This is a genomic window from Poritiphilus flavus (assembly GCF_009901585.1).
In the GTDB taxonomy this organism is placed as follows: Bacteria; Bacteroidota; Bacteroidia; order Flavobacteriales; family Flavobacteriaceae; genus Poritiphilus; species Poritiphilus flavus.
In genome coordinates this window covers 115,343-230,685 of record NZ_WXYO01000005.1, presented here as the reverse complement: position 1 = coordinate 230,685, position 115,343 = coordinate 115,343, and the positions used below count along the sequence as shown (strand labels likewise).

Sequence of the window (115,343 nt, the reverse complement as noted above, 5' to 3'; positions counted from 1 at the left end):
CGGCTAAAATTCAAAAAAGCCCTACCTTAAAGGCTAGCTAACTTTCCTAAAATGAGAAATCTTGTACTAACATGCCTGATCTTAGGCATCCTCTTCGCATGCAAAGAACACAAAACTGATCCGGCCGTTGAAGCAACCAGTCAATCCCAGTATTGGAGTTTTGAAAACCGGGATGACCAATATACCGGCGGCATAAAAATGATCCCGATAGAGACCGAACTGGGTACTTTCCGGGTGTGGACCAAACGCATGGGCAACAATCCGACAAAAAAAGTGCTCTTGCTTCACGGAGGGCCTGGAATGACCCATGAACTATACGAGTGTGTAGACGGCTATTTCCCCCAGGAAGAAATTGAGTATATCTATTACGACCAATTGGGATCGTACTACAGTGATAAACCGGACGATTTAAGCCTTTGGACCACCGAACGTTTTGTAGAGGAGGTAGAGCAGGTCCGCCAAGCCCTTGGTCTGAACAAGGATAACTTCTATCTTCTCGGTCAGTCCTGGGGCGGTATGCTGGCTATGGAATATGCCCTGAAATACCAGGAAAACCTCAAAGGGCTGGTGATCTCCAATATGATGAGTAGTATCCCGGAATACAATGACTACGCCCAAAATGTACTTGGACCCCAAATGGATCCCAAGGTTTATGTCGAGATCAAAGCCATGGAGGAAGCCGGGGATTTTGAAAACCCGAAATACGGGGAATTGCTATTTGAACATTATTATACCAAACATGTACTGCGCAAGCCTTTGGAGCAGTGGCCGGAGGCCATTATGCGTTGCCTGAACCATGCAAACAACCAGGTATATGTCCATATGCAGGGCTATAGCGAATTCGGGATAACAGGTGATGCGACACTGAAAGACTGGGATATTCGCGAAAGGCTGAAAGAATTAAGCGTCCCTACCCTTGTTATTGGCGCCAGGTACGATACTATGGATCCTGAACATATGGAGTGGATGTCCAAGGAGGTGCAGAACGGTCGCTACCTCTTCTGCCCAAACGGTAGTCATCTCTCCCAATATGACGATCAAAAGATCTACTTTAATGGAGTGATCAGTTTTATTGAGGATGTAGACAGCGGTGCCTTTTAGGGTGCCGGATTGGGTATTTCCTCATGGATACGCTCTATCCCCTGCAATACCTCATCATAGAGTTTTACGTCAATACTTCCAATATTCTCTTTGAGTTGTGTCATGGAAGTAGCACCTATGATATTGCTGGTGAGGAATGGCCTCGTACTGACGAATGCCAGAGCCATTTGAGCCAGTGACAATCCGTGCTCCTGGGCCAGGTCAAAATACTTTTGTGTGGCCCTTTGCGTATTCTCGCTGTTGTAACGGCTATAGTGAGGGAATAAAGTGATCCTGGCGTTGGCTGGTTTCATCCCACCAAGGTATTTTCCGCTCAATACCCCAAATCCAAGGGGAGAATAAGCCAGAAGGCCAATTTTGGATCGCATGGAGATCTCCGAAAGCCCTACTTCAAAAAGACGGTTCAACAAGCTGTAGGGATTCTGAATGCTGATCATTCTGGGCAGGCTGGCATGAACTTTTCCCTCCTCCAGGAAGCGCATAACTCCCCAGGGCGTTTCATTAGACAAGCCCACATACCTAATTTTGCCTTCATTGATCAGGTCCCGCAAGGTTTCCAGTACCTGGTGAATATTGTCCTGCCAATGATCTGAGATGTCGTGCTTATAACCTCTTTTACCAAAGAAGTTGGTATTGCGTTCAGGCCAATGTAATTGATAAAGGTCTATATAATCCGTCTGCAGCCTGGACAAACTCCCGTTTACCGCCTCTATAATGGATTCTCTTTTAAAACCAGTGGTCCTGATGAACTTGGTGAACTCCGCCTTTCCGGCAATTTTGGAAGCGAGGATGACCTTATCCCTGTTCCCGGTTTTTTTGAACCAGGTCCCGATTATTTTCTCGGTGTCCGCATATCGATCCGGATGCGGTGGTATAGGGTAGAGTTCAGCGGTATCAAAAAAGTTCACCCCCTGTCCGAAAGCGTAATCCATTTGTTCATGCCCTTCGGCTTCAGTATTCTGACGGCCCCAGGTCATCGTTCCCAAACAAATCTTACTTACCTCGAGATCGGTGTGCGGTAGTGTAGTATAAATCATAAAGTATTACCCTTCAATTGGATTTCAAAATTAACAATTCCGGTGCTTATCCTTGTTTCGATACGGATAAATTCACGCTTCAATTTCTAAAAGTATGGGGCAATGGTCACTGTGTTTAGCTTCAGACAGAATTACTGAGCGTTTCAGTCGCTCTTCAAGGGGTTTGCTTACCATCCCATAATCCAATCTCCAACCCTTATTGTTGGCCCGGGCATTGGCTCTGTAACTCCACCAGGTGTAGTTGTGGGGATCTTTGTTGAAGTGACGGAAGCTATCGATAAAACCACTGTCGATAAACTTCCCTATCCATTCCCGTTCAACAGGTAAAAAGCCGGAGACATTCTTGTTCCGGACCGGATCATGGATATCGATAGCCTGATGACATATGTTGTAATCCCCGCAAATGATGAGATTGGGATAGTCTTTTTTAAGGTTGTCAATGTACTTCTGGAAGTCTGCCATATACGTCAACTTGTGCTCAAGCCGATCAATATTAGTACCGGATGGCAGGTACAAACTCATAACCGAAACCCCGTTAAAATCTGCCCGAAGGTTCCTTCCTTCGTGATCCATATAATCTATTCCGGTACCAAACTCTATGTTATCCGGTTCATTTTTAGACAGTACAGCTACTCCACTATATCCTTTCTTCTGAGCGCTATACCAATAGTGATGGCCGAAGCCTGCATTTTCAAATACTGAAAGGTCTAATTGCTCTTTTTGTGCCTTGATCTCCTGGAGGCAAACCACGTCCGGGTCTACCGACCCCAGCCATTCAATAAACCCTTTATTCAGTGCGGCCCGGATGCCATTTACATTGTAAGATACTATTTTCAATTGCCCTAATTTTCCTCAAAAATAGGGAATGACATTTGGCATTAAAACTTTTTCAGCAGCTAATTGACATTAATTAAAAGTTAAACCGTGCCCATAGGGATATAGTGGGTTTTTGGAGTCATAGGGTACATCTTCAAGTTGGTTCTGAACCGCTTCGGGAGAGGAAGGTATCTCCAGAGGTAATTTTCCGGAAGGATTGAATTTTCCGTAGATCAACTCCAAAATGATCTCATCTTCACATTCAAAATCAGCGATCACTGCCTTGCTGGCTTTGTTGATCTCAGGGACTACGGGAGGCCTTTCAATACTCAGTACCGTGACTGTGGGTTTGGAATTGGTGAGCTCCAGAATTTCCTTGAGTTCTTCCTCTTCAAAGTCCAGTCTTCCCTGGCGAATAAAACGCTCCAGCATATCGTCTCCTTTCGGAGGAGAGAAAGGGGTCTGTAACTTCTGAACAATAATATCAGCATCCTCGGGGTCCGTAACGATCTGCGGGAATTTCCCCGACAGGCCTTCTGACATTCCGGAAAGGTAGATCTTTTTGTCTCCTGAAAGTGGCAGGAAGCCCTGTTCGTTCTTTAACAGGACCATAGATTTGCGCTGTGCTTCTTTTCCCTTTTCAACAAACTCCGGGTTACCCACTACGCCGAGTTTTTCGGTATCAACATATGCGTTTTCGAAGAGGCCAAGTCGGAATTTTTCACGAAGTATTCTCCTTACGGAAGTATTCAATCTTTCTTCGCTAATTTGCCCTTCCTCAACAAGAGCCACAACCAGTTCCGGCCTTGACTCACCGCCGAACATATCACAGCCTGCATCCAGGATCTTTTTCACCCGATCCTTTTCGCTTAGGTGTTCCACACCCCAGGCCGATGCGGTTTTAACGAACATATCGGTTACCAGGCCCCAGTCGGTACAAACAACACCGTCGTAGTTCAAAGAATCCCGCAACAGACCGGTAATGATATCCTTATTGAAGGCGAAAGCGACTTCTTCCGAAGTTTGTTCTTTTGGAATGCCGTAATAAGGCATGATCATGGCGGTATTCGCTTTAAGGGCTCCGTCGGTAAAAGGAATGAGATGGTAATCAAAATTATCCCCCGGATAGGCCTGGTTAACCCCGGATGCAAAATGAGCGTCCCAGCCGTCCTCCTGAGGGCCTCCGCCTGAAAAATGCTTGGTCATACAGGCCACACTGCTGGAACCAAGACTATCTCCCTGGAATCCTAAAACATAAGCTTCTGTAAGTTTTGCACTCAGGTGGGCGTCTTCGCCAAAGGTACCATTAACCCTTGCCCAGCGGGGTTCCGTAGCCAGGTCTGCCATAGGATGCAAGGCGAGCCGGAATCCAAGAGCCAGGTATTCCTGCCTGGCGATATCCCCAAATTCGCGTACCAGGGCTGAATCACGGGTAGCGCCTAAACCAAGAGGTGAAGGCCAACGCGAAATAAAACGGGTGCCAACAGTGGTACCCACATTGAAGCCCTTACCGTGTCTGGGATCTGTGGCGATGGTTACCGGGATCCCTAAGCGTGTACGTTCAGCGAGCTCCTGAAGGCTGTTGCCCCAGTTAGCCGTTGCCAGGGCAGAAGGGGATTCCATGAGATTGAAATGGTTCATATTCTTTCGATAGATCTGGGTAGAAGGACTTTCCAGCATCAGTGAAAAGGGATTGCCCAGGGTAGGGATCTCATTGAGCTCCCCGTCTTCACCCATTACCTGAATATGAATGAATAGCAAACCCGCCTTTTCCTCAAGGGTCATTTGGGAGAGCAGATCCTCTACCCGGGCAGGGATACTTTCCCTGAAATCCTCATAGATGTCCAGTTTCCCGTTTTTGTTCAGGTCCCGAAACTTCAGCCCCTGGATATTGAGTTCCGGAGCGAGTTCTCCGGCCAGTTCCATATTGGCACTTGAGGCTCTGTGCCACTTGATCTTAAATCCACCATAGACTAGCAGGGCGATCACAACCAGCCCTCCGATGATGTACAACAGTATTTTGAAAAACTTTTTCATTTTTATTTTGTAAAATTGACACAATAATACAAATTTATTCTTATTGTGTCAACCTGACACATTAAATTTAGCTGTTTATGGCCTTAAGATCGGAAGATCATGTTCACCAATTTGAAGCACATCTGAATGATGTAATCCCGGGACACTCTATTGACTGTGTGATACTGGGGTATCACGACAACGAGCTAAAAGTACTTCTGCTTCGAAGAAAGGGACAGGATCTATGGTCTCTACCGGGTGGATTTATCAGGAAATCGGAAGACCTGGACACGGCCGCTACCCGGATACTTGAGGAACGTACCGGACTGGGGTCTATCTTCCTGCAACAGTTTTACACCTTTGGCGGACAGGACAGGCGATCTGTAAGCAGTAAATCCGAGATCGCGATGCTTAATAATATGTTGAAGCAGTACCCTTTTAAAGAACCGGATAAGGTTTCAGCCTTCCTACGGGATCGCTTTATTACCACGGGCTATTTTGCCCTGGTTCAGCTCAACAAGGTAAGCCCGCAACCCGATTTTATGAGTAGTCAATGTGAATGGAAATCCTTAAAGGCCCTTCCGGAGTTGATATTGGACCATAGCCACATCCTTCAAAAAGCCATTGCCCATGTACAAACACAACTGAACTATTTGCCTATCGGTTTATCTTTATTGTCGAAAAAATTTACCATGCAAGACCTTCAAAACCTTTATGAAGTCTTGTTAAACCGTAGCCTGGACAGGGGAAATTTTCAAAGAAAAATGCTGGCGCTGAATATTCTCAAGAGGCATGAGAAACAACTTACGGGTAAAGCACACAAAGCCCCGTACCTGTACAGTTTTGACGTACCGAGGTACAATGAGAAACTCAAAAAGGGGATTGGCTTTTCGTTTTAGCATATCCTTTTGAGTAGTTCTTCATAAGCTATTTTCCATTTTTGGAACGTAAATTGTATATATCAGCCCGAGAAATTCAATTAGCATGAAAAAAATTCTTACTGGCTTACTAATACTATCCGCTTATTTGATGCAGGCCCAGGCTTATCCCACCTTAGCTAATGACCATGAACTAAAATTGAATATGGGTTTATTCCTGGTAAACACCACTGTTGAAGGGAGCTACGAGTATTACCTTAGTGAAGACACCAGTATAGGAGGTACGGTTTATTTTGATAACGATGCGGAAGACTATAACGGAAACTTCGGTATTGGACCAAATTTTCGGGCCTATTTTGGATACGGCCCTAGAAGCGGATTTTTCGCCGAGGCCTTCGGTTTGTATTACACGGGTGAGGAAAGCGACAATAACACCCAGCCGGGAGGGAGAAACCTGGATTATAGCTCTTTTGCTCTGGGGCTTGGGTTAGGCAATAAATGGGTTACACGCAGTCAAAAGTTTTCCCTGGAGATCCACGGAGGGATCGGGCGGAATATTAACCCCGAAGACTTTCAGGATAGTTTCATTTATCGTGCCGGGCTGTCTGTTGGATTTCGCTTTTAATCCTTACTTTTGGGCTTAGCATTTTTCAATGAGGCACTATTTTCCTTTCGCCGTATTGCTCAGTCTCACTTTTTTCTGCCATAGCCAGGAGGTAAAAAATGATTCCGTCACTTACCTGGATGAGGTGGTTATTGTAGATCCGGTTCAAAATAAAAAAGCAACTGGTATTACACCTTCCCAGGTGATCCGGGGTAAATTCCTGGAAGATCACAATCCCATAGACGTAGTATCTGCCATCAATCAGGTATCCGGGGTTTATGTACTCTCAGGTGCTTTGAATACCAACAGGATCACAATTCGTGGAGTAGGATCCAGGACGCTTTTTGGGACGGACAAGCTGCGCCTATACTACAATGATATTCCGGTCACCAACGGTACGGGTTTTTCCACTATTGAGGCTTTTGATCTTGAGAACCTTGAGGCGATCGAGATCATCAAAGGCCCCAAGGCGACCGCTTTCGGAACCAATCTCGGTGGTGCCATACTCCTCAATACGCCGCTCGGTGATGAAGACTTTACCCGATTGGAAAACCGTTTTTCTTTTGGCTCGTATGGGTTGATAAAAGACAACCTCAGCTTTACTCATGCAGATGGAGCATTTTCCATGAGCCTTCGCTACGGGCATGTAAGGACAGATGGTTACCGGGAGAACAATGAATTCGAAAGAGATGGTATTCTTTTAAATACCGCCTATAAGATCAGCAAAAAAAGCAGCATCTCCTTGCTGTTTAATTACATAGACTACACGGCCCAGATACCCAGCTCGATAAGCGGAACGGCTTTTAGGGAAAATCCGAGACAGGCCGCTTTCACCTGGCGTCAGGCCAGAGGTTTTGAGGCGAATAAATACACCCTGGTCGGTTTGTCCCACAGCTTTGACTTCAGCGAGAATTTCCGGAACAACAGCAGTGTATTTTACACCTATCTGGATCACTATGAACCCAGGCCTTTCAATATTCTGGATGAATTCACCAACGGTTTTGGTTTCAGGACAAGATTCAGTGGAAACTTTAATTTAGGTAACAGGTCAGCGGAGTACCTTTTTGGAGGAGAGTTTTATGTAGATGAATACCGCTGGGGCACTTTTGCTAACCTATACGAACAGAATAACGGTAACGGAAGTCTGCTCGGAGACCGTATCAGCGACAACAAAGAGTTCCGACGGCAGTTCAATGGATTCGGGTCTTTAACCCTCCCCCTCTCAGATAGCTTTCAGGCACAACTTGGTCTGAATGTTAACCATACGGCCTACGATTTTAGGGACCGCTTTTTTGTCGGGGCAGGGAACCGCAGCGCTGACCGCAGTTTCGATACGATCTTTTTGCCGAGCCTTAGCCTGGTATATACCCCGGATTATCGCTACCGGATCTATGCCAATCTGAGTCGGGGGTTTTCTAACCCGAGCCTGGAGGAGACCCTGACACCGGATGGGGTAATAAATCCGGATATCAAACAGGAAACCGGCACAAATTATGAACTTGGTACCCGGTTCATGTTCTGGCCTAAAACCAAGCTTTGGATAGATCTTACCCTCTACCGGATGGAAATCAAGAACCTGCTGGTAGCAGAACGGGTGGGGGAAGACCAGTTTATCGGTAGAAACGCGGGTGAAACCAGGCATCAGGGAATAGAATTGCAGGTTGACTATAAGCTGGATCTGAACAAGGATTTTTCCCTATCACCTTTCCTGGCTTACACCTTAAACGACCACAGTTTTATTGATTTTGTTGATGATGGCGAAGACTTCTCCGGTAATCCCTTAACGGGTGTTCCGAAACACCGTTTGAATATGGGATTCCGCCTGAGAGGGAAACACCTCTTCTGGAGCGCGCGATACAACTATGTGGGGAAGATCCCGCTTACTGATTCCAATTCACTTTCCAGTGAACCTTTTGGGATATTCAATAGCAGGATAGGGTACGATCAAGACCTGTTTGAAGACCTTTCAGTTGGCCTGCAATTAGGTGTGAACAATATCTTTGACGTTCGTTACGCAAGATCCGTATTGATAAATGCCCCCAGCTTTGGAGGCCGGGAACCTCGTTTTTTCTATCCGGGAAACAATCGAAACTACTACGCAGGTATTCGGCTTACTTATAACCTATGAGTCTATCTTTTTGAGCCAGGCACTCATATCAACTTCAGCGGCGATATGGTTCCTCAGAGAATCTATACTGACCCGCAGTTGTTCCATGGAGTCTCTGTGGCGTATGGTCACTGTATTATCCTCCAGGGTCTGATGGTCTACAGTGATACAGAAGGGAGTACCCGCGGCATCCTGCCTTCGGTATCTTCTTCCCACAGCATCCTTTTCGTCATAGATCACATTGAAATCCCATTTCAGATCGGCTATAATTTTATGCGCAATTTCCGGAAGGCCGTCTTTCTTTACCAATGGCAATACAGCTGCTTTGGTAGGTGCCAATACTGCCGGGATGCGCAAGACGGTCCTGGTACTGCCATTTTCCAGTTCCTCTTCCTGTAGGGCATGAGAAAATACGGCCAAAAACATACGATCCAGGCCTATTGAGGTTTCCACAACATAGGGAACGTAGCTCTCATTAAGCTCCGGATCAAAATACTGTAATTTTTTACCGGAATACTCTTCATGGCTTCTAAGATCGAAGTCTGTTCGGGAATGTATCCCTTCCAATTCTTTAAAACCAAACGGAAACTTGAATTCAATGTCGGCTGCCGCATCCGCGTAGTGCGCGAGCTTTTCGTGGTCGTGAAAACGGTAATTCTCCTCGCCCATTCCCAGGCTCAAATGCCATTTCATTCGGGTTTCTTTCCACTTTTCGTACCACTCCTTTTGAGATCCTGGTCTGATGAAAAACTGCATTTCCATCTGCTCAAATTCACGCATCCTGAAAATGAATTGCCTGGCGACGATCTCATTTCTAAACGCCTTTCCAATCTGGGCGATCCCGAATGGGATCTTTAATCGGCCTGACTTTTGGACATTGAGAAAATTCACAAAGATCCCCTGGGCGGTTTCGGGCCTTAGGTAGAGGTCCGTGGCCGTTTCCGCTGAAGCTCCTAATTTGGTGCCGAACATCAGGTTGAATTGCTTGACATCCGTCCAGTTCTTGGAACCGGAAACAGGGCATACAATGCCAAGCTCTTCTATAAGTTTTTTAACATCATCCAGATCCTCAGCTTCCAGAGATCTCCCCATACGTTGAAGGATGTCTGAAGCCTTTTTGCGGTATTCAACAACCCTGGTATTGGTGCTTAAGAACTGCTCCTTATCAAAAGCTTCCCCAAAACGTTTGGCGGCCTTGTTTACTTCTTTGTCGATCTTGGCTTCAATCTTGGCTACATGATCCTCGATCAATACATCTGCCCGATATCTTTTTTTGGAGTCCTTGTTGTCTATAAGTGGGTCGTTAAAGGCATCTACGTGCCCCGAGGCTTTCCAGGTGGTAGGATGCATAAATATAGCGGCGTCTATCCCCACGATATTTTCGTGCATCTGTACCATGGCTTTCCACCAATATTCGCGGATATTCTTTTTGAGTTCAGCGCCGTTCTGGGTATAGTCGTAAACCGCGCTCAGTCCGTCGTAGATCTCACTGGACTGTACCACATAGCCATACTCCTTGGCATGAGCTATTACCTTCTTAAAAATGTCTTCCTGATTTGCCATTGCGCAAAAATAGAATTTTATACTATTTTACACGATCCGGAGGCGCTTAAATCTGTCTTTTATTGGAATCAGGTTTTACTTCAATTGAAACTCGGATGTCGCCAGGAGTTTTTCGTCTTCAAAGACATTCAGGGTATAGGTACCTTCCTGCAGGGAACCTTCAGGTATTGAGATGAAATCACAGACGTTGATCTCTTCCCCCATAAAAATAAGTTCCACTCTTTTACTGTAGATATTTCCGTTTACCGAGATGGTATTGGCATTGTCTTCAATCACGTTCATATTAGGGCCGAGGAACTGAAAGTAGATCACTTTTTCCTCACTTCCCACATTCGGGTTACCCATGATAGTGACACATCCTCTTAGTTTTTGAATGGTAGAGGCTTTGTTTGTTTTGATAGGCCTACCGCTTCTTAGCCTAAAGCCGTTACCTTCGGAATTCTGAAGTTTCAGGTAGCTTTTTATACGTAGCTCATCGCTGAGTTCCCTGTTCTTTTTGCGAAGCAGGGCCTCCGCTTCTGCAAGAGAGCTACTTTTACCTCTTAATTCTTCGATCATCTTACGGGTCTCTTCGTACTTGTCCGCGAGAAGCATATTGTTATATTTCAGGAAGTTGTTTTTAAGCCTCAGGCTATCGTGCTTGGCCTCAAGCTGTCTCAACTCCTTTTTGTACTCCCGTAATTTGTCTATGGTAAAGTTCAGACGCCCTACAGAGTCCAACAATTGCTGTACCCGGTAGCGCGAAGTCTGTAATTCAATATCGTTAACCTCGTTGAGAGCAGAAAGACGATCCACCTCTGCTTTCATCAGGGTAAGATCCTTGACTAAAAGCCCTTTTTCCTCCTCCAGATAGCTGATTTGGGTCCTGGACTGGGCATAGCTGTAATAAAAGGCGATAAGTATGCCAATTATCACTGCAACCAGAGCGGCAAGGATGATTTTATAGTTGAATTTATTATCTTGAATATCCATGCAATAAGGGCTAAGTTATAAGTAGGTTCAATAGCAAAGACTGTGTATTCCAAGCTATCAAATATAGTAAATGATATCAACACGATCATGGTGCCACACCTGTGTTTTGGATGTAATGCTCGATTATATCGAGGAGAGAAAACCTTGTGTACTCTTTGTCGGAATCAATTACCACTCACCGGGTACGATTTTTTGGAAGAAAATTCGGTAGATCGCATATTTTATGGACGAGTGAAGGTTGCAAAGGCCGCCTCAATGCTGTTTTTTCACACCCATGGAATCACCAAAAACCTCATACATTACCTCAAATACCGGAACCAAAAACTGATCGGTATATTTTTGGGTGACTGGTTCGGAGAGCAGTTAAAAAACCAAGGGCAACTCAAGGGTATTGACATGGTGATCCCGGTTCCCTTACATCCTAAAAAATTGCGAAAACGCGGTTATAATCAAGTGGCGCTATTTGCAGAAAGACTGGCCTTTCATCTCAATGCGGAATACGAGGAAAACTTACTTCTGAAAACGGCGAATACCAAAACGCAGACGCAAAAAAGCAGATGGTATCGGTGGCAGGGAAAACAGGAGCTTTACCAGCTTACAGATCCCGAGATCCTTAAGGACAAAAGTGTGCTTCTTGTAGATGATGTTATCACCACCGGAGGTACCCTGGAAGCATGTGGCAAGGCATTGCACAAAGCCCCGGGACTAAAATTGTTCATCGCCACCATGGCTGTGGTACCTTAGGCCTGGTTTTCGCTTTCATCAGAACGTTCAAAAATGAATATCAAATTTTAAAAATTCTTTTGGATTCTCTCCGATTGAGATTCTGTAAATTAATTGTTTCTTTGCGACATAGTTTTATACAATGGCATTAATAAGACGCGTTCTTGCCCTTTTTTTCCTATCCTTAATTGTTCTGGCATTTCAGCAATGTGCCCGCCGTGGAACCCCTACAGGAGGACCAAAAGATGTAACTCCACCCGTTTTGCTAAGAGCTGAGCCTGAGAATCTTACTACGAATTTCGACGCGGATAAGATCCGCCTCTATTTTGATGAGTACATTCAACTACAGGATGTACAGAACCAATTGATCATTTCTCCCCCGCTTAAGTACGTTCCTCAGATCAGTCCACAGGGCGGAGCGAGCAAATACGTGGAGGTTATCCTGAAGGACACGCTTCGGGAAAATACCACCTACACTTTAAATTTTGGCCAGAGCATTGTAGACAATAACGAACGGAATCCCAATCCTTTCCTGACCTATGTTTTTTCCACGGGAGATTATATCGATTCCCTAAGCATATCAGGAGTAGTTAAAGACGCCCTGAACAAAGAAGCAGATCAGTTCATCAGCGTTATGCTGTATGAGATAGACACCGCCTATACGGATTCTACCATATACAAACAACCCCCGAATTACATGACCAATACGCTGGATAGCACTGTAATTTGGCAATTGAAGTACCTGAAAGAGGGAAATTATGCCATGATAGCCATAAAAGACGAGGGTAAAAACAACGTTTTTGATCAGGGGGTAGACAAAATTGCTTTCCTCAGGGACACACTAACACTCCCTACAGATTCTATCTTTTTGCTGACCCTTTTCAAGGAAATTCCGGATTACAGCCTGGCCCAGCCCAGTTACGCCGCGGCGAACAGAATAATTTTTGGCTACAACGGAGAGGATGAGGAACTCAAGATAGAGCCCTTAACCGTGCTCCCGGACACTATAAAAACACTCATCGCCAAAGATCCTGAAAAAGATACCCTGAACTTCTGGTTTACACCCTTTGAGGTTGATTCAATAGTTTTTAAGGTTTCTAATGACAAACGCGAATTGATTGACACTTTTACCATAAAAACCAGAAAATTAGCGGCGGATTCGCTTTTATTAAGTCTTAGTCATTCCCGGGCCATTAATTTTGAGGATGATATTTACCTGCGTTCCAACATTCCCATATCCAGCATAGATACATCTAAGGTGTCCATGATCGATCAGGACTCCACTTTATTGACCCTTGGCATGAACCTGGATACCGTCTTAAACCGAATTGCGCTTGATTTTGAAAAACTTCCGAATACCACCTACGCCATAAACCTCTTGCCTGGAGCTGTCACAGACTTTTTCGAAGCTACGAACGATACCACATCATACAGGCTTTCTACGGGCAGTTACGCGGATTACGGGAATCTAAGGTTGAATGTTACTGGCGCGGTCAGTTTCCCGATGCTGGTACAGCTCACCAGTGAACGCGGGGACGTTCTTCGGGAGGAGATTAGTGCTGAACCCGGGATTCTTGAATTTAATACCCTGGATCCAGGGAATTACCTTATCCGGGTTATTTTTGATCAGAATGCCAACGGGCGCTGGGATACCGGGAATTACCTCAGAAAAGTTCAGCCTGAACGGGTTGTTTACTATCCTCAAACCTTGGAAGTACGGGCCAACTGGGAATTGGAACAAACCTTTACAATTGCAGAGTAAAGGAGTCCCTATCTGCCAAAAATCTCAGTTTATCCCGTGTTGCCATCAGGCTTTCCTTTTCAAGTGAGGCATACAGAACCTGTTCTTTATCTGAAAATGCAAGTTGTTCTCCCAGGCAGTCGTAAACTGAAGAATGCCCTACATAGCTATTGCCGTTAGGGTCTTGCCCTACTCGGTTCACCCCTATGCAGTAGGCCATATTTTCAATGGCACGGGCTTTTAACAGTGCATCCCACGCGTTGACCCTGGGTTCAGGCCAGTTCGCAACATATAAGAGCAGGTCATAATCCTCAGTGTTTCTTGACCACACCGGGAACCGAAGGTCGTAGCATATCAGCGGGCAGATGCTGAAACCCTTATAGGTCTCTATCAATTTCTTTTGGCCGGCGGTATACACCTTATCTTCTCCCGCAAGGGTAAAGGTGTGTCTTTTATCATATGAAGCATGGCTTCCATCCGGTTTGCAGAACCAAAGCCTGTTATAGTGTTTACCCTCTTCGGTATGTACCATACTTCCGATGATAGCCAACTCATTAGCCGAGGCTAATTCCTTCATCCACGACAGTGTCCCGGGTCCTTCAGAAACGTGGACGTTTGTGGGAGACATTGTGAATCCGGTGGTAAACATCTCAGGTAGGATTACCAGATCGGTATCCTGGTCAAGATCGCTAATCCATTTGGAAAAACGGTTGCGGTTTTCCTGTGGATCTTCCCAGACGAGGGTAGTCTGGATCAGGGCCACCTTGAGTTTTTGCAATTCTCCCATAGGTTTACTGATTTAACTCCAAAAGATCTATCATCGCTGAAGCCCCCTGTATTTTTGCATGATCAAGTGCGGTATTTCCACGGGCATCTCTGGCGTTAATATCAGCCCCTTTGGAGAGCAATAAACGGGCTATCCCCTCTCTGTTAAAAGTGGCGGCGAATATCAGGCAGCTGGCCCCCATCCCATTATGAGCATTGACATCAGCTCCGGAATTTATCAGCAGATCGGCCACTTCCTCAAAACCTTTAAAGCAAACTCCCATCAAAGCAGTGTTTCCCGAAGCGTCTTTCTCATCAATTAGCGCACGGTTTTCCAGCAAAAGTTTTACCACCTTTAAATGGTTGTAGTAAGAGGCCAGGATAAGGGGGGTAGACCCCCTGGGATCTTTTGCATTCACCAGCGAATTATCTTCCTTTAACAGTGTTTCAACGGTTTGAGCATCCCCATCGCGAACTGCGGCAAAAAATCGATCCTTTTGTTTTTCCATAGAGTTTTAAATGTACGAAAATCTGCCCTGTGCATAAAAAGATATCCCTCTAAAACAACCATTATAATACCTGTTAAGGTACCGGGTTGGTATTTGAGAGCAGTTTTCAAAAAAAGTCGTCCTCTAACTATATAATTTTTAGGTATTTTCTTACGTTATAAAAAATATTGATCAAAATCCCCGATAAATTGGAAACCCTAAGCACAAATTTTTTGATAAAAGACTCACCGGCCGCGGTGTCTATTGTTGATACCAAAATGCGTTTTATCAGCCATTCGGAAGTATGGCTAAAGACCTTTAATATAAAGGATGATGACATTGAAGGGAAATCCTTCTACGACATCCTTCCCAACACCCCTCCGGAACTGAGGCAAATACATGCCAAAGCGCTCAAGGGCGAACCGGACAGCAGTAACGGAACGAAATTCGTTTCAGAAGAAGGTCACATTCGCTGGCTGAAATGGAAAATAAACCCATGGAAAAATGTCCATGGTTCCATCGGTGGTCTCATCATGGTGATGGAAGACATCACTGAAGAAAAACGCAAAGAAGAACTACTGATCAAAGCAAAAAGCGTAGCCAGGATCGGTGGCTGGGAATGCGACCTGGTAACCAACACCATTTACTGGACAGACATGACCAAGCAGATCCACGAAGTGGATATGGATTTTGTACCTACCCTGGAATCAGGCATCAATTTTTATAAGCCCGGGGAACATCGGGAAAAGATCACCCAATTGGTAAGCGAAGGGATCAGCGAGGGAAAACCCTGGGATGCTGAACTACAGATCATCACGGCCAAGGGACGCGAACTCTGGGTGCGTGCAAAAGGTGAAACAGAAATAGTAAACGGTAAATGTCTTCGTCTCTATGGCACCTTCCAGGATATTGATGAAAAGAAGAAAGTTGAACTAAAGTACCAGGAACTTTCCGATCGAATGGCCATAGCTACTAACGCCTCGGAGATCGGGATATGGGATTACGACCTAGTAAACAACAATTTGGTATGGGATGATCATATGTACCGGATCTACGGTGTTGATAAAACAGCTTTTACCGGAGTGGTAGAGGCCTGGGAGTCCTGCGTACACCCGGAAGACAAGGATCGCTGTAATGAAGAACTTGAAATGGCCTTGCGAGGTGATAAGGAATTTAAGACAGAGTTTCGGGTACTTTGGCCTGGTGAGGAAGTCCGCTATATCAGGGCAGAATCTGTGGTTAAGCGGGATGAGTATGGCAATCCGGTCCGAATGATCGGTACCAACTGGGACATCACCAAAGAAAAGCTAGCCGAGAAAAAACTGAAAGACCTGCTGGATATTAGCAGCGAACAAAATAAAAGTCTGCTGAACTTCGCCCATATTGTCTCGCACAATTTGCGATCGCATTCCAGTAATCTATCCATGCTTTCGGGATTTCTCTCTAAAGAACAAGACGAAGATGAGAAACACCACCTGCTCAGTATGCTTGAGGATGCCACTGAAAGCCTGAATGAAACGGTAAAACACCTCAACGAAGTAGTGAAACTAAAAACTGGTGCCAGTGAAAAACTTAAACCAGTCAATCTATACAATACGCTCAAAACGGTTGAGAAAAACCTGGGCCTTATGCTCAAGGACCAGGAAGCGAATTGTATTATAGATGTTGCCGAAGACATTTTTGTAAAAGCAATACCCGCCTATCTGGACAGTATTTTCCTGAACCTCTTTACAAATAGCCTGAAGTACCGCTCCGAGGAGCGTCCCCTGGTTTTGGAAATCCGTTCGAAAATGCAAGAGGAGCGTGTTGAAGTTAGCTTTAAAGACAACGGGCTGGGAATAGATCTGCAACGCCATGGAAACCAGATATTCGGCATGTATAAAACCTTTCACAAGCATCCGGACGCCAAGGGTATCGGACTATTCATTACCAAGAATCAGGTAGAATCCATGAACGGAAAGATCCGTGTGAGCAGCGAGGTAGGTGTGGGCACCACCTTTTTGCTGGAATTTGAATCAACCAAAACCAATCAAAATGAATACCATTGAAACTGTTTGCATCATAGATGACGATCCAATTTTTGTATATGGTGCCAAACGCATGATAAAAGAAGCGGGTTTTTGCGAGGAGATATCCGTATACGAAAACGGGAGTGATGCGCTACTTGGCCTAAAAGCATTAGATAAGAATGGGCAGGCCCTGCCATCTGTAATATTCCTCGATCTTAATATGCCCATCATGAACGGCTGGGATTTCCTGGCGGACTTTATCACCCTTCCCGCCTTTGATCCTGAAAAAACCCTGATCTATGTGATTAGCTCATCCGTAGATCCCAGGGACCTGATCCGCATAAAAGACACCAAGGTGATCAGTAACTATATTTTGAAACCACTGACGGCAGAAGACCTGGAGAATATCTTAAGCACAGAGGTCCAATAAGCCTATCGAATTCCAGGTGAAAAGTCTTCAGGAGCATTTTGGGGTAATTTAATGGTGCCCTCAGCCCCTGTATCATTGTAAACCGTCCACTCATCAAAGCTAAAGACTGAATTTCCCTTGTTAATCCCTGGCTTCCTAATGGCCCTGCCGTCTTCAAATTCATGCTGGGTCCCGGAACCGTCCTCCCCGATAAACCCGAAAATATCAATTCGGTTACCAAGTGGGTCTATCAATTCCATATTGTCATCGCCATTAGAATCCGCCGGGCTGTTCAAACCTGCCTCCATATCCGGCTCAAATCCGTAGATCTGCTTAAATTCAGCTGCGTCTGCCGCGATTACCAAGGCAGTTTCTGGGCCAATGATCATTCCGGAAAGCGAAGTTTCGGAGCTGATTCCCCTGTTGTCATTGGTATAACGACGGATTTTCCATCCTTGCAGATCCAGGGCTTCACTGTCCGAATTGTATAGTTCAATAAACCGGGCTTTAGCATTGTTGTTCGGATCTGCCAGTTCCGAAAAAAACAGCTGATCAGAGGAGAATTCATCCTTGCGATCTACACATCTTCTGTCTTCGAATTCAATATCTTTCAAATCCCTAATTACGAGCTGATAGGCTGTCCCGTCTTTTTTCAAAACACCGGTCACCGTACCGCTCCCATCAGGAATTGGTTCAGCCTGAAAATCCGCATATCCGCTGTTTAAAAGCGTGAGTGTATTCCCCCAACAATCTTTTAGTGTCCTTTTGGTTTCTTCTTGAGCCAAAGCGAAGGAGAGACCCAGCTCTTCTTCTAAGAACTCAACATCTGGCAGTTGCAAAAGAGTACCTATCATCGCATCATTGATATCCGGAATCTGCACATTATGAGGCTTTATTTCCAGTTTCTCATCGCAGTTGGGGACGATCTGTTGTGTTGCTTTTCTTGCTGGTAGTCTATTTACATAGAGGTTCCCGAAGGATGAGAAAACACCTCCAATCGCGTATTCGTCATCGGACTTGCCCAGGTAAAGGTCTTTTAACAGCACAGTTACTTTAGTCCCAGTGTCGTACAGAAGGTAGGTATCCCTGAGATCCATCACCAGTTTTATCCCATGCTCCGGATCGGTAGCTCGATCCTGAATATAAACTTCCCCAAAAAAATTACCTTCCCTGTCCGAAGATATTACGTACCCTTCTATAGCCAGTTCTTCCAGTATCTGGATGGTCTCTCCTTTATAATACTCTTTTAGCTCATTAAACCCTATGATTGTGTTGGATCGCCGTTCGCAATCCGGTACGGAAAAATCCGAATCTTCCAACTGAATACAGGAAAAGCATTGAATAAGTATAAGAAAGTACCAGCTCCTCATAGATCAGAAGTTTAGTGCCAGATTGAGGAAGTAGGTCCTCCCGAAACTGTACCAGTATTTGTTTCCAAACAAGGGGGTTCCGCTTAGATTGTCCTGTAACAATTGTCCGTAATTGCCATTTCTGCTTTGTTCAAAGCCTCCCGTTCTAAAGACAGTGTCAAAAAGATTATTAAGGCTTAGAAACAGGCTGATGTATTTCTGTTTGATCCGCCAGGATTTTCCCCCAACAAGGTTCAAAAAGTATGCATCTTCGAGCCTGGTTTGCTGTAGCAGGGCAGCCAGGGTCTCCTCCCGGATATTCTGAAAGGGTTCACCGGTATCGGGATTGAGGAAAAAGCTTTCAGTTCGATTTATTTTTGAGATGGCTGTGTAATTATGTCCCAAATAATTGGCGCTAATACCGACCCACCAAAACTTGGGATCCCTATATTCAAATCCAACGGAGTATGCCTGCTGAGGGCCGGCTGGGAGATTCAGGCCTTTAAGACGGGCTTCGCCCAAATCTACCTGATCGGCTCCCGGGAGAAGCGATTCCTCCGGGCTGCTGTTGTCAAAATTCAATGTCAGACCCGGGTTGCTGGCATATCGGTATTTGCCAATTGCTGCGACGAATGTAAGCTTCACGGAATTTGAGAAATTGTAGTTAGCCCCGAATTCCACACCCATATGGAGTCTATCGAGTCCGTTGCTAACTTCCTGTACGAAATCGGAACCCAGACCAGTATCCACATAAAAGAAATTGCGCTCCGTTCCTTCTTGAAAACGGGTATAAAATCCCGATATCCTCCCGGTTAATAATGGGGTACGGAACAGGTAATTCAATTCCATAGCGGTTTGCTTCTCGTTGTCTGCTCCTGATACCAATGCATTGCGTTCCCTTGGATCGAGGAAGACCTGACCTAAGGTTGGTGGTTCCCAACGGCGCAAAAAATTCATGCCAAAGCGATGCCTCCCATTGAAATCATGGCTTAGGCCTGCCTTAAATCCCAGGCCTGTAAAAGACAAGCCTTCGCTTCTTCCCAGAGATGCTTCCGGGTAACGCTCATTTTGAAAGTGGCCTGTGCGCTGAAAATCCCGTCGTTCGTATCCGCCGGCCAAAAAGGCCTCCCATTTCCTACTGTCCCATTTAAGTTGGGCAAAGGCCTTCTTTTGAACACTATTAAAATCATAGGAATACCCAAAGACGTCGTCCTGTAGTCTCTCCAGGTCTCCGTTTATATCATTTCTGGTATCGGAAAAAGGATCGACGTCTGTGTGGAATTTCGCCCCGAGCAGATCAGCAATCCTGGCAAAGTTGGCAGAGTTCGACTGTTTGTATACCCCGTTCATATCGGCACTCAGCTTGTTGGAGATCTTTATGTTTATCAGGCTGCTTATCGACAAGGTCTCGGTCTGAACCACATCATCCTGTAAGAGGTAAAAAGCCCGGCCAGCACTGTTTTCATTTTTATTTGCCTGATAGAGCATGGCCCAGTCTATTTGAGGATTCAATAAAAATGCTTCTGTAGCTTGTAGTGAGCTAAAGAAATTTGCTCCGAAGGAACTATTGATATAATAACTGGGCAGGTAACGGTAGTAGGCAGGATCCGGGTTGGGTGCATTGAAATAAGCCAAACGGCTTGAAGACCGGGTACCCTTTTGAAAAACAATACCGTTGGTGAAACTGAGCCACTTTCCCCTGTAGAAATGGTGGAAACTAAAAAATGGTTCTTCGACGGTGCGTACCCTCGAATTCCTCGCTGTCCCGGCCTGATCCCCCCAATAAGGGTTATAGCGATTTCCCAGCAGCTCAAAGACTTCAGCAGTTAGTGGTGCTGAGCGACCTCTGCGATTATTTGACAAAAAAGCGTTCAAAAGTACCGTGTTTTGTTTGTTTACGGCTAATTCCAGCCCGCCAAAAAATGAATAGGCATCGTAAAGGGTTCCGTTTACAAACCCTTCGTCCCCCCATCTACGGGATGAGGAAAAGGCAAATTTCAACGGACCGGCCGATTTGCTCGAGCTATAGCTGAACATCACTCTTCCGGTATAGGTCCTATTAGAGAATGAAGAACTCAAGCGTGCCCCAGGCCTTAAATTCGAGATACGGGTATCTGTATTAGTGATTCCGAGTAATCCTCCGAATCCGTATGCGGAAGGTCCAATGCCGTAAGACAGATCCTGGTTCCGGGTAACGTCGTTTAGCCCTCCCCAGTGGTTCCAGTCGGGCCTGCCATTGATCAACCTGTTCATAGGACTACCGTTAAACAACACTTCCGATTGTCGGGAATCATAACCCCTGATCCTAAAAAAGCCCTGTCTGAAATCAAAGGCCGCCCGGGTTAGGAATGCGTCCCTGGTAGCCCTGAGGATTTCCGGATTGGTCACGATATCATCTTCCTGTAACAACTGTATTTCGGAGAGTGCGATCATCTGGTCCGCCTGTGCCCTAACACCGTCCCTTGCCATGAAGACGGAACCCAGATCAATCAGGACCTCCCCTGAATTTAACGGGATGCGCAATGTTATAAACTCCTTAGATGAAACAAGCAGTATTTGGGTACCGTTCAGATCTGCTTCCAGTTTAAAGTGTCCCTGAGTGTTACTTTGTGCCATTGAATCCGTTCCCTCCACCTGGACTTGTGCTCCGACGATGACTGCCAAGGAGTGCTCCTCAAGTAACACCCCTTGAATTACGGTTTTTTGACCAAAGCCTGTGAATAGGTTGATCATGGCCATCAGCCAAAAGACCGCTTTACGGTATCTAAAGAATCTCATGCTTTGTAGGTTAAGCGAGGCTAAAAGTATTCCGGCTGGCTGAAAGTTCCTTGCAGCGGCAGCTTATATCTTAGGTTTGTACAAATCAAGCTGTTGTTATGACCTTTATGATACCATGTTCTCCTTACCCCTTATTGCTGTTCCTGTCAATTTTGCATCCCTCTTTTATCGAGGCGCAGTCAGACCAGCAATTTCACTTGCGTACCATCGCTTTTTACAATGTGGAAAATTTGTTCGACATCCATGACGATCCCCTAACCCATGACGATCATCGAACGGCGGAAGGAAAGGACCGATGGACCGCAGAACGGTTTAAGCGCAAAATTAATTCCGTGGCTAAAGTACTTTCGGAAATCGGAAGGGAAGTCAGCCAGAATCCAGCCGATCTGATCGGCCTATGCGAGGTAGAGAATTACCAGGTTTTGCTGGAACTCATCGGGCATCCGCTGCTGAAACCACATAATTACAATATCATTCACTTTGATTCCCCGGACGAACGCGGAATTGATGTGGCTTTGCTATACCGCCAGGATGCGTTTATCCCGGCTTCGTTCCAAAGTATTCGACTGTTACTTTCAGACCGGAAAGGCAGGCGGGATTATACCAGGGATCAGTTGGTTGTAAGCGGATGGTTAGACGATGAACATTTATACCTGATCGTTAATCATTGGCCCTCCAGAAGCGGAGGCGCCCTCCGTAGTCAACCCAACCGTGTAGCAGCGGCTAAATTGAACAAACACATTATAGATTCGTTACAGCAACTGGAACCCGAAGCGAAAATTATCAGTATGGGGGATTATAATGACAACCCTACGGACAGCAGTTTTAAAGATGTGCTCAGAACCAGTGCCATCAGGGTAAGTGATGAGGAAGATGGGTTGTACAATCCTATGGAAAAGCTTTACAGACAAGGCGATGGTTCCCTAGCGTACCGGGACGAATGGAGTTTGTTTGACCAGATCTTCTTTACCCGTTCCCTTTTGGATACGAGCTTTACCACCTATGCCTTCTGGCGAGCGCGGATCTTTAAACCGGATTATCTGGTAATTCAGGAGGGAAAATACAAGGGGTATCCTTTCAGGACCTACGCCGGTGGGGTCTATTCCGGAGGGTATAGCGACCATTTTCCGGTATATATTCAGCTGTTGAAGAGGGTGAATTAAGCCCCTATAGTTTCTTTAGATTGATGTTGCGCCATTTGACCTTAATACCACCTCCATCGTGTATCTGTAAGGCTATGGAGCCTTCGCCGGCGCCTATCTTTTCGTCTTCAATGGAAACCATTTCTTCGCCGTTGAGCCAGGAGGTGAGTTTGTTGCCCTTTACGCGGATCTTCATCTGGTTCCATTGGCCTTCCTTTAGCACTTTCTCCTTTTCCGCATCCGGTTTTATCAGCCAGCCTCTACCATAAGATTCGTATACCCCACCAGTGTGATGCCCTGGAGGGGCCACTTCTACCTGCCAGCCACTAACCTTAGTGCCTTCAATAGTGGAACGAATAAACACTCCACTATTACCATCCGCTTCCTGCAGGAACTCCAGGTTTACCTCAAAATCCTTATAGTGCTCCTCTGTGGCCAGGTAGCCATACTGGGCATCTGGGCCACTTTCAGAGATCAGCAAACCTTCTTCCACATACCATTTTTCAGTGCCGTAGGCCTTCCACCCCTGGAGGTCTTTCCCGTTGAACAAAGCGATTTCCTGGGCTCCCAGGAGAAAGGGACAAAGACAGAGAATGGGCAGAGCCGCCCTTAGTATTTTATTCATTTTTTAGGTGTTTATCAATTGAACCATTGTGCCCATGGGATCCTGCTCAGGATGAGGACCAATCCAATGCCATAGAAGAGCGCGATCCTTCCGAATTTCTTTTTGGAATTGTCCGTTTTTTTGTGACGAGACCAGCCTATTGTAATAAATACGACGGCCAGGACATTGGTGACAGGATGCTCCAGGGCCAATAATCGGGCAGCTGAATTCATCCCCCCCATACCAAGTTCCTGGATAGCCTTAAGACCATTTGTAGAAACAAAGTACAGGATAAGTCCCAGCAAAAGTTGTATATGAGACAGTATCAAGGCAAAAAGGCTGATACGGAAATCCTTTTCCAAAGCAAAATCTTTGTTGGAGGCGTATCCTATTAAGGCATTTACAAAGGCGATAATCAGTATAGCGAGAACTATATAGGCCAGGTAAGAATGAACATTTTGAAACAATTCCATGGTTTTATATTTAGCAAGCTAAATGTACTACTTTTTGGCAATAAAAAATCCCCTGACGCTGCCGTCAGGGGATTTTCTCATTTATAATGAAGTGGTTGGTCTAAAAAGTATAACGCGCGCTTACGTTAAAGGTCCTTCCAAATCCGAAGAATACCTTGTTGCTGGTGTCAATTCCTCTAAAGGTTCCATTACCTCCGTCAAAATTATTTGTCAAAGATTCAGCAATGTACTCCGTATCAAAAAGGTTATTTACGTTGGCCGCGATACTGATAGCCTGATCGTTTCCAAAGTTAAACGTATAGTAGGCCCCAACATCCATATAGCTGTAACTTGGAAGCCTGAGTGATCCCTCGTTATCCTCAAAATCAAAGTCTTCCGCAGCAATTTGCGCAAACAACCTGGAGGCTGTAAAAACGCTACCGCTTAGCTTAAGGTTTTCCATAGGCCGCACATTCATTTCCAGGAAGGAAGTGAACTGAGCCGCATCCCCAACTTTTACATTGTCAAGGAATAAGGTTACCTCCGGATCAACCAGGTTCCTTTCATCGTCAAAAGCAGCACCTGAGGCATTTCCTCCGTATTCCCAGTTACCGATGGAAAGCATTCCACGGAAACTGATCACCTGAGAAGCCCGGTAATCCGCTTCGATCTCCAATCCGGTATGGATCTGCTCAATGCCGTTGATGTTCGCAGTACCTTCGTCTCCGGCATCAGTAGTGATACTCAGATCCTGGAATCTGTCTTTCCAGGAAGTCCTGTAGATATTGACCTTTGCCCTAAAGTTCTCCAGGTTAAGACCGTATCCGGCCTCGAGGCCAAGGATCTTCTCATTGACAAGGTCCGGATTCAGCTGATTGTCGAAGTTAAGGTAAACCGCATCAAACAAGGGCTGCTTGGAATAGTATCCGGCATTGACAAATACGTTATTCGCCTCGTTAATATTGTAGTTAACACCACCTTTGATGTTTCCACCAAGGATGTTCTCCCAATCGGTTTCCTGAGCCGGATCAGAATCCAGGTAGTTAAAGTAGTCGATCCTTTTGAATCCCTGGGAAGACAATCCTCCCTGAAGGAAAGCCGAAACCGTTCCGTCTGAGTATTCTAACTGTCCGAAAACTCCTCCCCATCTTACCAGACCATCATTGTAGTAATCTATTTTCGGTTCAGCATCAATATCCTTGAATACATTCACGATAGAGGAAAAATCAGACTCAATTACACCATCCGCCCTGATAGTATTTTCCGGGTTGTTGATGTCGTCGTCATCAAAGTAACCGTCAGCGCCAAGAAGGTTGTCTACCCTTCTGTAGTGAATCCCTTTGTAAGATCTCAGGTCGACCCCAATATCCCAATTCCACTTTTCATTGATTTCCGTATGGAAGTTGGCGATAGCACCGAACCAGTTGTGTGAATTGATAGAAGCCCTTCTGATGATACCATCTCCAAAGCTTGTAATGATGGTCTCACCCTGTGCGTTTGGTGCGATCTGATATTGGTTGCCATCGTAGAAAGTAACTTCTTCCCCTGAATTGTACCTGGAGATAAGATCGTAATCTACCTGTCCGTTTGATGGGATCCTGTATCGGCTGCTGCTCGCGAAACCAAAGTTTGGTCCAACCCCAATATCGCCTGTTCCTCCACCTCGTCCGAAAGAAGCGTAAACGGAAGAAGAAAGGGTAGACTTATCATTTACCTTCCACTCCCAGTTGAAGGAAGCGATTGGCTTGTGATAGAAGTTCCTTCTCCATCCAAATTGCTCTCCGTTAAGGAAGCCGTGGTTGAAGTTGTAACGCGCCCCGTATTGCAGGTGATCTTCGATAGTAGCCACATTAAAGAAGCTGGAAGTTCTTTGGTTGTGTACCTGAGGAGCTCCTGTAAGGATGAACTGGAAGTTATGCCTGTCATTAGGCTCATATCCCAGACCGATAAAGTAGTTGTAACCTTCGAATCTTGTACCTTGAATGTATCCGTCTCCGGATGTTCTTCCCAAAAGAATGGAAGTGGCAAAACCTTTATCAGATTTTCCTGAGTTGTAAGAAACGTTGGTTTTTAAGTAACCGTTATTACCCCCGCTAAAGGTTACGGCCCCACCTTCTTCTTTTTCGGTAGATTTTGTGATGATGTTGATGGTACCTCCAACAGAAGAGATCGCCAGTTTTGAAGAACCCAGCCCGCGCTGTACCTGCATAGCGGTGGTTACATCGCTTAGGCCTGCCCAGTTACTCCAGAATACCCGGCCGTTTTCCATATCGTTTACCGGGATACCGTTGATCATGATCGCCGTGTTCTGGGAATCAAATCCGCGAATGTTGATACGACCGTCTCCGAATCCGCCCCCGGTTTTGGTAGCGTAAATGGAAGGGGTAGATCTCAGGATCTCAGGTAATTCCTGGGAGCCCAGTTTTTCCTGGATCTCTGTGGCCCTGATGGTAGAAACGGCTACCGGAGTTTCGCGGTCTTTTGCGATATCCAGTATTCCGGTTACCACAACGCCTTCCAGTTCTTCAGCGTCTGGTTGCAGTGCAACGGTACCTACGTCGCCCGGACCGGAGAATCCGACCCTTGCGCTTACAAAACCGATGTAAGAGATTACCAATGTTCCCGAGCTTTGAGATACTTCAATAGTGAAGTTCCCATCAAAATCTGTAGAAACCCCGTTGTCAGTTCCCTGAACGACTACATTCGCTCCGGGTAGCGGGCCTCCTAATTCTCCGTCTGTAACTTTTCCTGTAATTGTGCCTTGTGCGAAAGCCGATGAACTTACCAGAAAAGCCACGATTAAAGCGTAGAATTTTCTCATTTTCGTTGTATTTAGTTTATCATTTTTGTTCTGCAAAAGTGCTGTATTCAGACCACCTCCGCGTTAAGACAATGTTAAATTAGCTGCGTTAAATTTAACATAAAATTTTCATAAAATACATTGAAAAACAAGAAGTTATCCACCGCTCCAAAAACTGTTAGAAAAGGGGATTATTTCTTAAAATATTGCAAAAGTTGTAATGTAGAGGCGTCGTGATTACCTTTTTCGGAAGAAGTGATCTCTTTGAGGATATTTGAAGCCAGTTGTTTTCCCAATTCCACACCCCACTGGTCGTAGCTGAAGATGTTCCAGACCACCCCCTGAACGAAAATCTTGTGCTCATACAGGGCGATAAGGGTCCCCAGGCTTTTTGGAGTGAGTTTGTCTATAAGTAAGGTATTGGTGGGCTTATTTCCTTCAAAAACCTTGAAGGGTAAAAGACTATTCAACTGCTCTTCGGACATCCCTGCCGCCTTTAGCTCGCTCAAAACCTCATCTTCTGTCTTTCCGTTCATCAGGGCTTCGGTTTGGGCGAAGAAGTTGGCCATTAATTTGTTGTGGTGGTCTTCATCCCCGTGGAGGGATTCTTTGAAGCCAATAAAATCCGTCGGGATCAATTTGGTTCCCTGATGGATCAGCTGGAAAAAGGCGTGCTGGGAATTCGTTCCCGGCTCCCCCCATATTATGGTCCCGGTTTCGTAGGGGACCCGGTGGCCTGCCCGGTCTACGCTTTTGCCGTTGCTTTCCATGATACCTTGCTGCAGGTAAGCTGAAAAACGGCTGAGGTACTGGGTATAAGGTATAATTGCCTCGGTTTCCGCTCCGTGGAAATTGTTGTACCAGACACTGAGTAGCGCCAGGATTACCGGCATGTTCTGATCAAAGGAAGCGGATCTAAAGTGCATATCCATCCCGTTCGCTCCTTCCAGAAGGGAAGCAAAATTCTTATAACCTACCGCTAGTGCAATGGATAGTCCTACGGCACTCCAGAGTGAGAACCTGCCGCCTACCCAATCCCACATCGGAAATACATTCTGCTCGGCGATGCCGAATTCGGCTATTTTTTCAGTGTTTGTAGAAACCGCTGCAAAATGTGAGGCAATGTCAGCTTCTGAGGCGTGTTTTAGAAACCATTTCTTAATGGTTAAAGCATTGCTTAGGGTTTCCTGGGTGGTAAAGGTTTTGGAAACCACCACGAAAAGGGTTGTTTCAGGATGCAGTTCCTTTAGGATCTCGTGAACATGATCCCCATCCACATTACTTACAAAATGAGTACGTAAGTGGTTTTTGTAGAATTTCAGGGCTTCGGCAACCATGGCCGGCCCCAGGTCGGAGCCTCCAATCCCGATATTGACCACATCAGTAAAGGCTTTTCCGGTATACCCCTTTTTTTCGCCTGAGATAACCGAATCCGTGAAAACCCTGATCTTCTCCCTGACACTGTATACCTCGGGTATCACATTGATACCGTCAACAAGGATCTCATCGTCCTTACCAGCCCTTAAGGCGGTGTGCAGTACGGCTCTGCCCTCTGTCTGATTGATCGGATCTCCTTCAAAATAGCTTTTAATGGCTTGTTCCAGACCCGTTTGCTCTGCTAATTCCAAAAGCAGTTCAAACGTTTCTTCGGTGATCCGGTTCTTGGAGTAATCGAGGAAGAAGTCGTTCCAGCTCAGGCTAAACTTTTTGGCCCTGGCCTCATTACTGCTGAAAAGGGACTTTAAGTTCAGGTCCCTGTTCAGATCATAATGTGCTTTAAGTTTTTTCCAGGCTTCGGTAGTCGTTGGGTTAGTGTTCTCGAGAGGCATTTTATTCGTTGAGTGTTAAGAGATCTTCCACCGGCTCTTCTTCTTCCGGAAATTCTATGCAATCCAATTGAGCCTTTACCGGGTCAATATAAGCGTAATAGGCGGGCCTTAAGGGTTCCGGTAGCGGATCTGCCGCTGGCAATTCTTCGCGCAGAGGATCTACCTGCCTGCCGTTTTTCCAGAAGCGGTAACAAACATGAGGGCCGCCGGTATTTCCGGTCATCCCGATCCAGCCAATGACATCCCCTTGTTTTACATTATCCCCACGCTTTACATTCTGATTCCTCATATGCAGGTACTGGGTACTGTAAGTGCCGTTATGCCGGATCTTTACATACTTTCCATTCCCTCCTCTTCGGGTAGACTCCGTAACCACCCCATCTGCCGTGGCCATGATAGGAGTGCCAATTGGTGCGGCATAATCTGTTCCCTTATGAGGTCTAACCTTATAGCCATAATAGCGTATACGTCTTTTTAAGTTGTATCTCGAGGAGATCCGACTGAATTTTACTGGTGCCCTAAGGAAAGTCCGCCTGAGGTTATTGGCCTCATCATCAAAATACTCCATGATGTTTTTAAGGGAATCGTTCTCATAGGCAAAGGCGTATAGCGGCCTTCCGTTGTGCTCAAAGTATGCTGCTTCAATGGGAGATGACCCGGCGTAGATGGAATCATTGACATATTTTTCCTTGTAGATCACTTTGAATTTATCCCCTTTCTGGAGCCTGAAAAAATCTATGGTCCAGGCGTAGATCTCAGAAAGTTCATGCGTGATGTAATAGTCTATTCCCTGTTCCAGGATGGCATCGGAAAGACTGGTCTTGATTACCCCGGAGGCCTCTCTCTGAACGTATTTTACATCCTTCTTCTGCTTGTAAGCCACCACATCATCCTTTCTGAAGTCTACCACGGTATAGTTGACCACGTCGTTCTGATAAATGAAGATCTGGGCCGCTTCTGTGGTATCCTTGGATTTTAGAATGAGATAAGGTTTGCCAACTCTTATCTTGCGTACGTCAAAAGTATCTCGGAATGATTCTGAAACCTTGGCGATCTTGGGGTAGTCCACCTTGTTTTCGAGCATCAGCTCTCCAAAGCTATCCCCTCTGCGGACGGTGTCCTGAACAATGTTGAAGTCTTCAAGATTGAAACCAAATTCCTCCCGGGTTTCAGGTTCAGTGATTTGTGCAATCTCCTTTACCGGATCCTCCTTTGGTTTTGGTTTTTCTTCATTACAGGAAAACAGTATAGCTACTGTTAGTAGGGCGCCCCAGAATTTTTGCATTACTCGTTTTCTATTTTTTCGGGGTTAAAGATATGGTCTACCCATTGCTTTCCCCAATTATTTAACTCTGTATTTGTGTGTAAGCTCGGATAAAATACGACTTTTTGAAAACTTGGAGGCAGGTATTCTTTCCAATTTGTTCCTCCGGTTGCCTCTATTTCCTGGTCTTCTTTATTCAGGTATCTGTGAGCAGAGCCCATATGTACCAAAGGCCAGTTTACGTTCGCATTGACATCCATCTTTTTTAACGCATCTACGAGCGCTTTATTATGTTGACTCTCAAGAGGTAAATTAAGGTATTTGTGGTATATGGTATTCCCTTTCAACTGTTTTGCAGTCCGGATAAACCTGGGCGTATAGCGATACTCAAATTGCTTAAGTGTGAGGGTCTTCTCCCCTGTAGCCAGGTCTGTTGCTCCTTTTTTCCAATAAATGTGTTCGTAAAGCTCCTCAATACTGTTAGATTCTGAAAACCGGGGACGGTCTGTGTGGTGAACCAGATTCTCCAGGCCTGTGGCATAGATCTCTATCATACGGTATTGTGCAGACTGAAAACCACTAGCTGGTAAGAGGGCCATCCGATACTGCAGAAATTGCTCCCGCTCCATTCCACGGACCATGATACTAAATGAGGATATCAGGGCTTTATAGTAGTTGTTTATCCTGTTCAGCTTTTCCGTAAAGAAATCTGGGTTTTGCGATTTATCGTCCACGATCTGCTTTTGCTCGTGCAGGATGAGTTTGAAATAGAGTTCCGTGATCTGATGATACATAATGAAGATCTCTTCATCCGGAAAGTGGGTTCTGGGAACCTGCAGGCTCAATAGAGTGTCCAGGTGAATGTAATCCCAGTAGGTCAGGTAACGCTGATACAGTAACCCATCGAGATAAGAACTCATATCCTGGCCGGAATCCTTGTACTTTTCTTCCAGTTTTGAGATCTGGGCCTCAATGCGCTCCTTGTTTTTCATTGGATCCTTAGGTTTGCCCAAATTTAAGGCAAATAAACAAAAGTCTGAGCCTTAAAGATCATAAGGTTTACACAAGAAAAAAGGTGTTTGAAGGAGATTGGTTGCCCGGGAATTTAGCCGGGGCAATCCTTAGTCCATGATAATTTTGAACTGGTTCTTCAGGCCGTTATAACCGTCCAGGTCCGCTTTGATAGAACCAACGGCCAGATCCGCCTTAACCCGGATCGGAATCTTGTTCTTGTCGTTAGAGACCCATAATGACAAGCTCTCCTGCTCTTTAAAGACACGGCCGGATTGTACAAATGGTCTGAACTTCAGACACTCTACCTTACCGTATTTGGTCTTAAGTACCTCCTTACCGAGGTACCTGAGTCTGAACTTAAAAATGCCATCATCGTCATACAGCATTGCCAGCTCTATATCCTCCCCAATGACCAGGTCTTCTAATTTGTAGTTGTTACGCAGGTAATAAAAGGCGGAGATCAGATCCTGAATACTGTCTTTGAAAGTGAAGTTGAACTTTTTGTTGTTCTTCTTATCGTTGAGAATGGCCGTATCACTGTCGTGATCAAAATTGATCTCTATATCCTTGGTATAGCCACCCTCGTATATTTTACGGATGAATTTATAGGGTTTTCCATCTTCTTTGCCAAAATAACTCTCATAGGTGTCGTCTACCTTAAAGAACAAACTGGCAAAACCCGTGGTCTTGCCTTTTCCCACCACGTGATATACCGGAACACTATCTATTTTCGCCGAGTATACCTGAAGCGTAGCATAACTGGCATTCAAAATACCGTAGTGCAGCCGGAACTTCAGCCATTCGCCCGGCTTAAATGCTCTGATATTGTCCTGGGCCGTCAGGGATAGCGTCAGGAACGCGAAAAGTATCGTTAAATACCTTTTCATCATGGCAAAATTTTGGTTTAAAATTACTAAATGCTCTTCAACTTGTATTAGCTAAGTGTTATTTAAACAAATTTTATTCCAAAGTATTGTGCACAATGCCTTACAGTCGTTAAAAAGCTATAATAATAGTCGATTTTCGTATTGATCCTTACCCTGAATCTACTACTAACACCGCTACAATGGCCGTTTCACAAGAGATTGGTATAAAAAAAGCCCCGACGGGCGTCGGGGCTTTTCCTAAATAACCAACCAAACTTTAAATTATGAAAAACCAATACTTAAAGTAATAAGGGAACCACCCCTTATGTGTTACAAATTTAATACAAGAAAAGCTTTACAGAATCCGTTTTAACGTTCTTTAACTCTGATCTTAACAATACTTTATGCTTGCTAATTTAAATTTTGCAAATCCTTAAGAAAAGTGGCTTTATAAAGTCCCTCTGGAGGCCTGTTCGCGCTCAATAGCCTCGAATAACGCCTTGAAATTTCCCTTCCCGAAAGACTTAGCGCCTTTGCGTTGAATGATCTCAATAAACATCGTTGGTCTGTCCAGTATAGGCTTGGTAAAGATCTGTAGCAGGTAGCCCTCGTCATCCCGGTCTATCAAGATGCCCAAATCCCTCAGCGGGGCAAGATCTTCGTCTATCTCACCCACTCTATCCAGCACATCTTCGTAATAGGTGGCAGGAACGGTAAGAAATTCCACGCCACGATCCCTCAAAGCTGAAACCGTTTCTATAATGTTGTCCGTCGCGAGGGCCATATGCTGTACCCCGGCCCCATTGTAGAACTCAATGTACTCCTCAATCTGAGACTTCTTGCGGCCGTCTGCCGGCTCATTGATCGGAAACTTGATCCTACCGTTGCCGTTGCTCATCACCTTGCTCATCAATGCGGTATATTCAGTTGAAATGTCCTTGTCATCAAAGGAGACCAATTGGGCAAAGCCCATAACATGCGCATAGAACTCGCACCATTTGTTCATTTCGTTCCAACCGACATTTCCCACCATGTGGTCAATGTATTTCAAACCTACATCCGAAGGCCTGTAATGCGGTTCCCATTTGCGATAGCCCGGCATAAAGACCCCTGAATAGTTAGATCTTTCCACAAAAATGTGAACCGTTTCCCCATAAGTATGTATGCCAGAAAGCACAACTTCGCCCTGATCATCCTTAATGGTGGTAGGCTCCATATAGCTTTCGGCCCCTCTTTGGGTTGTTTCCTTATAGCTTTTGGTTGCATCGTCTACCCAGAGGGCAATGGCTTTTACGCCGTCACCGTGAGCATCTATATGCCTGTTAATATCCCCTCCCGATTTCAGGGGAGAAGTAAGTACAAGCCTGATCTTGTCCTGTTGAAGCACGTAGGATACCCTGTCTTTAAGCCCTGTTTCCAGGCCGGCATAAGCCAGTGGTTGAAACCCCCAGGCCGCCATATAGTAGTGAGCTGCCTGTTTGGCATTGCCCACATACAGTTCCACGTGATCTGTTCCCAGTAGTGGTAAAAAATCTTCCGCTTCCGGATTTTCTTTTGGTAGTTGTAATGAAGTTTTATCTAGTGTTGCCATGATATGTTTTCTTTAGAATTGATGTTGAATAACAGTATACCATGCGGACTTAAACCCGCTAAAGTTGGAGGGGTCTACCACATGGCCCTGAGGTGAGCCGTTATATCAATTCTCAGATTTAGCATTCGGAGTTCGCTATTGGACAAATATCGGAAAAAACCATCAAAAAATCCGTTAATAGAAGTAGGGAATAATTGGAATGTACAAGCCGTTAAAACCAGTACCCCACACTGAAAAAGAAATTTCCGTCCTGCACCTCTGGCGACCAGGAATACAGTACCTGTACCGGGCCAAAAAAGGACTCCCAGCCATAACCCACGCCATAACCTGAAAAATCAGGGGCCGTGAACCACTCCCCGGTCCTGAAAATATCATCGTCTACATTGGCAAAATTTGCGGCGAAGATCACATGATTTTTCGGGGCGAACTCCAAATCCAGCCTTCCATACGCTTTCACATAACTGTTCCCTGGAAGGCTTAAAAAGTCGTATCCCAGAAAAGGAACGAAGTTATTTATCAGGTTGTTCCCATATCCTCCAAGCACAAAATCCAGGGCGGTGACATTGGAGGTCCCCAGTTTGAAACCACCCTCTGTTTCAATATTGATGGAGAGATTCGGAAATATTGGGAAGGCAGTCCCCATCCTGGCTTTGGCGATAGAAAACTCTTTAAAGTTGTCGTTAAAATCCGAGGAAAAAAGATAGAAATGGAAATCCCCGTTAAAATACAGACCCCGGGTTGGAAAATACCGGTCATCGTAAGTGTCAAGGATCAACTTACCGTAGGTGCTGAAATAATTGCTCTTTTCGAAAAAAGTGCGAAAGTCCCCTTCCGGCTGGAAGGATTCCAATTCGTCTTCAGGTGGTTCGTTTAAGGTGGTTGTACTGTACTTCAGAAATTTGTGCTCCAAACCAATGCTAAAGGCGAATTCTTCCTGTAACACGGTTTGCAGGTATATCTGGTTGGTAAAGTCAGACACGTCCAGGTTCAATTTACTGATGTTCGGATCTTCGATCACATCAAAATTAGACTGGATCACACTGAAGTCTATCTCCCTGCTGAAGTCATTAAAGCGCGAATTGATACCAAAACTCCAGTAAAAACCTTTATCCACATAGTACTGCAGATTATAGCGTACATTGTCTCCGAGGATGAAATCAAAAGAGGCTACGTCGTCATCCAGCAGCACATTCTTTTTGGTCAGGTTGATAAGGGCACCACTTTTATACAGATCGTCGTAGTGGGCGCCGATCCTGATCAGGGTTTTGTTAGGATCTTCGCGCAATTTCAGGATAAGATCTTCCCCCAGACCATTAGAGACCAATTCGTATCTTATGGTCTTAAAGTTGCCTGTAGCGGCAAGGTTGCTTATCCCCTGTTGCAGCTTTTCAAAGGTAATGCGCTCCGCCAGGTTAAAACGCAGTTTTCCCTTTACATAACCGCGAGTGTAGTTGTTGTTACCTCGAAGTATTAGTCGGTTTATGATGATGGTATCTTTTGTGATTATAGGCTGGGGTTTCGGCTTTTTTTGCTGCTTTGCCGCCAGGGCCTGAAGGGCATCGGACTGGGTCATTGCCGCGGCTTCCCCATTCTGCATGATCTCCTCTTTACGGTCAAAATCTATAACGGAAAAGGACTCCATATCAGGCCTGATATAAATATCGGTCTGTCCGGACTTTTCCTGCATGTCCCGCACCGTCCGGAAATTGTTGATCTGGAGCAGTATCTCAGTTGCGGAGGAAAGGGACTCCCGGTCCCGCAACCCGTGTTGCACATCCACTCCTATGATGATATCCGCTCCCATATCCCGTACCTCCATCACCGGATAGTTGTTGAGAACACCCCCATCTATCAGCACTTTCCCATCCACCTCAGTAGGTTCAAAAAGGGAGGGAAAAGTACCGCTGGCCATGATGGCTTCCGGAAGGTATCCTTTGTCAAGCAAAACCTGTTCTCCTTTCTCAATATCCGTGGCAATACAGAAGAAAGGTATAGGAAGACTGTCGAATTCATCAATATCCTTTACGTGATACAGCAAACGGACCAGTTCGTTATAAATGTTCTGCCCTCCTGAGATAGCCTCCGGAAAGGAAATTTTGAAATTGTTGAACGGCAGGGTCAAGGCGTACCTTTCTGAATCCTCTTTTTCGTAAAAGGTCTTTGCGCTTCTCGGCAGATTGTCCTGTATAAGATTAGTAAAATCCGTATTTCTGAAAATGGAATCCAGCTCTTTCGCTGAATAGCCGGATGCATATAACGCCCCGACAATGGCGCCCATACTTGTTCCTCCTATATAATCGACCTGTACCCCAGCTTCTTCGATCACTTTTAAAGCCCCTATATGCGCGATGCCTTTGGCCCCTCCTCCACTTAAGACCAGCCCTACCTTAGGCTGCTGCTCCTGACCCATAAGCAGCGAAGCAAATAAAAGAGCCACAAGAAAGGACGCTATTTTTTTCATCTGCCTCATTCGCCTTTAGTGAAAGTTCTCATAGATTTTTTTCGCCTTCGCCATCCCGACCGTTTTTGAAAGATCTTCCATACTCGCTTCTTTGATCCTTTTTACAGACTTGAAGCGCTGCAAAAGCTCGTTGGCGGTTTTCTCTCCTATGCCCTCAATACTTTCCAGTTCAGAATTAATGGCCGCCTTGCTTCTCTTGTTCCTGTGAAAGCTTATTCCAAAACGGTGAGCTTCATTCCTCAACTGCTGTATGATCTTTAAAGATTCTGATTTTTTATCGAGGTATAGAGGGATGGGGTCTTCAGGAAAATAGATCTCTTCAAGCCTTTTGGCAATCCCAATGATGGCGATCTTTCCTCTGAGCCCAAGAATGTCCAGGCTTTTGAGTGCCGAAGACAACTGTCCTTTTCCACCGTCTATTACCACCAGCTGCGGTAGTGATTCTCCTTCGTTAAGCAAACGTCTGTACCTTCTGAAAACCACTTCTTCCATGGAGGCAAAATCATCCGGCCCCTCAACAGTTTTGATATTGAAATGGCGGTACTCTTTTTTGGCAGGTTTCCCGTTGCGGAAAACCACACAGGCCGCTACGGGGTGACTTCCCTGCATATTGGAATTGTCAAAACACTCAATATGCCTGGGTTCGGCAGACAATCTCAGGTCTTTTTGCATTTGCGCCATGATACGGTTGGTATGCCGGTCCGGATCGGTTATTTTCACCTGTTTGAAGCGTTCCTGCCTGAAAAACCTGGCGTTTCGTTCGGAAAGGTCCAATATCTTTTTCTTATCGCCAAGTTTGGGCAAGGTAAGCTTTATATCCTCTGAAACAGCTATGGGAAAAGGCACATACAATTCCCTGGATTGGGAGTCGAATCGTTGCCTGATCTCCACTACCGCCAGTTGCAAAAGCTCTTCGTCTGTTTCGTCCAGCTTCTTTTTGATTTCCATGGTATGGGAACGGATAATGGAACCATGGGAAAGCTGTAAAAAATTGACATAGGCAAATGCCTCATCGGAAATTATGCTGAATACATCCACATTGTTGATCTTCGGATTGACAATGGTGGACTTTACCTGGTAATTCTCCAGTACTTCTATTTTATCCTTGATCCGTTGTGCCTCCTCGAACTTCATTTCTGCGGCCAAGGACTTCATGCGCTTTCGGAAGTAGGCCAGGGAGGTTTTAAAATTTCCCTTGATGATCTCCCGAATATCCGCAATCTGATTGTGATATTCTTCAGCACTTTGCAGACCCTCACAAGGCCCCTTGCAATTCCCAAGGTGGTACTCCAGGCAAACCTTGTATTTGCCAGCCTTAATTTTCTCTTCGGAGAGATCGTAATTGCAGGTACGCAAAGGATAGACGCTCTTTATGAGATCCAGGAGGGTTTTAACGGTCGTCATCCTGGTGTAAGGGCCGAAGTATTCAGAACCGTCCCGGATCAATTTGCGCGTCGGGAATATTCTTGGAAAACGCTCATTCTTAATACAGATCCAGGGGTAAGATTTGTCGTCTTTCAACTGTACGTTGTAACGCGGCTGATACTTTTTGATCAGGTTATTCTCCAACAGTAGCGCATCTGATTCCGTAGGGACCACGATATGCTTGATCAGGCTGATCTTCTTAACCAGGACCCTGGTTTTGCCATATTCATGAGTTTTGGCAAAATAGGAGGAGACCCTTTTCTTAAGGTTCTTAGCCTTGCCTACGTAGAGTATTTTTCCCTCAGAGTCATAGAATTGGTAAACCCCGGGATTATCGGGAAGTGTACTTAGCTGTATTTCGATTGAAAGTTCAGGCATTCGCTCTATTCAAGTGTGTAGCGCTCTAACAAAGATAAATTTCCAGGGCATTCCAACGCACTAGCCCGGACGTTTTTAACGCGGATTCCATAAAATTCGACAAAATGCTCTTTATTCCTGGATTAAGATCGGAAATGACCGCTCTCTTATTAGCTGATTTAACGCGTTTTATCCATCCCCACCAGGCGAGTTTTGCAGGTCTCTATGTCCGCTGATCTGTGTATTTCAACAGGGTCGTTTGCCGGATGGCTAAAACCGGTTTTTGTAGTGTTTTTATTTAACTTTTTGATTATCAATGTCTTACATTTAAACCGCTTAAAATTTTAGTTACTTTTTGGTTAGCTGAATGTTAAAAAAATTCCAAATTTGTGCATTTCATCGATGAATAAGGGCATTTTATGGGGATTTATATATTTTTTTTATTTACATTTATAACATCAAAAACTAGCACAAATATGGACAACTATCTTATTACCTTGGGTATGTACCTTATTCTGATGCTGTTTATTAAGATTTATTTTGCGGTCACCGCAAAAGATTAAATTTGAAGTAAATAGTTCCCCACCCAGAGTTTAACAGACCCTGATGCTTAAAAAAGATCTTAGGTCGCAGTATGCTAAACTAAGAGAAAAACTTTCTTTACAGGCGCTTAACAGCGCCAGTTTAGTTTTAACTAACAAGCTATTAGACCTCCCTATCTGGGACCTTCATTTCTACCACATTTTTTTACAGATTGAAGAGAAGAAAGAAGTCAACACTTCTTTCCTGCTCTCTGTACTTCAGGGTAAGGACAAAAACATTGTGATCCCCAAAATCGAAGGCAGGTCTGAACTCCGGCATTTCCTTCTTACAGACAATACGGTATTGAAAAAGAACAGCTGGAACGTCCCGGAACCTGTGGCGGGCCTGGAAGTACCTGTTGAAAAAATAGATGTGGTCTTTATGCCGCTTTTGGCCTTTGATAAGTCTGGTAACAGACTGGGTTACGGGAAGGGGTTTTACGACAACTTTCTCCGGCAATGCAGACCGGATGTGATCAAGATTGGTCTTTCTTTGTTCGAAGCTGAGGAAGCCATTCCCGAATTACAGGAGTCGGACATCCCCATGAACTACTGTGTTACTCCTAAGGAAACTTATATATTCTGAGGCTCCTGCTGCTCTTGTTGTTCCTGCTGTTCTTCCTGGACGGATTGTTCTGAAATCACTTCCTTATCCTTTTCCTTCTTTCCAAAAGCCTTCTTATTAAAGACGATCAGTATGCCTACGCCGGTACTTATTGCGGTGTCTGCAATATTAAAAACGGGCTCAAAGAAGCGAAAGTCGTTTCCTCCGATGAACGGCATCCATTCCGGCCAGGTGGTATCTATCATCGGGAAGTATAACATATCTACCACCTTTCCGTAGAAAATACTGCCATAGGGTTCATCCGAAAACAAGGTTGCTACCTGATTGTAGCTATCGTCAAAGATCACCCCGTAAAAAACAGAATCGATAATATTTCCAAAGGCTCCGGCAAAGATCAGGGAGACCGAAATTATAAGCGTTTTGGATGCCTTTTTGGCCACAATATCATAAAGCCAGTACCCGATCCCTACTATGGCAAAAAGTCTGAAAATGGTGAGGATCAGTTTTCCGGCAGAGTCCGAAATGGGCAGGATATCACTCAATTTTGTGCCCCAGGCTGCTCCTTCGTTCTCAATAAAAAGTATTTTGAACCAGCTGAATACCTCCACCGGTTCCCCCAAAACAAAATGAGTTTTCACGTATATTTTGGTGATCTGGTCTATCAGCAGTACAAGTACAATAAGCAGCAGGGAATATCTTAGACGCATGAGCATAAAATGGATTGGGCAAAAATAGGGATTATTAGGCAATAGCCGTCAAGAATCTCATCATTCACAAATAACTTAGAGTTTGTCCGTTTTACTAATCGTTACATTACCTGAAGTGGTACGGAGCAAATACCGATTGTCCCCAGGCGGGATCCGCGTGTCCTTTACCGTACCGAACTTGGACAGGGCGTCTACAATACCGGCCTCACTGTAAACCAGAATATCCCCGCTTGCAGTGGTTACCGCGGTGTCGTAGCCCACATTGTTCAGTATGCACCTGCCATCATCAAGAGTTACTGAAAGCGCTTTGTAATTTCCGCTTACCGTGATGTTGCTGTTGGTCCCGTAGACCTTCACCTGCCTGAATTGTGGAATACGAACGATCAGGGCAATAGAAACCACCTTGTGAGCGCTTAGCTTGTCATTAGGGTTCCTGAAATTGGGTTGAAATCCCGCGCTGACCTTAAGGGTTGTGCCTTCTTCACTTATTTTAACCAAAAGGTCTTTGCTGTATTCGCCTTCAATGCTTGCCTCAACAGTCAATTCTTCGCTGGCCGAGTTCTGCAGTTCCACTTCGAAACAGTTGGCAGTATCTACCTGAACCGATCTTATCCCGGGGCTGATCAGCTTTTTCTCAATTAGCTTTTGCCCCAATAGTCCGTTGGAAAAGATCAGGAATAAAAGTACTATAGCTCCCCTTTTCATAAAAAAACGCCTCATGGAGGCGTTGTGCGGTTCTACTTTTGCATGTTTTTCGCCTCAATGCTGAGTGTGGCGTGGGGAACTAACTTCAGCCGTTCCTTATTGATGAGTTTTCCGGTTACCCGGCATATTCCGTATGTTTTGTTCTCAATTCGCAAAAGAGCGTTCTTGAGATCGCGTATAAACTTCTCCTGCCGAATAGCCAACTGAGTATTTGCCTCTTTACTCATGGTTTCAGACCCCTCTTCAAATGCTTTAAATGTCGGGGCGGTATCATCCGTACCGTTATTCCCGTCATTCATATAGGAGCTCTTCAATAATTCTAAATGGCTTTTGGCTTTTTCGATCTTTTCCTCTATGAGTACGCGGAATTCTTCTAACTCCTTATCCGAATATCTAACTTTTAAATCTTTTGCCATTGTTTTAGTGTTTTTGAATAAACAATTTCGTATTTACTTCATCAAAGGTAATCTCCGTACCTCTTTCCAGTCTTTCTTCAAAATCCAGTTCTGCAGTTAAGGTTTCGGTTTTGATGTAATCCATATTACTTGCCACCGCTTTTTCTACAGTTCCGTCTTTCAATATTTTGATATTGATTTTGTCCGTCACCTCAAAACCTGATTCTTTTCTCAGATTTTGAATCCGGTTAACCAGTTCCCTGGCAATGCCCTCTTTCCTCAGGTCTTCATCGATTGTGATATCCAGGGCTACAGTCAGCGGGCCTGAACTAGCCACCAGCCATCCTTCTATGTCCTGAGAAGATATTTCTACTTCCTCTAACTGTAATATAATACTTTTATTTTCTATCTCCAGCGTTATTTCGCCCTGCTGTTCAATTTTTTTGATGTCTTCCTGGTCCAGTTTAGCGATCGCCTGAGCCACTAATTTCATATCTTTTCCGAACCTTGGCCCCAGAACTTTAAAGTTGGGTTTGATCTGTTTTACCAGGATACCGGATGCATCGTCCAGCAATTCTATCTCCTTAACATTGACTTCGGACTTGATCAGTCCGCTTACCGCCTCGATCTCTTGTTTCTGGGTCTCGTCCAGCACAGGGATCATGATCTTATGTAGGGGTTGCCTGACCTTGATCTTCTGTTTTTGCCTGATCGAAAACACTAAAGACGCTATATCCTGGGCCTTTTGCATCTTGCTTTCAAGGGCAGGGTTGATCATCGCCTTATCGGATTTCGGAAAATCTGCCAGGTGCACACTTTCAAAAGGCTCTTTCCCACTTGCAGCGATCAGGTCCTTATAAAGCCTGTCCGCATAGAATGGCGCTACAGGAGCCATCAGTTTGGCAATGGTTTCCAGACAGCTGTACAAGGTTTGATAGGCCGCGATCTTATCCTGTTGATAGTCGCCTTTCCAGAACCGCCTCCTGCTCAGCCGTACATACCAGTTACTCAGTTTTTCCTGAACAAAATCAGAAATGGAACGGGCCGCACGGGTAGGTTCATAATCCGCATAAGCCGCATCCACAATTTGAACAAGGCTGTGCAATTCGGAAAGGATCCACTGGTCTATTTCCGGCCTGTCTTTTAGAGGTATAGCCTCCTCCTTATAGGTAAAAGCATCTATATTGGCGTAGAGGGCGAAAAAGGAATACGTATTGTACAGGGTTCCAAAGAACTTCCTTTTTACCTCAACGATACCTTCTATATCGAACTTTAAATTATCCCACGGATTGGCATTGGATATCAGGTACCACCTGGTGGCATCTGCACCGTGCTCATCCATGGTCTCGAAGGGATCTGCCGCATTTCCGAGTCGTTTAGACATCTTTTTGCCGTCCTTATCCAACACCAGGCCATTAGATACCACATTGCGGTAAGCCACAGAGTCAAAAACCATAGTGGCTATGGCATGCAGGGTATAGAACCATCCCCTGGTCTGATCCACCCCTTCGGCGATAAAGTTTGCGGGAAAGGTGATATTCTTATCGATCAGGTCCTGGTTTTCGAAAGGGTAGTGCCATTGCGCATAAGGCATGGAACCACTGTCAAACCAAACGTCTATCAGATCGTTCTCCCGCCTCATGGGTTTTCCGGAGGCTGAGACCAGCACGATCTCATCCACGATATTCTTGTGAAGATCGATTTTATCATAGTTGGCATCACTCATATTCCCAACTTCGAAATCCGAGAATACCTCACTTTCCATTACTCCGGCCTCTACTGCCTTCTTCATTTCATTCTTCAGCTCTTCCACGGAACCGATGATAATTTCTTCTTTGCGGTCTTCGGTTCGCCAGATAGGTAATGGTATCCCCCAATACCTGGACCTGGAGAGGTTCCAGTCGTTGGCATTGGCAAGCCAGTTTCCGAAGCGTCCGTCCCCGGTGGCTTTGGGTTTCCAGTTGATGGTCTGGTTCAGTTCGTACATGCGGTCCTTCACTTCCGTGACCTTGATGAACCAGGAATCCAGCGGATAATAGAGTATGGGTTTATCCGTACGCCAGCAATTCGGGTAGCTGTGAACGTACTTTTCTACTTTAAATGCTTTGTTCTCTTCTTTGAGCCTTATGGCAATCTCTACATCCACAGACCTTTCCGGGGCAGTACCCTCCTCGTAGTACTCATTCTTGACATATTTGCCAGCCAGCTCTTTCATCTCCGGCCGGAATCTTCCCTGCAGGTCTACCAGAGGTACGGGGTTTCCATGTTCGTCCAGTACGAGCATTGGTGGAACGGCTGGCTTCGCTTTTTGAGCGACCTGCATATCGTCTGCACCAAAGGTAGGTGCTGTGTGAACTATCCCGGTACCGTCTTCGGTGGTAACGAAATCCCCTGCAATTACGCGGAACGCGTTTTCCGGATTCTGATAGGGTTGTGCATAATCCAGAAGCTGCTCATAAGAAATTCCAACAAGCTCTTTCCCCTTAAAGCTGCTATGAATGAAATACGGGATCTTTTTGTCATTTTCAGCATATGAAGCCAATTCTCCTTCATCTTCAACTTCAAAAAATCGCCCGGAAAATACTTTCTCAACCAGGGTTTTGGCCAGAACCACAGCCACGGCTTCAAAAGTATATTGATTGAAAGTCCTTACCAGTACATATTCAATCTTTGGCCCAACGGTCAGGGCCGTATTACTGGGTAGGGTCCACGGAGTGGTGGTCCATGCCAGGAAATGTATATCGCTTCCTGTAGCGCTTAGAAATTCAGGAAGGCTGTCTTTTTTAGCTTTAAATTGCGCTATTGCAGTAGTATCCGTTATATCCTGATAGGTTCCGGGCTGATTCAGTTCATGAGAACTAAGTCCGGTTCCCGCCTTTGGCGAATAGGGTTGGATGGTGTAACCTTTGTACAAAAGGCCTTTGTCATAGATCTGCTTGAGCAACCACCATACAGATTCCATATACTTGGGTTCGTAGGTGATATAGGGGTCGTCCATGTCTACCCAATAGCCCACGCGCTCGGTCATATCATTCCAAACATCGGTATAACGCATAACGGCCTTTTTACAAGCCTCGTTGTACTCCGCTACTGATATTTTCTTACCGATATCTTCCTTGGTAATCCCAAGTTCTTTTTCCACTCCCAGCTCAATGGGCAATCCATGGGTATCCCAGCCAGCCTTCCGCTTCACCTGGTATCCCTTCATGGTCTTATACCTTGGGAAAATATCCTTGATGGTTCGTGCCATTACATGATGAATACCGGGCATTCCATTAGCCGATGGAGGGCCTTCGTAGAAGACAAAAGGCTCCTTGCCTTCCCGGGAAGAAACACTTTGTTCAAACACGGCCTTTTCTTTCCAAAAATGCAGTATCTCTTCTGCTACTTTTGGTAAATCCAGTCCTTTGTATTCCGCAAACTTCATAAGCTACACTTGGAGTGGCACATTTTAAAGACCGCAAAATTAGTAAATTTAGATGGAATTTACAGGGGTTTAGGCAAAAACACCATGGGAATCCAGGCCTTTTTAGGCGCTGATATAGAGGCAACTGGTTTTCTTGAATTTTTGTACTGGCCCCAATCAAATGTAGGTAAGCTTAAAATCAAAAAAACATGAAGAAATCTGTATTAGTACTAATCACATTGATGGCGATGAGCTTTAGCCTGGTTTCCTGCGAGGGCTGTGCCAAAAATGCCCAGGAAGCCACTGAAGAAGCGGGGGCAGCTCTGGAGGAAGCCGGTGAAGCCCTGGAAGAGGCAGGCGAAGAGCTTCAGGAAGCCGGACGTGAACTGCAGGAAGCAGGCAAGGACGCCATGGAAAATGTAAAAGAGGCGGGGGAGCAGCTAAAGGAGGCAGGCAAAGAAACCGCTGAAGATCTCAAAGAGGTTAAGGAAGATCTCAAAGAGGTAGCCACAGAGGTGAAAGAGGAAATCAAAGATGCTACGGACGACAATTAAATCCCAGGATGCTCAAGATTTAGAGCCCCGTTTTTAGAAGGAGTAATCTACACTGAGGATAAGGTTGGTCCCTGCAGAAGCTATACCGGAAGAATACGGCCGGTATCTTTGGTTGGTGATGTTTTCCAGGCTCAGGGTAGTACTTAGCGCATTGCTGATCTGGTATTGCGACCTGAAATTCAAGGTGTACCAGGAGGGTGAAAAAGGGTCACCATTGTCGTCTTCGGTGTATAGAAAAGGCTTGTTCCGCTCAGACAACGCGAGGTCATCAAAATCGATCTCACCATTGTAGTTCAGAAACAGATCCGCTTTCAGGCGCTGGTCTTTCCAAATCAGGTGGAGATCCCCAAAAGTAGGCGCCGCGTGCCTTGCCGCCGAGTCTATCCCACTGTCGTCTTCTTCTATACCTTTAGTAAGTGTCAGGTTAGATTTCAAGGAGAGGTTTTGGGTAAGGAATGCGTCTAATCCGAACTCAAAACCATATACATAGGCTTTGGCCGCATTTTGAATCGCCTGGACATTGCTCAATTCCCCATTGTACAATATCTCTGTCTCGCCGTTAAAGTCAAAGTCCCTGCGTACAAGTGCGTCCACAAGATAGGTGTAGAAAACAGCCCCGTTGAACACGAGTTTGTCCTTTAGGTTCTTGTGAACTCCAAGTTCTACATTATAGGCGTATTCCGGTTCCAGATTGGGGTTGGGAACCACCACAGAACCGGGTTCCGAATCAAAGACCTTCCCTATATCATCAATGTTGGGCGCCCTAAATCCTGTAGAGCCATTGGCGGTTACCTGAAAGTCTGCCCTGGGGAACCAACTAAACCCAAGGCTACCGGTAAGCGCCCCATTGTTGAGTCTGGCGGCGGAAAATGGAAATGGAAAATAGGTACGGTCAAAAACCGCGTCTATCCATACATGACTATATCTCAATCCAGCCATATAAGTGAAATTTGGCCTGCTTTTGAATTCTGAGTTTATATAGCCCGCGATGGTCTGCCAGGTAGCTCCATCCGGATAGCGTGAGGCAGCGCTGGCGATCAAACCGGAAGAGATATTTTCCTGATAGCCATTGGAATGTACTTTATTGAAAACGTATTCCCCTCCGTAATACAGCCTGAGGTTCCCGATCTTTTTATTTTCGAAATCCAGGTTTACGGAGAGGGCATCCACCTTTTCCCTCGCAGTAAAACGGATGGGGTCCTGAAACGCGCGTTCGTTTCTGCTCTCTTCAAAATGCTGATAGGCCGTGGTGAGTTTGACCCCGTCGTAAAATTTTCCCCGCCCTTTTTTGGTGATCTGGACGTTACTCATAAACCATTTTTGAGGCCCGTAAAACCATTCAGCCGAACGAAGGCCGGTGCCATCGGTATTCGGCCGGATCAGGCGGTCATACCTGGCAAAATCCGAAGTTTCCGAATAATAAAGTGACAGGTCGTAATTCCAATTGTTATTGGGTTTGTGGCGGATCTTTTGCATCAGATTGATCTGCTCATAACCCGTAGGTATTTGCTTTTTTGGGTTAGCGTTAGGAACAAGAAAATCAACATCATTTCGCCTGAGGACAAAGTTGTTCCTCAGATAGCTGTCCGGACCGTGGCTACCCATGCGGAGATCCCCAAAATCCGAATAAGAAACACTACCCAGAAAGGCCCATTTTTTTTTACCGAAATTGAAATCCGCGTGTATGGTGTGCTCTTCATTGGCTGAGGCGAAGCGATACACGGAATTTCCGGATATGCTCATACTGTCTTTTTGGGAAAACTGGGCGGGCTTGGTAAAAAAGTTCATGACCCCACCAATCGCATCACTTCCGTAGATTACAGAACCCGGACCAAAGATCACTTCCGTATTCCGCACGGAAAAGGGATCTATAGAAATGACATTCTGGATGTTCCCTCCCCTGAAAATGGCATTGTTCATACGTACCCCATCCACAGAGAGTAGAAGCCGGTTAGTTGCAAATCCGCGAATCATCGGACTGCCTCCCCCTAGCTGACTTTTTTGAACAAACACCTGTCCGCTTTGCTGTAAAAGGTCCGCTGCTGTTTGCGGATTCGTAAAGGCCACCGATCTGGCATCAATAGTGGCTACTTTTTGCGGTATATCCTTTTTTTGCTGCTCCCATTTGGAAACGGACATCACTACTTCGTCTAACTGTTCCGGACTCAGGGTAAGGTAGACCCTGGAGCCTCTCCTAAGGATCTGGGCTTTAGTACTCTTTTTATACTGATAGCTCAAATGGACAAATTCAAGCCGTTCATTACGGTCAAATACGGAGAGGTCACACTTGCCGTCAAAATCAGACAGGACTATCCTGGATTTGTCCTGGTTGTGCACTACTACATTGATCACCGGCTCCCGGGAATCCGTATCCAATATGGTGATCTCCTGTGCGAAGACGAGCTGGGAAAGCAGGCAGGTTATGATGAAAGCTATTCTTCGCATATTAGCTAAAAACTTCGTTTAAAACGGCCAAAGACCTGGGCTTTTTAAATCCGTGTAAATGTAATTCAAAATACAGAACAAGGTCTTTCAGAAGGCTTTGGCGCTCGGTTTTCCCCATGGGGATAGAATGAAAACCATCAAAATTTGTGCCCAAAAAGGTTTTGAGGAATTCCAGATTTCTGCCTTCAAGGGCAGGATGGTCTCCGGGATCACGGCTGAACTCTCCTTCGACCAGATCAAAATAAGGAGCGTTGGTTTGAAAGGTATCCGGATAGAATCCCAGGTATTTCGTCAGTTCTATCAAAAAGCCGACATGAAAATTGGCAACTTTTTCATGGGTATCCAACCATTGCAACGAAGCTTCCAGGAATTCAAACAAGGGTAAATTCTGTTCCTCTTCGTACACCGCGTTACGAAGCATTTCGGAAAGAAATAATACAATGGCATTCTTGGTCGGATCCTGATATACTGTACTATAAGGATAGTGTACTTTGGCCTCCCGGATACGTTCCAGGGTTCCTTTGTTCTTGTGGATTGCCACCAACTCCAACTGCATCAGCGGTTGGAAGTAAGCAGCTTTTAACCTTCCTTTTTTAGAAGAAAGTACGCCTTTCAGCAAATAGGATTTTAAGCCGTCAGAAGCTGTAAATGCCTTGACGATCAGGCTGGTATCTCCATATTTAAGCGAAGAAAAAACAATGGCTTTGGTCGTTACTTGCATGCCTGGCACTTAGGATGCTGTAAAGATAGACCGATTTTTACTAGTAATCAGTAAACGGTGAACAGTGAACAGTGGGGACGGTAATTACTTCTGACTACTGTCCACTGTTTACTGTTTACTCTTTAAATGACTCCTTGCGCCAGCATAGCGTCTGCCACTTTTACAAATCCGGCAATGTTGGCGCCTTTTACGTAGTTGCAATAGCCATCTTCTTCCTTACCGTATTCAATGCAGGAATCGTGTATGTCTTCCATAATGGCTTTTAGGCGCTCGTCCACTTCTTCGCGAGTCCAGCTGATACGCAAAGAGTTTTGAGACATCTCAAGACCTGAAGTGGCCACTCCACCTGCATTAGATGCTTTACCGGGAGCGAAAAGGATCTTTGCATCGTGGAAGGCATGAACAGCCTCAGGAGTAGAAGGCATATTGGCCCCTTCTGCCACACAAATACATCCGTTTTCAAGAAGTGATTTCGCGGCATCGCCGTCCAACTCATTTTGGGTGGCACAAGGTAAGGCCACATCGCAGGACACATTCCACGGTTTTTCTCCTTTGAAATATTTGGCAGAAGGATATTTTTCCGCATACTCAGAAATACGCCCTCTTCTGTTATTTTTGAGATCCATAACGAACTCCAGTTTTTCCATATCGATGCCCTCCGGATCGTGGATATAACCTGAAGAATCGGAAAGTGTAACTACCTTTCCGCCTAATTGCAATACTTTCTCCGATGCGAACTGGGCCACATTTCCGGAACCGGAGACTACTACGGTTTTGCCACTCATATCCTTATTTTGCGTCTTCAACATACTCTGGGCAAAATAAACCGTACCGTAACCTGTTGCTTCCGGACGGATCTTGGAACCTCCCCATGAAAGTCCTTTTCCAGTAAGAACACCGGTGAATTCATTTCTGAGCTTCTTATACATTCCAAAAAGGAAGCCGATTTCCCTTGCGCCTACACCGATGTCGCCGGCGGGGACATCGGTATTTGGCCCAATATGCCGACAAAGCTCTGTCATAAAGGCGTGGCAGAAACGCATCACCTCATCATCAGACTTTCCCTTTGGATCAAAATCAGAACCTCCTTTACCTCCACCCATTGGCAGGGTGGTAAGGCTATTTTTAAATACCTGTTCAAAAGCCAGGAATTTCAGAATACTGGCATTTACAGAGGGGTGAAATCTAAGACCTCCTTTATAGGGTCCAATCGCAGAATTCATTTGAACGCGGTAACCGCGGTTCACATGGATCTCACCTTCGTCATCAACCCAGGCCACACGAAAAGACAACAACCTTTCCGGTTCCACCATCCTTAACAGTATGTTCTTACCGTTGTAGATTTCGTTCTTAGCAATGTAAGGGATAACTGTCTCGGCTACTTCCTGTACAGCCTGGATAAATTCGGGTTCATGGCCATTGCGAACCTTTATTTCATCCATGAATGCCTCGATCTTTGCCTCCATTTGTTCCATAGGTAGTATTTAGCGTGAAATTATTGAATTAGAAATTTAGGCGCAAAATTATGGTATTTTAATAATTTAACCCTGCCTTTTTTGAAAATTCACTAAAAAATTATTTTAGAGCGGCTTCCAGATCTGCTATTAGGTCTGCTTCATCCTCAATTCCCACACTGAGTCGAATAAGCGCATCTACCACCCCGCTTTTTTCACGCTCTTCCTTCGGGATACTCGCATGGGTCATACTTGCCGGATGCCCTGCAAGGCTTTCAACACCTCCAAGGGATTCCGCCAGGGTAAATACCTTTAGATTTTCCACAATCTCAACCGCTTTCTCATAACTGCCTCCTTTGGGGATAAAAGAGATCATCCCACCAAAACCACGCATCTGCGCTTTGGCAACATCGTGATTTGGATGGTCTTCAAATCCGGGCCAATACACTTTTTCTATTGCCGGATGAGCAGCAAGGAATCTGGCAACAGCCTCCCCGTTCTCACAATGCCTCTGCATGCGTACGTGTAAGGTCTTTATTCCTCTTAGCACCAAAAAGCTGTCCATAGGACCCAAGACCGCACCACTGGCATTCTGCAAAAAATAGAGTTGATCTGCAAGTTCCTTGTCCTTAACTACAAGAGCGCCGGCTACCACATCGCTGTGCCCTCCCAGGTACTTGGTCGCGGAGTGCATTACGATATCCGCCCCCATATCCAGGGGTTGCTGCAGATAGGGAGTAGCAAAGGTATTGTCTACGGCCAGTAAGAGCTTTTTAGACTTAGCCAGGGCTGCTATGGCTTTGAGATCTACCACATTCATCATGGGATTGGTTGGGGTTTCCACCCAGATCAACTTTGTATTATCATTGATCTTTTCAGCTATCCTTGCCACATCTTCCATTCCCACAAAGTGGAATCGGATCCCGTATTTTTCAAAAACCTGCCGGAAGAGTCGGTAGCTCCCACCGTAAAGATCGTTGGTAGACACCACCTCATCACCCGGGTTTAAGAGTTTGATTACGGCATCCATCGCAGAAAGGCCGCTGGCAAAGGCCAGTCCGTAATTCCCGTTCTCAATACTTGCCAACGCACTTTCAAGAGCGGAACGCGTAGGATTCCCACTCCTGGAATACTCGTATCCCTGGTGGCCACCCGGCGTAGTCTGGGCGTATGTTGACGTTTGATAGATAGGTGGCATTACAGCTCCATAGGCTTTATCTGGCTGTTGCCCCCCGTGAATTGTCTTAGAATTGAATCGTAATTTTTTTTCGCTCATGGCATATAATTAGTTCAGCAAATGTATCGTTATCTTTTAGAGAATCCAATGAAATGAAATTGTAGTTTTGTATTGTGAACCAATTGAATTCTCAATGAGATCCCCCTTCATCTGCCTGCTTCTGTTTTTGCTTCTTCTAAGTTGTAAAAAGGAGGACAAACTTACATTTCAACCCCTGCATCTTTCAATGGAAGATTGTATAGACTGCGCGCAGGTCTCTATTGACCTGCCTGAAGCCCTTGATAATGGAAGGATCGGGAATGCCGTAAATCGTTCATTGAGGGAAGAGGTCATTGCATTGCTGACCTTTGAGGACGGAACGGAGCCAGAAACTTTGCAAGAGGCAATGGAGTCTTTTAACTCGGGTTACCAGGAATTGAACAAACGCTTCCCGGGGGAGGAAGCAACTCCCTGGGAAGGGCGAATAGAGGCGGAAATCTCTTTTGAAGATGCCCACCTCTTAAGTATTCGATTGCAATCCTACCTTTTTACCGGAGGTGCCCATGGGTACAGCTCCATCACCTTTCTGAATTTCAACAAGCAAAAGGGAAAGGAAATGGAAGACTGGGAATTATTTAAGGATCAGGGAGATTTTCAGCTTTACGCCGAAAGGGCGTTCCGGAAGCAGGAAGATATCCCCGCGGATCAGTCCATCAACAGCACGGGTTTTATGTTTGAAAGGGACAGCTTTTACCTTCCCGAAAATATCGGTCTTACCGAAAAGGGCTTACAATTACACTACAACCAATACGAAGTCGCTTCATATGCGGACGGCCCCATTGAACTTACCCTGCCTTATAAAGAAGTTCAAAAATACCTTTCCCAAAAGATCAAATCCTAAACCTCAGCCCAGGGTCTTTTGAAGGGATAAAACGGCACCCAGATGCAGCCCTTCATGAAAGGCGTTAAAAGCAATAGCATCCTCTACACTACTGACTACCACCTGGCTTGAGGTAGTAAATTCTTCATAGGTCGTAAAAATGCCGTTCCTGTAATCTTCCAGGATCTTTGGAGCCGTAGTTTTAAGCAGTGAGATCAGCTGTTCAACCTCTGCGTCTGAAATCCTTCCGTCCGGCACCGTACCTTTTCGGTATTTTTCTATCAACTCCCGGGGTATGAATGGTTCCTGCCTGCTTCGGACGTAGATCAATAGCTGCTGGGTTACCATAGCGTGGGCAATATTCCACCAAATGTTGTTGCGGAAACCCTTTGGAACTTGTAGCAGCTTTTCCCTGGGAGTTTTTAGGAGGATGGCCCTGAATATCTCCTGATTCTTTGAGGAAATATCCAATAGTTTGTCAGTGTTCATGAAAGTTATTCGGATTTGCAGATGATGTTAAAAATAGCACATTATTATAAAATCTTTTTCAGCAAGAAAAGCTAGCTTTGTAACGGTAAGTTAACCCGCAATTTTACTTCCAATAAATAGCTAAGCCCTGCTTTATGAAAAAAATATACCATCTGAGTACCTGTGATACCTGCAAGAGGATCTTAAACGATTTGTCTCCCCTGGACGGAGTGGTCCTTCAGGATATTAAAACCGAGCAGATCACGGTTGCACAACTCAAAGAAATGGCCTCACTGGCCGGGAGTAATGAGGCGCTGTTCAGCAAACGGGCCCGCTTATACCAGGCTAGGAATCTGAAGGAACAACAGTTATCTGAGGAAGATTATGCTTCACTGATCCTGGAGCATTATACCTTCCTTAAGCGACCCGTTATTCTCATAGATGATCAGATCTTCATAGGCAACAGCAAAAAAGTGGTTGCTGCAGCCAAAGCCGCCCTTCACCCTTGAACAGAAGAACCCTAGCCATATTCGCTGCTATCGGAGCCACCACTATCTACGGTATAAACCATACCGTGGCCAAGGGGGTTATGCCTGATTATGTCAAGCCATTTGGGTTCATAATTCTCAGGGTGATCGGTGCAGCGATCTTGTTTTGGTTGGTTTCCCCTCTCGGTCCCAAAGAACGAATCGAGAAAAGGGATTATCTGAGAATGCTTTTGTGTGCCCTTCTCGGAATGGGCTTCAATATGCTGGCATTCTTTAAAGGTTTGGCGCTATCCACTCCTATCAATAGCGCGGTGCTGATAACGCTGACACCTATCATTGTGCTTTCCCTCTCCGCGATCTTTATCAAAGAGAAAGTCACACGCACCAAGGTTACAGGGATATTCATTGGATTGATCGGCGCCCTGGGCCTCATCATTTTCGGAGCGGAGAACCGGCTTGACGCCCCAAATATCCCCTTGGGTAACATCCTTATAGTAATGAATGCGGTATTCTACGGTTCTTACCTTATAGTAGCCAAGATCCTGATAGACAAGTACCACCCCTTTACCTTTATGAAGTGGCTCTTCACCCTGGGTATTCTTATCTGCCTGCCTTTTGGATTGGGTGAATTCCAGGAGATCCGTTGGACAGAACTCCCCTTTGAGGCGATCTGGAAAATTGCCTTTGTGGTAATAGGTACCACTTTCTTTACTTATTTGTTCAACATATTCGCGCTAACCCAGTTACGGGCTTCTACCCTCAGCGCTTTTGTCTATGTGCAGCCATTAATAGGGATCCTCTACGCGGTTGCCGTGGGGGAGGATCAGCTGACTACAGTGAAGATACTGGGGGCCACCTTGGTTATGCTGGGGGTATACCTTTCCAGCAAAAGGCCAAGACCCGGCCCCAGCTGAAGCACACGGCTATTTTGCCCTGGTAAGTTTTACCACCCAATCTGCAAGTGGATCAGTCGGAGGTGTCCCCAGATTTACTTTTGAACCTGCTTTCACTTTGACAATACTCCCTTGCTGCAACTTTCCTCCCTTTCTGGGATCGTACCATTCAATCTTAAATGTACCTTCCTGGTCTTCAAGATCGAGCACCTCAACCCCACCGTTCTTGAGGTAAACTATATAGAGTTCCCCTGCTTTTGCAAAACAGAAATTATCCCTGCTTTCTATCTTCTGATCGGAACTCTTCATATCCACATAAGGAAGTTCTCCAAAGAATTTATGGGCTACAGCGGTTTGTTCCCAGATGTTGTTCCTGCTCCGCCAGTCCTCGGCATTGAGGTCGTGGGGTGGTTTCAGCCAGCCAAAATACCATTCCACTCCAGCACCTCCGGCCATAAGCGTACCCCAAAGCACCTCTTTACGCAGCATGTCATGAGTAGGGTCATCTTCGTCTGGCTTGGTCCCCGTATGCCAGGGCCCGATCTCGTCCATGGTTATGATCCACGGGCGTTCGGCTTTCTCGGACTGCTCTACCCATTCTTTAATGTCGTGATGTATATTCTTGATATTGGATATCTGCATGGATATGCCGTCCAGGCGGTCAAAACGCAGCAACTTATCCAATACTGGTTTGCGTTCGTGCTCATCGGGCATGGTATGTATCACTATGGGATTGCGGTAGGGGTCATGGTCTTTCAGGTATCGGATCATGGCAAAGCGCTGCTGGTCATTCTGACCCTGTGGCCAGAAAGGAGCAGAGCCATTTTCTTCGCCCATATTCCAAATAATATTGTTGTGATACCCAAACCTGGCTACCAGCTCCCGGTAATACAATTTGCGTTCCATTCCGGTATTCCCGTCGTCAAGGATAAGTTCGTTCTCTTTTTCCTGGGTGACCAGTTGCATGATGATCCCGAGTTTTTCGGCATGGGAGAAAACCAGATCCCACTGTGCGAGTTTGCTCACGTCATATCTTTTGAAATCTTTTCGTTCATGACTGAGAAACGGCCAGACATCCCGTGCATCTCCTTCAATATTCAAAGTAAGCGCGTAAACGCAGTTCATCCCCTTGGATGCCAAATAATTTAGTGCTCCAATAATGCCTTTGCCCTTGCCGTTTTGCCAACTGGGGTCCCCATTTTTCCAATCCTTCAGATGGGGTTCCCATTTCTTCAAAAAGGATTTGTTGGCATCATAGGAATAGGTACCGTCAATATCTTCATACGCCAGGAAATTTTCAGGGGAGTTCGCCCCAAACTTTAGCAGGGGTTTCCCATCCTGGGTGTAGAAATAACGACTCCCGGAATAGTTCAACCGGCCACTTTTAGCGAAACCCAGGGCATCGCCGGCTGCAGGATCTACCCGAATTTTTCCCTTTTTTCCGTGATGTGGTGCTATAGGCTGCCCGGTATAAGCATCATCGTCTATGGCTATGCTTTTACCTTTTCTGAAGGAGACGGTATACTCCCATTCACCAGGTTTGTCCGGACTAAAGATCACTCTCCAAACCCCTCCTGAAGTAGCTGCCGATTCAGCTGCATTTCCGTCTGCGGCATAAAAGCCAGGTACCGAAAACCGGGTATCTCCCAAGCTAAATTCAAGTTGTAGTCTATAGTCAAGGAAAGGGTTTTCAGCGGCAGTCTCCTCTGTGGATTCAATCTCAAAATCCAGGATAATTGGTTGGTATTGACGGTTTTCCGATTGTGCATTCAGCTTTGCGACCAGGAGAAAGATTACACATAAAATGGCGGGAAGGAGTTTGGTTCTCATTGTCTGACGAGTTTATCTAATTGGATTAAAAAGCAGCACATATTAGTCCAGTGCTTTAATCAGACAAGTTAAAGCCTACGGTTCGAATCTAAAAACCGGATTTTGTCAAAATTTGGTCATTTTAAGGCAATGCTCCTCAGGCTTCGGTCAGGTGTTTTGGCCTTTTAGCGAACCTTCGGGTGTCTTCTTTGGTGAGGATACGGAAGCCTTCGGGCTTTTCGAAAGCAGTGAATTGTTCAAGCCATTCTTCGCTCAAACCCGTGAGTTTACGGGTTTTGAGATCTATCCAGGCTCCCATCATTTCGCAGTGAGCCACATTACGTCCCTCGCTGTCATAGAAATTGTGGTGAAATTCAAAGAACATTCCGTCTTCGCTAACCCCCATAACTTCAAGTGAAACGCGAATGGGCTTTCCCGGAAAAACTTCTTTGAAATAATACATATGTTCGTAAAAGACCACTGGCCCTATCTGATTCACAGCCATGGTTTTGTGATCAAAACCAATTTTCCACAAATAGGCCATTCTGGTATGGCTCATAAAATTGATGTAAGCACTATTGGCCAGGTGGCGGTTGGCATCTACATCGCTCCAGCGAACTTCAAATTCCTTTAAAAACATTTTAATTAGGCTTATTGGTTTTTCTTATTTGATCTGATCGAGAAAAAAGAGTTTCATTATCCCAATCAGGGTATTACTCTTCAATATTTTTCCTATGCATGCATAATATTATCAAAAATACCATAGTTTTGGGTAAAGCAAGTCAAACCCAGGAAAATTTTGTGTAATTTTTAATTTAAAACCATCCTATGAGCACCAAAGCCTCCTTTATTAAAGATCTTTCGCTACCGGCTATTGCAGCACCCATGTTCCTGATCTCCGGACCAAAACTGGTCATTGAATGTTGTAAAAATGGCATTGTAGGTACCTTCCCGGCATTGAACCAACGCAGTAGTGAGGGTTTTGAGGAATGGCTTATAGAAATCAAGAGTGCCCTTGCTGATTGGGAAAAGGAATCCGGAAAGAAAGCGGCGCCATTCGGGGTAAACCTCATTGTACATCCAACGAATCCCAGATTGGAAGCAGACCTGAGATTGTGTGTTAAGCACCAGGTTCCGCTAATCATTACATCCCTTGGTGCTGTCTCAGAAGTTGTGAATGCGGTTCACAGTTATGGCGGACTTGTTTTTCACGATGTGATCAAGAAGAGGCACGCTCAAAAAGCCGCGGGTGCTGGTGTGGATGGTCTGATCCTTGTAGCCGCTGGCGCAGGAGGTCATGCAGGCACCATTAATCCTATGACTTTGGTGGCCGAAGTACGGGAGTTCTTTGACAAGAACATCATACTTTCCGGCTGCATCAGCACTGGTCGCGATATTGCTTCCGCACTGCAAATGGGTGCAGACCTGGCCTATATGGGTACGCGCTTTATCAATGCGGAGGAGAGTAAGGCTCCGGAGGCTTACCGGCAAATGATCATTGACGCGGGGGCCAGCGATGTAACTTATACTGCGGCGATCTCCGGGGTTCACGCTAATTTTCTGGCCGCCAGTCTTAAAGCGGCGGGCATTACCGAAGAGGATCTCAAAAAGGATACCAAGATCGATTTTGGGAAGGAACTGGATACTGAAGCCAAGGCATGGAAAACTATCTGGTCTGCCGGGCAGGGTGTAGCTACCATAAGCGATGTGGTATCCGTCGCGTCATTGGTGGAACAGTTAAAGACCGAATTCAAGACCGCGGTCGAAGAACAGACGAAGTTACTGGAATTCTATCCTAAGTAGTTGATGGTTGATAGTTGATGGATATCAGGTAATATGTTGCTGATTGTCTTTATAGAGTTTAAGTTTAAGATCAAGTACAAGTACAAGTTTAAAAGTTGTAAGTGTTGAATTTTAGGTTTTGGGTGTGCAAATAGATACTTACTACATACTGCTTACTGAGTACTGCCAACTGATTCATCCTCTGTAGCTTTAGCGAACGAAGACTGCCAACTGCGCACTGCCCACTGAAACCGGGGTTCTAAACCCCTCCCCAAACTTAAGTTAATGCTTGAGACTGTATTTTAATAGCAGGGAAGCGAAAGTTCAAGCACAAGTATAAGTACAAGTTTAAGTTTAAAAGTTGTAAGTGTTGGATTCTAGGTTTTGGGTGTGCAAATAGATACTTACTACATACTGCTTACTGAGTACTGCCAACTGATTCATCCTCCGTAGCTTTGGCGAGGGAGGACCGCCAACTGCGCACTACCCACTGAAACCGGGGTTCTAAACCCCTCCCCGAACTTAAGTTAATGCTTGAGACTGTATTTTAACAGCAGAGAAACAAAAGATCAAGTTCAAGTACAAGTTTAAGTTTGAAAGTTGTAAGTGTTGAATTTTAGGTTTTGAGTGTGCCAATAGATACTTACTGCATACTGCGAACTGCCAACTGCCAACTGATTCATCCTCCGTAGCTTTAGCGAAGGAGGACTGCTCACTGCACCACCTCAGTAGGTTTGTGTTCTGACAAGAATTGGTGTACCTGGCTGATGGCCATAGAGCCTTCACCAACTGCTGATGCCACGCGTTTTACGGAACCTTTTCGAACATCGCCCACCGCAAAAAATCCCGGAATACTGGTTTCCAAAGATTGAGGTTTCCTGCTTCTGAAGATCTCACATTTGTAAAGGTTATCCTCTTTGATCCCTGGTCCTGTGTATATAAAGCCCCGCTCGTCCGTGGCGACAAGTCCTTTTAACCAATCCGTACAGGGCCTTGCGCCTATAAAAGTGAATAGGTTGCTGATACCGATCTCTTTTTCCTCCCCCTGCGTATTCAACACTAAAGATTCCAGGTGATAGGTACCGTTAAGGGCGGTCACCTGGGTGTGCAGATGAACAAAAATGTTTTCAGCCGCCTCGATCCGTTGTACCAGATAATCACTCATTTTAGCTCCCAGATCTCCGCCTCTGAGGATTACGTGTACCTCCCTGGCATGATCTGCCAGGAAAAGGGCTGCCTGGCCGGCAGAATTACCTCCTCCTACTACGCCTACCAACTCGTCTGTACAATCGGAAATGTTCATTCCAGTAGCCGAATAATAAACTCCACTGCCTTCGTATTTATCAATATTATCTATTGGGAGCTGTCTGTAATTAGCTCCAGTGGCCGCAATGAGCGCCTTGGTTTTTATGGTCTTGTCATTCGAGGCTTTCAGGATGAAATAATCCCCGGTATGTTCCACACTTTCGGCCTGATGTGGTATGGAGATATTACAGCCGAACTTTTGTGCCTGAACGTATGCCCGGTTGGCAAGTTCACTACCGGATATCCCTGTGGGGAAGCCCAGGTAATTCTCTATTTTTGAGCTCTTCCCGGCTTGTCCGCCAGGGGCTTTGCTGTCTATGGTGACCACATTCAGGCCTTCGGAGGCGGCATAAACGCTTGCGGCCAAACCGGCAGGCCCGGCACCGATCACCAAAAGATCGAATACTTTGTCTTCAAAATCCATCAAGACCCCGGCGTAACGCGCCAGCTGGTCTAAAGAAGGGTTCTGGCAAACTTTGGCTTCACTGTTAATGAGGATGGGCAGGTCTTCTTTATTGAGATTGAAATTCTCCAATAACTCTATAGCTTCAGAAGAGGTATCTACATCCAGAAAGGTATACCAAAGGTGATTCTTTTCCATAAAATCACGTATGGCATAGGTCTGTTTGGAATTACCGGAGCCGATCAGTTTCATTCCGCCGGAAAACTCATTTAATACGGTTTGTTGACGGAGCAGAAAGGCGTTCAGCAGTACATCGCTGATGTCGCTGTAGCGGGCAATAGCTTCTTTAAGCTTTGTCGGGGTAATGCGAAGCAGGCAGGTATTTGCCTTAGCAATACCATGGAACTGGGCGCTTCGGGTTGAAAGCATACTGCTATCCCCTGAAAACTCATTTTTCTGATGAACCACAACAACGTCATTATTGTTGTATGGATCTTCGATTGAGATAGCTCCTGCCATCACCACAAAAAAATCATAATACTGATCGCCCTGTGAGAAAACACGAGTATCTTCTGAAAAACTTTCTATCTCTCCGTAATTGCGGAGAACAGTGATCTGTCTTTGGTTCAATTCTGGAAAACGTGGGTCTGTCATAGCTTTAATATCTTGAGATGGCCTCGTGTGTATAACACCATAACCAGCGTTCGTTAGGTTCTGCTGAACTGATTACTTGATGGCCATGAGCCTTAGCGTGTTTGCTGGCGTGCTTGTTAGGAGAACTATCGCAACACAGGGTTACCCCGCAGCTCTGGCACGTACGAAGGTGTACCCAGCGATCGCCGGTTTTTACACATTCTGCGCATTCGTAACTTTCTGAGGGTTTGACGGAGCTAATAGCCTCCAGGTGTTCACATTTCTTTGAGATCATAGCCAAGCAATAAATTTACAATAAAGATAGGAACCGTAATTTTAAGTTATTCTTAAATATAAAGTATTTCCCTATTTTTAGGAACTAAGATTTTGCTATGTATATCAAAAGAAATATCGGCTGGGGACTCATACTGAGATACGCCTGGAAAAACTTAATCTTTTTTACCATCTATGCGGCCATCATATTCTGGATTTATCACTATCTCGGCTGGAACTTCATCGATATCCCCTTTCAGCCTTTGAGTGTCATTGGGATCGCCGTGGCCTTCTACATAGGGTTTAAGAATTCGCAGAGTTATGATCGCTTTTGGGAAGGCCGAAAGATCTGGGGCGGCATTGTAAACTACAGTCGAACCTGGGCCATAAGAGTGCTCAGTTTTGTAAAGAGCGAAGATGAGGAGGCAGACAAAAGGATGCATACGCAATTGATTCACCGTCATATCGCCTGGCTTAATGCACTTCGCGTACAACTTCGCCAACCCAAATGGTGGGCCTTGAAAGAGAATAAAGCCGTGGAAAAGATGTTTGACAAGCATGGTGAACGAAATGCTTCCTGCAACGAAGCCTATAATTTTGTAAGTAAACGGGAATTTGTAGATCTGAAAAAGCGGGTGAACCCGGCCACCCATCTCGTTAAGAACCAAGCCCGTGACCTAGAAACCCTCCGAAATAATGGAGTGATCGATGGTTTCCAGGAAATGCAATTGCAGGCTGTGCTCGAGGAATTTTACAACCTTCAAGGCAAGTGCGAACGGATCAAAAACACCCCTTTCCCCAGACAATACGGATACTTCTCTAAGGTTTTTACCTGGATCTTTGTGTTACTATTACCCTTTGGCTTACTGGATGTTTTTGAAGACGATACCATGTCGTCCACCGGTGCTGGCGAGGCCTGGTATGTATTTCTGATGATCCCTTTTTCCGTATTGATCTCCTGGATCTTTACCACTATGGAGATAGTAGGAGACAATAGCGAAGATCCCTTTGAAGGTCGACTGAATGACGTACCGATGACAGCGCTCTGCCGCACCATTGAGATTGATTTGCGCGATATGCTGGACGAAGAGGAGTTGCCGGAACCCGTAGCTCCCAAGGACAATATTTTGTACTAGAATATTTGGTTGGTTGATAGTTGTTAGTTGATGGTTGATAGTTGATAGTTGATGGGAAAGTTTGTGTGGTGTTCGAAGTACAAGATCCTTAATGGTAGGTGTTAAGTTTTAAGTGCTGAATAGGGAAAACTGATTACTGTTTACTGTTCACTGATTACTGATTACTCCGGATAGCAATCGGAACTTCACACCGAGCTAATTAGGTCTCGACTCACCGTCCGTACCGGCGCGGGCGGACGCTCGACCTGACATGGCGAAATGCCAACCGTCAACTTATATCAATCTCCGAAGCTTTAGCGAAGGAGGGCTGCCCACTGAAACCGGGGTTCTAAACCCCACCCCGAATTTAAGATAGTGTTTTTCGCTGCATTTTAAAAGCAGGGAAAACAAAGTTCAAGTACAAGACCAAGTTTAAGTTAAATGGTTTTAAGTTGTAGGTGTTGAGTTTTAATTTCAATCATATTGTTTACTCCCGATAGCTATCGAGACTGTTTACTGTTCACTGTTTACTGTTTACTGTTCACTGTTTACTGATTACCATTGAACCTTAATACCTCACTTCATTGTCGCTTAACACAAAAAGAGGTCAAAAAAACAAAATCAATTTCTCAAATTACCTCACCTACCTTATTTTTAGCCTCAGAACGTTAATCACATGCCAACGATCCCCTCTGCTTACCGGGCTCCGCTTCTTTTTAGGAACGGACATATAGCTACCATCTACTCCGGACTTATCCGAAAAGTGAATGGACTGCATCAGACCCGGGAACGTATGGAGCTGCCCGATGGTGACTTTATGGACCTGGACTGGTCCTATGCCAGTGTCCCCACACCCAAAGTGGTGATCCTTTTGCACGGATTGGAAGGTAACGGACAGCGTCCGTATATCACTGGTAGCGCCAGGACGTTTAACGCCCATAGTTACGATGCCTGCGCCGTAAACTTTCGGGGATGTAGTGGAGAAACCAACCGGCTTTATCGCTCATACCATTCCGGAGCTACGGAAGACCTGGATGCCGTAGTACGGCATATCCTGGTATCTAAAAAGTACAACAATATTGTAATTAAGGGCTTTAGCCTGGGAGGCAATATGACCCTTAAATACCTGGGAGAAGGACGAAAGTTACCGAAAGAACTCAGGGCCGGTATTGCCGTATCAGCACCCTGTAGTCTTCACAGCTCACTGATACAACTACTCAGTTGGAACAACCTGGCTTATGCCATCCGCTTTAAGAACCACCTTATAGCCAAGCTCCGGGCCAAGCAACAGCTCTACCCCGAACTTATTCCCGATAGCGATATTGAAAAGATCCGCACGCTTAAGGACTTTGACGATGTTTATACGAGCAGAGCGCACGGCTTTGAAGATGCCCTGGATTATTACCGTCAGTGTAGTAGCCTGCAGTTTTTGCATGGGATAGAACTCCCCAGTCTTATTCTGAATGCGAAGAACGATTCATTTCTGGGGCCGGAATGTTACCCCTTTGAGGTCGCCAGGGGACACAGGAACCTCTTCCTGGAAACTCCTAGTAACGGTGGGCATGTTGGTTTCCACGATAAGCAGAATGTTTACTACAATGAGAAAAGGGCCATAAAATTCCTGGAAGAGGTTTTGTAATTGTCGGTATTCCTTATATTAGTAGCTCCTAACAAACCTAAAATGAAAAAAGTACTCGCATTCCTGGCTGTAGCGGCGATGATTAGCAGTTGCGGCGAAAAAAAAGAAGAAAAGAAAGAGGGCGGTTTTGAGATGAACCGATCTAAAAAAGAAACCAAGGCTGAAACCGCATCTGAAGGTGTGCCAGTGGATATGAACAACAAAGGGGTAGGGCCCATCACTTCTGTGGAATTCGGGGATGAAATAGATACCGAGATGGCCGCCGTTGGTGAGGCAAAATTCAAAGCCATTTGTACAGCCTGCCATATGGTAGATCAAAGGATGATAGGTCCGGCCATGAAAGGAGTTTACGAAAGACGCAGTCCGGAATGGGTCATGAACATGATACTGAATCCGGATGGGATGTTAAAAGAAGACCCTATCGCAAAGGCATTGCTCAAAGAGTATAACAATGCCATCATGCTGAATCAAAACCTATCTGAAGAAGACGCCCGCGCTGTAGCGGAATACCTGCGAACGCTTTAGTTAACAGCATAGTTTCCTAAAAATTACAAAAGTGCTTTTGGAATATTTTTGCCGAAAGCACTTTTTTTAATTCACTCTTCATTTTGCCTTGATGCAAAATGAAGCAAAAAATCAAGATGTTTTAAGGAAATTTTTGGCGGTTGCCAAAACCGCAAATGGTTCCTGTCGCTACATGCTCTTTTCGCCTTTGGCGAACGCACTTTCGCTAGAACCATTGCTATTTCTTAAAAACCATCGTATGGCCCAATTCCTTATCCGCAGAATACAGCTTCAAAAGCTTCGAAATCCAGCTGCTTGCAGCGCGAAGTTTTGAAGCTGGTTTTTGAGCTTGTCTCAAAAAATTCCTCGGATAAGTCTCCTTTCTTCCTGCCCGTACCCAACGGCACGTTCGGGCGGGTTGCTTCGTTTTCTTTGGAGAAGCAAAGAAAATGAAGGTAGGCCTTCTTAAAAGAAAGCCATCCGCCAGGAACGGCAGATGGCTCAATAAAAGGACACTGGAAACTTACAACTTAACCCCCACTCCGAAACCGAAGATCCAGGGGTTAATGTCCACATCCGCTCCAACGGTTGCACCCAGGGCTGTCGTAGCGTTTACTGTAGCATCCGTACTCAGGAATAGTTTCTTGATATCCAGGTTGATGAACCACTTGTCATCCAGCATATAGTCCAATCCTCCCTGTAAGGCAAAACCCAGGGCGGTATCGTAATCCACATCATCCGCAATGGGTCCCTCATCCACACCGTAAAACAAGGTCAGGTTCACACCGGCTCCAAGATAGGGAACCAGGTCCCCACCGGTAAAATGATACTGACCTGTTAGTGTAGGAGGTAATAGCCAGACCTCTCCCAGATCAATATCCCCTGCGCTGGTATTCACAGCACTTACATCGTGTTTGGCTGTAGCCAGTATCAGCTCGGCTGACCAATTTTCCGTAAAGTAATAGGTGATGTCGAACTCCGGGACAAAGGCTGTGGAGATGTCTACATCCCCTCCGATGGCTTCAATACTTGCGCTTTCATCCGGACTTACTACGATGCCCCTAAGCCTGAATTGCCATTTACTAAAATCGGGGTCCGGATCATTTTGGGCCTGGGCTGAACCGACAAAACCAAGCAGCATTGCGAATAGGTAAATTCCTGTTTTTTTCATGGTAACTGTTTTTTGAATTGAGCACAAAGCTACTTTCGAAAAAAAGGGCTAACCATGACTAAGATCATAGGTGCAATATCGGCTCAGGAACATGCTGAAAACGATTAATTTGGGTGGATATTTTTTTGAGGATCCTATTAAAATGCTCCGAATGAATAAAAATAATTCTGGGGATTGCTTCAATGTATGATCTTCCGAATACTACCTTTAGTATAAAATCGTTACCATTAAAAAGAAGCTGTTATGAAAAAAATATTTGTAATCCTTTTGGCTTTCGGCCTTTTTGCTTGTCAGGATGATGATGAGGGTGGCTCGATAAATCAGACAGATATTGACCTGGTTACGGGTATCGATCTAAGACAAACCATAACCTCCCCTTCCATACGTCTTGGAAACCCCAATTCGTTTAACACTGGGATAGCTCTTACACCTAATCCCAACCTGGGAACCTTAATCGTGACTTCTACTTTGAATGTTTCAGATATTTGGTTGATCGCCGCTGAGGCAGACAAGGTATTTCAGGATGTTGATTTTAGGGAATTGTACACTGCTGACCCTTATGAAGAATCCGAGGTTGTCCGGATGGCCGATCTAAGTCTTAACGACTTGAATGGCTTTGAGATCAATGTAAATATGGAGAGTCTGGACGAAGGTTACTACCGCATCTTTATTAAAGCGGACGGGACTCTTTATTGGGACAATGTCTACAAGGGAGGTACTGATCTTGACATAAACGCTCTGATGGACTTCTGGAGCCAGGAGTAATTAAGCCAAATCAAATTTTATCCACTACCACCTTGTAGGTTGGATCTTCCAGCACGTTTACTTCTATGATCTTATCCGCATTGGCGAGTAAACGCCGGCAATCACGGCTCAAATGCCTCAGGTGAACCTTCTTGCCAACCTTTTGATAGCGCTCGGTGATCTTGTTGAGCGCTTCTATGGCCGACATGTCCACAACACGACTTTCCATAAAGTCAATGATTACCTCGTCAGGGTCATTAAGCACATCGAACTTTTCGTTAAACAGGCTTACAGACCCAAAGAACAGTGGTCCGTAGATCTCATAATGCTTTACCCCGTTTTCATCGATGGACTTTCTGGCCCGTATCCTTTTGGCATTGTCCCAGGCGAAAACCAGGGCGGAAATGATTACCCCGACAAGTACCGCAAGCGCGAGGTTATGCAGGAATACAGTAACCAGAGTTACCAGCACCATGACCAGGACATCCGACTTAGGCATGCGTCTTAGTGTCCTCAGGCTGGCCCATTCAAAAGTACCCAGAGCCACCATGATCATCAGTCCGGTTAAAGCTGCCATGGGTACCTGCTCAATCAATCCTGCACCAAACATGATGAAGACCAACAGCATTACCGCGGCTACTATACCCGATAATCTTGCCCTTGCTCCGTTGGAAATGTTGATCAGGCTTTGCCCTATCATCGCACAACCTCCCATCCCGGAAAACAATCCCGACAGTATATTTGCCGTTCCCTGGGCCACCGCTTCTTTATTTCCCCTTCCACGGGTTTCCGTGATCTCATCAACGATGTTCAAAGTAAGCAGGCTTTCTATCAATCCTACCCCCGCAACTATGGCGGAGTAGGGAAAAATGATCTGCAGCGTCTCCAGACTCCAGGGGATCTCGGGAATATGGAAAGGGGGGAATCCACCTTGTATTGAGGCGATATCCCCTATGGTGCGCGTGTCAATTCCAAAAACAACAACTAATCCAAAAATCAGTAAAATAGCCGCCAGGGACGCCGGGACTACTTTAGTAAGTCTTGGTAAGCCCCAGATCACCAACATGGTAAGCAATACCAGGCCAGAGAACATATAGAGTGTAGCGCCGGAAAGCCAGGAACCATCTGAGGACCTGAACTGATCCAACTGTGAAAGAAAAATGATTATAGCAAGTCCATTTACAAAACCAAAAATGACCGGGTGGGGTACAAGCCGCATAAACTTTCCAAGCCTTAGGAAGCCTGCTGCCATTTGGAGTAATCCTGCCAAAACCACCGTGGCAAAGACATATTCCACCCCGTAATCTCTCGCCAGGGAAACCACTACCACAGCTACCGCACCGGTAGCACCTGAGATCATCCCAGGCCTACCCCCCAGGATGGAGGTCACCAGACCCATTACAAAGGCGGCATAAAGCCCGGTCAGTGGCGACAGCCCTGCGATAAGGGCAAAGGCTATAGCTTCCGGAACCAGGGCCAGAGCCACGGTTAGGCCAGACAAGACTTCGGTTCTGTAGTTTACTTCCTGGCTGAAGTCGAACAAGTTTAGGTACTTTTTCAAACCTTATGAATTTAAGGGCGCAAAAATACTATTAATTCGCAGCCTGGCCAGTATAATCCAAAGAATTGAGGATTTCGTAGCCCAGCACCTACCCTGATCAGATTTAGCGGGTACTTTAAAGCTAATATTGTCTATTCCATGCTTGACGAATTAATGAGATCGCCTGATGTGGTTTCTTAGGGATTGCTAAACCTCATTTACCATTAGAATGTAAATGACATTTTATAATGTACAATTCATTACAGATTAATCCCGGCCAAAGCTATAATCAATAATGCAACTTTCTATTGAAGCACAACCAAGAACTCAATCATTCCAACAGTACAATTTTAGAGCCATACCCCTTCTTCGTCTTTCAACGGCATGCGCTAAAATGATAATGCTAAACATTGGGTGAAATAGTAATATCGTATAGAGTTTAATGAGCACCTGTTACGCGATTAATACATGCGCAATGGCTTGTGATAAAATTAAAAAGTGGTTTTTATCAGGATTATTGATGAGTGTATCAATGGTGGGGCTGTGGGCACAAAATAATATGGCTGATCTTGGTAAAAACCACATCAGCTTAGATCCCATACAGCCTTTTTTTGGCACGGCCCAAATTCAATATGAAAGGCCGATTCTTAAAAGAGTATCACTTTCCCTCTCCATGGGATATAAGTTTTCATCCGGAATTTTTGACGTTGCGAACACAACATTTGAACGCTTTGAAACAGATGAGTTCAACTTGACCGGAATTAAACTTATACCGGAAATCCGATGGTATACCCAAAAAAGCCATCCCGGACTGACAGGATTTTATGTGGGAACCTATTTCCGTTATCAGGACAGGTCTGGCAATATCAGCGGAAATTATACTTCTCTTGAACGGCAAGTAAGTCGAATCCTGATCGAAGCGGACCTGGATACTTCCAATATTGGCATTGAGATTGGCTACAAGCTTGAATTGAAAAACGGGTTCTTTTTGGATTTTATCATCGCCGGTCCGGGTCTCAGTTTCAATAATTTGGAGTTGAGGGAGATTGAACCGGTCCCGGAAGCATTCTACAATGATTTGAACGAAACCCTCAGGGATTTGGGAATTATTGACTTGTTGGACCCTGATTTTAGAATAAACGGAAATCAAAGAACCTATTTTCCCATGCTGGCATTTCGATATGGTTTTAAAATAGGATTTGCATTCTAATTCGCAGAAATGAAGGAAAGACTTTATAACATACGATTCGATTTTTTCTTTATCACCCAATTGGCGGTTTTGTTCGGATCATTGTTGGTACCAGGGGAAATTTTTGATAAAAGTGTTGCACCCATACTTTTCTTACTCAACTTAATCGCCGGGATCTTGCTGATTTCCAAAAGGAAAGAGCTGTTTTGGTTCTTTTTGATTTTGCTTAGTGCCAGTAGCATCATTTTTGGTCTGGCCCAGGCACATGGGGAAATGACCCTGGATACAAGATATATCCAATTTGGGATTTATTTCGCGTTTTATCTCTTCATCACTTACGAAATCATTAAACAGGTTTGGCACTCCCACTCGGTTGATAAGAAAGTAATGCTGGGCATGATAAGTGGTTTCATAAGTTTGGGGTTGATCGGCTTTTTCATCTATATGTCGATAGAGTTGGCACATTCCAATTCTTTTGAAGGAGGGCTTTTGAATATGCAGGAAACCCATCCCAATACCCTGACCGAACAGCTGATGTACTTCAGTTTTATAACCCTACTAACCATTGGCTATGGAGATATAGCTCCTATTACGCCAATGTCACAAAAAGCCAGTATCCTATTGGGACTTGCAGGACAGTTCTATCTGGTCTTAGTAACCGCCGTGGTAGTCGGAAAATTCATAAATCAAAATAATCTTTCCAAAAAAAATAGATCATGAAAACCCTAATAACGAGAAGACCGTTCTTTTATGCGATCGTAACATTTTTCATTGTATTCAGTTCTATGGCTCAAGAAGAAACACCATTGAACAGTTCGTACCTGGCAGAATATGGGATTTCCCCAAAATTATTGGATGCTGCCGCGAGCGTGCTGTTGCAAGAGGGCAGTTTTGTGCAAAATCTGGAAATAGAAATTTCTACCCCTACAGGAAGTACCGAAACCTTTATGACCCAAATCATCTATGATCCATCTTATAAAGATGGAAAAGACATACGGTTTGCAGTGCAAAAGGGGGAGTTTTCCAAAAAGGAAATAAAGGCATTGAAAAGAGCGATTGAACAGAGCCATAAACTAAGCAGGCTTTCCAGAAGTAATCTGTATGACGAGTCCTCTTTAAAATTGCTAGAAGACAGTGGAAACGAAACTGTGTTTGGGTTTCGATATTCCAAAAGTGATATAGAGCCGGAGCTAAGGGATATCAAAAAGTACGAGGGTAAATTATATGTCGTTGGAGGAATTCTCAACAGGGTCGAACTTAAGAGCATATCAAAGTTGTCCGATGGAAAGGAAGATTTCGAACGAATCGTTTATTTCGAAAAAGCCGAAAACCGAAAAGGCTATATTGTGTCAAGGACTACCGAAACTTTCCGGGCCAATAACGGGGCGCACACCCTTACATTTACCACGGCCGATTACAAGGCGGCTGATGGCACCTCCATAGTTTGGGCTGGCAAAACGGTACAACCTTTTTTCGAGAATGCTACAGCAATTGACACGGTCAATGTTACCTTGGGTTGGGGGCTTCCCATTTTCGGCAAACCCGCTACCAAATTGGGTTTTGGTCTGCCCAGGCCCGTTGGAATAAACGTTATACTACACTCCCAGGACGATGATCTGGACTTTGAAGGGATTAGCGTTGGATTTGGTGATGGAGAACTTGCGGATTTGAGCTCGCTATTCGACCTGGAGAATTCCAATATTGTTCAATCGACCACCACTTATTTTGTGAGACCGGATGTGTGGATATTTCCGTTTTTAAATGTGGCAGGGATATTTGGAAGGGCAGATAACACCGTTGCCGGCGATTTTATTTTGGACGAAGATTTTAGACAAGGAATTGTGGACCTAGCTCCTTTCCTGGGACTAGACCCCAGTGATATTCCACAGGCCCTTCCCCTTTATATTGATGTATCGGCCAATATCATTGGTGGTTCCGTGACCTTAGGGGGTGGCATTGGAGACGTTTTTTTTAGTGGCACCTATCAATACATAAGAGCTAGCGTGGAAGAGGCTAACACCACAACCAATGCCAATGCCTATGTGCTGATGGCCGGTTATCGCTTTCCCAACAACTTAAATGTCTTTGCAGGAAGTATGGGTCAGTTTTATGATTCTGACGTCGCCGGGTTTTTTGAATTGGAATCCGGTGATATTCTTAGGTATGACGTAAACTTCACCCCCACTACCTGGAATGCCATTATGGGAGTGAATAAAGGCTTTGGAAAACACTGGGATTTAATGGTGCAACTGGGAATTGGTGGGCGCGAACAATTAACCGCACAGTTGGGCTATCGGTTCTAATGGTAGTTGAATAGTTTTTTTAGAAGGCCTCATTAACCCCAAAATAGATACCGCTTTGGCCATCCCTGCCACTGCCAAAGTCGAGCCGTAACCAGGTACCCTGATCCTTTAGCAATTTGTAGCGGACACCAGCACCAAAGGCTGGTTTGATTGACCGAAATTCTAACAGCTCTTCGGTATCGCCGGCCACACTGCCTATGAGGCCAAAAGCCGCAAATGTCCATCTTGGCTTAAAGCGATGGCGATACTCTGTCTGGAGCACATACATGCTTTTATCCAAAAAGCGACCATAGAAATATCCCCTGGCACTACTACTTCCCCCAAAAAAAGCCATGCCTTGAAAGGGTACATCCCCAAAGTTGTTTTCAAGGAATATCTGGGTGGCCAAGATGCTTTTACCGCCAAGCGGAATGTATTCCCTAAGGTCCAGGACAAACTTATTGAAACCATGGGTTGCCCCAAAGATTTCACTGGAAAACTGGGCACTGAGTCTTAAATATTGCCCATCTGTCGGGGCCGAAGCATCATTTCTGGAATCTTTGTTGAAAACGGCTCCCAGTCCGCTGATTACAGTGCGGTCCGAACCTAAAACGGTCCCTGAAGCCAAAATACCGCCCTCCTCGACTTCAGTGATCTGATGGTTGGCAAAATTGAAAGTGAGTCCAAAGTTTAAATGAGGTGGCAATCGCTTTAGAAAGCTAATTTGAACTTTGTGCGTGGTTTGGTCATATTGCTCCTCATTGTCTTCAGGAGTGTCCGGACCAATGCCCCAAAAGGAATTGGGATAAATTTCAAAGAGGTAATCCGCATCGATAAAATAATCCCCCTTTCCCAAATACACCTGTGGGGTGACATTGAACATGATTTGACCCGCCGTTGTATAAATACCACTAAAAAGAATATTTGAAAGGCGTTGGTTGTATCTGTTGGTATTGTTCAAAAGGAACATTTGGCCGCCCCCACCAACACCAAATTGTGTCTCGGGGGTATAAAAGGCAATGGGTAGTCCTATAAATTTGATGTTCTTGGTTTTGCCCAAGGTATCAGTTCGGACAAAACCTTCCTCCCGTCCCTGACAAAGAATGCAGAGGGGGAGCAGTGCAATTATGAGTGTATTTAGGAGGTATTTGTTCATCAGAAAAAGAAATCATCAAGCAGTACATTAAACCCGAAATTGAAAGAGATGTTACTTATGGATAGGTTCTCAGAAACCAATGTTCCTTGTGGTTCTAAACGTTCATCAACCCTTATCCAAAACAAATTCACATCAAAACCTATATCAAACGCGATGCGATCATGGATCACATAAGAATATCCCAGACCTAATAGGGAACCAAACCCACCACCCTCTGATCGTTGCTCCACAGGATTCACTGGGTCAATAATGGTGGTCTCATCCCGGTATAGCACATAGCCCGGAGAAATTGACACGAATAGGGAACCTCTGTCATTGGGAGACAGATAATAAGAAAGAAAGGGAGCTATAAAAATTGATTCGGTAGTTCCATCGATACTTCCTGCGGTTTCGGATCGATCAGCACTGAGGCTACCGCCTAAGAGCCAGCGATCTTTGATAAATATCCCGGTGGATAGATTAAGTCCGAATTCGTTGGTAGTGGTCTTTTCTTCGGAAGAATTTGTTTTATTGGTGTTGGACCCGATGCTCCCGGATAGACCTGTAAGCCAACGTCCTTTGCGAAAAGGTGTATTCAGTGAGTCTTGGTTGCTCGTTTGAGCGATTACCGAAATCGTAAACAATGAGCACAAAAAAAAGAGAATGCACTTAAATAAGCCTCGCCTGAACTGTTCCGGTTCGTAGATAGCATGATATATTCCCTGGTATTGCATACACGATTTTTTGTCCACTAAATGTATGTCTCCCAAGGGTATTTGTAATTATCATATCAGGTCATGTAAGTGGCAATCAATAGTTATTATTGTAGTATTACGCCGGGAAGCTTCACAGGCTAAATTCCATGCCCTCTCTTGCCAAATAACAGTTGGGAAATCTTTTTTGGCATTCATTTTCAACTTTGTGCAAAAAAGTATCATCATGCTCAGGATCATGATGGGTAAGAAATAGTGTTTTCACATGGGCTCTTTCAGCAACTTCAATGGCCTGTTCCCAACTGCTATGGCCCCAACCTCTGAAATTAGGTAATTCTTCCGGGGTATACTGCGCATCATGAATGAGCACATCGGCTCCCTTAGTAAAGTCCACTATGCTTGGTTCGATATTACTACCGTGTTCAATGTCAGTACAGTACACCATCACCTTGCCACGGGCCTCTAGTCGGTAGCTGTGTGCTCCTCCAGGATGTCTGTGCCGATGCGTCTTAATGATGCCGTCAGGAAAGATCTGTTCGTTGGATTTTTTTGGGATAAATGAAAAGTTGGCACCCATATTATCGAGTGCAACCGGAAAATAAGTGCTCTCCATTTGTTTGGCGAAAATTGCTTTAAAATCCTGTATGTTCAAATCGTTTCCAAGGGCTATAACATGGATTTCTTTTGATGGATCATAAGCTGGGGCGAAAAAGGGTAATCCTTGGATGTGGTCCCAATGAAAATGAGAAAAAGCAATCACAATTTTCCTGCCAGGTAGGAATTCCTGTTGCATCAATTCTTTCCCCAAATTGCGGATGCCTGTTCCGGCATCGAAAACCAATACGTCACTATCTGATTCTCCAAAAACTGCAACACAGGAGGTATTGCCCCCAAATTCTTGATATCCCTGTTCACAAACAGGAATGGAACCACGGGTTCCAAAAAACTTAATTTTCATTTGTTATGCTTCAATTCAGTCCGTGCTCCGGGTATACCCTAGAGCGTGCCCCAAGATTAGGCTATTTTCGCAATTTGAGCATTATCATCATAGGTCATTTCGCAGGAATCCCTAAAGATTCCAGGAGTTACTCCTGACCACTTTTTAAAAGAACGTATAAAATTCGGACTGTCTGAATAACCCAGGGATTCACTGATGAGCATGATGCTTAAGTTGGTATCAGCCAACAACTTGACAGACTTTTCAAAAAGGTTTTTTTCCAATATTTTAGAGAAACTTGTGTCTTCTGATTGCAAACTCCTTTTTATGCTGCTTTCGGAAGTACTAAAATGTGAAGCCAAATCGCTCAATGACGGAATGTAGCCAGATTTATAGCTCCGTAATACCCGTTCTATGGTGTACGAAACACTTCTGTCAGGAAAACTGGGAAAAGTTTGATTAGAAAAGCGGATGAAAACGTGAGAAGCCCTATAGAGTATATCCCTGGGAAAAATAATAGCAAAAGAAGTTTGATTTGAAATAACCGTACACTCTTTGTTTGGAAACAAATCCATAATATCCCCTAGGGCTGAATACGGTAAATGGATTTCATCTGGTTCCCAATTTTCACAAGTGTACCTACGGAATAATTGTAGAAGTACCGCCATAAAAATACTTTCCCCTATTTTTCGACCTGCCGAAAACTTGTCCGAACAGGAAAAGGAAAACTTAGCCGTATCACCATAAATATCAAGATTACAGTTCAGATTCGTTTGGTAAATAGATTTGTATAAGACAAACTGATAAAGGATGCTATACAAGGTTGGGAGCCTGCTTAAGTAATCTCCAAACGCGCCTAGATGAACTAAATCATAGTGTTTCAAATTTGAACCTTTAAAAAAAGCACCTTTTGCAAGTTGTTTCGACCTTATGTAGAAGTCATATACACTTTCCAGGGGAACATAATTATCGTCTACTTTCAGATCAAAGTATTTTAACTTGCTTTTTTTGATAAGACTTTCGCTGTTTAGATTAGAATCCTTCAAGATTCTGAATAGTGGATTTAAGAATGCGACTTGACAAACATTGTAATGGTGACTCATAACCAGACTCTTTAGAAAATACACTAGAAACACTGCTTTGGACTTTGGCTAAAATTGAATTATCAGTTTAGATCAACTGATTTAAATAGCCTTTATAAGTGTCTCAAATTCAATATGTTTTGATGTTCAAAAGAGAATTTATGACTGATAAAAGGGATTAAAAAAAGTAATTATGTGAAGTGGAGTAATTTGGTAACGAAATGGTGAAATCCTAACCCGAAAATTCGACCAACCACTCTTTGAACTGCTTTGATTTCAGCTTGCTGATGACCACATCTTCATGATCTACGTTCAACGCTAGACCTGTTTTACCAAATGAATCGGGTTCCAAATGCTTGACGGCATTTCGGTTGATAAGATGCTGCCGGTTGGTCCTAAAAAAAGTATTTGGATCCAATTTATTTTCAAGCTCTTGAATATTTTTATCAATGAAGTAGGTTTTCGAATCAAAGGTTTTTCCTTTTACAAGACCTTCATCAATAAAAAAAATGGCAAAATCCTTTGCCTTGACCGGTTCCAGAAATTTCTTTCTTGGAAGCAAAAAACTGGTCAAATAGCTCCGTTCCAAAACGGCAAGATCGTTTTCGAAGTTTTGGCTTTCTTTGCTGTAACGTACAAATTGTTGCCGACCCAATTTTTCCTTTAATCTGGCCCCTAACTTCCATACAGAGGAGATCAATAAACAAATGACCATATAAACCAGCCATATAAATGCCAGCCCCTTTGCTTCTGTTTCATGCAACTTGTGAATGAACTTGTCATTAATGTACAAACAGGGGAAAAAAGTGACTACATAAATTATCGCATTAATGGCCACGGAGCCCAAGAATAGATATTTGACATTAATCTTTTTCAGCCATATATCTTTCTTAAAGATGTTTATATATAGCACCAGAAAACAATACAAGAAAAAAGTCATCAGTCGATAAATGACAAGTCCAAGGGAAGTCGATCTCGGAGAATCAAAATACTTTAAAGAAGAATCCAGGTAATGCAGTATCTCACTAAGACTTACCGCGAAACTAAGCACAAATGCCACAAAAACCAGTTTCTTGATTTTGATATCATTAACCATTCCTGTTCCGTATACCTGACTTTGAAAATAAATTTACTGATTTGCCAACAAATTTATCAATTGAACAAACGATTTTAGACTTTCTTGACAATTTGATGACCTGAAATGATAGTAATATCTTTCAAAGTAGATGCTACTTTTAAATTATGAAGAAATATTAATTACATTCATGAACTATCATTCAAAAAGTCAATATCACGATGCCTACGCCTCAATGGTAAAAATCACTATGCGCGACGGCGACGCCTCAAAGAGAGAGATAATATTCCTGGAGCACCTGATGTATAAATTGAGCCTGACTGAAGAGGAATACGAGTTTATCATGCAGAACTACATGAACTACCCAATAACCGCTCCATATGCCAAAGATGAAAGAATTAAGGCATTGTATGAGTTGGGAAAGATCTTAAACTCTGATAGAACGATTGAGGGGGAAGATCAGATTAGATGGTTGGAGCGAGTGGGAAAAGCCATAGGATTTGAGCCAAACTACGTTCATGAAGTTTCGGCTAAGGCGCTGTTGCTAACTAAGAATAAAATTGATTTTGACAGATTTGAATCTGAAATAGGAGCTGTTCTGGAGTGATACTGATTTAACTTCTACGGCATTATTTGAGCTCATTGGCAACTGTCTTTGCGAACCCTTGTCGTACCGAGGAAGCGGAATTTGGATTGGTTATTTCCATGGTGACCACAGAGAGCAACCTTTTTGCTTCGGGCAAGGAAAGATTATAGGTGACGGCTTCCAAAATAAAGGTCACCTCCTTTCGGGTTATGGGTTCTAATTCCGTCTCAAGGGGTGTCAATTTTGGCGGGGCATGCACATCGTCATAATATCCCTTTAGAGTGATGTATTTATTTCCGTAATAATCTAACAAGGAACCATAACCTTCCTGTCTTCTCAGCACTTCCTGTTCTTCGACATCCTTTAGGGATGTTACCATTAAAATATCAAAACCCTCATCTCTGAACATCGAAATGGTATTCGCTATTCGTTCAACCGTCTTGTTGGTCAGGGGCTTTAGGTCTGGAAACATCAAATAACTCGGACTAGCATTTAGTCCTTGCATCTTTAGTCGTTTTGAAATTTCCTTCTCATAAGCTTTTCTAACAGCTACCTGCGGTGTTCTCGATACCACCAATATGTTCTGGTCTTCAATAGAGCTGAAGTCTTTTGACTTATAGGAATTCGCCAGCCTGGCAGAAGAGCAAGCAGAAAATAAAACTGTGAGTATTATGAATTTCAAATAGTTCCGTTTATTCATATCAGTTTTTATTGACTTAGGTTTGACAATGTATCAAAAGCCTTTAAGGAATTTGTTAGCTTTTTAGGTCATCGAGCTATAGAATTGTCTGTATGCGATTTCGCAATTCCTATACAATTTCCGGAACACTAAGTGGTTTCTTAAGGATTGCTCAAACTTTCTTTAACTTTAGATCCTAACCTCAAAACTGAATTATCATGAAGATCGTAGACCTTTCCAAACCCATTCAATACAATCGGGAAGATCCCTGGTTCATGAAGGTAAAGATCAAACACAAACCTCATCACAAGGCCAAATGGCTTCTCCGTATTTTGGGTTTACCCTTTAGATTGTTTCCTAAAGGATTTGTTGGTTGGGCAGATGACAGCATTCAAAAAATGGGCGTACACGCTACCACCCATATCGATGCTCCCTGGCATTATGCTCCGGAGGTGAATGGGGAAAGAGCCAAAACCATTGACGAAATTCCTTTGGAATGGTGCTATGCGGATGGAATGGTCATAGATATGAAGCACAAAGAAGATTTTGACCCTATCACTCAGGAAGACCTGGAGGATTTTTTGCAAAAGCACGGGCTTGAGCTTAAAAAGGGCATGATCGTACTGATCAGGACAGGCAGGGACCGCTTTAATGGTACCAAAGACTTTCACAAAGTAGGCACCGGGATGAGCGCCGAAGCCACGGAATGGTTAATAGATCAGGGTATTAAAGTCATGGGAATTGATTCCTGGGGCTGGGATCTGCCATTGCCCTATATGATCGCGAAAGCCAAAGAGACAGGTAATTCAGAATATTTCTGGGAAGCCCACCTTGTAGGCCGAAACAAGGAGTATTGCCATATGGAGCAACTCGTAAACCTGGATGCACTGCCGCTGGAGGGTTTTAAAGTTGCGGTTTTCCCACTGAAAATTGTCGGTGCTTCAGCGGCCCCGGCCAGGGTGGTCGCCATTTTAGAGGAGGAACAGCCCTAGCAAAATTTTGATGCAAAGGGCCTATACCAATAACGTCCGCCCGTTCCTTTAGGGTTAGGTCCATAAGGACAGGCGGGTTGATTTTTATTGAAAACGTATTACCAGTTTTTAAGGCCTAATAACTTCTCTCCTAACTCAGATAGTTTAGCAGTATCGTATTTGGTTTGCTCCCAATTTCTGGGGTCCCCGGGAAAGGCATAACCTTCTGGTGCTACCCGGTTTTTCCAGGAATTCACTCTCCATTCCCTCATTGGCACATTGTCCTCTTCTGCCGGCATCATAGAGATATACTGGGCGATCCTCACTTTGTCTCCTGAATTGTTAGGGCGGATACCATGTGGCTGAGTACTGTTAAAGATCAGCAGGTCACCGGCTTCCATCTTTACCTTTACAATTTTGTCTTCCAAGCCGCTGATATCAGGTTGGAAATGGTCGCGATCTTCGGGCTGGGTTAGTTTCCAGCTATGGTAATTGCGGTACAACCATGGTATGCATTGAAAACCTCCCATTTCTTCATCTGTCTGGTCTGCCAGAGCAAGAACTCCTTGTACGTTCTGAGGCCGGGTTTCAGGATCGTAATCCCAGTGAATAAAGCCCTTTTTAACCTGCCCGGGACGCAACGGAAAATTCAGATTCGCCCGGTCTATGGTTACCCATAGTTTTTCAGTTCCCCAGACATCAACAAAAGCGTCATAAACCCGCTGTGCCTGGCGGTTGTTCCAAAGGTGTTGGTTGTTGTATACTTCCACCATACCGGTTCCTGTAAGTTCCTTCATCTTCATTTCTGCCCGTGGTGGTGCATACCAGGTCTCCGGATCATTGGGGTCTTTTTCATCGAACTCCCAGATAAAATCGGCTGTCGCTTTTGCCTGTTCCCTGGAGATGGCATTCTTGATCACTATATAACCATTGTGGATCCAAAAATCCCAATCCTCCTCACTTAATACTCTCAGGTCTTTAACCGTAGATCTATCATTCAATTTTTGTTTGCTGCTGGTTGCGGTAGACGGATTCCCGGGAATCTCTTCATGCGCTGTGTTCGCCATGGCCACCTTTTTCGCTGTCTTTTCCATTTTGTTTGATTTTATTTCACTCCAAAACTACTCATAGCACAGCCTGATATCCACCTTGATATTGACAATAATTTGAATTATATTGACTTTTTATATGATTTTTAAGCTATTTTGAAGTAATTTAAGGTAAATTTTGTGATGAAGATACAGTTAGAAACCATTCACCCTGCTTCAAACAGCCTGCTACGCCTGTTGCACAATCCCAGGCTGAACGATCTCTTTTACTGGCATTTTCACCCGGAATACGAAATTGTATTTATTGAAGGGGCCAGTGCTACCAGACATGTAGGGAACCACATTTCTTCTTATAAAGACAGTGATCTGGTGCTGATTGGTTCCAATATACCACACCTCAACTTTGATCATGGAGTCAAGACGGACTACAAGAAAGATGTTCTTCACATCAAACCACAGTTTCGGGAAAATACTGTCCGGGGTGTGGCGGAACTACAGAACATAGAGGAACTTTTTGAGCGTTCCGCCCATGGAGTAGCTTTTAGTGGTGAAACCAAAAGGGAAGTAGGAATGCGCATGCAAAAGCTTCACACCCTTTCCCCCTTTGACCTCTACCTGGAAACCCTGGCCATTCTGAAAATACTGGCGGCCAGCGAGTCTTATGAACTTCTTCATGAGAGGCCGTATGTCAACACCTACCGCAAAAAGGAACAGGCCCGTCTGAGAAGTATCTACGCCTATATTGACGAGAACTATCAGCGAAAGATCAGTCTCGAGGCAGTAGCTGCGAGTTGTAACCTGGGAAAGGAGGCTTTTTGCCGCTACTTCAAGCGCACAACCGGGAACACCTTTGTACAGGTATTGAATCAATATCGTATCAGCCAGGCCAAAAGACTGTTGATGTCAGGGAAAAATGTGAGTGAAGCCTGTTATTCTTCTGGCTTTGAAAGCTTATCTTACTTTAACCGTACATTCAAGAAGATCAGTGGCGAAAATCCCTCAGAATTTAGGAATGGCTTTTTCAAAAGAAGACACAGCGCATAAAAAAACCGCCCTGACGAAGTGTATCAGGGCGGTTTCTAACTAAATAACCAACCAAAAAATTTTATAGACATTGCTTTAGTCGCAAAGCAATTCAATTACTTTCGCTTGCGTACCACGTCCATGACCGGAAGTTTGCGTTTGGTCCTTTTCTTACCGGCCTTTGTATCTCCGGTTTTTAGGTATTCAATATACCCTCTTCCTTTAAACTCGTAAACCGTCCCGCTATCCGGGTGAAATAACTCAATGGTACTGTCATTTATAACGTACAACTCAAAGTAATCATTGCTCATAAAGTCATAGTCTAATGTTAAAGTTTTGAGCGTTTCGTCGTTTTGTACGTCAAAAACCTGATAATCTCCTTCAAAATCCCATCTGAGGTTCACGATCGGGGTTCCCGGCGCATCTACGGAAGATCTAAAGAAATCCCCGGAATTCCCGGATAGGAATTGTAAATAATTCTCATCATCAAATTCGTTGATCGCACCCTCTTCACTGGTAAATACTTTTTCCCAGGCAGTATATTCCTGGAGGAAGTAATAGATATTGTCATAAAAAACACTGTCATAATCAAAGTTACCACGTTGATAACCTCTCAGGAAATATGAAGTATCTGTCGGGGCGTGATAAAGTTCAATGGTATTTCCGTTCACGGCAAATACCTCCAGTATCCAACGGCCATCTATATCATGATCTATTTCCACAGCAGCCCTTAGGGGCTCGTAAAAGCCGACATCTATCCCAAGGCCACCCCCGGTCTTTCCTATACCAACTATATTGTTGTTAGCCAGAAGGGTTCCCCGATCAAAAGAAACCGTAAAAGCACGCTGCAGAAAGGGTACCTCACCATTTCCCTGGGTGGCGTGGATATCGACATACCAAAGGTCAAAAGACATTAACACCTGGTCTGTATTGATCGGAGAGGCTTCAATAAAATCATCATCTACTATCACCTCTGTATAACAAGAACTTGCCAAAAGCCCTATCATCGCCAATCCGAAAAGTAGTTTTTTTGCCCTCATAACATATCGTTTTACGGTTTATCCATATAAAACAAGCATCGTGCCAATATTCCTAAGTTTCTTAATATCAGCCTTCTATATGGTGCTTCTTTTTTTGGTTACATTTGAGCCGCCATAAAGAAACTTCATGAAGGAACCATTGAGATTCGCTGTACTCGGCGGAGGTAGCTGGGCCACTGCACTGGTGAAAATGTTAACAGAAAACCTGGATTCTGTAGTTTGGTACATGCGAAGTACAGAGGCCGTTACCTATCTTCAGGAACACCGCCATAACCCGAAGTACCTGCGATCGGTTGAATTCCATATGGAGCAATTGCAACTGACGGACGATATTAATAAAGCGATCGCGGTTGCGGATATTCTCATCTTCGCCATTCCTTCCGCTTTTCTCGAGGACGAATTAGCCAAACTGAGTTCCACGACAACGCTTAAAGACAAGATCATATTTTCCGCTATCAAAGGAATAGTACCCTCAACGGGACTTATCGTAGGAGAGCATTTTCACGATCACTACAGTATCCCATTCAAAAATATAGGGGTGATCACAGGTCCTTGCCATGCCGAGGAGGTAGCTCTGGAAAGACTATCCTATCTCACCATCGCCTGTGCGGATGAGGACAAGGCGGAGCTTGTAGCCAATGCGCTCCAAAGCGCTTATATCAAAACCAAGATCTCTGACGATATCATAGGCACGGAATATGCAGCAATGCTTAAGAACATCTATGCGGTTGCTGCAGGTATGGCCCATGGATTGGGTTATGGGGACAATTTTCAGAGTGTATTGATGAGCAATGCCATACGGGAAATGAAACGCTATATCGGGCGGGTCCATAAAATGAAACGCAACATCAACAATTCCGCTTACCTTGGAGATCTTCTGGTAACGGGCTACTCCACCTTTAGCAGAAACCGTATGTTCGGAAATATGATCGGCAAGGGATATACCGTAAAGAGTGCTATGATGGAAATGAATATGGTGGCCGAAGGATATTACGCGGCTAAAAGTGTTCACAAGCTTAAGGCTTCTTTTAAGAAAAAGGTCAGAACTCCTATTATAGACACTGTTTACGAAGTTTTATACGAAAACAAGAATGTGAAAAAAGCTTTCAGGAAACTTACTGATAAGCTGGATTAACCCCTCCTCTTTTCCGGTTCGAAGCCTTCAAAAGTTTTTATTGTACCTTTCTGGAGTTGTTGCCCTATACAGCGATATGAAAAAACTTTTGTTATTCCCCGTACTGATCGCCTCGTTTTGCTGTTCCCAGACAGACAAGAAATTAAATGAAGATCCTGTCTTCCTGCCGTATGCAAGCATTAAGAACCTGGAGTATGGGTACCTGGAAGTGCCCGCGGATAGACGTACTCAAAGTACCAAAACAATTAAGCTCGCCTATATGGTTCTTAAGGCCAGCAACGGGAACTCCAAAAAGGATCCCCTGGTTTATCTGCAGGGCGGCCCTGGCGGAAGCACACTTTTTATGGCTAATTTCTGGCAGAACCATCCGCTACGCGAAGACAGGGACATAGTGCTGATGGATCAGAGAGGTACCGGAGCTTCTGATGCCGTCTGTTCCAATTTTGGAAGCGAACTCATCCAAATTCTGGCCCAGGACCTCAGCCCGGAAGCTGAATATGAAGAAACCCTGAAAAGGCTGGAAAAATGCAGAGCCCAGGCTAAGGCTTCGGGAGTAAGCTTTGAAGCTTTCAACAGTCGGGAGAATGCTGCGGATTTTGAGAGCCTTAGAAAAAAACTAGGATATGGGAAATGGAATTTGTTCGGAGGGTCCTACGGCTCTCGCCTGGGGCTCACCATGCTACGTGATTTTCCCGAAAGCGTGCGTTCTGCCATACTGTTTTCCGTTTTTGCACCGGAAACCGACCTATATGCAAGCTTCACCTCCAACTTCAAAAGATCACTGTTTAAGGTGTTCAACCAGTGCAAAAAGGATCCCAGCTGCAACGGCCGATACCCGGATCTCAAGAACCGTTACTTAAAGAGTCTGGAACGCTTGAACAAGCAGCCGATTACTTTTGATTATCAGGGTTCCGCCTTTGTACTGAATGTTCAGGATGTTTTGTTAATGACCCATCAGATCCTGTATCAAAGGACGAGGATCGGTCAGATCCCCGCTTTTGTATTGGCACTGGAAACCGGGGACGATGAGATTCTCGGGCAGGCATTGACCCCTACGGTAATTACAAGTTCTGCTATAAACGTACCAATGTATCTTTCGGTTATGGCCTTTGAAGAACTTCCGTTTAACGGAGCCTCGGACTTTGTGGAGGACCTGGATAAGAATCCCGAATTCCCCACCGGACCCGCATTCTTTAATTCGGATACAAAGATCATGACGCAATGGCACCGTTCAAGGGCCACTGCCGAAGAGAACGAACCGGTTAGCTCGGATATCCCAACCTTACTATTCAATGGTTCCCTCGATCCTATAACACCTACTGCAAACGCCAAAGGTGCCGCAAAACATTTGAAGAACAGTTACTTCTTTGAATTTGAGAACGAAGGTCACAGTCTATTCAACTCCTGTTTTTTTCAGATCTGCCGTGATTTTCTGGACCAACCAGCCGATAAACCGGCTGCAGCTTGCGCCTCAGAGCCCTTTAAGATCAACTGGCAGTGAGCCTGGTGCACTTAAGGCTTCTGCCTTAGTTAAAGATTTTTTTATCTGATTTGAAATGAATACTTTAGGTGATAGTACAAAGGAGACCATCACCCATAAGCATGCGCATTAAGAACAACCTATTCCTCCTTCCTTTGCTCATATGGATTGGCGTACCCGTTTTTCAAACCGAAAATCCCGGGCCATCCCCAGAAGCAGCCTTCAAAGGAGAAACTAATTTTGAACCCTACTTCCAGGATATCCCAGGAAGCGAAGAACGCATTGCTATGGTCCCTGTTACAGGTGGAACCTTCCTCATGGGAAGCGAGAATGGGGAAAAAGCAGAATCTCCGGTTCATGAGGTTGCATTGAGTGACTTTTGGATGGCCACTTATGAGGTAAGCTGGGAGCAATACGAACTCTTTTCGGAACGGCGTATAGATCATCTGGGAAGTACGCCAGACGGATCTGAAATAACGATCGAAATAGATGCGGTGGCCGCTGCCACAACACCCTATGTAGATATGAGTCACGGGATGGGCCGCAAGGGCTATCCGGTGGTGAATGTCACCCAACACGCTGCACTCACCTTTTGTAAGTGGCTAAGTGCCAAAACCGGGAAATTCTATCGTTTACCTACCGAAGCAGAATGGGAATACGCCTGTAGGGCGGGTAGTAATTCAGATTATTTCTTTGGCGACAGCCAGGGAAAACTCGGTGACTACGCCTGGTATAAGGAAAACAGCGGAGAAAAATATCAAAAGATCGGGCAGAAAAAACCAAACGCCTTCGGACTGTATGATATGCATGGTAATGTTGCTGAATGGACCATGGACGCCTATGCGGAAGACACCTATACTTCCCGAGATGGTAATATGACAAAAGATCCGTGGGCTGTCCCGACGGAGCTTTATCCGAGATCCGTTCGCGGAGGTTCCTGGATGGACGATGCCCGGGCGTTGCGCTCCTCTGCGAGATCGGGTTCCAAGGCGGCCTGGAAGCGCATAGATCCGCAGATCCCAAAAAGCCGTTGGTGGTTTACCAATGCTCCACATGTGGGTTTTCGAATCGTTAGGCCCAAAATAACACCACCAAAGGAAGAAATTGAGAAATACTGGTTAGAAGCAATAGACGACTACTAAAAAATGACACGATGGAACAAGACAAAAACAAACAAACACAAAGCCGTAGAGATTTCTGTAAAAATACCGCCCTGGCGGCAGGAGGGATGCTGGCCTTACCACTGGATGTGACCGCTTCTGCCAATGTACTGGGAAGTGATACTATAAAGATCGCCCTGGTTGGATGCGGAGGCCGTGGAACCGGTGCTGCACTACAGGCATTGAGTACCAAAGAAAATGTTCAATTGGTTGCCATGGCGGATGCTTTCAGGGACCGTCTGGACTCCTGTTACGACATACTTTCGAAGAAATTCGGAGGAACTGAAAAGATCGCCTTAAAGGAAGAAGATAAACATGTGGGCTTTGAAGCTTATAAGGCAGCCATAGACAAAGCGGATGTCGTTCTGTTGACAACAACTCCCGGATTCAGGCCCATCCATTTTGAGTATGCCGTTAATAAGGACAAGCATATTTTTATGGAGAAACCCCTGGCTACGGATGCCCCCGGGATCCGAAAGGTATTGGCCGCCGCGGAGATCGCCAAACAAAAGAAACTCAATGTGGTAGTGGGCTTGCAAAGGCATTACCAGAAAAACTACCTGGCCTGCCTGGAGAAAGTTCGCGAAGGAAAAATGGGGCAGATCGTTTCCGGACAGGTTTATTGGAACAGCGGAGGAGTCTGGGTAAAAGAAAGGCAGGCAGCCCAAACTGAAATGGAATATCAGATGCGCAATTGGTATTATTTTAATTGGCTGTGCGGTGATCATATTGTAGAACAGCACATTCACAATATTGATGTAGCTAACTGGTTCATCGGGGAATTCCCGATCCATGCCCAGGGTATGGGAGGACGAGAAGTAAGGACGGACAAAAAGTACGGAGAGATCTTTGATCATCACTTCGTGGAATTCACCTATCCGTCAGGGGCGGTAATCAGCAGTCAGTGCCGTCATCAGAAAGGATGCATTACCAATGTTTCTGAATGTCTGATGGGTACCAAGGGCAAAATATACCTGGATTCGCAAAATAAGGGGATCATTAGCGGATACGATGGTAGTACCATATACGAACATCAGGGTGCAGAAGATCCCAATCCCTACCAGACGGAACACGATGAGCTCTTCGCTTCCATAAAGGCAGGAGGGGTAATTAACGACGCGGAGCACGCGGCCAAAACTACCATGACCGCGATTCTGGGTAGAATGGCTACCTATTCCGGTCAGCTGATCACTTTCGAGGACGCCTTAAATAAAGGCAGGAACCTTATGCCGTCAGAATTCAGCTGGGATACCCAACCTAAAGTATTGCCGGACGCGGAGGGTAACTACCGCATCCCGGTTCCCGGGGTAACCCAGGTACTGGAAAGTTAAGAAGGGAACTCTCAACTTAGCAGAAGATCGTCTGAAACACTTTTTCCGCGTGGGATCATACGGTTAGAAATATCTATGGAATTGGCATCGTAAGACTTGATGTGCTCTTTATTTATGATGTACGATTTATGAACACGCACGAAATTCTCCGGGAGGGATTCCAGGGTTTGTTTGATGGTGCCGTAAGCGGTGATCCTGGAATCATCCGCGAGGAAGTATTTGACGTAATTCCCAAGGCCTTCAATGTACAGGATCTCGCTTAAGGGTACCCGGTGAATTCTCCTATTGGATTTGATCTCAACCACCTCATTTTCGCGCCGGACATTCTTTTCACGTTCTATTGACCATAGCTGAAAGAGTTTTATCCCCAGTACAAAGAGCACCGTGGTATTGATCAGAATTATGGCCCTTAGGATCATTCTAGGGCTAAACAGCGCTTCACTTTCATTGAGTAGCAGATTCTCATAAAACAAATGAATAAAGATCCGCTGCAGCAATCCGCCGATCAATAACACGAGGCCATACCCCACCAGAAAACCTACATATTTCTTTCTAAGCAGGTAGCGCGGTAGTAAAAAGTAAATGGTCAGATAAACGGCCAGGATCCGGATCGGCAGTAATACGAATTCCAAATAGAAGGAAGCCATGTATTCCCCCTCCCTGGCCCAGATCAATCCAAATAGAATATAGTACCCCACCCAAAAGATCACATGGGTAAGTATGCGGGAATTGAGAATGTAAAAATTAGTCGAAACGGCCACTGCTAAAACTTAAGTCATGGGGCAGGCCCTCTTGGTATAAAAATCCGCGATGATGGCATAAATCCCCTTCAACCTAAAAGTAGTCAATCTAGTTTTAAAGAAAACTTAAAAATAAGCAGTGTGAAGATCTCAATTGGAATAGTCGGACTATTAGCCTTAAGCCTTGGCTTGACTAACAGCGTTCAAAGCCAGGAATTGCAAAGAAGAGCCTCCTGGGAGGCTCGCTTTTCAACCCCTGCCACATCAGGGCACGGGGTACTTATTCGTTCTCTTGAAAAAGGCAGCCCTCTGGAAAAAGCCGGGCTTTTAGAAGGTGACCGGATAATAAAAGTGAATGACGTCCCTATAGTTGACGGGGAAATATGGAGCGATGTAAGCTATAACCTGAGAGGAGCAGAAACCGTAAAGCTTCAGTTTGTGAGGGGATCTGAACTGATCCATACCGAGGTAACCCCCAATCCTTTGGAGAAAGAAACACACCCGGAACTGGATACCTTTTACGAGGAGGTAACCAGCAGTTACGGAATTACCCAAAGAACCATAATTACCAAGCCAAAAAGAGCCGGCAGGCAAGCTGCCATTGTGGTAATTGGAGGCCTGAGTTGTTCCAGTATCGAGGTGTATCCCGGCAGGCGTGGCAATTGGGTGCAAACCCTTAAAGACCTGGTCAGAAAATCCGGAATGGTGGTGATGAGGATAGAAAAGCCCGGCGTGGGTGATAGCAACGGTAATTGTAGCGAAGCGGATTTCCATACGGACATTGCAGGGTTTAAGGCCGCCATAGAAGATCTGAAATCAAAACCCTATGTAGACCCGGAGAGAATAGTGGTATACGGTTCAAGTATGGGTAGCGCTCTGGCCCCAGCCCTGGCCAATGAGCATCAACTGGCCGGTATCATTTCAGACGGCACGTTTTTCAAGACCTGGTTTGAACATATGCTGGAGATTGAAAGGAGGATACGTGTTTTCCAGGGCGATACGGAATCGGAGATCGTCCAAAAAATGAATAACTATTACATCCCGCTCTATTACGGCATGCTCATCGAGAAAAAAACCTATCAGGAGGTAGTAAACGCTTATCCGGCGCTTGAGGAATACAACTATCACGGCCCCCGGCATATGTATGGCAGACCGATGGCTTATTACCACCAGTTACAGGATCATGATCTTGCGGGAGCATGGGAAAAAGTGAGTGTGCCGGTACGTATACTAAGGGGAACCAACGATTGGATCATGTCTGCCTTTGACAATCATATGATCATGGACGTGCTGGAAAGGAACGGACACAAGGACCATGTGCTGGTCGAATATCCGGGACTGGATCATTGGAATACCATCCATGAAACACCTAAGGATTCCTTTGAAGGAAAAGAGGGAAAATGGGATGTGGGCACCGTGGATCAGATCATAAGCTGGGCGAGAGAACTCACCGGCCTGTCCAACTAAACCCTTTCCAGGGAATAATTGGAGTGTTCCTCCAGCTCTCTTTCCATGGTTTCCTGCCAGGACTTGATTTGGGCCGCATCTGATTTGAAGAGCTTTTTGAATTCGTCCAGAACAGGCTCCAGCAAAGATCTTACGCTGTGGATATCAAAGTACAGCCTGCCTGTTCTTCGAATGAAGAAATCCATAGGGTTAAGTACCATCTCATGTGTAATACCAAAGTGCAGCTCTGCCATGGCCAGGCGCACACGAGGGTCTTTGTGTTTTAATTTGGCGTAGTTCTCGAGAATGCTTTCTGTTTGTTTGCCGTAATTGGTTACAAGGAACCAGGAGTCATATTCAGAAAATCCTTCAGGGGCAATGCGTTCATGGACTTCAGCGATATACTTTTTTACATGCTTGAATTTTTTGAAATCGCTGCCGCAAAGTGGTATTTTGGAAGTATTGCATTCAGGCAACTTTACCTCATTTTCCTCCTCCATTTTTCTGGCGATTCTATTCACGGCACGTTCGGCCATCTTGCGATAACCGGTAAGCTTGCCACCCGCCATACTGATGAGCCCGGAATCTGAAGTGAAAATTTCGTCTTTTCGGGACAGTTCAGACGCTGATTTACCTTCCTCATGGATCAAAGGACGCAGACCAGCCCAGGAAGATTCAATATCTTCCATTTCCAGGTTTATTCCCGGGAACATATTATTAACCGCGGATATCAGGTAGATGGCGTCAGCCAGGTCTGTGGTTACTTTATCCTTATCGTGGTTGTAGTTCGTATCGGTGGTCCCTACATAGGTGATCTTACCTCTTGGTATGGCAAAGATCATCCTCCCGTCCGGAACATCAAAGTAGACAGATTGTTTAACAGGTAATTTTTCATGAGGAAAGACCAGGTGTACCCCCTTGGTAAGGTGCAGGCGTTTCCCCTTTTTGGAATTATTGATGGTGCGCAATTCGTCAACCCAGGGGCCGGCGGCGCTGATAACATAGCTCGATTTTATGGCGAACTCCTCACCGCTTACAGCGTCTTTCACTTTCACCCCCGCAACCTTGTCCTCCTTATAAAGAAATTCAGTAACCTCAGCATAATTGAGGGCCTTAGCTCCGTATTGCAGGCTGGTTTTGATATTCTCTATGGTTAGTCTTGCATCATCTGTCCGGTATTCTGCATAGTAGCCGGCGCCCTTCAAGATCTTTTTGGGAAGCAGTGGCTCCAGCGCGAGTGCTTCTTTTTTCTCCAACATCTTTCGCTTGTCATCTCCTGTAACCTGGGCCAGAATGTCATAAACCTTGAGCCCTATAGAGGTGAGCCATTTCCCGTAAGAACCTCCTTCTATCAAAGGAAGCAACATCTTTTCCGGGAGTACGAGATGAGGTGCCAGTTTGTGAACGATAGCCCTTTCTGATCCCACTTCCTTGACCAGCCAGAAATCAAATTGCTTCAGGTAGCGAAGTCCGCCATGGATCAGCTTGGTAGACTTGCTGCTCGTACCGGAGGCAAAATCCCCTTTTTCAACCAGCGCCACCTTTAGACCCCTGGAAGCGGCATCAAGAGCGATCCCTCCACCGGTAATTCCACCACCAATTACCACAAGGTCATATTCAGTATTTTGCAAATCCTTGATGATCCCGGCTCTGTCCAGATTGCTGAATGGGATATTCTCTTTCATAACTTCAACATTTAGGGAGTAGCATAAAGTAGCATAGATGTCTATTACAAATATACGGGATAAAAATGCCTTTGGATAAACATTTTTTCACTCTATCGTTATAGTAATGGACTTTTCATTTCCCTCTTCATCCACGGCGGTAATTTTATGCTTTCCAGGCTTTGGCAATATTCCCAATTCGTGAAAATCCGCAGTATCTCCAAGGTACTTTTCGTCCAGATACCAAAAGACCTTACTACCGCTTTTGCTATGCGCCAATTTTAGTGCGAGTTCGTTCAATTTACCATCAAAATTTTTGGTCAGGCTTATCCTGCTTCCGTTCCTGGGATAAATAAATTCCATGATCTCTTCGGCAGCGGCCCTGCAATCTTCGCGATAAGGCGGTAAGCTGCGATATGTAGGGTTTCGTCTCTTATAGTAGAACTCCATCAGGGGCGGCAATACAAACCAGGAAACCCCTCTGGCCCGGGAAAGTGTCGCACAGGAAGAATTCAGACGGAATTGCCCGTTCTGATCGAGAAAAATCTGTTGATGGTAAGAACAGGGTCTAAGCGTATTTTCCATGGCTGGAGCCATTACCATCTTAAGCGGGCAGTTGGTAGTCGGCAGGAACCCGCTCCTGGAACACACCGCGGTTTCCCTGAGGGCATCCAATGGCTGGGAAAACCAGTTGCTGCGAGGAAGCAGATCGAACAGATCAAACATCAGCGGGGCGGCGCTTTGCAGGCCTGATACCTGTGGGCGCCCTTCTCCATCGGCATTGCCCACCCAAACTCCCACTACATGATCTTTGGTAAGGCCTATGGCCCAGGCATCCTTGTTCCCAAAGCTAGTCCCTGTTTTCCAGGCGATCTCCTTAGCCGAATCAAAGAATTCCCAGGATTCATTCCCCTCAGGCCTGTTGACCTCTTTCATGGCTTCCAGGGTCAGGTAAATACTTCCGGCGTCAAAAATGGGTTTGTGAATCGTTTTTTTGCCAATATCAGCGAGCTTATCTTGTTTCCAAACCAGTTCCGTAAACTCCCTATCGTAATACTCACTCGATGTTTCAGTATAATGATTTACAGTAGAAGCCATGCCCGCATAGGTCTTACATAGGTCCCACAGGTTCGTTTCGGCCCCTCCTAAAATAAGCGTTAATCCATAGTGATCCGCCGATTTGGAAATCCCTCTTAAATGAAAGGAGTTCAGTTGGTCTCTGAACTTCTCCAGTCCGTAGTTTTGCAAAAGTCTGACCGAGGGGATATTCAAAGAACGGGAAAGTGCCTTTCTGGCTTCTATGGCACCGGTATAATCCTCGTTGAAGTTCTCCGGGGTGTAGCCCGCGATTTGGGTAGGAACATCTGGCACCAGCATAGTCGGTAGTAGTTCGCCGGCATCCAGCATTGCCGCATATAACAAGGGTTTAAGGGTACTGCCTGTACTGCGGTTAGCCCGGACCATATCTACATCTTTCTGATGTTCTTTAGTAGTATTGGTATTCCCGATATAGGCTTTGATATCACGGGTCTTTACGTCAATTATAAGGGCGGCCGCATTGTGCACCTGGTTTTGCCTTAATCCTAAAAAGTGCCGGTGAACCACTTCGGCCGCCTGCTTTTGAAGGTTTTCGTCCAGGCTTACCCGTATCCTTTTCCCCTCTTCCCTGCCTGCGACAAAGGCTACAAAATGCCTGGCGGTAGTGGGCAGCGGATAGGGCTTTTGAGGAAGTTTCTCCAATAGGGCCAGCGTATATGTAGTGCTATCGATCAGGCCTTTCTCCCGTAGCTTTTTTAACAGTCCGTTTCTTTTTTTAAGGAGTTTTTCCTGATTCTTCCCGGGATAGATAAGACTGGGGGCATTGGGAAGTACCGCAAGTGTCGCGGATTCCGCCCATGAGAGCTGGTAAGGGCGTAAGCCAAAGTACCTCCAGGAGGCAGCATCCAGTCCCACCACATTTCCGCCATACGGCGCATGGGTGGCGTACAGTTTTAGGATCTCTTTTTTGCTCGTTCTTAATTCCAGTCGGGTTGCCAACAAAAGTTCCAGGGACTTCTCTAGATAGGAACGTCTCTTTTTCCTGGACAGCCGAATAACCTGCTGGGTAATTGTGCTACCGCCTCGTACCACTCGTCCGGCACTGATATTGGCTTTCAGGGCTTTTAGTATGGAGATGGGATTAAAGCCCGGATGCCTGTAGAAATAAGCATCCTCAAATTGCAGCAGGCAGGCTTCCATCTTCGAGGGAATACTGTCAGGCGGGGGAAAGCGCCATTGGCCGTCTTCTGCGATCTTAGCTCCCAAAAGCTGCCCGTCCCGGCCCTCTACCACCGTTGCTGTCGGATCCTTAAACAGCTCTCTGGGCAAACTGAAATAGTACAGGATTAGCAGAATGGCGACAACCAATACCCTTTTGGGATGCCTTCTTAAGTATGCCCGAATCCTGCCCATCAATCTGGAATTTACGGATTTCGTAGGACTTCAACCCTGAACTACGTTATGGTTCTTTGTGAAACTCGTACTCCCGCTCTACCAGGCATACCCTAACCTTATACCAACTATACCATTCCTTAATTCCCTGCTGCTGGGCCATCTGATGATCCAGCTGCGATTTCCAATCCGCGATTGACTTTTGATCTTTCCAGTAACTAACAGAGATGCCAAGACCGTCACGAGCGCTTTCAAATCCGAGGTAGCCAGGTTGTTCCCGGGCAAGCAGCTCCATCTGTTCGGCCATTTCGGCATAGCCCTTGTCCACATCTGTCCTGGTATTGGTAAAAATTACCGCGTAATAGGGTCTTTCCAGATTCATAGGATGTATTCTTTTTCCAGGAAATAATTCACTATCGCTTCCTTCATCAGTACAGACTGCTCTCCTGCTTTGAGGCTGGGCAGATTTTCCAGGACCTTATAGTGAGGCCATCCGTCATCGTCAAAGAAATCGAATTCGTAATAACCATAGGGTTCAAGGAGTCGGCATATGCCTATGTGCATCAGATTTACCTTCTCATCCTTTTTAAAGGACCTGTGATACTGACCCAGTTCCTGTACGCCAACCAGGTAAATGATCGCATCCAGTTCCAGCGGATCTCCATCCGAAAACCGCTCGGAAAGTTTTATCACCAGGGTATCCCAACGCTCCTTTAATATTTGATCTCTGGACATACTTAATTTGCTTTTTCCAATCCCTGTTCCAAGGGCTGAAGAAGAAGTCGTAAAGGTACAAATCAATGTCCTATATTTGTCAAAATACGCGGAAATGGCCTTTTTGGATATACTTATCGGACTTTTATTGATCTACGGTCTATACAGAGGTATAAGGAACGGGCTTTTTGTGGAAATTGCTTCCCTGCTAGCGCTTATCGCAGGCTTCTTCGGGGCTATCTACTTTTCATATATCACCGGTGATTACCTAGCGGATAGACTGAGTTGGGACGAAAGATACATCAACCTCACTGCTTTCATCCTAACCTTTATTATAATCGTTGTGGTGGTAAATATGGCCGGAAAACTACTGACAAAAATTGCGGATTTCGCCATGTTGGGTCTACTCAATAAAATCGCCGGGGGCATTTTTGGGGCCTTAAAAGTAGCTGTTATCCTTGGAGCCCTATTGGTGTTTTTAGACCGTATGAATACCTCTCTGAATTTCGTTGAACGAGATACGGTAAAGGAATCTGTTCTGTACGAACCTATAAAAGAAATAGGAGAACTTATCTTTAGCAAAGTATTACAAAGGGATGAGGAGGTTTCTGAACAGGTGTAGGTTTTATGCGATTTACAGAGTATTGGTGTCGTTGAACGATTCCTAAGATCAAACTCATTTGCTTCCCGTATCTTTCGCCCTGAGAGAACACTATTACGATGAAACCAAGAAGTGTGAGGGACACCGTTTTCTACGGCAGGGCCCTTAATGAGCTGAACTACCCTTTCGGGGATTTTTTCTTATTTGATTCTTTTATCATTGCTGAAATTCACGAGGATGTGCTTTTTAACTGGGAAGAGCACGGTAAAAGGATTACGGAAGATCTGTCTAATTTGTATGAGAATGACGGGCGGGATATCGTCTATATTTCAAACAGGATCCACTCTTACAACGTGATGCCTGCAGACTGGATCAAATTCTTTAGAAACAGCTATAAACTCAGGGGCTATGCCATTGTAAGCTACTCCAGGGCGAGTTATCTCAATGCCTTGCTGGAGAAATTATTTGTTCCTACGCGTTTCAGAAGGTTCCGTTCCCTGGACTGGGCCATAAGTTGGGCCACAGAGCTTTCCAGGGCCTCCGTGGTAAAAGTGTGATGCTTTAACAACTCATATCGGCAATGATCTTCCATTCGCCATTTATCTTTTTGAACAAAACGAGGAATACTCCATGCGCATCTCCTATGGTCCGGCTTAGGTGGTACTCGCCCATCACAAAATAGGAGGAAGTATCAATTTTGGAGACATCGTTGATAGTGAATTCCAGTTTTCCCGCATGTTCTTTGGTCGGGTAGCCCTTTTTGTAGTTCTCCAGGGTATTTTTCCAGCCGTAGGTAATGCCACGGCTACTGTAAAACTTTAGCGAGTCACTTTTCCAATAACCTTCCATAAAGCCTTCCAGGTCGTAATCAGACCAGGCCTGTTGCTGTGCTTTCATGACCGCCAGAATGGCCTCTTTTTCAAGGTCCGTTTCGGTTTGTTGTGCGGAGAGAACCGCCAGATTAGTCAATACCAGTAATAGTGTCAGGAATAGTTTTTTCATTTTCGTTATTGCTTTATCGGTTATCAGATCAGTTCGGTCTGGCATAAAACCCGGCAATTGACCATTAGCGCACCACCTCTACCCAGCTGCCAGAGGTCCGCGCAATATAGTCATTGTTGTACATTCCCTCCGCCTGAATGCCGGGAAGGTAATATCTCCCGGGATAGGAGGCATTAAGAAGCAGCCTGAAGGTCCTGGTTTCATTCCTTTTCAGGTCAAAATAAAACATGGCGCGATCGTCTCTAAGATCGGTATAGCTCACCTTGTTCTCCGCAAAATTCCCGAAGTCCGTAAATCGGGTATTCACTATTTCCCAGCCACTGGGGAATATTTCGGTAAGCGCCATATTTTCTATAGGTCTGGAACTGGTATTGGTGAGGGATATTTCCGCAACAAAGTTGGTTCCCTGCTGCAATCTTGAAATATTTACAGCGCTACCATCCCTTCCCTTATAGGAAATTCCCACCGACAGATTTCGCTGCTGAGTTCGCTCCTGACCAACGGCTAAAACACCACTACTTACCAGGCTAAGGTACAGTGTATTAGAGCCCTTATTGGTAAGGCTGATCTGGTTTCTCCCCTGCTGAATTGGCAGATCACTTACCGCCAGGGTCTTTTCGGTTGTGGTATTTAAGGTCTTTCCATTAACGGAAAGCTCAGCGCTGATTTCCTTACCCCCGATCATTTCGGCAAACTTTGCCATGGCCAAAAGACAATATGAGGTAGTTTGCGTACTCATCCATCTTCTTTCATTGAGGTCTGCTGCCAGTGTTTTTGCCATTTCCTGTGCCCTGACCTTGTCTTTCAACAGAATTAAGGTCTCAAGAGCCATTGCCCTGTTGCGGGAAGCGGAGCCATAAGTTTTGCTATGGTCTTTATAAAGGCTGAAATCCGGAGAGGAATTTCCGATCAGGTCCAATGCAATGCGTTTTTGTCCGATCAATCCGTAGGCTGCCGCTAAACGGTAACGCGTTTCCAGGCCCAGGCCGCTCGTTTCCCTAAGCCGGTTCATGGAGGCGATATCCGCATTACCGGAAAGGGCCAGGACATAGAGTCGATACGCCTGTGCAAGGTCCGGGTATCGGCCATCGCTTCTCCATTGTTTGGCAAGTCTGGACTGGTAATCGACCCAGGAAGACTTAAAGCCAATGGGCAATACATATCCCTTTCTTTCCGCTTCAAGTAGAAAGTGTCCGGCGAAGGAAGTTCCCCAATCGTTAGGGTTTGAGGCTCCCGGCCAGTACGAAAATCCTCCGTTGACCAGCTGGTAGTTCCCAAGCCTCCGAATTGCAGCCTCCACATTTCGTTGAATTTCCTGTTGCTTTGAAGTATCAAGATTAAAAATGTCTGACAGGTACAACTGCGGAAATGCCGCGGAAGTAATTTGTTCAACGCAACCATGAGGATAGTGTATCAGGTATTGCATCCTCCCGTTAAAATTCATTGGAGGGAGCGTAGAGAACTCGGCCTGCACACCATTACTTCCCGAGATCCCGAAGGTTTCCAACTCAATTGTTCTGGTACTGCCCGGATCCAATACAAAATCCTGAACTTCGGTGGTCAGCGGATTGGGATTGATTACGTCAATTGGAACTTCAAAAGAAGCCTTCTCTCCGTCCCCGGAAGCCTCTACCACTACTTTGCCGATACCCTGCAATTCAGAAACGGTAAGCTCAAAATAGGCCATTTTTTCATCAGGTTCACTGAAGCTTAGAGTTTGGCTTGAAGATCCGGTAATGTTAAATGACTTGTCCGGACGAACCCTTAAGGTCACATTCTTCACCTTCTTTTCCATGGCAAAAACAGTGACCGGTAAGGTCACTTTTTCTCCCGGAGTGATCTTACGCGGAAGCGAGGCCAATACCATCAGAGGTTTACGTACGGGAGTAGTCTTTTCCGTTGCGCCATAGGCCTCTGAAGAAAGGTCGGAGGCCACAAGCATTGTACGTACAGAGCCTACGTACTTAGGGATGCGAATGTCGTGGGAGTCGGTTTGTCCTGGTTTGAGTTCAAAAGGTCCCAGGTGTACGACCATAGGTTCAAAGCGGTTGGCCTTTTGGTTTTTGGCGCCGGCAAGATCCCCATCGCCTCCAATGGCAAAAACCTGGTCAATACGCCCGCCAAAAGCTCCGATAACATCATCGTAAATATCCCAGGTTTTGACCCCAAGGGCCTGTCTGGCATAAAATCCACCCCAGGGATCCGGGGTTTTGAAACGAGTAAGGTCCAGCAACCCTTCATCTACCATAGCTATGGAGTAAGTCATAGTCCGGCCATTTCGCTCACTTACCCTCAGGCTTACCGTTTCTTCCGGGCGGAGTACATCTGCCAGGTCAATCTCCGGTTGAAGCCTGGTTTTGGGATCTTCTACCGACAACGGAAGCACGCCATAGAGCCTGATCGGGGCATCGTTCAAAGTATTGGCATGTGGTTGCAATAAGGAAATGTGGACATACACATTAGGCGTATAAAGATCTTTGATATCCAGATCAAACTTGGTTTCCCCATTCTGTGTTTCTACCCAAAGGGACTCCAGCACTTCACTGCCATTTTCCACTGTGACCAGGGCCCTGCCTCCTTCGGAACTTGGGAAAGTTACAGTGGCTTTTTCGCTTACATTGTACTTTTCCTTATCCGCTGAAAATACGAGCATAGTGGCGGCAGAAGGATCGTTCTTTCGGGATTTACCTGCCCATCCCGGCCAATCAATATAAATGGTCTTCCCGCTAGCATGACCTCCATTTTCATCTTCCACCCTTACCAGGTAACGGCCCCATTCAGGGTATTTGAGCTCAAACTCAAATGTGCCTTTCCCATCCGTTCCCGTATTTATTCGCTCTTCAAAAACCTTCTCCCTGTAATTACTGCTGCTGAAATTAGATAAGTTCTCCTCAGAAGTATCCCACCACCATCGCCAATTGACCTTATGCATGGTCACCCGCAGATCTTTCACCGGCCTTGGAACTCCCTGTTCATCTACCGTAACTACTTCAAATAAATGTTTGGTATCCGTGAGAAGCATCCCCCTTGTTTTATCTCCTTTTGGCACGTTGAGGCCCACATAGGTGCTGAAGGGTGAATAGCTTTTACTGAACACGTCGGTACTGAAATCCCCACCGGTCTCATACACTTTGGTAATAAAGGAAGCCCTTAACATCCCGGGTGCCGCGCTGCTTAGCTGAGGCTTCAATTGAAATGAAGCTTCCCCCTGTGCATCGACCCGGCCGTCAAAAACAGATTGTTCTTCGGTTGAAAACCTTCGGGTGGGGTCGTCAAAGGTATAGCCCGGAAAACTGCCGAAGGAAGTAGACTGGCTGGCAAACCTGGCTGTAATGTCCGCTTTCATGTTCCTGGCAATAGCGCCGTGAAGCCACTTAACCTCCATAGTCCCTTTTATTGGGTTCTGTGAAGAAAGGATCTCAGCCCCAAAGTCCGTCTTAATTTTAAGTCGGTTTGGTTTGATGGTCTCTATCCTAAGGGATTTAGTGAAAGAAGCCCCGCCTACCGAAACTTTTGCAAGCCAATTGCCGGTAGGGGCATTCTCTGATGTGGCTATGTTGAAATTGTAGAATCCATTTAGCCCTGAGGTTTTAACCTCGCGATATGTTTTTTTGTTATAAGGATCGAAGAGGGTTAGAGTTACCGGATGATCTTCCGGTAATTCATTGGCTTTGTCGTTCAGCATAAAGGAAAGGAAAACCTTATCTCCTGGCCGCCACACCCCTCTTTCAGCAAACAGAAAACCTTTGAGTCCTTTTTGCAGTTCCACGCCGGCAACATTGAACTTACTTACGGACAAGACATTTCCGTCATTGAGCTTAACATAATTCACCTGTCCCTCGCTTTCAACTTTTGCGAAGTAAGCCAGTTTCTCGGAGTCAAAAATTGAGGTTCCGTCCGCATCCGTGGTCACAGAACCTATAAGTTGTTGCTGGTAATTGTAAAAACTCACCTTGGCCCCTGCTATGGGATTGGTGTTCAACAGGTCGTTTACAGCCACGAAGTAGCTCTTGTTCACGCCCTTCTTTACCGTGACCCCAATATCTGTAGCCAGGACGTTCAGGCCTACTTTCTTGTCGTAGTAATAGGAAGTGTGGCAAGGGTTTTCCCGTTCATTCCAATCGTAATTATAGTAGTAGTTGCTGTAGTAATTTTCCACTCCATCCCAGGAACTGTCTTCCTGGGCCTCATCAAAATTCTCCTCTGAACTATCCAGGGTATCAAAGTTGTCCGTGTTGCAGCTATAAGCACTATAGGAGGGTTTAAAGTCGAATTCAACGCGGTAGATCGCACCCACTTCCGGACTTATCAGTTTGCTCAGGTCCAGAGCATGAGCTTTCCACTTGCCGTCAACATCTGAAATATTACTTTGAAGACTGATCTTCTTTTGGGCTATAGGCCTCGCCACAGACCTGAGATTGTATGCGCCATTTAGTTTATTCCCTTGCAGGAACTGCATTATATTCGATTGATAAATCTTCAAAACCTTCACATCTACGGCTAGCAGATTAACGGTTTCAAAATTGATCTTCAGATTATTGGACGAAGGGAGTATGGTGGCGTTTGACAATAACTTTAGTTGGGGTTTTAGTTGTTCAAAAGACACCAATTGCTGTAGGCTGAGCTTTGTCTTATACCCCTCCTGGTTCTGAATGCCCTCAAAGAACTCCAGAGTGGCCGTTCCCTTAATGTCTTTGGAGGGATAGAGCTTTAAGGTACTGCCTTCTACGGAATACTTCGGATTGTCATCGCCTTCCAGCACTATCAATCCATTGAAATTCTGTCCTTTCTTCAAGGGATCCGAAAAATTGATCAGCAGATGTTGCTGTGGATTTTGTTCTACCCGTATATCCAGTACCGTAAAATTATTTTTACCCGGGATCTTTACAGTATTCTTTCCCTGGCTTTCAATCCCCATTTTTTTTCCGTTCCAGGAGATCAGCAGTTCGGAGTCTTCCTCCAGTCGTAAAATACTATCCACCCTGAACACGAATTGCCTGCTTTCCTGGATGCCCTCCTCAAAATTGATCGGCAAGGCTTTTCCGTCGCGTTCTACCCGTATCAATTCTTTCGCCATCTCCAGGGACATAAGGTCGGCAGATCTCATTTGTGCCTCCAGATACTGTAGATCTTTGGTTCTGGATTGCAGGGGTCCTGAGTAAACATTGAATTGCTGCTTGATGGTCTTCAGCCCGAAGGTCAGCAACCTTCGATCTTTTGGAATATCGTCCACAATTGCCCCGAGGTTCAGGGTAAAGAGGTATTCCGTATCCTGGTCCAGGCCATCCTCCGGGCTAAAGGAAATAGTCCGTGGATCCAGGGTTTTTAACTTGCCCTTTACCCTGGGTTTGGAGGTCAACAATGCATCCTCAAGTTCGTCTCCACTTTCCCAGCCCTGAACAGGATGGGTAAGCACCACCCGGATATCATCCCGGGTGGATATGATGCCCTGGGTTACCTGGGAAATGTAGTTTGTGTAATCGTTGAGATTGTTTACGGTGATTGATTTTTTCTCTTCCCCGGAGGTACAGGCCAGTAGCAAAAATACAGCCAGCAGGCAGAACGTCTTTCCTATTCGCATCAAAAAGGTTTTATAGATATACGTAAAGATAGGGGCTTTGGAACTATCGGATTTGAGAACTTTTTATTTTTCCCTCTCCCTGGAAGCCTAAGGATTACAGCGCATTTTTGATCCTTTACTCAAAGTTTTCCGAGGCTTTCCGGCAACCTTTTGGCCTACTGTGCCTCACCTCCGCCCTTTGATGCATTTCATCGAAAAAAGGGGTTCTTTTAAAGCAGTTTCCTGAGAATTTCGTTAATATTACACACTTGATTCTTCTGAATCGGGTTATACGAGAAACGCCCCATTCTTCTCTTCCTACTTAGCAAATAGAACAGTATATGAAAATGAGATTGCAATTCGCTATCTCGGTTTTATTTGTATTAGTGGCGAGTTCCTGCTCCAAGGAAACCATAGGTAATGCAGATATACCGATCCCGGAAAATAAAAATGCCGTCCAGGTAGAACAAGAGCTATTGGGAATTGTGAATGCTCACCGGGCTGCTTTGGGATATAATACTCTTGTCTTTAGTGAGGTCGCCTATTCCTACGCCAACGAACATACGGATTACATGATCGCCAAAGGGAGTCTGAGTCACGATAATTTCAGTGCCAGGGCATCCGGAATTTCTTCTGAGGTAGATGCGGAATACGTTGCCGAAAATGTCGCGAAGAATTACGCTACTGCGATTGAAGCTTTTGAGAACTGGCTGGATAGTCCAAACCATCGTAAGACCATTGAGGATAATTTTACACATACCGGCATCAGCGTAAAGACAGATGCTTCCGGGAACTACTACTTCACCCAATTGTTCTACCGCTAAAAACCCAAAAGCAACATAGATTTCTTAACTTTGAGTAAGTGGATCCGCTTTCAGAAAATCTAACTGTAGTGGTCCTTAACGCTTAAACGAAAAGAATAATGAGCATTCAACCTCCCTTTAATCTCAGCCGTTGGATTGAGGAGAACCGCGATACGCTAAAACCGCCGGTAGGGAACAGGAATTTGTACAAGGACGCCGGGGATTACATTGTGATGATCGTCGCAGGGCCAAACGCCAGAAAAGACTATCATTACAATGAGACCGAAGAACTTTTTTACCAACTGGAAGGCAATATTGAAGTTCATATACAGGAAGATGGCAAGAAAAAAACCATGAAGCTCGGCCCGGGCGACATGTACCTGCATCCTGCGAAGATCCCACACTCTCCGGTTCGTCATGAAGGTTCCCTCGGACTCGTGATTGAACGCAAGCGAGACGAAATGGAAGTTGATGACGGTCTGCTCTGGTTCTGTGATAATTGCAATAATAAATTGTACGAGGCCTATTTTACACTTCACGATATTGAAAAGGATTTCCTCGGCCACTTTGAGCACTTTTACGGGTCCGAGGAATTGCGGACCTGTGATAACTGCGGGACCGTTATGGAAGTGGATGAACGCTTTGTGGCAAAATAAATCATATTATGAAAATAGCAGCTCAAATACTCATAGGGGTCATTGCCTTGTTACATCTTTATTTTCTTTGGTTCGAAATGTTCGCGTGGACCACAAGAGGCCGCAAGGTATTCCGAAGTTTTCCTCCTGAACTCTTTGAGCCCACCAAGCCCATGGCTGCAAATCAGGGATTGTATAACGGATTCCTGGCTGCCGGACTCATCTGGACATTTTTTATTGACGACGCTACCTGGCAGCAAAACATAGCGATCTTCTTCCTTAGCTGTGTATTGATTGCCGGTCTCTATGGAGCGTACAGCGCGAGCAAGAAAATCTTCTTCGTACAGGGACTCCCGGCATTGTTGGCCCTGGCCATACTCCTTTTAAAATAAAGCGGACCGGGACTGATTTTTTGTCCGCGGAAAGTTTCAATATTCGTAGCTTTGTGGTCCCGATTAATATCGGAATCTAACAATTCGTATTCAAAAAGTTATAAAATGTCATTAGTAGCCACCGATTTCGGAATAGAAAAAGCATTGGAACAACTGGGGATTAACCCTGTAAATGAGGGGACCTCCACGGGTTCGGATTGGTATGCTTCAGGAGAACTGATCTCCTCGTATTCTCCTGTTGACGGCCAGCTTATCGCCAAGGCCAAAAGCACTACCAAAGAAGATTATGAAAAGCTGATGGCAACTGCCGGGGCCGCCTTTGAAGTATGGAAAAAAGTTCCGGCTCCGCAAAGGGGTGAGATCGTACGCCAATTCGGCGAGAAACTACGTGAACTCAAAGAGCCACTGGGTAAACTGGTTTCTTATGAAATGGGGAAATCATACCAGGAAGGACTGGGGGAAGTTCAGGAGATGATAGACATATGTGATTTTGCGGTTGGCCTTTCCAGGCAATTACATGGCCTGACCATGCATTCCGAACGCCCCGGACACAGAATGTACGAGCAATACCATCCCCTGGGAATAGTGGGTATTATTTCTGCCTTTAATTTCCCGGTTGCGGTTTGGTCCTGGAATACGGCATTGGCCTGGGTTTGCGGGGACGTTTGTGTTTGGAAGCCTTCGGAAAAGACCCCACTTTGCGGCATTGCATGCCAGCATATCGCGGCCGATGTTTTTAAAGCCAATGGATTGCCGGAAGGCATCTCCTGTCTGATCAACGGGGATTATCGGGTTGGTGAATTTATGACACATGATAAACGTATGCCTCTGATTTCCGCAACGGGTTCCATACGAATGGGGAAAATTGTGGCCCAGGCGGTTGCAGCCCGTCTAGGGAAATCACTGCTGGAACTGGGTGGGAATAATGCCATTATAGTGACCCCTGACGCGGATATAAAAATGACGGTGATCGGCGCGGTTTTCGGTGCCGTGGGAACAGCCGGACAGCGATGTACCTCAACGCGAAGGCTTATCATCCATGAATCCGTTTACGATAAGGTTAAAAATGCGGTAATTGAGGCTTATAAGCAACTCCGCATTGGGAATCCTTTGGATGAGAACAACCACGTAGGGCCACTTATCGATAAGGATGCCGTAGCACTTTACAAGAATGCCCTGGAGAAAGTGGTGGATCAAGGTGGCACACTACTGGTAGAAGGCGGTGTACTGGAAGGAGAAGGTTATGAAAGCGGTTGCTACGTCAAGCCGGCGATAGCTGAGGCAGATAATTCTTATGAGATCGTGCAACACGAAACATTCGCACCGGTTCTCTATCTTCTCAAATACAGTGGGGATGTGGAAAATGCCATTGAGATTCAGAATAGCGTGGTGCAAGGGCTATCCTCGGCCATTATGACAAATAATCTGCGTGAGGCGGAGAAATTTTTGTCCGCGGCTGGGAGCGACTGTGGTATCGCCAATGTGAATATTGGTACTTCCGGAGCGGAGATAGGAGGAGCATTCGGAGGTGAGAAAGAGACCGGAGGTGGCCGGGAATCCGGATCCGATGCCTGGAAGATCTATATGAGAAGGCAAACGAATACGATCAACTATACTACAGATCTGCCATTGGCACAAGGAATAAAGTTCGATCTATAGCTTAAACCCGCAGCTATTTCCAAACCCTTCCCCCCTGGGTTTAAAAAACAACTGCAGGTTTTTATTCGTAGGTCCTGGTCAAATTACGCTAGGCCTGACCGATGCTGTGTTCAATTTGCGACGCGCCCTCATGGCGTTCAGGATCGTAGTCGTCATCATTTTTTCTACAGGCCGACAGGGCCAGCAAGGCAATAACAACCAAAAGGATGTAATAAGTAACTGCTCTTTTCATCAGATGCTGTTTTTGTGTTTTCTCAAGGGAAAATTACAGTAAATATTCGCCCTAAGTATCTGATTTTGTATGGTTTGCCATTATTATTGTATGATTGAATCCTTTGTAAGTACTGCTTAAAAAAAACCCGCTGAGCTGTTAGCTCCTCCATTACAATACATGTAACTGGCTCAACAGCTCAGCGGGTTTTTGACACAAACTAAGGTACTTCTGGCCTTAGCCGGGATACCTGCTATAGGGTTAGTGGTACCTACATCCGGGAATCATTTCCGACGCCTTCCGCTCTAACAGGTTTAGGTTCCCTTACTGTCCAGCTTCCGTGCAACAAGGCCTGGGTTCCCAGTACTACGAACATGCAACAGAAGTTTAAAAATCCTAGTAGTCTTATTTTAAGCTTTTTCATTTTCAACAGTTTTGGATTTCACATTTAAAAATAGGTCTAAACAACTGATTTTCCGACCAATTATGTACTGACAGCCTGTGGATTTCCACCAATGGTCACACATCTTGTATAATTGGTATTTCCCATAAAAAAAACCCGCCACTGTCGGTTTAAAACAATAGCAGGTTTTTCCAAACTAACCAAACTAAACTAATTCAAACTATATATCCTAAAAGGAATTAAAACCCTATTTCAATGCCGGAACCTTGTCGGGAGAAATAGGGTTTCCTTGTCAAATGTTTAAGCTAATATCTCTATTATTTCTATTGACACAATCTCAAAAAGTACGATTGGACGAAAATTCTGTATATATGGTACGTTTTGAGCTATTGGCTTCAGGAATCCTAACAGAATTTTGAGCTATTCAGGTGAAGAAGCCCGGTCTGGGAAGGGTAAGATTAAAGTGCAGAAATTTAACACTTTAGGCTTTATTTAGTACATTGTATACAGAACACTAAACATTACAACAATGACCAAAACCACTACGAATCTCGTGGGGATCCTTATTACGATCCTCGCGGGCACCTATTTTTTTGCAACCTATTGCAGTGAATGCCGGGTTGAGAAAAACGACCCCACCGTGATGGAGGTACAGATCCCTTCCCCGGATGCCCCAAAGGCCAGTACCACTGGGCCGGAGGTTACCTTAGCCAGTAACAATGTTGAAAAAGCCAAGGCTGAAAACAGTACAGCCCTGACATCTGATGAATAAACAACCACAAAAAATTAGAAATGGATTTTGAAAATATGAATATTTGGTGCTGGTTAATTATAGTGCTGGTGGGTGCAATTTGCGCATACCTGGGATATTTGATCGGCAAGTCCGGAAGTAAAAATACTAGTGTTGCCGCTGATCTAAAGGCACTGGAAGATAAGAATGCCAGGCTTGAGGCTGATTTGGACGCCTGCAATCAAAAACTTGAATCCGCTATGGGGGCGGCTTCCTTAGCTCCAATACCCTTTGACGCTGCTGCGGCGAAAGCGGCTTTTGGTAAGCGAATAAAGCAGGACGACCTAAAGGTGGTGGAAGGTATAGGCCCAAAAATTGAGAGCCTCTTCCATAATTTTGACATTAAAACCTGGAAAGCCCTTGCTGAAACTTCAGTGGCCAAATGCCAGGAGGTATTAGATTCCGGAGGCGAGCGCTATAAAGTTCACGATCCGGCATCATGGCCCATGCAAGCCAGGATGTGTTACGAAGGAAAGTGGAAAGAACTTTTCCGCTGGCAGGAAGAACACGACCACGGAAAACTGTAAAACCTGATGGCGTCTAAAAAATAGCTTTTGGACGCCATTTTTTCTCATTGGCTAATTCCTCCCTGTTTCCCCGGGATAAAGAGTGTAAACCGGATCGCTTTGCCAGACCTCCTTGGTATCCACATCTATAATGGACAAAGGTCCTTTAAAGGCCGCCCCGGTGTCTACATTCCAAATATTGGCCGCGTTTATAGGAACAGTCTCCCCGATGCGGGTTACAGGGGTATGCCCAATGTAGATCTCTTTGTAGTGCTTGAGGCGTTTGGGGTAGCGGTCTGATTCCGGACTGAGGTTTTTATCCAGGGCAAGGGCCATCTCCCACAATGTACGGTCCCAATAGAACATCTTTGGGAAATACTCGTATTGCACTCCGTGCATATTGGTAAAACCCGCGTGAAGATAGAGCCTGTCCTTGTTGTCCAGATAATAGTTCTCCAGGTTTTCAAAAAAGGAAATATGTATTTTTCTGGTGGCCTCATCAACCGCGAGGTAAGAATCCATGGTGGCTTCACCACCATGCCTAAACCAGAGTGGATTGTCTTTCCAGGTTGACAGCCAATCGTAACAGAGCTCATCGTGATTGCCCTTGATAAAAATGCAGTTGTGCTTTGTTTTAAGATCAATGAGGAAGCCTACGGTTTCAGCGGCCTCACTCCAACCATCCACATAATCGCCCAAAAAGATCAGCTGGTCATCAGCGCTTACCTCCGCCCTGGTCATTACTTGCTTCAAGGCCTTCAAACCTCCATGGATATCTCCTATGGCTAATGTTCTCATTTTGCTACGATCGCGATTAGGGTTATTACTATGATTATAAAGAGGACCAAAAAGAAGATCTTCCAAAACGAATAGGGCCTTGTTCCGTAAATAACCCCGGTCTGTCCGTTTATGTAGAAATGATATTTCTTTCTATTATAAGTGTACGAGCTGATATACACCGGTAGTAGCACATGCTTAAAGGTCTCTTCAGACAGTTTAATGTCCGCATGGTGTATACGCTGAGTATCTCCCCCAATATCTCTGCGAATCCAGGTGTAAGCAATGGATTTTGCTTTTTGGAAAGACCTGTGATGCCCTTCCTTCAAAGGAATGGTATACTTTTCAGTTACAAATCCGGAAAGGTATTTGGAATTGAAAGGTACCAGCTCTTTGACGTTCCAGGCAGAGACCGCATTCGGTATTTCCCTTTCCCTCTTCTCTGAAGCATTGATGAGGATATCATCCACAAAACCATTTACCGCCCCGGAAGCCGGCCGCCACCTGGTCTTCCTGACCTGCCTGGTCTGCATGCCGTTTTTGGTTCGGTACCTTTGGGTCTCGTAGTAGTAGTCACCTCTTTGGCCCTGATAGGTGGCATGCAGGTCCGCATCAAAGGTCCAGTGGGGTACGTATAAACCGTGCAAGGCCTCGGGGTCAAGGGCCGCCCGCTTTAATTTGTTCGGGGCGAACCAAAGCCTGTTTACCCACTTCTTAAAGATCCCACGGGCTTTTTTGAAGTCTAATTGGAAGGGGATGAGTGCGCCGGGGACTATCCACCCTTCTTTTTCCACATCTTCCCGGATCAGGGGCTCACCGCAGTAAACGCAATGCAGGGATTTAAAATTCTCCTCCACATGTTGGTTGGCCCCACAGTTCTTGCAATGCAAAATATCTATGGTCTCCGTATAAGCATTATCCCCAACTGCCTTTAAGTAATGCTGTAATTCCAACTCCTCGAAACTACTTTTGGCCGGCTCTATGAACTCCTCGTATCCACAATACTCGCATTTGATCTGATGCGAACCCGGCTTGTATTTAAGCTCAGCTCCGCAATTCGCGCAGGCCTTTTTCTCTTCCGATCGTTTAATTTCGTCCATAGGCTATTCCATCCTAAACAGGGTTTTCAGGAATTTTGCATTCGCTTTATACCGTTCAATTATTCCGTGGGTAAGGGTGGTGGTGTATTCCCTCCCAAAAAGGCTTTGAGCTCTTCTATATCCTTAAGGGCAGTCCAATTGGCCAAACCTTGTTTCCAAACCAGGGAATCGCGGTTGATCACCCGGCTGGCAAAAAGCTCTTTTAATTTGTCAAAACCTACAGGACCCATTTGCTGCCCATTAAGGGCATAATGATACAGGGTTTGAGTAGGCATAGGTGGAGGAACCGCCGCGGTCTGCCCTGGCGGAAACGCTTGCTGAGCTGTTGGTTGGCTCATCATATTGCCCATTTGCTGGGCCAGTACAAAGCCCATGCCCATGCCCATACCAGCTCCGGCCGTACCCCCTTCATTTTTGGCTGCCGCTTCCATGGCTTTGGCTGCTTTAAATTGAGAAAGCTTGGTCATATCCAGTTTGTCCAGACGGCTGTATTCAAAGATCTCTTTTTTGAGTTCCTCCGGCATAGAGACATTCTCGATATAAAAGCGCTCCAATTCAATTCCTACCCTTCCGAATTCCGGTTGCATTACCTCCTGGCAGGTTTCAGATAACTCACTGGTGTTCGCGGCGTATAGCTCTATGGGAAGATTGGCCTCTCCTACGGTATCCGTAAATCTTGTTACGATCAGACTTTTAAGGTGCTCATTGACCTCATAGTTGGTGAAATTGCCATCAGTTCCCACCACGTCTACCACAAACTTCCCGGGATCACTTATCCGGAAACTGTAAGTACCAAAGGCCCGGATCTCCGTAAGCCCGAATCTTTCGTCGCTAAGCATAACCGGGTTCTTGGTGCCCCACTTCTCATCGGTGAACAAACGAGTGTTCACAAAGTAAACCTCAGCCTTGAACGGGCTGTTAAAGCCGTATTTCCATCCTTTTAAGGTAGCCAGTATTGGTAGGTTCTTAGTATTGAGTGTATAAGTCCCGGGCTCAAAAACATCCGCCAATTGACCTTCGTTTACAAACACCGCGGTTTGCCCTTCCCTTACAATGAGTTTTGCCCCGTTCTTGATCTCGTTCTGATAGCGTTCAAAACGGTGGACTATAGTATCGTCAGAACTGTCAAGCCATTCTACAATGTCTATAAATTCATGACTAAGTTTCTTTTTAATTTCATCAAATAGGCCCATGCTTTTAGTGTTTAAAATTTCCCCAAAAGGTAGTCGAATTCTGGAAAAAAGGCAAAAGACGAACCGGAATATTTGAAAGGTGAAACCTGGGTGTGCATTTCATCGATTTTGTAATAAAATGCCTACGTTATGCAGTTTTTTTTGCTATATTCTCTGCTGTTCTAATTAACTTAAAAACGCTATATGAAAACACTATTACTTCAAACGAGGTCGCGCCTCGGTGCGACCTTAGTTCTCATTTTTTTAACTGTTGTTCCTGTCTTAGCACAGCAACCGAAACTAAAAAATGATCACACCCCACAAAAAGGGCATGCCCTTTACAAACAAGCCAAGATCTACGACAGCGAAATTGGCCCTGTCGGCGTAAAACCTAAGGCATTTGGAGACCGGGCGCTGGACCGGTGGCTGTTTGAACAACGCCAGTTGCAAAATCCCTTTACCGGGGAGATCCCCCAGGACATTCAGCAGCTGGAACTAAAATTTACAGAGAATATTCAGGCTCGGAGCCTGCAACAGGAGATTTCTAAAAGCGCAGGCGAAAACTATGCGAAACGGAGCCGGTTTTCGTATTGGAAGAACAGAGGTCCGGGAAATATTGGTGGAAGAACTCGAGCCCTTGCCCTGGATAGCAAGGATGAGAACACCATTTTGGCCGGCGGGGTCTCCGGAGGCCTTTGGAGATCTACCAATGCCGGGCAGAGTTGGAGAAAAGTTACACTACCCTTCCAATCTCCCAGCATAACCGCCATAGTACAGGATCCCCGTCCGGGAAGAAATAGAATCTGGTACTATGCCTCAGGAGAATTCCTGGGGAATTCCGCTTCAGCCGGAGGAGCCTTCTATACCGGCAGCGGTATTTTTAAGTCTATTAATAACGGTAGGACCTGGTTTCAATTGAGGAGTACACGGGATGAGGATCTTACCAGTTTTGCGCCCTTTGACGTGATCAACAGCCTGGCTATAGATCCGGATAATGGAGACCTCTATGCGGCAACATTGGAGGGGATCTATCGCTCCCAAAACGGAGGCCGTGATTTTGAATTGGTGCTCCCCGGAGCTTTTGCCAGCTTTACGGAAGTAATCGCAACTCCGGGCGGAAAAATCTATGCCACAGTGGATTTCTTTAGTGATGCGGATAGTGGTTTCTTTGTCACGGAGGATGGAGATACCTGGACAGAAATTACACCTCCGGACCTTTTTCCCACTATAGGAAGAACCGTAATGGGGGTAGATCCTTCGGACGAGAACCGCATCTTCTTTTTCTCCGAAAACCTTTCGGGCTTTTCAGAGGCATTTCTCTGGCGATATCAGGCAGATGCTGCCACTCCGGAAGAGCAATGGGTAGATCTCAGTGCCAATCTGCCTACCACAATAGGCGGGCCTGTAGGCAATCTGAATTTACAGGGAGGATATAATATGGTAGTAAAGGTTCATCCGGAAAACCCGGATTTGGTCTTTATCGGGGGTACGAACCTGTACCGGTCTGTAGATGGTTTTACTAGCCTGGTAGGTCCGGAAGGATGGATAGGCGGTTACAATATCGCCAATGACATTTCCATTTACCCCAACCAGCATCCGGATCAGCACAACCTGGTTTTTCTTCCATCCGATCCCAACAAAGCCATAGCGGCAACAGACGGCGGTGTCCATAGAACAGAAGACATCAGCATGCCTGGTCCTGTTGACTGGATTTCCCTGAATAACAACTATATCACTACGCAACCTTACGCTATTTCCTTTGACCCGGAAGCGAATAGTGATGATCTGTTGGCCGGTTTTCAGGATAACGGTACCTGGTTTACCAATTCTGTAAGCCTCAACGATCCCTGGATAGAGGATTTCAGTGGTGACGGTACCTTCAACGCCATTGCGGATGGGGGTCTTACCCGATATGTCTCCGCTCAGTTTGGAGTTATTTTCAGGCTTAATTTTGATGAGAACGGAGATTTTGTCTCCTTCACCCGGGTACAGCCGTCAGGGGCGAGCGGTTTCGCTTTTGTGGCTCCTTTTGTACTGGACCCCATCAACGATAATGTCATGTACCTGCCGGCGGGAGATCGCATTTGGCGAAATAACAACCTGGACGAGATCCCCTTGTTCTCCAATGCCACTACCTCGGTAAACTGGAGCGAACAAACACAGACCGCCACCCTCGATGGGTCACAGATCACTTCCCTGGATGTTTCTAAATTCCCGGTCGCTAACCGCCTATATTACGGTACGGCTACCGGTGGTATCTATAAGGTGGAGAATGCCAATGTAGACGATCAGCCCGCCGAGGATATTTCCAGCGGTAAAGGACTTCCCGCAGGTTTCGTAAACAATATATATGTAGACCCAACGGATTCAGACAGGGTGTTTGCTGTATTCTCTAATTACGGCATACCGAGTATTTTTATGTCCGAGGATGCCGGAGGAAGCTGGGAGGATATCAGCGGTAACCTGGAACAGAATTCTGACGGTTCCGGAAACGGTCCTTCCGTCAGGTGGTTCGCTATGAACGGGGATAACGACGGGTATTTTGCAGGCACCAGTACCGGTCTGTACTTTACTTACCGCTTGAGAGGCAACCGCACACGCTGGTTCAGAGAACCTATTCGCATCGGAAATGGCGTAGTGACCCAGGTTAAAACCAGAAAAGACGGTTTTGTCGCTGCAGGGGTACATGGAAACGGAGTATATAGCGCCAATTTCTTTGTACGTCCAAGACCGGAGCCTACTTTAAGTGTGGCCTATCTTTTAAGCGATATTACTGTCCCGATCAATGTTGAACCTTTTGAGATTGACATTACAGATCTATTTGTAAGTTCAAAAGACAAACCTATAGATATTGAACTCACCAACTCCAATCCGGGACTGATCTCGGCCGCTATAGACGGGGATAAAATCCTAATCAGTGTCACACCGGAGACCGAAGGCTCGGCCGCCATTGGTCTGGTAGCCACATCAGGGGAAGAGCAGGTTTCCGAAGGCTTTACCATTAACGTGATAGAGCCTGCCATTTACCAGCAGGTAGGACCGGTAGCCAGCAATACGGTCTCTCAGTTCTTTACAGACTTCGGGGCGGTAGTACAATCTGCGGACGACTTTATTATCCCGGAAGGAAGTAGCTGGAGACTGCGCAATGTTACTGCCTTTGGTACGGCTTCAGGCGGTCCGGAATTGACCAGCGGCACGGTAGTTATCTACAGTGACAACGGTGGTGTTCCTGGTGATGTGGTCTATAACAGTGGCCCCATCGAACCCATTTCTGCAAGTACGGACAGCAACCTGAGCCTGGAACTGCCCGAAGAAGTAAATCTGGGCAGTGGCTCCTATTGGTTATCCGTTTTTGCCAACCTCGCCTTTACCCCAAATAACACCCAGTGGTTCTGGCTGACGCAGAGCACTGTTATAGGCCAGGAAAACCAGATCAGGGACCAGGCAGACCTCTTTGGACTGGGGCTTGTGGATTGGACCCCTCAATCCCTGGCATTTGGAGGAAATCCTGAGGACCTCGTATTCCAGATATTCGGTAGAGTAGAGACTGCCGCAGAAGAAGAAACCGAAACCCCTATGGAGTCATCCCTGGCTCAGGAGGAACTTCGGGAGCTCGCGACCCTGGAGGTAAGTCAGGCTTCAGCGGTTTGGCCAAACCCCTCCATCTCTGAATTCTATTTTTCACTGAGCGGAGCGGATAAAAAGGTCAACGCGCGAGTCTACAATTTACTCGGTCAGATGATCTATGAAAAATCCGACCTGGATACCAGTCAACCATTTTCATGGGATGCTTCAAACCGTCCTGCCGGGATCTATTTTGTAAAGATCACCGGCCCGAAAACAGATCGAAGTTTTAAGCTTCTAAAACGCTGATTTTCAATTATTAGTAATTTTGAAGGGGCGTGCCAGACATGCCCCTTCATCTTTTAGACCCCTTTGATCCGTATCTATTAAAGAACAACCCCTCAAATCATGAAATATCTAGCAATCTTACTTTTATTAATGGGTGGCATAGCTTGTAATTCCTCCCAGAACGATCCGGAACAAGCCATTGAGGACAACCTCGAACAGCCTGCAGAGCCACTACCACAAGCTGGAGTAAACCCGGGTGAACTTAATTTTGTCATCAAAATACTGGAAACCTATAACAGCTCAAAGGAAATCTGTGGCCTGGCCAAAGCCAATGTAGCCCTGGTTAAAATTATGGAAATGGGCGAAGGTGGTATGGGAATAGTGAACCTCCCGAAAAAAAGCGACGAAATGCAGGTAGCATTCCTGCTTCCTTCAGAGGCACTTCAGACCGGAGCCTTACTCGAGGCTACGGCCAAAGAATCACTTTGTCCGGAGGCTTCAAAAACCTACTATACCATAAAAAATTATAAAATAGTGGAATAAGACAGTACTTCTGTTTACTTTAGGCCTGTCAAAATCCTTCCATGAAAAAGGTTTTCTGTATTGGGGAATTACTGATCGACTTTGTTGCCGAAAAGCAAGGCAGCGATCTCTCCAAAGCTACTTACTTCACCAAAAAGGCGGGCGGAGCCCCGGCAAATGTCGCCTGTGCCATTGCCAAACTTGGCGGACGAAGTGTCTTTATAGGCAGCGTTGGAGATGACCCTTTCGGGACTTTCCTTCTGGATGTGTTACGCGAGAACAGGGTAGACGTATCCCTGGCGCAACGTACGGAAACCTTTACCACCCTGGCCTTTGTTTCGCTGGCTGAAAATGGGGAAAGGGATTTTGTGTTCAGCCGTGGGGCAGACAAAGAATTGCAGTACAATTCGGCCATAAAATCAGAATTTGCCGGTAATCTTATTCATCTGGGTGCGGCGACAGCACTTTTGGGAGGCAAACTGGAAGAAGCCTACGGACATTATTTTTTTGACGGCCTGACCAAGAAATCCTTTATAAGTTTTGATCCCAATTACAGGGCCGACCTATGGAAAAACAAACAGCAGAATTTTGCTAAAAAATGTATGACCTTCGTAGAGAAGGCGGACCTGTGCAAATTTAGCCTGGAAGAAGCGCAACTCCTATCAGGGAAGGAAGACGTGGCTGAAGCCTGTAGGTTCCTGCACGAGGTGGGAACCAATATTATTGCCGTTACCCTGGGAGCCTCCGGTACCCTGATCAGTACCCGGGAATTCCAGGAAACTGTCCCCAGTATAAAAGTAAAGGCGGTAGATACCACCGGAGCGGGTGATGCCTTTATCGGTTGCCTGTTACAACAGATAGCCGCACTGACCAATACCGATTCCCTGGCAGGAGATCGTGATTTGCTTGTCAGCATGGTGGCGAAAGCCAACAAGGCAGGCGCCATTACCACAACGAACTACGGGGCAATTGAGTCCCTTCCGGACCAGGAGCAGCTAAGCGCTTAGTTGTATTTCACCTTTCGAAGTATCCGAAGCGATTCTTTCAGGGATTCATAGATCTCCCCATTTCTTTTCTTCAAAAGGGGTCTTGCATATTCCAGTCTTTCCTTTGCCTCGTCAAATCCGTTGAGAAAGCATATCAGATAGGTAGCAGGCATGTGCTGAAGGTCTTCTTCCTCGGCCACGGTAAGCGGAATTCCGCTATCTATCTTCTTTAGCAGGGCATTATTGGTGTTGAAGATGTGGTAGAGAGTCTTTTTGTCGTACTGAGGGGGCTCAAAAATCAGGTCACTTTGGATCTGGTAGGTTCCATTGTCTGAAAAAGTTATAACCACCTTTTCCAGGGGGTAGTATTTCAGTTGCTTTCCAAGGCCAAGCTGAACGTATTCCAGCGTAGAGAAGGAATCCTCATCGAAAGAGATAGTGATATCATCAAGGGCGGAATAGAAGAGTTTTACCTGTTCATTAATAAGCTCAATATCCACCCTGGAGTAATACATCTGCTTTTTGACCTTCTTTTGATTTCCGGCCCAGCAAACCACAAACTGTTCTTTAAAAACCTTGTAGCTACTAACCAGGTCCTTATGCCTGTTGTTGATGAAATCGATTACCCCATCCAGAGTGAGCTCAATATTGTTGCGGGCATGCTGTTCTATGGTCGCGACCACCTCTGAGTTGATATCTTTTAGTTCAATATCAAAAGCCTTTGGCAGGCTAATACTTCCCTCTCTAAAAAAGACGGAGCCGCCGTAGTACTTCCATATGTTCTTACGAAGGGCACATACCTTGCCATTTGAGGTAACTGTTACAAGACCTACCACTTTGCCATCGGGCAGGTTCGGAAAGTGAATGTTTTCATAGGAGATAAGCGGGGGGTTATCCAGATAGGCGTTTACGAGGTTCTGTATCTTACTGTCATCAAAGAAATCTACCCCGACAATCTTATTGTCTTCATCCTCTACCCCTACGACGATAAAAGAATTGTTCCTGGGATTACTATTGGCCAGAGCACAGACGTGTTTTAGGAATTTGGCCTTCCCTTCCTTCTGCCCAATATTGATGAAGCGCTTCTTGTCATAAAAACTATTCTCGTCATTATGGGCGAGTAAGTTCTTGACCAGAAGTCGCTTATTGATCATGATCTTTTCACAATAGTGGAACTCGCCTGGGCGGTTGGCATCACCACAAGATCAGCGATATTTACGTGATAGGGTCTGCTGACCACAAAATATATGATATCCGCAATGTCTTCTCCCAACAAAGGTTTAAAGCCGGCGTAGACACTTTTGGCTCTCTCCTGATCCCCTTTAAAACGCACCTCGCTAAATTCGGTTTCTACCAGGCCCGGATTAACGGCTCCAACCCGGATCCCGTATTGGTTGAGGTCTATGCGCATGCCCTGGTTTATGGCGTCTACTGCATGCTTACTGGCGCAGTATACATTTCCCCTGGGATATACCTCTTTGCCTGCTGTTGAACCTATGTGTATGATATGCCCGGAATGGCGACTGACCATCTGCGGCAAGACAGCTTTGGTTACATATAATAGCCCTTTTACATTGATGTCCAACATAGCATCCCAATCGTCCAGGCTGCCTTCATCGATCGGATCCAATCCGTGGGCGTTTCCGGCATTGTTTATCAGTATATCGATTTGAGCAAAATCATCAGGGATAGAGGCAATAGCCTTTGCCACCGCATCCTTATCGCGAACATCGAATCTCAGGGTGTATACATCGGTTTGCTTGCTCAAAGCTTGCTGTAATTCGTCCAGCCTTTCCTGCCGTCTTCCACACAAGATCAGCCTCAGGCCGTTTTGAGCAAAATTCTCTGCCGTCGCTCTTCCTATCCCGCTTGTGGCACCCGTTATCAAGGCTGTTTTCTTCATCTTAGTTTTGATTGCGCATTCTTAGGGAACCTTGTGCCCCTGCGATGCGGTTAATAGTATAAACCAGTCTTCCAGTTCCATCTGAATTTGGGATGCTTTTACGGCATCAGAAAGCCGGGCTTCGTTGGTAGTACCCACCACCGGATGAATTCCGCAAGGATGCCTCATGATCCAGGCCAGAAGCAACTGGCTCGCATCCGCATTATACTTCTCCTGCATGGGTTCAAGCGCTTCCTTTATCCGAGCATTCTGATCACTGGATTCCCTGAAGTAGCTCCCAAGCGGACTCCAGGCCATAGCCATTCTATTCGCGCGGATGCTGTCATCCAGAGTGCCGTCGAACATCACATCATGAGCTGTAAGCGAGAATTCCACCTGGTTACCCGAGACGGGAACGGCTGTCTCCAAAAGGGCGATTTGCGAGGGCGTAAAATTAGAAACCCCGAATTGCCTGATCTTACCACTATCCAATAGCTTAGTAACCGCCTCGGCTATTTCATCCGGAACCATCAACGGGCTTGGCCTGTGCAACAGGAACAGATCCAGGTAGTCTGTCTTTAGCCCCTGTAGGGATCGCTCCGCGGACCAGATGATGTACTCACGGGAATAGTCGTAATGCTTAACCTTGTTATCCCTGGCATCGCACATATACTGAATACCGCATTTGGAAATCAGCTGTATCTGATCACGATGGATTTCGCTTGAGGCGAAGGCATTCCCAAAATCCGCTTCGGTGGCATATCCTCCGTAAATATCCGCATGATCAAAAGTGGTGATCCCCACTTCCAGACAATGCTGCATCAGGGAGATCATTTCCTCAGTCGTCATTTGCTTTCCCCAGCTTCCCCAGGACATGGCTCCGGCGATGATTTTTGAATAGGATATCTGATTTTTCATATGCCGGTGAAATTAGGAATAAATCCCTTAAATACTTCATAAAACTTGGTACGTCCCACCATTTTTTAACCAATCGTTAACAGCCATTATATAAATAAATTTTCAATTTGCGCCATACTAAAATTCCAACCTATTGAAACACAATTACTAAAAG

At 45.4% G+C, this 115,343-nt stretch carries 99 protein-coding genes (1 of these 99 cut by a window edge); 42 read left to right on the top strand and 57 right to left on the bottom strand.

Features of this window, described 5'->3' with window-relative positions; genetic code table 11:
* A protein-coding gene (radA, locus tag GTQ38_RS11295; protein ID WP_161435626.1) for a DNA repair protein RadA crosses the window boundary here: on the top strand, positions 1-7 show its end. It extends 1,355 nt beyond the left edge of the window; the window shows 7 of its 1,362 coding nt (coding positions 1,356-1,362); its start codon lies off the left edge, out of view; its stop codon occupies positions 5-7.
* A gap of 44 nt (positions 8-51) precedes the next feature.
* On the top strand, positions 52-1,101 hold the full coding sequence (locus tag GTQ38_RS11290; RefSeq protein ID WP_161435625.1) for a proline iminopeptidase-family hydrolase: 1,050 nt from the start codon (positions 52-54) through the stop codon (positions 1,099-1,101).
* Here GTQ38_RS11290 and GTQ38_RS11285 read toward each other — a convergent pair.
* From GTQ38_RS11285 to GTQ38_RS11275, 3 genes are all read right to left on the bottom strand, one after another.
* Complete coding sequence (locus GTQ38_RS11285; RefSeq protein WP_161435624.1) at positions 1,098-2,138, bottom strand: NADP(H)-dependent aldo-keto reductase; 1,041 nt, start codon at positions 2,136-2,138, stop codon at positions 1,098-1,100. The two genes, GTQ38_RS11290 and GTQ38_RS11285, sit on opposite strands and share 4 nt — an antisense overlap.
* A 72-nt stretch (positions 2,139-2,210) precedes the next feature.
* Positions 2,211-2,975, bottom strand: coding sequence for an exodeoxyribonuclease III (locus GTQ38_RS11280; RefSeq protein ID WP_161435623.1), 765 nt, complete (start codon positions 2,973-2,975; stop codon positions 2,211-2,213).
* A gap of 69 nt (positions 2,976-3,044) precedes the next feature.
* The gene (locus tag GTQ38_RS11275) at positions 3,045-4,991 is read right to left on the bottom strand and encodes a glycoside hydrolase family 3 protein (protein WP_161435622.1); all 1,947 of its coding nucleotides are present in this window, start codon (positions 4,989-4,991) and stop codon (positions 3,045-3,047) included.
* A 77-nt stretch (positions 4,992-5,068) separates the two neighbouring features.
* Here GTQ38_RS11275 and GTQ38_RS11270 point away from each other — a divergent pair, with 77 nt between their 5' ends.
* The 3 genes from GTQ38_RS11270 (at position 5,069) to GTQ38_RS11260 (ending at position 8,580) form a co-directional block, all read left to right on the top strand.
* Positions 5,069-5,869 (top strand): NUDIX hydrolase, encoded by an 801-nt coding sequence (locus GTQ38_RS11270; RefSeq protein ID WP_161435621.1) that lies wholly within the window; start codon positions 5,069-5,071, stop codon positions 5,867-5,869.
* Positions 5,870-5,954: 85 nt separating this feature from the next.
* The gene (locus tag GTQ38_RS11265; protein WP_161435620.1) at positions 5,955-6,473 is read left to right on the top strand and encodes a hypothetical protein; all 519 of its coding nucleotides are present in this window, start codon (positions 5,955-5,957) and stop codon (positions 6,471-6,473) included.
* Positions 6,474-6,501: 28 nt separating this feature from the next.
* A complete protein-coding gene (locus GTQ38_RS11260; protein WP_161435619.1) occupies positions 6,502-8,580 on the top strand; it encodes a TonB-dependent receptor family protein in 2,079 nt (692 codons plus the stop codon).
* On the opposite strand, the gene GTQ38_RS11255 is transcribed toward GTQ38_RS11260, so the two are convergent.
* Both GTQ38_RS11255 and GTQ38_RS11250 read right to left on the bottom strand, forming a co-directional pair.
* Positions 8,575-10,122: a glycine--tRNA ligase gene (locus GTQ38_RS11255; protein WP_161435618.1), complete on the bottom strand. Its 1,548-nt coding sequence runs from the start codon at positions 10,120-10,122 to the stop codon at positions 8,575-8,577. The genes GTQ38_RS11260 and GTQ38_RS11255 overlap by 6 nt on opposite strands.
* A gap of 75 nt (positions 10,123-10,197) precedes the next feature.
* Positions 10,198-11,094 (bottom strand): hypothetical protein, encoded by an 897-nt coding sequence (locus GTQ38_RS11250; RefSeq protein WP_161435617.1) that lies wholly within the window; start codon positions 11,092-11,094, stop codon positions 10,198-10,200.
* Between the two features lie 231 nt (positions 11,095-11,325).
* Here GTQ38_RS11250 and GTQ38_RS11245 point away from each other — a divergent pair, with 231 nt between their 5' ends.
* Positions 11,326-11,838, top strand: coding sequence for a ComF family protein (locus tag GTQ38_RS11245; RefSeq protein WP_317169068.1), 513 nt, complete (start codon positions 11,326-11,328; stop codon positions 11,836-11,838).
* Between the two features lie 121 nt (positions 11,839-11,959).
* Positions 11,960-13,579, top strand: a complete 1,620-nt coding sequence (locus tag GTQ38_RS11240) for an Ig-like domain-containing protein (RefSeq protein ID WP_161435616.1) — start codon at positions 11,960-11,962, stop codon at positions 13,577-13,579.
* Here the strand turns inward: GTQ38_RS11240 and GTQ38_RS11235 are convergent.
* Together GTQ38_RS11235 and GTQ38_RS11230 are read right to left on the bottom strand one after the other, a co-directional pair.
* A complete protein-coding gene (locus GTQ38_RS11235; protein WP_161435615.1) occupies positions 13,563-14,345 on the bottom strand; it encodes an amidohydrolase in 783 nt (260 codons plus the stop codon). The two genes, GTQ38_RS11240 and GTQ38_RS11235, sit on opposite strands and share 17 nt — an antisense overlap.
* Before the next feature lie 4 nt (positions 14,346-14,349).
* Positions 14,350-14,832, bottom strand: coding sequence for an ankyrin repeat domain-containing protein (locus GTQ38_RS11230; RefSeq protein WP_161435614.1), 483 nt, complete (start codon positions 14,830-14,832; stop codon positions 14,350-14,352).
* A gap of 212 nt (positions 14,833-15,044) precedes the next feature.
* Here GTQ38_RS11230 and GTQ38_RS11225 point away from each other — a divergent pair, with 212 nt between their 5' ends.
* Both GTQ38_RS11225 and GTQ38_RS11220 read left to right on the top strand, forming a co-directional pair.
* Positions 15,045-16,859 (top strand): PAS domain-containing sensor histidine kinase, encoded by a 1,815-nt coding sequence (locus GTQ38_RS11225; RefSeq protein WP_161435613.1) that lies wholly within the window; start codon positions 15,045-15,047, stop codon positions 16,857-16,859.
* Positions 16,846-17,250, top strand: a complete 405-nt coding sequence (locus tag GTQ38_RS11220) for a response regulator (RefSeq protein WP_161435612.1) — start codon at positions 16,846-16,848, stop codon at positions 17,248-17,250. Before GTQ38_RS11225 ends, GTQ38_RS11220 begins: the two co-directional genes overlap by 14 nt.
* Positions 17,251-17,252: 2 nt before the next feature.
* On the opposite strand, the gene GTQ38_RS11215 is transcribed toward GTQ38_RS11220, so the two are convergent.
* Together GTQ38_RS11215 and GTQ38_RS11210 are read right to left on the bottom strand one after the other, a co-directional pair.
* Complete coding sequence (locus tag GTQ38_RS11215; RefSeq protein WP_161435611.1) at positions 17,253-18,599, bottom strand: DUF5689 domain-containing protein; 1,347 nt, start codon at positions 18,597-18,599, stop codon at positions 17,253-17,255.
* A gap of 3 nt (positions 18,600-18,602) precedes the next feature.
* The gene (locus GTQ38_RS11210; RefSeq protein ID WP_238857907.1) at positions 18,603-21,356 is read right to left on the bottom strand and encodes a TonB-dependent receptor; all 2,754 of its coding nucleotides are present in this window, start codon (positions 21,354-21,356) and stop codon (positions 18,603-18,605) included.
* 98 nt (positions 21,357-21,454) lie between these two features.
* Here GTQ38_RS11210 and GTQ38_RS11205 point away from each other — a divergent pair, with 98 nt between their 5' ends.
* Complete coding sequence (locus GTQ38_RS11205) at positions 21,455-22,519, top strand: endonuclease/exonuclease/phosphatase family protein (RefSeq protein ID WP_238857906.1); 1,065 nt, start codon at positions 21,455-21,457, stop codon at positions 22,517-22,519.
* A gap of 4 nt (positions 22,520-22,523) precedes the next feature.
* Here the strand turns inward: GTQ38_RS11205 and GTQ38_RS11200 are convergent, their stop codons facing one another.
* The 10 genes from GTQ38_RS11200 to uvrC all read right to left on the bottom strand — a co-directional run bounded on the left by GTQ38_RS11200 (position 22,524) and on the right by uvrC (position 37,182).
* Positions 22,524-23,123, bottom strand: a complete 600-nt coding sequence (locus GTQ38_RS11200; protein WP_161435610.1) for a 3-keto-disaccharide hydrolase — start codon at positions 23,121-23,123, stop codon at positions 22,524-22,526.
* Positions 23,124-23,137: 14 nt separating this feature from the next.
* The gene (locus GTQ38_RS11195) at positions 23,138-23,575 is read right to left on the bottom strand and encodes a hypothetical protein (RefSeq protein ID WP_161435609.1); all 438 of its coding nucleotides are present in this window, start codon (positions 23,573-23,575) and stop codon (positions 23,138-23,140) included.
* A 100-nt stretch (positions 23,576-23,675) separates the two neighbouring features.
* Entirely contained in the window at positions 23,676-26,375 is a 2,700-nt protein-coding gene (locus GTQ38_RS11190; protein WP_161435608.1) for a TonB-dependent receptor, read from the bottom strand.
* 170 nt (positions 26,376-26,545) lie between these two features.
* On the bottom strand, positions 26,546-28,183 hold the full coding sequence (gene pgi / locus GTQ38_RS11185; RefSeq protein WP_161435607.1) for a glucose-6-phosphate isomerase: 1,638 nt from the start codon (positions 28,181-28,183) through the stop codon (positions 26,546-26,548).
* Position 28,184: 1 nt separating this feature from the next.
* Positions 28,185-29,468: a peptidoglycan DD-metalloendopeptidase family protein gene (locus tag GTQ38_RS11180; protein WP_161435606.1), complete on the bottom strand. Its 1,284-nt coding sequence runs from the start codon at positions 29,466-29,468 to the stop codon at positions 28,185-28,187.
* Positions 29,468-30,439 (bottom strand): tryptophan 2,3-dioxygenase family protein, encoded by a 972-nt coding sequence (locus GTQ38_RS11175; RefSeq protein WP_161435605.1) that lies wholly within the window; start codon positions 30,437-30,439, stop codon positions 29,468-29,470. Before GTQ38_RS11175 ends, GTQ38_RS11180 begins: the two co-directional genes overlap by 1 nt.
* A gap of 129 nt (positions 30,440-30,568) precedes the next feature.
* The gene (locus tag GTQ38_RS11170) at positions 30,569-31,348 is read right to left on the bottom strand and encodes a DUF3108 domain-containing protein (protein WP_161435926.1); all 780 of its coding nucleotides are present in this window, start codon (positions 31,346-31,348) and stop codon (positions 30,569-30,571) included.
* Between the two features lie 427 nt (positions 31,349-31,775).
* On the bottom strand, positions 31,776-32,918 hold the full coding sequence (gene hppD, locus GTQ38_RS11165) for a 4-hydroxyphenylpyruvate dioxygenase (RefSeq protein WP_161435604.1): 1,143 nt from the start codon (positions 32,916-32,918) through the stop codon (positions 31,776-31,778).
* A 211-nt stretch (positions 32,919-33,129) separates the two neighbouring features.
* Complete coding sequence (locus GTQ38_RS11160) at positions 33,130-35,379, bottom strand: patatin-like phospholipase family protein (protein WP_238857905.1); 2,250 nt, start codon at positions 35,377-35,379, stop codon at positions 33,130-33,132.
* Between the two features lie 15 nt (positions 35,380-35,394).
* Positions 35,395-37,182 carry an excinuclease ABC subunit UvrC gene (gene uvrC / locus GTQ38_RS11155; RefSeq protein ID WP_161435602.1) on the bottom strand — a complete coding sequence of 596 codons (1,788 nt, stop codon included), beginning with the start codon at positions 37,180-37,182 and terminating at the stop codon, positions 35,395-35,397.
* 585 nt (positions 37,183-37,767) lie between these two features.
* Between uvrC and GTQ38_RS11150 the strand changes: the two genes are divergently transcribed.
* A complete protein-coding gene (locus GTQ38_RS11150) occupies positions 37,768-38,328 on the top strand; it encodes a 5-formyltetrahydrofolate cyclo-ligase (protein WP_161435601.1) in 561 nt (186 codons plus the stop codon).
* On the opposite strand, the gene GTQ38_RS11145 is transcribed toward GTQ38_RS11150, so the two are convergent.
* From GTQ38_RS11145 to ileS, 4 genes are all read right to left on the bottom strand, one after another.
* Positions 38,316-39,014, bottom strand: a complete 699-nt coding sequence (locus GTQ38_RS11145) for a lipoprotein signal peptidase (protein ID WP_161435600.1) — start codon at positions 39,012-39,014, stop codon at positions 38,316-38,318. The genes GTQ38_RS11150 and GTQ38_RS11145 overlap by 13 nt on opposite strands.
* Positions 39,015-39,089: 75 nt before the next feature.
* A complete protein-coding gene (locus GTQ38_RS11140) occupies positions 39,090-39,734 on the bottom strand; it encodes a hypothetical protein (RefSeq protein ID WP_161435599.1) in 645 nt (214 codons plus the stop codon).
* 17 nt (positions 39,735-39,751) lie between these two features.
* Complete coding sequence (locus tag GTQ38_RS11135; RefSeq protein WP_161435598.1) at positions 39,752-40,135, bottom strand: TraR/DksA family transcriptional regulator; 384 nt, start codon at positions 40,133-40,135, stop codon at positions 39,752-39,754.
* Between the two features lie 4 nt (positions 40,136-40,139).
* On the bottom strand, positions 40,140-43,541 hold the full coding sequence (ileS, locus tag GTQ38_RS11130) for an isoleucine--tRNA ligase (protein WP_161435597.1): 3,402 nt from the start codon (positions 43,539-43,541) through the stop codon (positions 40,140-40,142).
* A gap of 188 nt (positions 43,542-43,729) precedes the next feature.
* On the opposite strand from ileS, the gene GTQ38_RS11125 reads away from it, so the two are divergent.
* Positions 43,730-44,074, top strand: coding sequence for a hypothetical protein (locus GTQ38_RS11125; RefSeq protein ID WP_161435596.1), 345 nt, complete (start codon positions 43,730-43,732; stop codon positions 44,072-44,074).
* A gap of 33 nt (positions 44,075-44,107) precedes the next feature.
* On the opposite strand, the gene GTQ38_RS11120 is transcribed toward GTQ38_RS11125, so the two are convergent.
* The 4 genes from GTQ38_RS11120 to GTQ38_RS11105 all read right to left on the bottom strand — a co-directional run bounded on the left by GTQ38_RS11120 (position 44,108) and on the right by GTQ38_RS11105 (position 49,970).
* Positions 44,108-46,519, bottom strand: a complete 2,412-nt coding sequence (locus GTQ38_RS11120) for a TonB-dependent receptor plug domain-containing protein (protein ID WP_161435595.1) — start codon at positions 46,517-46,519, stop codon at positions 44,108-44,110.
* Position 46,520: 1 nt separating this feature from the next.
* Complete coding sequence (recO, locus tag GTQ38_RS11115) at positions 46,521-47,240, bottom strand: DNA repair protein RecO (RefSeq protein ID WP_161435594.1); 720 nt, start codon at positions 47,238-47,240, stop codon at positions 46,521-46,523.
* Between the two features lie 122 nt (positions 47,241-47,362).
* Positions 47,363-48,706, bottom strand: a complete 1,344-nt coding sequence (gene gdhA, locus GTQ38_RS11110; RefSeq protein ID WP_161435925.1) for an NADP-specific glutamate dehydrogenase — start codon at positions 48,704-48,706, stop codon at positions 47,363-47,365.
* 109 nt (positions 48,707-48,815) lie between these two features.
* Positions 48,816-49,970 (bottom strand): cystathionine gamma-synthase, encoded by a 1,155-nt coding sequence (locus GTQ38_RS11105; protein WP_161435593.1) that lies wholly within the window; start codon positions 49,968-49,970, stop codon positions 48,816-48,818.
* A gap of 94 nt (positions 49,971-50,064) precedes the next feature.
* Between GTQ38_RS11105 and GTQ38_RS11100 the strand changes: the two genes are divergently transcribed.
* A complete protein-coding gene (locus GTQ38_RS11100) occupies positions 50,065-50,811 on the top strand; it encodes a DUF3298 and DUF4163 domain-containing protein (RefSeq protein ID WP_161435592.1) in 747 nt (248 codons plus the stop codon).
* Between the two features lie 3 nt (positions 50,812-50,814).
* Here the strand turns inward: GTQ38_RS11100 and GTQ38_RS11095 are convergent, their stop codons facing one another.
* Positions 50,815-51,279, bottom strand: coding sequence for a DinB family protein (locus GTQ38_RS11095; RefSeq protein WP_161435591.1), 465 nt, complete (start codon positions 51,277-51,279; stop codon positions 50,815-50,817).
* Positions 51,280-51,413: 134 nt separating this feature from the next.
* On the opposite strand from GTQ38_RS11095, the gene GTQ38_RS11090 reads away from it, so the two are divergent.
* On the top strand, positions 51,414-51,767 hold the full coding sequence (locus GTQ38_RS11090; RefSeq protein WP_161435590.1) for an arsenate reductase family protein: 354 nt from the start codon (positions 51,414-51,416) through the stop codon (positions 51,765-51,767).
* Complete coding sequence (locus GTQ38_RS11085; protein ID WP_161435589.1) at positions 51,764-52,660, top strand: DMT family transporter; 897 nt, start codon at positions 51,764-51,766, stop codon at positions 52,658-52,660. The genes GTQ38_RS11090 and GTQ38_RS11085 overlap by 4 nt, the downstream gene beginning before the upstream one ends.
* 9 nt (positions 52,661-52,669) lie before the next feature.
* Here the strand turns inward: GTQ38_RS11085 and GTQ38_RS11080 are convergent, their stop codons facing one another.
* Together GTQ38_RS11080 and GTQ38_RS11075 are read right to left on the bottom strand one after the other, a co-directional pair.
* Positions 52,670-54,469: a DUF5060 domain-containing protein gene (locus GTQ38_RS11080; protein ID WP_161435588.1), complete on the bottom strand. Its 1,800-nt coding sequence runs from the start codon at positions 54,467-54,469 to the stop codon at positions 52,670-52,672.
* A gap of 136 nt (positions 54,470-54,605) precedes the next feature.
* On the bottom strand, positions 54,606-55,088 hold the full coding sequence (locus GTQ38_RS11075) for an acyl-CoA thioesterase (protein ID WP_161435587.1): 483 nt from the start codon (positions 55,086-55,088) through the stop codon (positions 54,606-54,608).
* Between the two features lie 188 nt (positions 55,089-55,276).
* On the opposite strand from GTQ38_RS11075, the gene GTQ38_RS11070 reads away from it, so the two are divergent.
* Positions 55,277-56,251, top strand: coding sequence for an NAD(P)H-dependent flavin oxidoreductase (locus tag GTQ38_RS11070; RefSeq protein WP_161435586.1), 975 nt, complete (start codon positions 55,277-55,279; stop codon positions 56,249-56,251).
* Positions 56,252-56,942: 691 nt separating this feature from the next.
* Here the strand turns inward: GTQ38_RS11070 and GTQ38_RS11065 are convergent.
* Complete coding sequence (locus tag GTQ38_RS11065; RefSeq protein ID WP_161435585.1) at positions 56,943-58,592, bottom strand: FAD-dependent oxidoreductase; 1,650 nt, start codon at positions 58,590-58,592, stop codon at positions 56,943-56,945.
* A 4-nt stretch (positions 58,593-58,596) separates the two neighbouring features.
* Complete coding sequence (locus tag GTQ38_RS11060) at positions 58,597-58,866, bottom strand: UBP-type zinc finger domain-containing protein (protein WP_161435924.1); 270 nt, start codon at positions 58,864-58,866, stop codon at positions 58,597-58,599.
* Between the two features lie 97 nt (positions 58,867-58,963).
* On the opposite strand from GTQ38_RS11060, the gene GTQ38_RS11055 reads away from it, so the two are divergent.
* The 3 genes from GTQ38_RS11055 to GTQ38_RS11045 all read left to right on the top strand — a co-directional run bounded on the left by GTQ38_RS11055 (position 58,964) and on the right by GTQ38_RS11045 (position 62,123).
* A complete protein-coding gene (locus GTQ38_RS11055) occupies positions 58,964-59,980 on the top strand; it encodes a bestrophin family protein (RefSeq protein ID WP_161435584.1) in 1,017 nt (338 codons plus the stop codon).
* A 655-nt stretch (positions 59,981-60,635) separates the two neighbouring features.
* The gene (locus GTQ38_RS11050; RefSeq protein ID WP_161435583.1) at positions 60,636-61,598 is read left to right on the top strand and encodes a YheT family hydrolase; all 963 of its coding nucleotides are present in this window, start codon (positions 60,636-60,638) and stop codon (positions 61,596-61,598) included.
* Positions 61,599-61,640: 42 nt separating this feature from the next.
* The gene (locus GTQ38_RS11045; protein ID WP_161435582.1) at positions 61,641-62,123 is read left to right on the top strand and encodes a c-type cytochrome; all 483 of its coding nucleotides are present in this window, start codon (positions 61,641-61,643) and stop codon (positions 62,121-62,123) included.
* Positions 62,124-62,625: 502 nt separating this feature from the next.
* On the opposite strand, the gene GTQ38_RS11040 is transcribed toward GTQ38_RS11045, so the two are convergent.
* Positions 62,626-63,273: an OmpW/AlkL family protein gene (locus GTQ38_RS11040; protein ID WP_161435581.1), complete on the bottom strand. Its 648-nt coding sequence runs from the start codon at positions 63,271-63,273 to the stop codon at positions 62,626-62,628.
* Between the two features lie 243 nt (positions 63,274-63,516).
* On the opposite strand from GTQ38_RS11040, the gene GTQ38_RS11035 reads away from it, so the two are divergent.
* The gene (locus GTQ38_RS11035) at positions 63,517-64,038 is read left to right on the top strand and encodes a hypothetical protein (RefSeq protein WP_161435580.1); all 522 of its coding nucleotides are present in this window, start codon (positions 63,517-63,519) and stop codon (positions 64,036-64,038) included.
* 10 nt (positions 64,039-64,048) lie between these two features.
* Here the strand turns inward: GTQ38_RS11035 and GTQ38_RS11030 are convergent, their stop codons facing one another.
* Entirely contained in the window at positions 64,049-65,578 is a 1,530-nt protein-coding gene (locus tag GTQ38_RS11030; RefSeq protein WP_161435579.1) for a SulP family inorganic anion transporter, read from the bottom strand.
* Between the two features lie 499 nt (positions 65,579-66,077).
* Between GTQ38_RS11030 and GTQ38_RS11025 the strand changes: the two genes are divergently transcribed.
* Genes GTQ38_RS11025 through GTQ38_RS11015 form a run of 3 tightly spaced genes read left to right on the top strand, consistent with a single transcriptional unit; the run spans position 66,078 to position 69,049 of the window.
* Positions 66,078-66,767, top strand: a complete 690-nt coding sequence (locus GTQ38_RS11025) for a hypothetical protein (RefSeq protein WP_161435578.1) — start codon at positions 66,078-66,080, stop codon at positions 66,765-66,767.
* Positions 66,768-66,776: 9 nt separating this feature from the next.
* Entirely contained in the window at positions 66,777-67,466 is a 690-nt protein-coding gene (locus GTQ38_RS11020) for a potassium channel family protein (RefSeq protein ID WP_161435577.1), read from the top strand.
* Entirely contained in the window at positions 67,463-69,049 is a 1,587-nt protein-coding gene (locus tag GTQ38_RS11015; protein WP_161435576.1) for a hypothetical protein, read from the top strand. Before GTQ38_RS11020 ends, GTQ38_RS11015 begins: the two co-directional genes overlap by 4 nt.
* A gap of 19 nt (positions 69,050-69,068) precedes the next feature.
* Here the strand turns inward: GTQ38_RS11015 and GTQ38_RS11010 are convergent, their stop codons facing one another.
* The 5 genes from GTQ38_RS11010 to GTQ38_RS10990 all read right to left on the bottom strand — a co-directional run bounded on the left by GTQ38_RS11010 (position 69,069) and on the right by GTQ38_RS10990 (position 73,658).
* Positions 69,069-70,184 (bottom strand): BamA/TamA family outer membrane protein, encoded by a 1,116-nt coding sequence (locus GTQ38_RS11010; protein ID WP_161435575.1) that lies wholly within the window; start codon positions 70,182-70,184, stop codon positions 69,069-69,071.
* A complete protein-coding gene (locus GTQ38_RS11005) occupies positions 70,184-70,897 on the bottom strand; it encodes an outer membrane beta-barrel protein (RefSeq protein ID WP_161435574.1) in 714 nt (237 codons plus the stop codon). The genes GTQ38_RS11010 and GTQ38_RS11005 overlap by 1 nt, the downstream gene beginning before the upstream one ends.
* Before the next feature lie 112 nt (positions 70,898-71,009).
* Positions 71,010-71,834, bottom strand: coding sequence for an MBL fold metallo-hydrolase (locus GTQ38_RS11000; RefSeq protein ID WP_161435573.1), 825 nt, complete (start codon positions 71,832-71,834; stop codon positions 71,010-71,012).
* Between the two features lie 56 nt (positions 71,835-71,890).
* Entirely contained in the window at positions 71,891-72,916 is a 1,026-nt protein-coding gene (locus GTQ38_RS10995) for an AraC family transcriptional regulator (RefSeq protein WP_161435572.1), read from the bottom strand.
* A gap of 211 nt (positions 72,917-73,127) precedes the next feature.
* Positions 73,128-73,658, bottom strand: coding sequence for a LytR/AlgR family response regulator transcription factor (locus GTQ38_RS10990; RefSeq protein WP_161435571.1), 531 nt, complete (start codon positions 73,656-73,658; stop codon positions 73,128-73,130).
* A gap of 502 nt (positions 73,659-74,160) precedes the next feature.
* On the opposite strand from GTQ38_RS10990, the gene GTQ38_RS10985 reads away from it, so the two are divergent.
* Positions 74,161-74,577, top strand: coding sequence for a hypothetical protein (locus GTQ38_RS10985; protein ID WP_161435570.1), 417 nt, complete (start codon positions 74,161-74,163; stop codon positions 74,575-74,577).
* Positions 74,578-74,599: 22 nt separating this feature from the next.
* Here the strand turns inward: GTQ38_RS10985 and GTQ38_RS10980 are convergent, their stop codons facing one another.
* Positions 74,600-75,238: a hypothetical protein gene (locus GTQ38_RS10980; protein WP_161435569.1), complete on the bottom strand. Its 639-nt coding sequence runs from the start codon at positions 75,236-75,238 to the stop codon at positions 74,600-74,602.
* Positions 75,239-75,453: 215 nt separating this feature from the next.
* Here GTQ38_RS10980 and GTQ38_RS10975 point away from each other — a divergent pair, with 215 nt between their 5' ends.
* Entirely contained in the window at positions 75,454-76,227 is a 774-nt protein-coding gene (locus tag GTQ38_RS10975; protein ID WP_161435568.1) for a cyclase family protein, read from the top strand.
* Positions 76,228-76,325: 98 nt separating this feature from the next.
* Here the strand turns inward: GTQ38_RS10975 and GTQ38_RS10970 are convergent, their stop codons facing one another.
* On the bottom strand, positions 76,326-77,300 hold the full coding sequence (locus tag GTQ38_RS10970) for a phytanoyl-CoA dioxygenase family protein (RefSeq protein ID WP_161435567.1): 975 nt from the start codon (positions 77,298-77,300) through the stop codon (positions 76,326-76,328).
* Positions 77,301-77,438: 138 nt separating this feature from the next.
* Here GTQ38_RS10970 and GTQ38_RS10965 point away from each other — a divergent pair, with 138 nt between their 5' ends.
* Complete coding sequence (locus GTQ38_RS10965) at positions 77,439-78,299, top strand: AraC family transcriptional regulator (RefSeq protein WP_161435566.1); 861 nt, start codon at positions 77,439-77,441, stop codon at positions 78,297-78,299.
* A gap of 95 nt (positions 78,300-78,394) precedes the next feature.
* Here GTQ38_RS10965 and GTQ38_RS10960 read toward each other — a convergent pair whose 3' ends face one another.
* Entirely contained in the window at positions 78,395-79,318 is a 924-nt protein-coding gene (locus GTQ38_RS10960; protein ID WP_161435565.1) for a nicotinic acid mononucleotide adenyltransferase, read from the bottom strand.
* Positions 79,319-79,445: 127 nt separating this feature from the next.
* Between GTQ38_RS10960 and GTQ38_RS10955 the strand changes: the two genes are divergently transcribed.
* From GTQ38_RS10955 to GTQ38_RS10940, 4 genes are all read left to right on the top strand, one after another.
* Positions 79,446-80,453, top strand: coding sequence for an NAD(P)H-dependent glycerol-3-phosphate dehydrogenase (locus tag GTQ38_RS10955; protein WP_161435564.1), 1,008 nt, complete (start codon positions 79,446-79,448; stop codon positions 80,451-80,453).
* 76 nt (positions 80,454-80,529) lie between these two features.
* On the top strand, positions 80,530-81,954 hold the full coding sequence (locus GTQ38_RS10950) for an alpha/beta hydrolase (RefSeq protein ID WP_161435563.1): 1,425 nt from the start codon (positions 80,530-80,532) through the stop codon (positions 81,952-81,954).
* 101 nt (positions 81,955-82,055) lie between these two features.
* Positions 82,056-83,075 carry a formylglycine-generating enzyme family protein gene (locus GTQ38_RS10945; protein WP_161435562.1) on the top strand — a complete coding sequence of 340 codons (1,020 nt, stop codon included), beginning with the start codon at positions 82,056-82,058 and terminating at the stop codon, positions 83,073-83,075.
* An 11-nt stretch (positions 83,076-83,086) separates the two neighbouring features.
* Positions 83,087-84,424 (top strand): Gfo/Idh/MocA family protein, encoded by a 1,338-nt coding sequence (locus GTQ38_RS10940; protein ID WP_161435561.1) that lies wholly within the window; start codon positions 83,087-83,089, stop codon positions 84,422-84,424.
* Positions 84,425-84,435: 11 nt separating this feature from the next.
* Here the strand turns inward: GTQ38_RS10940 and GTQ38_RS21180 are convergent, their stop codons facing one another.
* Positions 84,436-85,185 (bottom strand): LytR/AlgR family response regulator transcription factor, encoded by a 750-nt coding sequence (locus GTQ38_RS21180; RefSeq protein WP_161435560.1) that lies wholly within the window; start codon positions 85,183-85,185, stop codon positions 84,436-84,438.
* 120 nt (positions 85,186-85,305) lie between these two features.
* Here GTQ38_RS21180 and GTQ38_RS10930 point away from each other — a divergent pair, with 120 nt between their 5' ends.
* Complete coding sequence (locus GTQ38_RS10930; protein ID WP_161435559.1) at positions 85,306-86,631, top strand: alpha/beta fold hydrolase; 1,326 nt, start codon at positions 85,306-85,308, stop codon at positions 86,629-86,631.
* On the opposite strand, the gene GTQ38_RS10925 is transcribed toward GTQ38_RS10930, so the two are convergent.
* The 4 genes from GTQ38_RS10925 to GTQ38_RS10910 form a co-directional block, all read right to left on the bottom strand.
* The gene (locus GTQ38_RS10925; RefSeq protein WP_161435558.1) at positions 86,628-88,295 is read right to left on the bottom strand and encodes a glycerol-3-phosphate dehydrogenase/oxidase; all 1,668 of its coding nucleotides are present in this window, start codon (positions 88,293-88,295) and stop codon (positions 86,628-86,630) included. The genes GTQ38_RS10930 and GTQ38_RS10925 overlap by 4 nt on opposite strands.
* A gap of 87 nt (positions 88,296-88,382) precedes the next feature.
* On the bottom strand, positions 88,383-90,725 hold the full coding sequence (pbpC, locus tag GTQ38_RS10920; protein ID WP_161435557.1) for a penicillin-binding protein 1C: 2,343 nt from the start codon (positions 90,723-90,725) through the stop codon (positions 88,383-88,385).
* Between the two features lie 46 nt (positions 90,726-90,771).
* A complete protein-coding gene (locus GTQ38_RS10915; RefSeq protein ID WP_161435556.1) occupies positions 90,772-91,086 on the bottom strand; it encodes an antibiotic biosynthesis monooxygenase family protein in 315 nt (104 codons plus the stop codon).
* The gene (locus tag GTQ38_RS10910) at positions 91,083-91,439 is read right to left on the bottom strand and encodes a hypothetical protein (RefSeq protein ID WP_161435555.1); all 357 of its coding nucleotides are present in this window, start codon (positions 91,437-91,439) and stop codon (positions 91,083-91,085) included. Before GTQ38_RS10910 ends, GTQ38_RS10915 begins: the two co-directional genes overlap by 4 nt.
* Positions 91,440-91,533: 94 nt before the next feature.
* On the opposite strand from GTQ38_RS10910, the gene GTQ38_RS10905 reads away from it, so the two are divergent.
* Together GTQ38_RS10905 and GTQ38_RS10900 are read left to right on the top strand one after the other, a co-directional pair.
* On the top strand, positions 91,534-92,040 hold the full coding sequence (locus tag GTQ38_RS10905; protein ID WP_161435554.1) for a CvpA family protein: 507 nt from the start codon (positions 91,534-91,536) through the stop codon (positions 92,038-92,040).
* A 98-nt stretch (positions 92,041-92,138) separates the two neighbouring features.
* Positions 92,139-92,576, top strand: a complete 438-nt coding sequence (locus tag GTQ38_RS10900) for a hypothetical protein (protein WP_161435553.1) — start codon at positions 92,139-92,141, stop codon at positions 92,574-92,576.
* 4 nt (positions 92,577-92,580) lie between these two features.
* On the opposite strand, the gene GTQ38_RS10895 is transcribed toward GTQ38_RS10900, so the two are convergent.
* Both GTQ38_RS10895 and GTQ38_RS10890 read right to left on the bottom strand, forming a co-directional pair.
* Positions 92,581-93,021, bottom strand: a complete 441-nt coding sequence (locus tag GTQ38_RS10895; RefSeq protein ID WP_161435552.1) for a YybH family protein — start codon at positions 93,019-93,021, stop codon at positions 92,581-92,583.
* 64 nt (positions 93,022-93,085) lie between these two features.
* Positions 93,086-98,602 carry an alpha-2-macroglobulin family protein gene (locus tag GTQ38_RS10890; protein ID WP_161435551.1) on the bottom strand — a complete coding sequence of 1,839 codons (5,517 nt, stop codon included), beginning with the start codon at positions 98,600-98,602 and terminating at the stop codon, positions 93,086-93,088.
* Between the two features lie 320 nt (positions 98,603-98,922).
* On the opposite strand from GTQ38_RS10890, the gene GTQ38_RS10885 reads away from it, so the two are divergent.
* The 4 genes from GTQ38_RS10885 to amaB all read left to right on the top strand — a co-directional run bounded on the left by GTQ38_RS10885 (position 98,923) and on the right by amaB (position 102,070).
* On the top strand, positions 98,923-99,405 hold the full coding sequence (locus tag GTQ38_RS10885) for a CAP domain-containing protein (RefSeq protein WP_161435550.1): 483 nt from the start codon (positions 98,923-98,925) through the stop codon (positions 99,403-99,405).
* A 98-nt stretch (positions 99,406-99,503) separates the two neighbouring features.
* Positions 99,504-100,040: a 3-hydroxyanthranilate 3,4-dioxygenase gene (locus GTQ38_RS10880; protein WP_161435549.1), complete on the top strand. Its 537-nt coding sequence runs from the start codon at positions 99,504-99,506 to the stop codon at positions 100,038-100,040.
* A gap of 8 nt (positions 100,041-100,048) precedes the next feature.
* Complete coding sequence (locus GTQ38_RS10875) at positions 100,049-100,411, top strand: DUF1304 domain-containing protein (protein ID WP_161435548.1); 363 nt, start codon at positions 100,049-100,051, stop codon at positions 100,409-100,411.
* 105 nt (positions 100,412-100,516) lie between these two features.
* Entirely contained in the window at positions 100,517-102,070 is a 1,554-nt protein-coding gene (gene amaB / locus GTQ38_RS10870; protein WP_161435547.1) for an L-piperidine-6-carboxylate dehydrogenase, read from the top strand.
* 88 nt (positions 102,071-102,158) lie between these two features.
* Here amaB and GTQ38_RS10865 read toward each other — a convergent pair whose 3' ends face one another.
* Together GTQ38_RS10865 and GTQ38_RS10860 are read right to left on the bottom strand one after the other, a co-directional pair.
* On the bottom strand, positions 102,159-102,302 hold the full coding sequence (locus GTQ38_RS10865; protein ID WP_161435546.1) for a hypothetical protein: 144 nt from the start codon (positions 102,300-102,302) through the stop codon (positions 102,159-102,161).
* Positions 102,303-102,552: 250 nt separating this feature from the next.
* Entirely contained in the window at positions 102,553-102,705 is a 153-nt protein-coding gene (locus tag GTQ38_RS10860) for a hypothetical protein (protein ID WP_161435545.1), read from the bottom strand.
* 508 nt (positions 102,706-103,213) lie between these two features.
* Here GTQ38_RS10860 and GTQ38_RS20985 point away from each other — a divergent pair.
* Both GTQ38_RS20985 and GTQ38_RS10855 read left to right on the top strand, forming a co-directional pair.
* Positions 103,214-103,456 carry a hypothetical protein gene (locus GTQ38_RS20985; protein ID WP_238857904.1) on the top strand — a complete coding sequence of 81 codons (243 nt, stop codon included), beginning with the start codon at positions 103,214-103,216 and terminating at the stop codon, positions 103,454-103,456.
* Between the two features lie 20 nt (positions 103,457-103,476).
* Positions 103,477-104,001, top strand: a complete 525-nt coding sequence (locus GTQ38_RS10855) for a hypothetical protein (RefSeq protein WP_161435544.1) — start codon at positions 103,477-103,479, stop codon at positions 103,999-104,001.
* 51 nt (positions 104,002-104,052) lie between these two features.
* On the opposite strand, the gene GTQ38_RS10850 is transcribed toward GTQ38_RS10855, so the two are convergent.
* From GTQ38_RS10850 to GTQ38_RS10840, 3 genes are read right to left on the bottom strand one after another with little or no spacing between them, the layout of a single operon-like run.
* A complete protein-coding gene (locus tag GTQ38_RS10850; RefSeq protein WP_161435543.1) occupies positions 104,053-104,778 on the bottom strand; it encodes a metallophosphoesterase in 726 nt (241 codons plus the stop codon).
* Positions 104,775-105,857 carry a DNA helicase PriA gene (locus GTQ38_RS10845; protein ID WP_161435542.1) on the bottom strand — a complete coding sequence of 361 codons (1,083 nt, stop codon included), beginning with the start codon at positions 105,855-105,857 and terminating at the stop codon, positions 104,775-104,777. The genes GTQ38_RS10850 and GTQ38_RS10845 overlap by 4 nt, the downstream gene beginning before the upstream one ends.
* 59 nt (positions 105,858-105,916) lie before the next feature.
* The gene (locus GTQ38_RS10840; RefSeq protein WP_161435541.1) at positions 105,917-107,050 is read right to left on the bottom strand and encodes an SPFH domain-containing protein; all 1,134 of its coding nucleotides are present in this window, start codon (positions 107,048-107,050) and stop codon (positions 105,917-105,919) included.
* Between the two features lie 183 nt (positions 107,051-107,233).
* Here GTQ38_RS10840 and GTQ38_RS10835 point away from each other — a divergent pair, with 183 nt between their 5' ends.
* The 3 genes from GTQ38_RS10835 (at position 107,234) to GTQ38_RS10825 (ending at position 112,410) form a co-directional block, all read left to right on the top strand.
* Entirely contained in the window at positions 107,234-110,902 is a 3,669-nt protein-coding gene (locus GTQ38_RS10835) for a T9SS type A sorting domain-containing protein (RefSeq protein ID WP_161435540.1), read from the top strand.
* Between the two features lie 99 nt (positions 110,903-111,001).
* On the top strand, positions 111,002-111,424 hold the full coding sequence (locus tag GTQ38_RS10830; RefSeq protein ID WP_161435539.1) for a hypothetical protein: 423 nt from the start codon (positions 111,002-111,004) through the stop codon (positions 111,422-111,424).
* Between the two features lie 41 nt (positions 111,425-111,465).
* On the top strand, positions 111,466-112,410 hold the full coding sequence (locus tag GTQ38_RS10825) for a carbohydrate kinase family protein (protein ID WP_161435538.1): 945 nt from the start codon (positions 111,466-111,468) through the stop codon (positions 112,408-112,410).
* Here GTQ38_RS10825 and GTQ38_RS10820 read toward each other — a convergent pair.
* Genes GTQ38_RS10820 through GTQ38_RS10810 form a run of 3 tightly spaced genes read right to left on the bottom strand, consistent with a single transcriptional unit; the run spans position 112,407 to position 115,189 of the window.
* Complete coding sequence (locus tag GTQ38_RS10820; RefSeq protein ID WP_161435537.1) at positions 112,407-113,543, bottom strand: ATP-binding protein; 1,137 nt, start codon at positions 113,541-113,543, stop codon at positions 112,407-112,409. The genes GTQ38_RS10825 and GTQ38_RS10820 overlap by 4 nt on opposite strands.
* Entirely contained in the window at positions 113,540-114,292 is a 753-nt protein-coding gene (locus GTQ38_RS10815; RefSeq protein WP_161435536.1) for an SDR family NAD(P)-dependent oxidoreductase, read from the bottom strand. Before GTQ38_RS10815 ends, GTQ38_RS10820 begins: the two co-directional genes overlap by 4 nt.
* A 21-nt stretch (positions 114,293-114,313) precedes the next feature.
* Positions 114,314-115,189 (bottom strand): aldo/keto reductase, encoded by an 876-nt coding sequence (locus GTQ38_RS10810; RefSeq protein WP_161435535.1) that lies wholly within the window; start codon positions 115,187-115,189, stop codon positions 114,314-114,316.
* Between the last annotated feature and the right edge of the window lie 154 nt (positions 115,190-115,343).

Bases quoted from the DNA above. Each gene is read 5' to 3' on its own strand.
- GTQ38_RS10900 (WP_161435553.1), top strand. From the start codon at position 92,139: ATGAAACCAAGAAGTGTGAGGGACACCGTTTTCTACGGCAGGGCCCTT.
- GTQ38_RS11275 (WP_161435622.1), bottom strand. From the start codon at position 4,991: ATGAAAAAGTTTTTCAAAATACTGTTGTACATCATCGGAGGGCTGGTT.
- GTQ38_RS11195 (WP_161435609.1), bottom strand. From the start codon at position 23,575: ATGGAATTGTTTCAAAATGTTCATTCTTACCTGGCCTATATAGTTCTC.
- gdhA (WP_161435925.1), bottom strand. From the start codon at position 48,706: ATGGAGGCAAAGATCGAGGCATTCATGGATGAAATAAAGGTTCGCAAT.
- GTQ38_RS10975 (WP_161435568.1), top strand. From the start codon at position 75,454: ATGAAGATCGTAGACCTTTCCAAACCCATTCAATACAATCGGGAAGAT.
- GTQ38_RS10810 (WP_161435535.1), bottom strand. From the start codon at position 115,189: ATGAAAAATCAGATATCCTATTCAAAAATCATCGCCGGAGCCATGTCC.
- GTQ38_RS11105 (WP_161435593.1), bottom strand. From the start codon at position 49,970: ATGAGCGAAAAAAAATTACGATTCAATTCTAAGACAATTCACGGGGGG.
- GTQ38_RS11265 (WP_161435620.1), top strand. From the start codon at position 5,955: ATGAAAAAAATTCTTACTGGCTTACTAATACTATCCGCTTATTTGATG.
- GTQ38_RS10915 (WP_161435556.1), bottom strand. From the start codon at position 91,086: ATGAATCTGGAAAGACCCTATTACGCGGTAATTTTTACCAATACCAGG.
- GTQ38_RS11020 (WP_161435577.1), top strand. From the start codon at position 66,777: ATGAAGGAAAGACTTTATAACATACGATTCGATTTTTTCTTTATCACC.
- GTQ38_RS11025 (WP_161435578.1), top strand. From the start codon at position 66,078: ATGAGTGTATCAATGGTGGGGCTGTGGGCACAAAATAATATGGCTGAT.
- GTQ38_RS10835 (WP_161435540.1), top strand. From the start codon at position 107,234: ATGAAAACACTATTACTTCAAACGAGGTCGCGCCTCGGTGCGACCTTA.
- GTQ38_RS11215 (WP_161435611.1), bottom strand. From the start codon at position 18,599: ATGAGGAGCTGGTACTTTCTTATACTTATTCAATGCTTTTCCTGTATT.
- GTQ38_RS11270 (WP_161435621.1), top strand. From the start codon at position 5,069: ATGGCCTTAAGATCGGAAGATCATGTTCACCAATTTGAAGCACATCTG.
- GTQ38_RS10910 (WP_161435555.1), bottom strand. From the start codon at position 91,439: ATGTCCAGAGATCAAATATTAAAGGAGCGTTGGGATACCCTGGTGATA.
- GTQ38_RS11035 (WP_161435580.1), top strand. From the start codon at position 63,517: ATGAAAAAAATATTTGTAATCCTTTTGGCTTTCGGCCTTTTTGCTTGT.
- GTQ38_RS10860 (WP_161435545.1), bottom strand. From the start codon at position 102,705: ATGAAAAAGCTTAAAATAAGACTACTAGGATTTTTAAACTTCTGTTGC.
- GTQ38_RS11100 (WP_161435592.1), top strand. From the start codon at position 50,065: ATGAGATCCCCCTTCATCTGCCTGCTTCTGTTTTTGCTTCTTCTAAGT.
- GTQ38_RS10845 (WP_161435542.1), bottom strand. From the start codon at position 105,857: ATGGACGAAATTAAACGATCGGAAGAGAAAAAGGCCTGCGCGAATTGC.
- GTQ38_RS11220 (WP_161435612.1), top strand. From the start codon at position 16,846: ATGAATACCATTGAAACTGTTTGCATCATAGATGACGATCCAATTTTT.
- GTQ38_RS11055 (WP_161435584.1), top strand. From the start codon at position 58,964: ATGTATATCAAAAGAAATATCGGCTGGGGACTCATACTGAGATACGCC.
- GTQ38_RS11015 (WP_161435576.1), top strand. From the start codon at position 67,463: ATGAAAACCCTAATAACGAGAAGACCGTTCTTTTATGCGATCGTAACA.
- GTQ38_RS11080 (WP_161435588.1), bottom strand. From the start codon at position 54,469: ATGAGAACCAAACTCCTTCCCGCCATTTTATGTGTAATCTTTCTCCTG.
- GTQ38_RS11000 (WP_161435573.1), bottom strand. From the start codon at position 71,834: ATGAAAATTAAGTTTTTTGGAACCCGTGGTTCCATTCCTGTTTGTGAA.
- GTQ38_RS10815 (WP_161435536.1), bottom strand. From the start codon at position 114,292: ATGAAGAAAACAGCCTTGATAACGGGTGCCACAAGCGGGATAGGAAGA.
- GTQ38_RS11175 (WP_161435605.1), bottom strand. From the start codon at position 30,439: ATGAAAAACAAGGAGCGCATTGAGGCCCAGATCTCAAAACTGGAAGAA.
- recO (WP_161435594.1), bottom strand. From the start codon at position 47,240: ATGCAAGTAACGACCAAAGCCATTGTTTTTTCTTCGCTTAAATATGGA.
- GTQ38_RS10885 (WP_161435550.1), top strand. From the start codon at position 98,923: ATGAAAATGAGATTGCAATTCGCTATCTCGGTTTTATTTGTATTAGTG.
- GTQ38_RS11205 (WP_238857906.1), top strand. From the start codon at position 21,455: ATGACCTTTATGATACCATGTTCTCCTTACCCCTTATTGCTGTTCCTG.
- GTQ38_RS11075 (WP_161435587.1), bottom strand. From the start codon at position 55,088: ATGTTTTTAAAGGAATTTGAAGTTCGCTGGAGCGATGTAGATGCCAAC.
- GTQ38_RS11070 (WP_161435586.1), top strand. From the start codon at position 55,277: ATGAGCACCAAAGCCTCCTTTATTAAAGATCTTTCGCTACCGGCTATT.
- GTQ38_RS11170 (WP_161435926.1), bottom strand. From the start codon at position 31,348: ATGAAAAGGTATTTAACGATACTTTTCGCGTTCCTGACGCTATCCCTG.
- GTQ38_RS11200 (WP_161435610.1), bottom strand. From the start codon at position 23,123: ATGAATAAAATACTAAGGGCGGCTCTGCCCATTCTCTGTCTTTGTCCC.
- GTQ38_RS10865 (WP_161435546.1), bottom strand. From the start codon at position 102,302: ATGAAAAGAGCAGTTACTTATTACATCCTTTTGGTTGTTATTGCCTTG.
- GTQ38_RS11090 (WP_161435590.1), top strand. From the start codon at position 51,414: ATGAAAAAAATATACCATCTGAGTACCTGTGATACCTGCAAGAGGATC.
- GTQ38_RS11095 (WP_161435591.1), bottom strand. From the start codon at position 51,279: ATGAACACTGACAAACTATTGGATATTTCCTCAAAGAATCAGGAGATA.
- GTQ38_RS11040 (WP_161435581.1), bottom strand. From the start codon at position 63,273: ATGAAAAAAACAGGAATTTACCTATTCGCAATGCTGCTTGGTTTTGTC.
- GTQ38_RS11010 (WP_161435575.1), bottom strand. From the start codon at position 70,184: ATGAACAAATACCTCCTAAATACACTCATAATTGCACTGCTCCCCCTC.
- GTQ38_RS11145 (WP_161435600.1), bottom strand. From the start codon at position 39,014: ATGCGTCTAAGATATTCCCTGCTGCTTATTGTACTTGTACTGCTGATA.
- GTQ38_RS11135 (WP_161435598.1), bottom strand. From the start codon at position 40,135: ATGGCAAAAGATTTAAAAGTTAGATATTCGGATAAGGAGTTAGAAGAA.
- GTQ38_RS11120 (WP_161435595.1), bottom strand. From the start codon at position 46,519: ATGCGAAGAATAGCTTTCATCATAACCTGCCTGCTTTCCCAGCTCGTC.
- GTQ38_RS10830 (WP_161435539.1), top strand. From the start codon at position 111,002: ATGAAATATCTAGCAATCTTACTTTTATTAATGGGTGGCATAGCTTGT.
- GTQ38_RS11050 (WP_161435583.1), top strand. From the start codon at position 60,636: ATGCCAACGATCCCCTCTGCTTACCGGGCTCCGCTTCTTTTTAGGAAC.
- GTQ38_RS10940 (WP_161435561.1), top strand. From the start codon at position 83,087: ATGGAACAAGACAAAAACAAACAAACACAAAGCCGTAGAGATTTCTGT.
- GTQ38_RS10955 (WP_161435564.1), top strand. From the start codon at position 79,446: ATGAAGGAACCATTGAGATTCGCTGTACTCGGCGGAGGTAGCTGGGCC.
- GTQ38_RS11125 (WP_161435596.1), top strand. From the start codon at position 43,730: ATGAAGAAATCTGTATTAGTACTAATCACATTGATGGCGATGAGCTTT.
- GTQ38_RS20985 (WP_238857904.1), top strand. From the start codon at position 103,214: ATGACCAAAACCACTACGAATCTCGTGGGGATCCTTATTACGATCCTC.
- GTQ38_RS11190 (WP_161435608.1), bottom strand. From the start codon at position 26,375: ATGAGAAAATTCTACGCTTTAATCGTGGCTTTTCTGGTAAGTTCATCG.
- GTQ38_RS11235 (WP_161435615.1), bottom strand. From the start codon at position 14,345: ATGGGAGAATTGCAAAAACTCAAGGTGGCCCTGATCCAGACTACCCTC.
- GTQ38_RS10965 (WP_161435566.1), top strand. From the start codon at position 77,439: ATGAAGATACAGTTAGAAACCATTCACCCTGCTTCAAACAGCCTGCTA.
- GTQ38_RS10985 (WP_161435570.1), top strand. From the start codon at position 74,161: ATGAACTATCATTCAAAAAGTCAATATCACGATGCCTACGCCTCAATG.
- uvrC (WP_161435602.1), bottom strand. From the start codon at position 37,182: ATGCCTGAACTTTCAATCGAAATACAGCTAAGTACACTTCCCGATAAT.
- GTQ38_RS10960 (WP_161435565.1), bottom strand. From the start codon at position 79,318: ATGAGGGCAAAAAAACTACTTTTCGGATTGGCGATGATAGGGCTTTTG.
- GTQ38_RS10825 (WP_161435538.1), top strand. From the start codon at position 111,466: ATGAAAAAGGTTTTCTGTATTGGGGAATTACTGATCGACTTTGTTGCC.
- GTQ38_RS11160 (WP_238857905.1), bottom strand. From the start codon at position 35,379: ATGAAAAAAATAGCGTCCTTTCTTGTGGCTCTTTTATTTGCTTCGCTG.
- GTQ38_RS11045 (WP_161435582.1), top strand. From the start codon at position 61,641: ATGAAAAAAGTACTCGCATTCCTGGCTGTAGCGGCGATGATTAGCAGT.
- amaB (WP_161435547.1), top strand. From the start codon at position 100,517: ATGTCATTAGTAGCCACCGATTTCGGAATAGAAAAAGCATTGGAACAA.
- GTQ38_RS11210 (WP_238857907.1), bottom strand. From the start codon at position 21,356: ATGAGATTCTTTAGATACCGTAAAGCGGTCTTTTGGCTGATGGCCATG.
- GTQ38_RS11230 (WP_161435614.1), bottom strand. From the start codon at position 14,832: ATGGAAAAACAAAAGGATCGATTTTTTGCCGCAGTTCGCGATGGGGAT.
- pbpC (WP_161435557.1), bottom strand. From the start codon at position 90,725: ATGGGCAGGATTCGGGCATACTTAAGAAGGCATCCCAAAAGGGTATTG.
- GTQ38_RS11060 (WP_161435924.1), bottom strand. From the start codon at position 58,866: ATGATCTCAAAGAAATGTGAACACCTGGAGGCTATTAGCTCCGTCAAA.
- GTQ38_RS10820 (WP_161435537.1), bottom strand. From the start codon at position 113,543: ATGATCAATAAGCGACTTCTGGTCAAGAACTTACTCGCCCATAATGAC.
- GTQ38_RS11005 (WP_161435574.1), bottom strand. From the start codon at position 70,897: ATGCAATACCAGGGAATATATCATGCTATCTACGAACCGGAACAGTTC.
- ileS (WP_161435597.1), bottom strand. From the start codon at position 43,541: ATGAAGTTTGCGGAATACAAAGGACTGGATTTACCAAAAGTAGCAGAA.
- GTQ38_RS10840 (WP_161435541.1), bottom strand. From the start codon at position 107,050: ATGGGCCTATTTGATGAAATTAAAAAGAAACTTAGTCATGAATTTATA.
- GTQ38_RS10895 (WP_161435552.1), bottom strand. From the start codon at position 93,021: ATGAAAAAACTATTCCTGACACTATTACTGGTATTGACTAATCTGGCG.
- GTQ38_RS11260 (WP_161435619.1), top strand. From the start codon at position 6,502: ATGAGGCACTATTTTCCTTTCGCCGTATTGCTCAGTCTCACTTTTTTC.
- GTQ38_RS10850 (WP_161435543.1), bottom strand. From the start codon at position 104,778: ATGAGAACATTAGCCATAGGAGATATCCATGGAGGTTTGAAGGCCTTG.
- GTQ38_RS10880 (WP_161435549.1), top strand. From the start codon at position 99,504: ATGAGCATTCAACCTCCCTTTAATCTCAGCCGTTGGATTGAGGAGAAC.
- GTQ38_RS10950 (WP_161435563.1), top strand. From the start codon at position 80,530: ATGAAAAAACTTTTGTTATTCCCCGTACTGATCGCCTCGTTTTGCTGT.
- pgi (WP_161435607.1), bottom strand. From the start codon at position 28,183: ATGCCTCTCGAGAACACTAACCCAACGACTACCGAAGCCTGGAAAAAA.
- GTQ38_RS11250 (WP_161435617.1), bottom strand. From the start codon at position 11,094: ATGGATATTCAAGATAATAAATTCAACTATAAAATCATCCTTGCCGCT.
- GTQ38_RS10890 (WP_161435551.1), bottom strand. From the start codon at position 98,602: ATGCGAATAGGAAAGACGTTCTGCCTGCTGGCTGTATTTTTGCTACTG.
- GTQ38_RS10995 (WP_161435572.1), bottom strand. From the start codon at position 72,916: ATGAGTCACCATTACAATGTTTGTCAAGTCGCATTCTTAAATCCACTA.
- GTQ38_RS11255 (WP_161435618.1), bottom strand. From the start codon at position 10,122: ATGGCAAATCAGGAAGACATTTTTAAGAAGGTAATAGCTCATGCCAAG.
- GTQ38_RS10855 (WP_161435544.1), top strand. From the start codon at position 103,477: ATGGATTTTGAAAATATGAATATTTGGTGCTGGTTAATTATAGTGCTG.
- GTQ38_RS11285 (WP_161435624.1), bottom strand. From the start codon at position 2,138: ATGATTTATACTACACTACCGCACACCGATCTCGAGGTAAGTAAGATT.
- GTQ38_RS10925 (WP_161435558.1), bottom strand. From the start codon at position 88,295: ATGAAAGAGAATATCCCATTCAGCAATCTGGACAGAGCCGGGATCATC.
- GTQ38_RS10905 (WP_161435554.1), top strand. From the start codon at position 91,534: ATGGCCTTTTTGGATATACTTATCGGACTTTTATTGATCTACGGTCTA.
- GTQ38_RS11065 (WP_161435585.1), bottom strand. From the start codon at position 58,592: ATGACAGACCCACGTTTTCCAGAATTGAACCAAAGACAGATCACTGTT.
- hppD (WP_161435604.1), bottom strand. From the start codon at position 32,918: ATGGCAACACTAGATAAAACTTCATTACAACTACCAAAAGAAAATCCG.
- GTQ38_RS11140 (WP_161435599.1), bottom strand. From the start codon at position 39,734: ATGAGGCGTTTTTTTATGAAAAGGGGAGCTATAGTACTTTTATTCCTG.
- GTQ38_RS10945 (WP_161435562.1), top strand. From the start codon at position 82,056: ATGCGCATTAAGAACAACCTATTCCTCCTTCCTTTGCTCATATGGATT.
- GTQ38_RS10875 (WP_161435548.1), top strand. From the start codon at position 100,049: ATGAAAATAGCAGCTCAAATACTCATAGGGGTCATTGCCTTGTTACAT.
- GTQ38_RS11150 (WP_161435601.1), top strand. From the start codon at position 37,768: ATGCTTAAAAAAGATCTTAGGTCGCAGTATGCTAAACTAAGAGAAAAA.
- GTQ38_RS11290 (WP_161435625.1), top strand. From the start codon at position 52: ATGAGAAATCTTGTACTAACATGCCTGATCTTAGGCATCCTCTTCGCA.
- GTQ38_RS11180 (WP_161435606.1), bottom strand. From the start codon at position 29,468: ATGCAAAAATTCTGGGGCGCCCTACTAACAGTAGCTATACTGTTTTCC.
- GTQ38_RS10970 (WP_161435567.1), bottom strand. From the start codon at position 77,300: ATGGAAAAGACAGCGAAAAAGGTGGCCATGGCGAACACAGCGCATGAA.
- GTQ38_RS11240 (WP_161435616.1), top strand. From the start codon at position 11,960: ATGGCATTAATAAGACGCGTTCTTGCCCTTTTTTTCCTATCCTTAATT.